Annotated in this window: 103 protein-coding genes and 6 tRNA genes (1 of these 109 running past the window's edge); 45 read left to right on the top strand and 64 right to left on the bottom strand. The window is 39.0% G+C overall.

Annotated features, from left to right (window positions below; translation table 11 throughout):
• The 3 genes in view from QT16_RS06900 to QT16_RS06890 are tightly spaced (at most 31 nt apart) and all read left to right on the top strand, a layout consistent with a single transcriptional unit that may run on beyond the window.
• Positions 1–959, top strand: the final stretch of a protein-coding gene (locus QT16_RS06900) for a PrkA family serine protein kinase (protein WP_007375848.1). 964 nt of this gene lie to the left of the window's left edge; only the last 959 of its 1,923 coding nucleotides appear in the window; the start codon falls outside the window, past its left edge; it ends in the stop codon at positions 957–959.
• 31 nt (positions 960–990) lie between these two features.
• The gene (locus QT16_RS06895) at positions 991–2,274 is read left to right on the top strand and encodes a YeaH/YhbH family protein (RefSeq protein ID WP_007375849.1); all 1,284 of its coding nucleotides are present in this window, start codon (positions 991–993) and stop codon (positions 2,272–2,274) included.
• 19 nt (positions 2,275–2,293) lie between these two features.
• Positions 2,294–3,808 (top strand): SpoVR family protein, encoded by a 1,515-nt coding sequence (locus tag QT16_RS06890; protein WP_039487429.1) that lies wholly within the window; start codon positions 2,294–2,296, stop codon positions 3,806–3,808.
• A gap of 100 nt (positions 3,809–3,908) precedes the next feature.
• On the opposite strand, the gene QT16_RS06885 is transcribed toward QT16_RS06890, so the two are convergent.
• Together QT16_RS06885 and QT16_RS06880 are read right to left on the bottom strand one after the other, a co-directional pair.
• Positions 3,909–4,880, bottom strand: coding sequence for a sensor domain-containing diguanylate cyclase (locus tag QT16_RS06885; protein ID WP_024592692.1), 972 nt, complete (start codon positions 4,878–4,880; stop codon positions 3,909–3,911).
• A 3-nt stretch (positions 4,881–4,883) separates the two neighbouring features.
• Positions 4,884–5,888 (bottom strand): response regulator, encoded by a 1,005-nt coding sequence (locus QT16_RS06880; protein WP_007584074.1) that lies wholly within the window; start codon positions 5,886–5,888, stop codon positions 4,884–4,886.
• Positions 5,889–6,121: 233 nt separating this feature from the next.
• Here QT16_RS06880 and tpx point away from each other — a divergent pair, with 233 nt between their 5' ends.
• The gene (gene tpx / locus QT16_RS06875; RefSeq protein WP_002962322.1) at positions 6,122–6,703 is read left to right on the top strand and encodes a thiol peroxidase; all 582 of its coding nucleotides are present in this window, start codon (positions 6,122–6,124) and stop codon (positions 6,701–6,703) included.
• A gap of 88 nt (positions 6,704–6,791) precedes the next feature.
• Here the strand turns inward: tpx and adk are convergent, their stop codons facing one another.
• From adk to QT16_RS06820, 12 genes are all read right to left on the bottom strand, one after another.
• Positions 6,792–7,436, bottom strand: coding sequence for an adenylate kinase (gene adk / locus QT16_RS06870; protein WP_039487425.1), 645 nt, complete (start codon positions 7,434–7,436; stop codon positions 6,792–6,794).
• Between the two features lie 199 nt (positions 7,437–7,635).
• Positions 7,636–9,549, bottom strand: a complete 1,914-nt coding sequence (htpG, locus tag QT16_RS06865) for a molecular chaperone HtpG (RefSeq protein WP_002962320.1) — start codon at positions 9,547–9,549, stop codon at positions 7,636–7,638.
• 118 nt (positions 9,550–9,667) lie between these two features.
• The gene (locus QT16_RS06860) at positions 9,668–10,393 is read right to left on the bottom strand and encodes an RluA family pseudouridine synthase (RefSeq protein ID WP_039487421.1); all 726 of its coding nucleotides are present in this window, start codon (positions 10,391–10,393) and stop codon (positions 9,668–9,670) included.
• 4 nt (positions 10,394–10,397) lie between these two features.
• On the bottom strand, positions 10,398–12,299 hold the full coding sequence (locus QT16_RS06855) for an MFS transporter (RefSeq protein WP_039487419.1): 1,902 nt from the start codon (positions 12,297–12,299) through the stop codon (positions 10,398–10,400).
• 133 nt (positions 12,300–12,432) lie between these two features.
• Positions 12,433–13,041: a recombination mediator RecR gene (recR, locus tag QT16_RS06850; protein WP_002962308.1), complete on the bottom strand. Its 609-nt coding sequence runs from the start codon at positions 13,039–13,041 to the stop codon at positions 12,433–12,435.
• A gap of 7 nt (positions 13,042–13,048) precedes the next feature.
• On the bottom strand, positions 13,049–13,375 hold the full coding sequence (locus QT16_RS06845) for a YbaB/EbfC family nucleoid-associated protein (RefSeq protein ID WP_002962306.1): 327 nt from the start codon (positions 13,373–13,375) through the stop codon (positions 13,049–13,051).
• A 60-nt stretch (positions 13,376–13,435) separates the two neighbouring features.
• Positions 13,436–15,961 (bottom strand): DNA polymerase III subunit gamma/tau, encoded by a 2,526-nt coding sequence (gene dnaX / locus QT16_RS06840; RefSeq protein ID WP_039487417.1) that lies wholly within the window; start codon positions 15,959–15,961, stop codon positions 13,436–13,438.
• A 3-nt stretch (positions 15,962–15,964) separates the two neighbouring features.
• Positions 15,965–16,510 (bottom strand): adenine phosphoribosyltransferase, encoded by a 546-nt coding sequence (gene apt / locus QT16_RS06835; RefSeq protein WP_002962303.1) that lies wholly within the window; start codon positions 16,508–16,510, stop codon positions 15,965–15,967.
• Positions 16,511–16,681: 171 nt separating this feature from the next.
• A complete protein-coding gene (locus QT16_RS21075) occupies positions 16,682–16,804 on the bottom strand; it encodes a hypothetical protein (RefSeq protein ID WP_002962301.1) in 123 nt (40 codons plus the stop codon).
• A 72-nt stretch (positions 16,805–16,876) separates the two neighbouring features.
• A complete protein-coding gene (locus QT16_RS06830; protein WP_039487416.1) occupies positions 16,877–17,629 on the bottom strand; it encodes an HvfC family RiPP maturation protein in 753 nt (250 codons plus the stop codon).
• A gap of 36 nt (positions 17,630–17,665) precedes the next feature.
• On the bottom strand, positions 17,666–18,523 hold the full coding sequence (locus tag QT16_RS06825) for an HvfB family MNIO-type RiPP peptide maturase (protein ID WP_024596352.1): 858 nt from the start codon (positions 18,521–18,523) through the stop codon (positions 17,666–17,668).
• 67 nt (positions 18,524–18,590) lie between these two features.
• Complete coding sequence (locus QT16_RS06820; protein ID WP_024596351.1) at positions 18,591–19,088, bottom strand: HvfA family oxazolone/thioamide-modified RiPP metallophore; 498 nt, start codon at positions 19,086–19,088, stop codon at positions 18,591–18,593.
• A gap of 226 nt (positions 19,089–19,314) precedes the next feature.
• On the opposite strand from QT16_RS06820, the gene QT16_RS06815 reads away from it, so the two are divergent.
• Positions 19,315–20,295, top strand: coding sequence for a tRNA-dihydrouridine synthase (locus QT16_RS06815; protein ID WP_039487413.1), 981 nt, complete (start codon positions 19,315–19,317; stop codon positions 20,293–20,295).
• Positions 20,296–20,356: 61 nt separating this feature from the next.
• On the top strand, positions 20,357–20,683 hold the full coding sequence (locus tag QT16_RS06810; protein WP_039487411.1) for a TraR/DksA family transcriptional regulator: 327 nt from the start codon (positions 20,357–20,359) through the stop codon (positions 20,681–20,683).
• 16 nt (positions 20,684–20,699) lie between these two features.
• Here the strand turns inward: QT16_RS06810 and QT16_RS06805 are convergent, their stop codons facing one another.
• The 9 genes from QT16_RS06805 to pyrC form a co-directional block, all read right to left on the bottom strand.
• Positions 20,700–21,743 carry a DUF885 domain-containing protein gene (locus tag QT16_RS06805; protein WP_039487406.1) on the bottom strand — a complete coding sequence of 348 codons (1,044 nt, stop codon included), beginning with the start codon at positions 21,741–21,743 and terminating at the stop codon, positions 20,700–20,702.
• A 61-nt stretch (positions 21,744–21,804) separates the two neighbouring features.
• The gene (locus QT16_RS06800; RefSeq protein ID WP_039487403.1) at positions 21,805–23,064 is read right to left on the bottom strand and encodes a tetratricopeptide repeat protein; all 1,260 of its coding nucleotides are present in this window, start codon (positions 23,062–23,064) and stop codon (positions 21,805–21,807) included.
• Positions 23,065–23,075: 11 nt separating this feature from the next.
• Positions 23,076–23,693 (bottom strand): energy transducer TonB, encoded by a 618-nt coding sequence (locus QT16_RS06795; protein ID WP_024590813.1) that lies wholly within the window; start codon positions 23,691–23,693, stop codon positions 23,076–23,078.
• Positions 23,693–24,097, bottom strand: a complete 405-nt coding sequence (locus QT16_RS06790) for an ExbD/TolR family protein (RefSeq protein WP_002961710.1) — start codon at positions 24,095–24,097, stop codon at positions 23,693–23,695. The genes QT16_RS06795 and QT16_RS06790 overlap by 1 nt, the downstream gene beginning before the upstream one ends.
• Before the next feature lie 14 nt (positions 24,098–24,111).
• The gene (locus QT16_RS06785) at positions 24,112–24,636 is read right to left on the bottom strand and encodes a MotA/TolQ/ExbB proton channel family protein (RefSeq protein ID WP_002961709.1); all 525 of its coding nucleotides are present in this window, start codon (positions 24,634–24,636) and stop codon (positions 24,112–24,114) included.
• Complete coding sequence (locus tag QT16_RS06780) at positions 24,636–26,000, bottom strand: MotA/TolQ/ExbB proton channel family protein (protein ID WP_002961707.1); 1,365 nt, start codon at positions 25,998–26,000, stop codon at positions 24,636–24,638. The genes QT16_RS06785 and QT16_RS06780 overlap by 1 nt, the downstream gene beginning before the upstream one ends.
• Positions 26,001–26,006: 6 nt before the next feature.
• Positions 26,007–26,777: a DUF3450 domain-containing protein gene (locus QT16_RS06775; RefSeq protein ID WP_024590812.1), complete on the bottom strand. Its 771-nt coding sequence runs from the start codon at positions 26,775–26,777 to the stop codon at positions 26,007–26,009.
• A gap of 1,069 nt (positions 26,778–27,846) precedes the next feature.
• Complete coding sequence (locus QT16_RS06770) at positions 27,847–28,050, bottom strand: cold-shock protein (RefSeq protein WP_002961702.1); 204 nt, start codon at positions 28,048–28,050, stop codon at positions 27,847–27,849.
• Positions 28,051–28,488: 438 nt separating this feature from the next.
• Entirely contained in the window at positions 28,489–29,541 is a 1,053-nt protein-coding gene (gene pyrC, locus QT16_RS06765) for a dihydroorotase (RefSeq protein ID WP_039487391.1), read from the bottom strand.
• Between the two features lie 294 nt (positions 29,542–29,835).
• Between pyrC and QT16_RS06760 the strand changes: the two genes are divergently transcribed.
• From QT16_RS06760 to QT16_RS06750, 3 genes are all read left to right on the top strand, one after another.
• Positions 29,836–32,205: a bifunctional diguanylate cyclase/phosphodiesterase gene (locus tag QT16_RS06760; RefSeq protein ID WP_039487387.1), complete on the top strand. Its 2,370-nt coding sequence runs from the start codon at positions 29,836–29,838 to the stop codon at positions 32,203–32,205.
• A gap of 619 nt (positions 32,206–32,824) precedes the next feature.
• A complete protein-coding gene (locus QT16_RS06755) occupies positions 32,825–33,712 on the top strand; it encodes a LysR family transcriptional regulator (protein ID WP_039487384.1) in 888 nt (295 codons plus the stop codon).
• A gap of 54 nt (positions 33,713–33,766) precedes the next feature.
• Positions 33,767–34,531 carry a YdcF family protein gene (locus tag QT16_RS06750; RefSeq protein WP_039487379.1) on the top strand — a complete coding sequence of 255 codons (765 nt, stop codon included), beginning with the start codon at positions 33,767–33,769 and terminating at the stop codon, positions 34,529–34,531.
• A gap of 14 nt (positions 34,532–34,545) precedes the next feature.
• Here the strand turns inward: QT16_RS06750 and QT16_RS06745 are convergent, their stop codons facing one another.
• Positions 34,546–35,298, bottom strand: coding sequence for a Nif3-like dinuclear metal center hexameric protein (locus QT16_RS06745; protein ID WP_039487376.1), 753 nt, complete (start codon positions 35,296–35,298; stop codon positions 34,546–34,548).
• Between the two features lie 150 nt (positions 35,299–35,448).
• On the opposite strand from QT16_RS06745, the gene QT16_RS06740 reads away from it, so the two are divergent.
• Complete coding sequence (locus QT16_RS06740) at positions 35,449–35,790, top strand: hypothetical protein (protein WP_002961684.1); 342 nt, start codon at positions 35,449–35,451, stop codon at positions 35,788–35,790.
• A 138-nt stretch (positions 35,791–35,928) separates the two neighbouring features.
• Here the strand turns inward: QT16_RS06740 and QT16_RS06735 are convergent, their stop codons facing one another.
• From QT16_RS06735 to QT16_RS06715, 5 genes are all read right to left on the bottom strand, one after another.
• Positions 35,929–39,108 carry an amidohydrolase family protein gene (locus QT16_RS06735; RefSeq protein ID WP_039487373.1) on the bottom strand — a complete coding sequence of 1,060 codons (3,180 nt, stop codon included), beginning with the start codon at positions 39,106–39,108 and terminating at the stop codon, positions 35,929–35,931.
• A gap of 105 nt (positions 39,109–39,213) precedes the next feature.
• Positions 39,214–40,038, bottom strand: a complete 825-nt coding sequence (locus QT16_RS06730; RefSeq protein ID WP_002961680.1) for a M90 family metallopeptidase — start codon at positions 40,036–40,038, stop codon at positions 39,214–39,216.
• A gap of 176 nt (positions 40,039–40,214) precedes the next feature.
• Entirely contained in the window at positions 40,215–40,853 is a 639-nt protein-coding gene (locus QT16_RS06725) for a chloramphenicol acetyltransferase (protein WP_082007351.1), read from the bottom strand.
• 136 nt (positions 40,854–40,989) lie between these two features.
• On the bottom strand, positions 40,990–42,030 hold the full coding sequence (locus QT16_RS06720; protein ID WP_008138453.1) for a Leu/Phe/Val dehydrogenase: 1,041 nt from the start codon (positions 42,028–42,030) through the stop codon (positions 40,990–40,992).
• Between the two features lie 431 nt (positions 42,031–42,461).
• The gene (locus QT16_RS06715) at positions 42,462–43,988 is read right to left on the bottom strand and encodes a fumarate hydratase (protein WP_007375888.1); all 1,527 of its coding nucleotides are present in this window, start codon (positions 43,986–43,988) and stop codon (positions 42,462–42,464) included.
• 155 nt (positions 43,989–44,143) lie between these two features.
• Here QT16_RS06715 and pabB point away from each other — a divergent pair, with 155 nt between their 5' ends.
• The 3 genes from pabB (at position 44,144) to QT16_RS06700 (ending at position 47,564) form a co-directional block, all read left to right on the top strand.
• Positions 44,144–45,502: an aminodeoxychorismate synthase component I gene (gene pabB / locus QT16_RS06710; protein WP_039487364.1), complete on the top strand. Its 1,359-nt coding sequence runs from the start codon at positions 44,144–44,146 to the stop codon at positions 45,500–45,502.
• 6 nt (positions 45,503–45,508) lie between these two features.
• Positions 45,509–46,084 carry an NUDIX hydrolase gene (locus QT16_RS06705; RefSeq protein ID WP_039487363.1) on the top strand — a complete coding sequence of 192 codons (576 nt, stop codon included), beginning with the start codon at positions 45,509–45,511 and terminating at the stop codon, positions 46,082–46,084.
• 103 nt (positions 46,085–46,187) lie between these two features.
• The gene (locus QT16_RS06700) at positions 46,188–47,564 is read left to right on the top strand and encodes an L-serine ammonia-lyase (RefSeq protein ID WP_024606542.1); all 1,377 of its coding nucleotides are present in this window, start codon (positions 46,188–46,190) and stop codon (positions 47,562–47,564) included.
• A 76-nt stretch (positions 47,565–47,640) separates the two neighbouring features.
• Here the strand turns inward: QT16_RS06700 and cysB are convergent, their stop codons facing one another.
• Complete coding sequence (cysB, locus tag QT16_RS06695) at positions 47,641–48,618, bottom strand: HTH-type transcriptional regulator CysB (RefSeq protein ID WP_002961670.1); 978 nt, start codon at positions 48,616–48,618, stop codon at positions 47,641–47,643.
• Positions 48,619–48,942: 324 nt separating this feature from the next.
• Here cysB and QT16_RS06690 point away from each other — a divergent pair, with 324 nt between their 5' ends.
• Positions 48,943–49,701, top strand: a complete 759-nt coding sequence (locus QT16_RS06690; protein WP_033021650.1) for a hypothetical protein — start codon at positions 48,943–48,945, stop codon at positions 49,699–49,701.
• A gap of 80 nt (positions 49,702–49,781) precedes the next feature.
• Here the strand turns inward: QT16_RS06690 and QT16_RS06685 are convergent, their stop codons facing one another.
• Positions 49,782–51,074: an NCS2 family permease gene (locus tag QT16_RS06685; RefSeq protein ID WP_002961426.1), complete on the bottom strand. Its 1,293-nt coding sequence runs from the start codon at positions 51,072–51,074 to the stop codon at positions 49,782–49,784.
• 118 nt (positions 51,075–51,192) lie between these two features.
• Between QT16_RS06685 and QT16_RS06680 the strand changes: the two genes are divergently transcribed.
• The 3 genes from QT16_RS06680 to QT16_RS06670 all read left to right on the top strand — a co-directional run bounded on the left by QT16_RS06680 (position 51,193) and on the right by QT16_RS06670 (position 52,908).
• Positions 51,193–51,657, top strand: coding sequence for a tetratricopeptide repeat protein (locus QT16_RS06680; protein WP_002961427.1), 465 nt, complete (start codon positions 51,193–51,195; stop codon positions 51,655–51,657).
• Between the two features lie 298 nt (positions 51,658–51,955).
• Entirely contained in the window at positions 51,956–52,390 is a 435-nt protein-coding gene (locus tag QT16_RS06675; RefSeq protein ID WP_002961428.1) for a SulA-like leucine-rich domain-containing protein, read from the top strand.
• Positions 52,391–52,428: 38 nt separating this feature from the next.
• Positions 52,429–52,908, top strand: a complete 480-nt coding sequence (locus tag QT16_RS06670; protein WP_039487357.1) for a YchJ family protein — start codon at positions 52,429–52,431, stop codon at positions 52,906–52,908.
• Positions 52,909–52,982: 74 nt separating this feature from the next.
• Here the strand turns inward: QT16_RS06670 and QT16_RS06665 are convergent, their stop codons facing one another.
• From QT16_RS06665 to QT16_RS06655, 3 genes are all read right to left on the bottom strand, one after another.
• Positions 52,983–53,900, bottom strand: a complete 918-nt coding sequence (locus tag QT16_RS06665; RefSeq protein WP_039487354.1) for a GGDEF domain-containing response regulator — start codon at positions 53,898–53,900, stop codon at positions 52,983–52,985.
• Positions 53,901–54,093: 193 nt separating this feature from the next.
• Positions 54,094–54,396, bottom strand: a complete 303-nt coding sequence (locus QT16_RS06660) for a DUF6172 family protein (protein WP_002961433.1) — start codon at positions 54,394–54,396, stop codon at positions 54,094–54,096.
• A 179-nt stretch (positions 54,397–54,575) separates the two neighbouring features.
• Positions 54,576–55,103 (bottom strand): VC2046/SO_2500 family protein, encoded by a 528-nt coding sequence (locus tag QT16_RS06655; protein ID WP_039487352.1) that lies wholly within the window; start codon positions 55,101–55,103, stop codon positions 54,576–54,578.
• A 112-nt stretch (positions 55,104–55,215) separates the two neighbouring features.
• On the opposite strand from QT16_RS06655, the gene QT16_RS06650 reads away from it, so the two are divergent.
• Together QT16_RS06650 and QT16_RS06645 are read left to right on the top strand one after the other, a co-directional pair.
• A tRNA-Tyr gene (locus QT16_RS06650) sits at positions 55,216–55,300 on the top strand.
• A 49-nt stretch (positions 55,301–55,349) separates the two neighbouring features.
• A tRNA-Tyr gene (locus tag QT16_RS06645) sits at positions 55,350–55,434 on the top strand.
• A 62-nt stretch (positions 55,435–55,496) separates the two neighbouring features.
• Here QT16_RS06645 and QT16_RS06640 read toward each other — a convergent pair.
• Positions 55,497–56,195, bottom strand: coding sequence for a M48 family metallopeptidase (locus tag QT16_RS06640; RefSeq protein ID WP_002961435.1), 699 nt, complete (start codon positions 56,193–56,195; stop codon positions 55,497–55,499).
• Positions 56,196–56,511: 316 nt separating this feature from the next.
• Here QT16_RS06640 and QT16_RS06635 point away from each other — a divergent pair, with 316 nt between their 5' ends.
• Both QT16_RS06635 and QT16_RS06630 read left to right on the top strand, forming a co-directional pair.
• On the top strand, positions 56,512–59,844 hold the full coding sequence (locus tag QT16_RS06635; protein WP_039487350.1) for an MHYT domain-containing protein: 3,333 nt from the start codon (positions 56,512–56,514) through the stop codon (positions 59,842–59,844).
• 3 nt (positions 59,845–59,847) lie between these two features.
• Positions 59,848–60,840, top strand: a complete 993-nt coding sequence (locus QT16_RS06630) for a response regulator (protein WP_002961438.1) — start codon at positions 59,848–59,850, stop codon at positions 60,838–60,840.
• Here the strand turns inward: QT16_RS06630 and QT16_RS06625 are convergent.
• Complete coding sequence (locus tag QT16_RS06625) at positions 60,837–61,277, bottom strand: VOC family protein (protein WP_039487348.1); 441 nt, start codon at positions 61,275–61,277, stop codon at positions 60,837–60,839. The two genes, QT16_RS06630 and QT16_RS06625, sit on opposite strands and share 4 nt — an antisense overlap.
• A 1-nt stretch (position 61,278) precedes the next feature.
• A complete protein-coding gene (locus QT16_RS06620) occupies positions 61,279–61,935 on the bottom strand; it encodes an HD domain-containing protein (RefSeq protein ID WP_039487345.1) in 657 nt (218 codons plus the stop codon).
• Between the two features lie 140 nt (positions 61,936–62,075).
• Between QT16_RS06620 and QT16_RS06615 the strand changes: the two genes are divergently transcribed.
• Complete coding sequence (locus tag QT16_RS06615; protein ID WP_002961441.1) at positions 62,076–63,266, top strand: class I SAM-dependent methyltransferase; 1,191 nt, start codon at positions 62,076–62,078, stop codon at positions 63,264–63,266.
• 30 nt (positions 63,267–63,296) lie between these two features.
• Here the strand turns inward: QT16_RS06615 and QT16_RS06610 are convergent, their stop codons facing one another.
• The 11 genes from QT16_RS06610 to QT16_RS20985 form a co-directional block, all read right to left on the bottom strand.
• Entirely contained in the window at positions 63,297–63,593 is a 297-nt protein-coding gene (locus tag QT16_RS06610) for a PilZ domain-containing protein (RefSeq protein ID WP_007581065.1), read from the bottom strand.
• 9 nt (positions 63,594–63,602) lie between these two features.
• A complete protein-coding gene (locus QT16_RS06605) occupies positions 63,603–63,983 on the bottom strand; it encodes a response regulator (RefSeq protein WP_024597850.1) in 381 nt (126 codons plus the stop codon).
• A gap of 75 nt (positions 63,984–64,058) precedes the next feature.
• The gene (gene hrpA / locus QT16_RS06600) at positions 64,059–67,946 is read right to left on the bottom strand and encodes an ATP-dependent RNA helicase HrpA (protein ID WP_200886961.1); all 3,888 of its coding nucleotides are present in this window, start codon (positions 67,944–67,946) and stop codon (positions 64,059–64,061) included.
• A 194-nt stretch (positions 67,947–68,140) separates the two neighbouring features.
• Complete coding sequence (locus QT16_RS06595; protein ID WP_039487338.1) at positions 68,141–69,172, bottom strand: isoaspartyl peptidase/L-asparaginase family protein; 1,032 nt, start codon at positions 69,170–69,172, stop codon at positions 68,141–68,143.
• 290 nt (positions 69,173–69,462) lie between these two features.
• On the bottom strand, positions 69,463–70,167 hold the full coding sequence (locus QT16_RS06590; protein ID WP_024597622.1) for a SapC family protein: 705 nt from the start codon (positions 70,165–70,167) through the stop codon (positions 69,463–69,465).
• Between the two features lie 336 nt (positions 70,168–70,503).
• The gene (gene pgl / locus QT16_RS06585) at positions 70,504–71,214 is read right to left on the bottom strand and encodes a 6-phosphogluconolactonase (RefSeq protein ID WP_024606581.1); all 711 of its coding nucleotides are present in this window, start codon (positions 71,212–71,214) and stop codon (positions 70,504–70,506) included.
• 2 nt (positions 71,215–71,216) lie between these two features.
• The gene (gene zwf / locus QT16_RS06580) at positions 71,217–72,689 is read right to left on the bottom strand and encodes a glucose-6-phosphate dehydrogenase (RefSeq protein WP_024597624.1); all 1,473 of its coding nucleotides are present in this window, start codon (positions 72,687–72,689) and stop codon (positions 71,217–71,219) included.
• A gap of 269 nt (positions 72,690–72,958) precedes the next feature.
• Positions 72,959–74,605 carry a glucose-6-phosphate isomerase gene (pgi, locus tag QT16_RS06575; protein ID WP_039487336.1) on the bottom strand — a complete coding sequence of 549 codons (1,647 nt, stop codon included), beginning with the start codon at positions 74,603–74,605 and terminating at the stop codon, positions 72,959–72,961.
• A gap of 400 nt (positions 74,606–75,005) precedes the next feature.
• Positions 75,006–77,261 carry an aminotransferase class V-fold PLP-dependent enzyme gene (locus QT16_RS06570; RefSeq protein ID WP_039487335.1) on the bottom strand — a complete coding sequence of 752 codons (2,256 nt, stop codon included), beginning with the start codon at positions 77,259–77,261 and terminating at the stop codon, positions 75,006–75,008.
• A gap of 135 nt (positions 77,262–77,396) precedes the next feature.
• On the bottom strand, positions 77,397–78,473 hold the full coding sequence (locus QT16_RS06565) for an AI-2E family transporter (RefSeq protein ID WP_024606584.1): 1,077 nt from the start codon (positions 78,471–78,473) through the stop codon (positions 77,397–77,399).
• Positions 78,466–78,684: a hypothetical protein gene (locus tag QT16_RS20985; RefSeq protein WP_039487329.1), complete on the bottom strand. Its 219-nt coding sequence runs from the start codon at positions 78,682–78,684 to the stop codon at positions 78,466–78,468. The genes QT16_RS06565 and QT16_RS20985 overlap by 8 nt, the downstream gene beginning before the upstream one ends.
• 145 nt (positions 78,685–78,829) lie before the next feature.
• On the opposite strand from QT16_RS20985, the gene QT16_RS06555 reads away from it, so the two are divergent.
• Genes QT16_RS06555 through QT16_RS06535 form a run of 5 tightly spaced genes read left to right on the top strand, consistent with a single transcriptional unit; the run spans position 78,830 to position 82,349 of the window.
• On the top strand, positions 78,830–79,495 hold the full coding sequence (locus tag QT16_RS06555; protein WP_024597628.1) for a hypothetical protein: 666 nt from the start codon (positions 78,830–78,832) through the stop codon (positions 79,493–79,495).
• Position 79,496: 1 nt separating this feature from the next.
• Positions 79,497–80,954 (top strand): beta-barrel assembly-enhancing protease, encoded by a 1,458-nt coding sequence (gene bepA, locus QT16_RS06550; RefSeq protein WP_039487326.1) that lies wholly within the window; start codon positions 79,497–79,499, stop codon positions 80,952–80,954.
• Between the two features lie 53 nt (positions 80,955–81,007).
• Complete coding sequence (gene arsC / locus QT16_RS06545; protein WP_039487324.1) at positions 81,008–81,355, top strand: arsenate reductase (glutaredoxin); 348 nt, start codon at positions 81,008–81,010, stop codon at positions 81,353–81,355.
• Positions 81,355–81,909, top strand: coding sequence for an NAD(P)H:quinone oxidoreductase (gene wrbA / locus QT16_RS06540; protein WP_010555076.1), 555 nt, complete (start codon positions 81,355–81,357; stop codon positions 81,907–81,909). The genes arsC and wrbA overlap by 1 nt, the downstream gene beginning before the upstream one ends.
• Positions 81,906–82,349 carry a DUF2069 domain-containing protein gene (locus QT16_RS06535; protein WP_039487321.1) on the top strand — a complete coding sequence of 148 codons (444 nt, stop codon included), beginning with the start codon at positions 81,906–81,908 and terminating at the stop codon, positions 82,347–82,349. Before wrbA ends, QT16_RS06535 begins: the two co-directional genes overlap by 4 nt.
• 79 nt (positions 82,350–82,428) lie before the next feature.
• On the opposite strand, the gene QT16_RS06530 is transcribed toward QT16_RS06535, so the two are convergent.
• Positions 82,429–83,766 carry an ankyrin repeat domain-containing protein gene (locus QT16_RS06530; RefSeq protein ID WP_039487320.1) on the bottom strand — a complete coding sequence of 446 codons (1,338 nt, stop codon included), beginning with the start codon at positions 83,764–83,766 and terminating at the stop codon, positions 82,429–82,431.
• Positions 83,767–84,123: 357 nt separating this feature from the next.
• Positions 84,124–84,717, bottom strand: coding sequence for an MlaC/ttg2D family ABC transporter substrate-binding protein (locus tag QT16_RS06525; protein ID WP_024595677.1), 594 nt, complete (start codon positions 84,715–84,717; stop codon positions 84,124–84,126).
• A 245-nt stretch (positions 84,718–84,962) separates the two neighbouring features.
• On the opposite strand from QT16_RS06525, the gene QT16_RS06520 reads away from it, so the two are divergent.
• Together QT16_RS06520 and QT16_RS20570 are read left to right on the top strand one after the other, a co-directional pair.
• The gene (locus QT16_RS06520) at positions 84,963–85,499 is read left to right on the top strand and encodes an acyloxyacyl hydrolase (protein ID WP_039487317.1); all 537 of its coding nucleotides are present in this window, start codon (positions 84,963–84,965) and stop codon (positions 85,497–85,499) included.
• A gap of 89 nt (positions 85,500–85,588) precedes the next feature.
• On the top strand, positions 85,589–85,735 hold the full coding sequence (locus QT16_RS20570; RefSeq protein WP_076914920.1) for a DUF2897 family protein: 147 nt from the start codon (positions 85,589–85,591) through the stop codon (positions 85,733–85,735).
• Between the two features lie 53 nt (positions 85,736–85,788).
• On the opposite strand, the gene QT16_RS06515 is transcribed toward QT16_RS20570, so the two are convergent.
• Positions 85,789–87,159, bottom strand: a complete 1,371-nt coding sequence (locus QT16_RS06515; RefSeq protein WP_039487315.1) for a YjiH family protein — start codon at positions 87,157–87,159, stop codon at positions 85,789–85,791.
• Positions 87,160–87,225: 66 nt separating this feature from the next.
• Positions 87,226–88,287, bottom strand: coding sequence for an NlpB/DapX family lipoprotein (bamC, locus tag QT16_RS06510; protein ID WP_039487313.1), 1,062 nt, complete (start codon positions 88,285–88,287; stop codon positions 87,226–87,228).
• Between the two features lie 358 nt (positions 88,288–88,645).
• Between bamC and QT16_RS06505 the strand changes: the two genes are divergently transcribed.
• Entirely contained in the window at positions 88,646–89,179 is a 534-nt protein-coding gene (locus QT16_RS06505) for a glycine cleavage system transcriptional repressor (protein WP_007583906.1), read from the top strand.
• An 11-nt stretch (positions 89,180–89,190) separates the two neighbouring features.
• Positions 89,191–89,670 carry a thioredoxin-dependent thiol peroxidase gene (gene bcp / locus QT16_RS06500; protein ID WP_039487309.1) on the top strand — a complete coding sequence of 160 codons (480 nt, stop codon included), beginning with the start codon at positions 89,191–89,193 and terminating at the stop codon, positions 89,668–89,670.
• A gap of 655 nt (positions 89,671–90,325) precedes the next feature.
• On the opposite strand, the gene QT16_RS06490 is transcribed toward bcp, so the two are convergent.
• The 3 genes from QT16_RS06490 to queE form a co-directional block, all read right to left on the bottom strand.
• Positions 90,326–90,940, bottom strand: coding sequence for a hypothetical protein (locus QT16_RS06490; protein WP_039487306.1), 615 nt, complete (start codon positions 90,938–90,940; stop codon positions 90,326–90,328).
• A 253-nt stretch (positions 90,941–91,193) separates the two neighbouring features.
• Entirely contained in the window at positions 91,194–91,937 is a 744-nt protein-coding gene (locus QT16_RS06485; protein ID WP_039487303.1) for a class I SAM-dependent DNA methyltransferase, read from the bottom strand.
• A 226-nt stretch (positions 91,938–92,163) separates the two neighbouring features.
• Positions 92,164–92,829: a 7-carboxy-7-deazaguanine synthase QueE gene (gene queE / locus QT16_RS06480; RefSeq protein ID WP_024591014.1), complete on the bottom strand. Its 666-nt coding sequence runs from the start codon at positions 92,827–92,829 to the stop codon at positions 92,164–92,166.
• A 145-nt stretch (positions 92,830–92,974) separates the two neighbouring features.
• Here queE and queC point away from each other — a divergent pair, with 145 nt between their 5' ends.
• Positions 92,975–93,631: a 7-cyano-7-deazaguanine synthase QueC gene (queC, locus tag QT16_RS06475; protein WP_002960416.1), complete on the top strand. Its 657-nt coding sequence runs from the start codon at positions 92,975–92,977 to the stop codon at positions 93,629–93,631.
• Positions 93,632–93,724: 93 nt separating this feature from the next.
• Here queC and QT16_RS06470 read toward each other — a convergent pair whose 3' ends face one another.
• A complete protein-coding gene (locus QT16_RS06470) occupies positions 93,725–94,174 on the bottom strand; it encodes a methyltransferase family protein (protein ID WP_007378935.1) in 450 nt (149 codons plus the stop codon).
• 197 nt (positions 94,175–94,371) lie between these two features.
• Here QT16_RS06470 and QT16_RS06465 point away from each other — a divergent pair, with 197 nt between their 5' ends.
• Entirely contained in the window at positions 94,372–94,614 is a 243-nt protein-coding gene (locus QT16_RS06465; protein ID WP_010553668.1) for a hypothetical protein, read from the top strand.
• A gap of 4 nt (positions 94,615–94,618) precedes the next feature.
• Here the strand turns inward: QT16_RS06465 and QT16_RS06460 are convergent, their stop codons facing one another.
• The 5 genes from QT16_RS06460 to QT16_RS06440 form a co-directional block, all read right to left on the bottom strand.
• Positions 94,619–95,641, bottom strand: a complete 1,023-nt coding sequence (locus QT16_RS06460) for a hypothetical protein (protein WP_039487296.1) — start codon at positions 95,639–95,641, stop codon at positions 94,619–94,621.
• 101 nt (positions 95,642–95,742) lie between these two features.
• Positions 95,743–96,423: a tRNA (adenine(22)-N(1))-methyltransferase gene (locus QT16_RS06455; protein ID WP_039487293.1), complete on the bottom strand. Its 681-nt coding sequence runs from the start codon at positions 96,421–96,423 to the stop codon at positions 95,743–95,745.
• Positions 96,424–97,362 (bottom strand): class I SAM-dependent methyltransferase, encoded by a 939-nt coding sequence (locus QT16_RS06450; RefSeq protein ID WP_039487291.1) that lies wholly within the window; start codon positions 97,360–97,362, stop codon positions 96,424–96,426.
• Positions 97,363–97,364: 2 nt separating this feature from the next.
• Positions 97,365–99,359, bottom strand: coding sequence for an excinuclease ABC subunit UvrB (gene uvrB, locus QT16_RS06445; protein ID WP_039487290.1), 1,995 nt, complete (start codon positions 99,357–99,359; stop codon positions 97,365–97,367).
• Entirely contained in the window at positions 99,356–100,735 is a 1,380-nt protein-coding gene (locus QT16_RS06440) for an MATE family efflux transporter (RefSeq protein WP_039487286.1), read from the bottom strand. The genes uvrB and QT16_RS06440 overlap by 4 nt, the downstream gene beginning before the upstream one ends.
• 1,052 nt (positions 100,736–101,787) lie before the next feature.
• Here QT16_RS06440 and QT16_RS06435 point away from each other — a divergent pair.
• The 12 genes from QT16_RS06435 (at position 101,788) to nth (ending at position 111,173) form a co-directional block, all read left to right on the top strand.
• A tRNA-Asn gene (locus tag QT16_RS06435) sits at positions 101,788–101,864 on the top strand.
• 21 nt (positions 101,865–101,885) lie between these two features.
• Positions 101,886–101,962 (top strand) — tRNA-Asn (locus tag QT16_RS06430).
• 21 nt (positions 101,963–101,983) lie between these two features.
• A tRNA-Asn gene (locus QT16_RS06425) sits at positions 101,984–102,060 on the top strand.
• A 29-nt stretch (positions 102,061–102,089) separates the two neighbouring features.
• Positions 102,090–102,166, top strand: a tRNA-Asn gene (locus tag QT16_RS06420).
• 148 nt (positions 102,167–102,314) lie between these two features.
• Positions 102,315–104,258 carry an EAL domain-containing protein gene (locus QT16_RS06415; protein WP_039487283.1) on the top strand — a complete coding sequence of 648 codons (1,944 nt, stop codon included), beginning with the start codon at positions 102,315–102,317 and terminating at the stop codon, positions 104,256–104,258.
• 212 nt (positions 104,259–104,470) lie between these two features.
• A complete protein-coding gene (gene rsxA, locus QT16_RS06410) occupies positions 104,471–105,052 on the top strand; it encodes an electron transport complex subunit RsxA (RefSeq protein WP_008172491.1) in 582 nt (193 codons plus the stop codon).
• Position 105,053: 1 nt separating this feature from the next.
• A complete protein-coding gene (gene rsxB, locus QT16_RS06405) occupies positions 105,054–105,608 on the top strand; it encodes an electron transport complex subunit RsxB (protein ID WP_007585357.1) in 555 nt (184 codons plus the stop codon).
• 8 nt (positions 105,609–105,616) lie between these two features.
• Positions 105,617–108,073 carry an electron transport complex subunit RsxC gene (gene rsxC / locus QT16_RS06400; protein ID WP_039487277.1) on the top strand — a complete coding sequence of 819 codons (2,457 nt, stop codon included), beginning with the start codon at positions 105,617–105,619 and terminating at the stop codon, positions 108,071–108,073.
• Positions 108,070–109,128: an electron transport complex subunit RsxD gene (gene rsxD, locus QT16_RS06395; RefSeq protein WP_039487274.1), complete on the top strand. Its 1,059-nt coding sequence runs from the start codon at positions 108,070–108,072 to the stop codon at positions 109,126–109,128. Before rsxC ends, rsxD begins: the two co-directional genes overlap by 4 nt.
• The gene (gene rsxG, locus QT16_RS06390; protein ID WP_039487271.1) at positions 109,125–109,766 is read left to right on the top strand and encodes an electron transport complex subunit RsxG; all 642 of its coding nucleotides are present in this window, start codon (positions 109,125–109,127) and stop codon (positions 109,764–109,766) included. Before rsxD ends, rsxG begins: the two co-directional genes overlap by 4 nt.
• The gene (locus QT16_RS06385; RefSeq protein ID WP_039487268.1) at positions 109,763–110,461 is read left to right on the top strand and encodes an electron transport complex subunit E; all 699 of its coding nucleotides are present in this window, start codon (positions 109,763–109,765) and stop codon (positions 110,459–110,461) included. The genes rsxG and QT16_RS06385 overlap by 4 nt, the downstream gene beginning before the upstream one ends.
• 49 nt (positions 110,462–110,510) lie before the next feature.
• Positions 110,511–111,173 carry an endonuclease III gene (gene nth / locus QT16_RS06380; protein WP_039487264.1) on the top strand — a complete coding sequence of 221 codons (663 nt, stop codon included), beginning with the start codon at positions 110,511–110,513 and terminating at the stop codon, positions 111,171–111,173.
• A gap of 300 nt (positions 111,174–111,473) precedes the next feature.
• Here the strand turns inward: nth and QT16_RS06375 are convergent, their stop codons facing one another.
• The 3 genes from QT16_RS06375 to QT16_RS06365 all read right to left on the bottom strand — a co-directional run.
• Positions 111,474–112,151: a hypothetical protein gene (locus tag QT16_RS06375; protein ID WP_238719426.1), complete on the bottom strand. Its 678-nt coding sequence runs from the start codon at positions 112,149–112,151 to the stop codon at positions 111,474–111,476.
• On the bottom strand, positions 112,123–113,097 hold the full coding sequence (locus QT16_RS06370) for a hypothetical protein (RefSeq protein WP_039487263.1): 975 nt from the start codon (positions 113,095–113,097) through the stop codon (positions 112,123–112,125). The genes QT16_RS06375 and QT16_RS06370 overlap by 29 nt, the downstream gene beginning before the upstream one ends.
• A gap of 483 nt (positions 113,098–113,580) precedes the next feature.
• Positions 113,581–115,343, bottom strand: a 1,763-nt coding sequence (locus tag QT16_RS06365) for an efflux RND transporter permease subunit (protein ID WP_039487261.1), incomplete at its 5' end; no start/stop codon positions are given.

Raw genomic sequence — 115,343 nt, 5'->3', positions numbered from 1 at the left:
TTGTAAAAGTCCCTTATTGCTTACGTGTAACTGAAGAAATTAAAATTTACGACAAATTACTTGAGCACAGCGAGCTATACAACGCGCCATGTGCACCGGGTACACTTAAAACATTGGCGCAATTTACGACGCTATCACGTTTAAAAGAGCCAGAAAATTCAAGTATCTATTCTAAAATGCGGGTATACGATGGCGAGACCCTAAAAGACACCGACCCTAAAGCAAAATCGTATCAAGAGTATCGTGATTACGCAGGTGTTGATGAAGGCATGACGGGGCTCTCTACTCGCTTTGCGTTTAAAATTTTGTCCCGAGTGTTTAACTTTGATACCACTGAGGTTGCTGCAAATCCGGTGCATTTATTCTATGTGCTTGAGCAACAGATAGAGCGCGAGCAATTTTCAAGTGAAATAGAAGAGCGTTATTTAAGCTTTTTAAAAGGCTATTTAATTCCACAATATGTCGAGTTTATAGGTAAAGAACTGCAAACCGCTTATCTAGAATCGTACTCGGAATACGGACAAAATATTTTTGACCGTTATGTTATTTATGCAGATTTTTGGATACAAGACCAAGAATATCGCGACCCCGATACAGGACAGCTATTTGACCGCGCAGCGCTAAACGCTGAACTTGAAAAAATAGAAAAGCCAGCGGGTATTTCTAATCCTAAAGATTTTCGTAATGAAATAGTGAACTTTGTACTGCGTGCCCGTGCACACAACAACGGTAAAAACCCACTATGGACAAGCTACGAAAAACTACGCACGGTGATTGAGAAAAAAATGTTCTCTAATACCGAAGATTTACTCCCTGTTATTTCGTTTAATACTAAAACGTCTGCAGAGGATCAGCAAAAGCACGAAGACTTTGTGAACCGTATGGTCGAAAAAGGCTATACACAAAAACAAGTTCGCTTGCTTTCTGAGTGGTATTTACGGGTTAGAAAATCGCAATAACCTTCATAGTCGTAGTATATAGGAGGTCAATATGGCGCATTTTATAGATAGGCGTTTAAACGGAAAAAATAAAAGTACGCTTAATCGCCAGCGCTTTATTAGGCGCTATAAAAAGCAAATTAAAGAAGCGGTTTCAGATGCGATTAACAAACGCAGCGTTACCGATTCAAGCTCTGGTGAGAGTATTTCTATTCCACAACGCGATATCAGCGAACCTACATTTCATCAAGGGCAAGGCGGGAATAGAGAGCAAATTCACCCTGGTAACGATCAGTTTTCTACAGGTGATAAAATTGAGCGCCCTAAAGGCGGACAAGGCGGTGGTGCCGGTGAAGGTGACGCCAGCGATTCGGGCGAGGGACAAGATGAGTTTGTATTTTCAATATCAAAAGATGAATACCTTGATTTACTGTTTGAAGATCTAGAACTTCCTAACTTACAAGAAAACCAACTTGATAAGTTAGTGCAAATGAAAACCCATCGCGCAGGATTTTGTAGCGACGGCATGCCAAGTAATATTGACATTGTACGCTCTCTTCAAGGCTCGCTTGCACGGCGTGTTGCCATGAGTGCAGGTAAAAAACGCCGTTTAAAAGAGCTCGAAGAACAACTTGCTCTGCTGCTTGCTGGTCCACATAACGATAAAGCGGCAATTGCTTTGTTACAAAAAGAAATTGCAGCATTAAAAGTGCAAATTAAGTCGGTTCCGTTTATTGATAACTACGATTTACGTTTTCGTAATTACGAAAAGCGCCCTCACCCCACCAGCAAAGCCGTGATGTTTTGTATTATGGATGTGTCAGGCTCAATGGATCAGCCAACAAAAGACATGGCAAAGCGTTTTTATATTTTGCTCTATCAATTTTTAACGCGCAGTTATAAAGACATAGAAGTTGTTTATATTCGCCACCACACACAAGCTAAAGAAGTAGACGAACAAGAGTTTTTTTACTCCCAAGAAACTGGCGGCACTATTGTTTCAAGCGCACTTAAATTAATGAACGAAATAATAAAAGAGCGTTATCACGCAAATGAGTGGAATGTATACGCCGCACAAGCCTCTGATGGCGATAACTGGGCGGACGACACCCCGCAGTGTGGTGAAATATTACGTAATAAGCTCTTAAGCGCAGTACGTTATTTTGCTTATATTGAAATAACCACTCGTGCTCATCAAAGCCTATGGCGCGAATATGAATCTATAACACACAGCCATAATAATTTCGCCATACAGCATATTCAAAGCGTTGAAGATATTTACCCAATTTTTAGGGAGCTATTTAAAAAAGGTCGTCAACAGCAAAACTCTGCATAGCCAAAAGCGAGGTAGTATTATGAATGATAAACGATTGAGTGATGGCCCAGATTGGACCTTTGATTTATTGGATGAGTACCAAGGTGAAATTGCCCGTGTTGCAGCTCACTACAGGTTAGACACCTACCCTAATCAAATTGAAGTGATAACCGCAGAGCAAATGATGGATGCTTATTCAAGCGTTGGTATGCCTATTGGCTACAGTCATTGGTCTTACGGTAAGAAATTTATCCAAACAGAGCAAAATTATAAGCGCGGACAAATGGGTCTCGCTTACGAAATAGTGATAAATTCAGACCCTTGTATTGCGTACTTAATGGAAGAAAACACCCTACCTATGCAAGCGCTTGTAATGGCACATGCGTGTTACGGACATAACTCATTTTTTAAAGGTAATTACTTATTTAAAACCTGGACCGATGCAGGTTCAATTATTGATTACTTGGTATTTGCTAAAAACTACATAAGCCGCTGCGAAGAAAAGCATGGTATTACACAAGTAGAAGCCCTACTCGACTCATGTCATGCATTAATGAATTACGGGGTCGATCGCTACAAACGTCCACAACAAATATCGCTATTTGAAGAGCAAAAACGCCAACAAGAGCGCGAAGACTACCTTCAATCGCAAGTAAACGAATTATGGCGGACTATTCCTGAGCAACAGCAAGAAACCAAAAAGAAAGTCCGCCATTTCCCTTCTGAACCTCAAGAAAATATTTTGTATTTTATTGAAAAAAATGCCCCATTACTCGATTCTTGGCAACGTGAAGTGATACGTATTGTACGTAAAATTTCGCAATACTTTTACCCACAAAAACAAACTCAAGTAATGAACGAAGGTTGGGCAACTTTTTGGCACTACACCATCCTTAATCACTTATATGATGAGGGAAAGCTCACCGACTCTTTCATGTTAGAGTTTTTACAAAGCCACACCAACGTAGTTTATCAGCCACCTTATAACAGTAAGTATTATTCAGGCATTAACCCATATGCTTTAGGCTTTAATATGATGGTTGATATTCGCAGAATATGTGAACACCCAACTGAAGAAGATAAACGCTGGTTTCCTGAATATGCAGGTAGTAACTGGCTAGATACACTGCATTTTGCAATGGAAAACTTTAAGGATGAGAGTTTTATTAGCCAGTTTTTATCGCCTAAGTTAATTCGTGATTTTAAATTATTTACTATTATTGACCATACTAATAATCCCCACCTAGAAATTGGCGCAATACATAACGACAACGGCTATAAAGCAGTGAGAGAAGCACTCTCAGCGCAGTACAATTTAAGTAATCATGAGCCTAACATTCAAGTGTATGATGTTGATATTAGAGGTGACCGTTCATTAACCCTACGCTATGTACCTCATAATAATATCCCTTTAGCAAACTCGCACGAGGAAGTGCTTAAGCATCTTTACAGATTATGGGGCTTTAAAGTAAAACTAGAGCAAGAGTCAAATTCTGGTGAGGTTTCAATAATTGGTCAATGCCCAATAGATGACTCTCGACACACAACACAATAATGAAGAGCAATACAATTTCCATACTGATTGGGTTTGCTCAGCAGATTGTAAAAAAACACGGTATTATTTAACTCTAAATTCTGGATATAAAAAATGACGCTTAAGCGTCATTTTTTATATCTTCGTAGGCTATTACTTTATTTCGCCCTGTATTTTTAGACTGGTACAGTGCTTTATCTGCAGCCTCTATCCAGCGCTCATGATTTTTAAAATCATTACTGCTACCAGCCAGCCCTATACTTACCGTCATTGTTATTTCAAAGTGTTTATACTTAACAGGGTTAGTTTCAATCAATACCCTTAAACGCTCAGCAAATACAAAAGCGCCTTCTTTATCTGTATCAAGCAATGTCACTGCAAACTCTTCACCGCCATAACGCCCTGCAACATCAGTCTCGCGCAGCGTCGTACGTAGTAAGTTAGACAAATGACGAAGCGATTCATCACCACAGCTATGACCATATTCATCATTTATTTTTTTAAAGTGATCAATATCAAACATTAATAATGTACTACAGCCACCACTTCGCTTAACTCTTAAAAACTCTTGGCGTAGCGTACCTTCCCAGTGTCCACGGTTTGCAAGCTGCGTTAAGCTATCTGTTTGACTTACTTGTTCTAATTTTTTATTTAACTCTTCAAGCTCTTTTTTATTTACCGCGACATCTGTTACATCATATAAAATAATACAAATGTGGCTAACTTCGCCCATCGTATTGGTAAGAGGGATGAATGTCGCATTTTGATACATGTAATCAGCTTTACCAGTAATAGGTCGATAATTTTTAAACCTAAAAATGTATGGCTGCTGCTCCCAAATCGTAAAAGAGCGGTTTTTTAAAACAAAAACCGACTCAGATTTACTTCTAAACCATTTTTCGTCTATTGCAGGAAATAAATCAAATAGATCTTTATCTTTTACTGCGCTTGGTAGAAGCCCTGAATGGTTTTCCATAAAACCATTCCATACACACACCTTATAATCCCTATCGAGTACCACAAGGCCTACATCAACGGTATTAAACATATCCATTAACCAATGGATCTCATTCATTTCTAAATCAGCGGCCATAACTTAATCTTCTAATAGGTAAGCAACTTTGTATTTCAAAGTTTTAAGTGAATCTTCAGTAAATAACAGCATGAGGTCGCAATTTATATCATGGTTTTCAATACCGTAACTAATCTCTATTGCAAGGGTGCGTTGCCAACGTGACTTGTTTGATTTAACCAACTCAGATACATCTCTGTGTTGGCCAAGTACTATGGGGTGCCCTTGGCTAAATGACATGTCGAGCTGTTTTGAAAGACCCGTTAAAATAGCGCCTATCAAAATATTACTAATATCCATAAGCAGCTCAAGTTCAATTTTATCGTTTAATTCGCCGTCATAGTTCATCAAAGAAGCTATTTCTTTAAAGCTTGAATCATTTAAAAGTAATAGCGCCTCGCCCGAAATACCACCGCCAATAAAGCCCTGGCACACACCCGATGTAGCTGCGTTATTATCTATAGACTGCAGCGCCATATCGAGTTCATTAACTTCCAAAATATTCACATTAGGAATTGGTAGCTCTACAAATACATTAAGAAGACGTGCAAGTAAATCCCCAGCCTGCCCCATAGCAACGTTAGTTAGCTCTTGGTATATATCCCGAACATCAGGGTCGACTTGCTCTCCTAGCGAATGAGAGAGACGCTCACGCATGGCTTTATCTTTAATCCCATGGTGTTCAATTATGCTGGCTAGTTTTTCGGGGGAACATGGTTTTTGAATAAAGTCGATAGCACCAAGCTCAAGCACTCTTTGGTGTGCACTTGGTTGTATATCACCAGAGACAACAACAGTGAGAATATTAAGCCCCTGTTCTTTCATAGCGATTAATACTTCATAACCGTCCATTTCTGGCATGTTTAAATCGAGAAAAAGTATCTCTGGTTCAATTAACTTTATTTGCTTTATACAATCAACGCCGTCAAGTGCAAATTCAACTTTAATGTCCCAATCTTCAGGTAATGAGCGAGCCAACTGACGCCTAGCTAATTTTGAGTCATCACATATTAATACCGATGTTGACATATTATCTCTCTGTTTCTAAACCAGTAATGAGCATTAAAATCATTTTATGATGGTTTTTATTTTTATTATTGAAGATATCTTTTGTAACTTCATGTTAATCAAAGTTTAGCATAGTTACAATTTTTATATTTCAGAGCTAATACCCACTCTATTAAGCAGGTTTAATCACTTGGTAACTAAAGCCCAGTATAATACACTGACGCCCATTGCGTTAATTTAAAAGGAAATACCTTATGTTACGTTCACTTGCCTTTGCTTTGAGTGCATTTTGTTCTGTGGCTATTGCAGCCGACTATCCAGAAAACACACTTGATGCAGGAAAAGTATCCGCGCAAGGCAAACCAGTCACTTTATTAGGTCAAGGTATCTCAATTGGAGATAGTGCGCCAAATTTCAAAGTTGTTGATGACAACTTTATTCCAGTGACACTTGAGGATTACAAAGGCCAAGCTGTATTAATAAGTGTAGTACCCAGCCTAGATACCGGCATTTGTAGCCTGCAAACTAAGCACTTTAATGAAAAAGTAGCCTCACAATTCCCAAGTGTAGTTATGCTAACAATTAGTGCTGATTTACCATTTGCTCAAAAGCGTTTTTGCAAAGCTGAAAATATCGATAAAATCACTACGTTATCAGATTCTGTTTGGCGTGATTTTGGTCAGAAATACGGATTGATTATTAAAGATATGGGCTTACTAACGCGAACAGTCTTTATTTTAGATGAAAGCCATAACGTCATTTATAAACAGTTAGTTAGTAGCCTTTCAACTGAACCAGAATACAACAGCGTAATTGAGAAACTTAAAACATTGTAAAGTCCATTAAGTAGCACTAATTAAGCAATGCTAAATAGCCTTAAAACAAAAAACCGCCAATTGGCGGTTTTTTAATGTGCTTTTATAATTAACCTAAAAGTTCACCAAGTTGTTGGCTAACAGTTTCAACAGCTTGTGTACCATCTAGTTTATGGTATTGAGTATTACCAGCAGCCGCTTCTGCTTGATAGTAATCAACCAATGGCATAGTTTGCTCGTGATAAATACCTAAACGTTTACGTACTGTTTCTTCAGTATCATCAGCGCGAACAATTAAGTCATCCCCAGTTTCGTTGTCTTTACCTTCCACTTTTGGTGGATTATAAACAACGTGGTAAACACGACCAGAACCAGGATGAACGCGACGTCCGCCCATACGCTCAACAATGACTTCATCAGCCACGTCAAATTCAATAACGTGATCAACCACTACGCCATTTTCTTTCATTGCATCCGCTTGCGGGATTGTACGCGGGAAGCCATCAAGTAAAAAACCTTTCTCACAATCCGCTTTAGTAATACGCTCTTTAACTAAACCAATAATAATATCGTCAGAAATTAGTTGACCAGCATCCATTACTTTTTTTGCTTCTAGACCTAGTGGCGTGCCTTCTTTAATTGCCGCACGTAACATATCGCCAGTAGAAATTTGTGGAATACCGTATTTGTCCATTAAAAACTGAGCTTGAGTACCTTTACCTGCACCCGGCGCGCCCAAAAGAATAATGCGCATATTATTGTCCCCTAGTATGGATATTTATTTTAAAGCCTGAATTCTTCCACAAGCGCCGCCGATACTCAAGCAACTTATACTAATTGATGAGCCGTTGGGGTGTTTACAGGGCATTAAAAAAGGGAACACACGTTCCCTTTTATTTAAAGTACATAATTTATACTTTATTAACTGAGTAAATAGCTATTTGCTTATTTACTTATTTACTTAGTTCAAGCATCAATTTATTTAAGCGAGTAACAAATCCTGTTGGATCTTTAAGTGTACCGCGTTCTGCAAGTAGTGCTTGATCTAGTAAAACGTGTGACCACTGCGCAAACTTATCTTCATCTTGTTCGTCATTTAAGTGCTTAACAAGTTGATGATCTGGGTTTAGCTCAAACACAGGTTTTGCTTCAGGGGCTGCTTGACCAACAGATTCCATTAGCTTTTGCATTTGTGAGCTCATGTCGTTGTCGTCGCTTACAACACATGCTGGAGAATCTGTTAAGCGGTGCGTAAAGCGCACTTCTTTAACGTCATCACCTAGTGCTGTTTTAATACGTTCAACAAGGCCAGCCATTTCTTTTTCAGACTCTTCTTGCGCTTTTTTAGTTTCTTCGTCGTCAAGCTTACCTAAATCTAAGTCACCACGTGTGATTGACTGTAGTTGCTTATCAGCAAATTCAGTTAAGTGGCTCATCATCCACTCGTCAACACGGTCACTTAGTAGTAATACTTCAATGCCTTTTTTGCGGAAAATCTCTAAATGCGGTGAGTTTTTCGCAGCGGTGAATGTATCAGCTACTACGTAGTAAATTTTGTCTTGGCCTTCGTTCATGCGTTCAACATATTGCTCAAGCGACACATCTTGTGTTTCTGAATCAGTGTGTGTCGAAGAAAAACGAAGTAGCTTACAAATAGCTTCTTTATTTGCAGCATCTTCAGCTGGGCCTTCTTTCATTACTTGACCAAACTCATTCCAAAATACTTGGTAATCGTCAGCTTTGTTTTTAGCCATACGCTCAAGCATTTTAATAATACGCGATGTACACCCTTTACGAATAGCTTGCGTTACTTTGTTGTCTTGTAGAATTTCACGAGATACGTTCAGTGGTAAATCGTTTGAATCTAGTAAGCCTTTTACAAAGCGAAGGTAGCTTGGCATGAATTGCTCAGCATCATCCATTACAAACACACGTTGTACGTAAAGTTTTAAACCACTTTGACGTTCACGGTTCCATAAGTCGAAAGGTGCTTTTTTAGGAATATATAAAAGGCTAGTGTATTCAGTTTTACCTTCAACCTTATTATGTGCCCAGCTAAGTGGCTCTTCCCAATCATGGCTTACATGCTTGTAAAACTCTTTGTATTCATCATCAGAAAGCTCTGATTTATCGCGTGTCCACAATGCAGTCGCGCGGTTAATGCTTTCCCACTCACCTGGTACTGCTGGAATTTTTTCGCCGTCTTCACCTTCAGATTCTGGCACTTCTGCTTTAAACATTTGTACTGGCGTTGAGATGTGATCAGAGTATTTAGTAACGATACTACGTAGGCGCCAGTCATCAGCAAATTCTTTTTCTTCATCGCGAAGATGTAAAATAATGTCGGTACCACGGCCTTCTTTTTCAATTTCTTGAAGTGTGTATTCGCCTTCACCTTGAGATTCCCACTCGTATGCGGTTGTTTCACCGGCTTTGCGTGTACGAACAGTTACTAAATCAGCAACAATAAATGCAGAGTAAAAACCTACACCAAATTGACCAATTAACTGTGAATCTTTACTTTGATCGCCTGTTAAGTTTTTGAAAAACTCAGCAGTACCCGACTTTGCAATAGTACCTAATGAGCTAATGATTTCATCTCGCGTCATACCAATACCATTATCTGAAATGGTAATTGTATTTGCTTCTTTATCTGCACTAATACGAACACGTAAATCGGCATCACCTTGGTAAAGGTCACCTTGAGATAATGCTAAAAAGCGTAACTTGTCTGCTGCGTCTGATGCATTTGACACAAGCTCACGTAAAAATATTTCTTTATTAGAATAAAGAGAATGAATCATTAAGTTTAATAATTGTTTTACTTCTGTTTGAAAGCCTAATGTTTCTTTTTGTGCTGCAGTCATTTATATATCTCCAATTTGCAAAGTGTCTGCGTTATGCACTTAATATGGGGTGAGGTGTTAGAACTTCAAGGGAAAAATTTAAAAAAGGTGAAACGAAAACAAAGAACCATTAATTTGTTTAAAACGAATGCGGACAATTAATATGAATCTTTTCACCCGTTGCTGGGTGCTCAAAAGATACATCGCTGGCATGTAATTGTAACCGCCCTGCCATATGTTCACTTTGCGCACTTTTATATAAATCACAGCCTAAAATTGGGTGCCCTATAAACTGGCTGTGTATTCGTAATTGATGGGTACGCCCGGTAATAGGTGTAAATTGCACTAAGGTTCTGCACGGCTGCCTGAGCCGCTCAAGTACTTTATATTCACTCAGCGCTGTTTTACCTGTCGATTGGCAAATTTTAACACGCGGAAAAAGCAGTTTATCTTTTGCAATTGGCGCAGTAATTTGCCCTTCATCAACAGCTAAGCTACCCTCTAACATGGCTACATAACGCTTTTGAATACTGCGTGCCTGAAATTGCTTATTAAGGTGCTTTGACGCAATCGCGTTTAATCCAACAATCATAATGCCCGATGTGCCAAAATCTAGCCGATGCGGTAACTTAGCCTCTGCAAATGCAGCTGTTAAGCCCTTTTGACCATGTACTAAGCGGTAATGCACTGAGTCCCAATTAAGCGGATTTTTACCTGATAAGCTTAATAGTCCACTGGGTTTATTGATCAGTAAAATATCGTCATCTTGATATAATATTTCAATAAACCCGTCGCACTTGGGCGCTACAAAGTCATCAACAATCATTTGTGACTCTACCGGTGTATCCAATATTGAGTTAGCCATTAAATTAGTCAATATCTTTTGAATGAAGCGCTTTTAAAGCCAATACTTGCTCACGTAAATCGTCTGCTACTACTTTGTCAGCGGCAATCGGGGTACCTACTGCAACCGACACCAAAGACCATTTTAATCGTGGTAGTTGCCACTTAGCTTTTCGGCTAAACATACTTCCCCACAGGCCCCCTAAATGCACAGGAATAACGGGCACAGGTGAGCGCTCAATAATGCGCTCTATTCCACGGCGAAAAATATCCACTGAGCCGTCACTGGTTAGTTTTCCTTCAGGGAAAATACCAACAAGTTCGCCTTTATTAAGCGCAGCAGCCACTTCGTCAAAGGCTTTTTTAAACGCTTCTGGATTGGTTTTTTCACTGTTAATGGGAATAGCCTTGGCCATTTTAAATAACCAATGTAGGGCCGGCGAATAATAAATAGGGGCAAATACCATAAACCGGATAGGCCTTGGTGATGCGGCTAAAATAAACATCCAATCAACAAAGCTGACATGATTACACACGACAACCGCAGCGCCTGCATCAGGTATATTACTTTCACCTTTTGTACGCACTCTGTACATACAAATAGCTAAAATATATATAATAAATCGTAAAAAGAACTCTGGTACTTTGGTATAAATATAAACAGAGATAAGTAAGTTTAGCCCAGCAAGTAACAGTAGCAACTCTGAAATACTCCACTGAAAAACAGACAGCGTTACAATACTTAAAACAGCACTGCCCACCATAAACAGTGCATTTAATACATTGTTAGCCGCTATAACTCGTGAGCGACTCGACTCTTCAGTACGCTGTTGAATAAGCGCATACAGCGGTACAGTGTAAAAACCTGAGCCAATACCAATGCCTGCCATCCATACAAAATGCCACACCATGTCGCCTGTTTTTAATAACTGCTCAAGCGTCAATAATTCAGGGTTTTGAGGTAGATAAGAGCTAATAGCGCTCTCTTGGCTCAGTAAGTATAAAAACAAGGTAATTAAAATAGCGCCAAAAGGCACAATGCCTAGCTCAATACGAGAGCGAGAAAGCTTTTCACACAGTAACGAACCAATCGCAATACTTAGTGAAAACACAACAAGCGCGCTAGTGACAACCAGTTCATCACCACCCATTGTGTGTTTTACATAATTTGGTAGGGATGTTAAAACGATGGCGCCAATTAACCAAAACCAACTGATCCCGAGGACTGATTTACCAACCGATTCTGTTTGCGAATTAAGTGCTGAAAATACGTTTTTTGTAGATGAAAATATATTATAGGTAAATTTTAAGTTAGGCTCGTTTGCTTCACTAGTGGGTATAAAGCGACTGCTCACATAACCCATCACGGCCAATACTAATACTGCAATACTTATAAGCGTAGGCCCTACTGATTGAGTAATATAATAAGTGCCAAAAATTGTACCCATTAGTATGGCCACAAACGTGCCTGATTCAACCAAACCATTCGCTTTTGTTAATTCATTAGGTGCTACGTGCTGCGGTAAAATAGAATATTTTAATGGACCAAAAAACGTACTTTGCACGCCCATTAAAAATACGGTGGCTAACATTAGCCACACATACTGCGTTAAAATAGAAACTGCCCCTACAACCATAATAGGGATTTCACATAGTTTTACGATTCTAATCAATTTTGATTTTTCTGTTTTTTCTGCAAGCTGCCCTGCCATCCCTGAAAATAAAAAGAACGGAAGAATAAATAACCCAGCAGCAATATTTGAATAAAGTGCGCCATCTGCAAGCGTTGCAGCCTGAAATATTAATAGAATAAGCACTGATTGCTTATACACGTTATCGTTTATCGCTGAGAAAAACTGCGTAATAAAAAGCGGTAAAAAACGCTTACTACCTAGTAATGCACCTTGATAGGGTTGGTTATCTTTCATTGTATTCCTTACTAATTAGAGACATAGCCCAAAAATATATTAAATTGTTTCTAAGCTTACCTTAAAAACGAAAAAGCCTACATGATTTAATCATGTAGGCTTTTGTAATTTGTTTTCAAATAGTGACTTAGAGCTAGTCTTGAGTAACTAGGCGCCTGCCGCTAAAGGCATGCATAAGTGTTCTACCATCTACTAAATCAAGCTCACCTCCCACAGGAATACCATGGGCAATACGTGAAGCGCCGACTTTGTATTTATGACAAAGCTGAGCAATATAATGTGCGGTAGTATCGCCTTCAACGGTAGGGTTAGTCGCTAAAATAACCTCATTAATATCGCCTTGGGCAAGCTTTTGCTCTAAAACATCTAAGCCAATCTCTTTAGGACCAATACCGTCTATTGGCGATAAGTGACCCATTAATACAAAGTATAGACCTAAATACTGACCTGTTTGCTCGATGGCAAGTACGTCAGTAGGCGATTCAACAACACATAATATACCGCTGTCTTGGCGTTTTGTACTTAAACAAATATCGCACTGAGCTTGTTCGCAAAAAGTACGACAAGACTGACAGTGCCCTATGGCGGTCATTGCTTTAGTGAGTGCATTGCCCAGCTGAGTGCCTCCCTTTCGGTCGCGCTCAAGCAGGTGAAAAGCAATACGTTGCGCTGACTTTGGACCAATGCCCGGTTGACAGCGCAGTGCTTCTATAAGCTGATTTAAACTATCTGAAAGTTGCATTATTTACTTAAAACGGCATTTTCATACCTGGTGGTAATTGCATACCGCCAGTTACTTTACCCATACGCTCTTGTGTTTCTTCTGCAACACGGCGAACAGCATCGTTACATGCTGCTGCAAGTAAGTCTTCAATCATGTCTTTGTCGTCTTCCATCAAGCTCTCATCAAGCTGAACACGACGTACATTGTGGTTACCAAGCATAGTTACTTTAACTAAACCTGCACCGGCTTCACCAACAACTTCAAGAGTTGCGATTTCGTCTTGGGCTTTTTGCATGCGATCTTGCATTTGCTGCGCTTGCTTCATCATGTTGCCCATTCCACCTTTAAACATAACTTTCTCTCTTTCTTTTAATACATTAATTAACATGAACATAAGGGCGATTGTAAGTAATTACAATGCCTGAATACTGTTTTCGTCAATTTCGGCGCTAAATACTTGCTGAAATTGTACTATGTTTTCATCCGATGTGATCACATCGATTGCTTGTTGATGGCGTCCTGCATCTATTTTTTGCTGAATAAGATAAGGAGAATCAATAACTCCCTTAGCAAAATTAATACTTAACGACACGTTATGCTCATAAATACTCGACAATGCGGCATCTAATCTTTGGCGAAGCATCGGTGTATCTAAATGCTTTTGTGATTCATCAACGTCTATATGTAAACTGTTGCCTTGCTTGGTAAATATTGAATGCAACGCAAATTGGCGCATACGACCACCCAGTCCCATACGTTTAATTAAATAAGCCCATTCATCTTGTTGGTGTGCAAACCTAATTTCACTAATTGGACTTTGAAAATCATCAGGCGCGGGAATGCTAATTTCCTCGGGCGCTGCTTCAGGTACTTTTTGAGGATTTATTTGCTCAAGTAGCTCTGGCGCTAAATTTTCGGTAATTGTTTGATGTTTTTCTTTAAAATCAACTTTTCGTGCTGGTTTTGTATTAGCGTGACCATGTGCCTGGCTTTCGCTCCCTATTGGTGGGAGCTCATGCTTTTTTTCACTTGCACCTGCACTATCAGTCACCCAAGGTGGGGGATCGCTAGGTGCTATGCTTGAAACGCTGTTGAGCTCGTTTGTATTTTCAGCGGTGCTACCTTGGTTAACACTTTGAGCTTTAGGCATTCTTGCGTGATGTTCTGGCTTTTTAGCGGGCGCTTGGTTTGGCTGCGCTGCTACATTATTTGCAGAGGTGCTTGTACTCTTGCTTGATAACCTACCCGCACCGGATATGTTTCTGTCACGTAAAATACGAGCAATGGCAGATTGCGCCTGCGCTTCTTGTTCAGCTATTGGCGTACTTACATTGTGATTAGTAACAGGCTCTGATTGAGGTTCTGAGTTTGTATTAGTTACAGGGTTAAAGCCCTGATCTACAGCGCTACTCATTATATCGTCAAATTGCGAGGCCAGCGTTTGTTCAGCATCACTATGGAGCATATAAGCTTCATCTTCGCTTTGTCGCTGGGCTTGAGCATCTGAAACAACATTGGTTTGTGGTTGCTCTTTAGCTAAAGCCTGTTGCTTTGAAGCGTTTTCACTTTGTTGAACCTGTTGCTCTACTGCAACTTGGGCAGGCTCAATATTACTTTGCACGACTTCATTATTTGATGACTGAGCGGCAGCGTTAGCTGAAGGCTCTATCTCAACGGCTTTAGGCTGCTCTGCATTGCTAACTGGCTTAGTATTGTTTACAGGGACACTACTTTGGCCAGCTACGGTGTTTTGCGATGTTTTATTTTTATTTAATATATCTCGCAGTGCATTTGCACGGCCTTGTTTATTTGGGGCCGGCTCTTCGTTTGCTGTGTGTACAGTTTGTTGCACATCTGAAGGCTTAAATGCTAATAATCTTAGCATTATCATTTCAAAACCTAAGCGAGGCTCTGGTGCCCATTGTAAATCTTTTTTACCATTTAACAGTAACTGATAATAAATTTGAATTTGTTGTGGGCTCGTATGTTGTGCAACATGAGCAATATAATCTACATTTTTTTCATCTAGCCCTGCCGCTTCAGGCACTAACTGGGTTAGTTGAGTCAAATGCGTAAGTGCAATTAAATCATCAAGCAATGCCACATAATTAGGATTACGACTTGCTACCTGCGCAATCTCATCCATTAACGCAGCGCCATCTTGTGCAAGTAATGCTGCAAGCAAGCTTTGGCTATAATGAGTATCCATTAAACCAAGCATTGTTTGTACTGCTTGATTATTAATATCACCATTTGTTTGCGCAATAGCTTGGTCGGTTAAGCTAAGTGCATCACGCATACTGCCATCAGCGGCTTTTGAAATAATGCTAAGTGCATCGCTATCAAAGCTAAGCTGCTCTTGAGTAAGTACGTGTTCAAGCTGTGTTTTAATTTCACTTTGCGACAAGGCATTTAAGTTAAATTGTAGACAGCGAGATAATATAGTAACTGGTAATTTTTGAGGATCAGTGGTCGCCAATAAAAATTTCACATGCTCTGGTGGCTCTTCAAGTGTTTTTAAAAGCGCATTAAAGCTGTGCTTAGAAAGCATGTGAACTTCATCGATTAGGTATACTTTATAACGTCCACGCGTTGGTGCATATTGAACATTATCAAGTATTTCGCGAGTGTCTTCTACTTTTGTACGAGAAGCCGCATCTATTTCGAGTAGGTCAATGTAGCGCCCTGCTTCTATATCCAAACAGCTGCTACATTGTCCACACGGATTTGCAGATATACCTTCATCGCAATTTAAGCTTTTAGCAAAAATACGTGCAATGGTGGTTTTACCTACACCGCGGGTTCCAGTGAATAAATAAGCGTGATGCAGTCTATTTTGCGTAAGCGCATTTACAAGCGCTTGCTTAACATGAGACTGCCCAACCAATTCATGAAAGGTTTGAGGACGCCATTTTCTCGCTAGAACCTGATAACTCATCGATTACTCGCCTTCGAATTCAACCAATTTTAGGATTTTAATACCCATTTTTTTGATGCGCTGCTCGCCACCAAGTTCTGGTAGTGATACAACAAATGCTGCATCTGTGGCTTCGCCACCTAGTTTATTAACTAACTTAGCTGTGGCTTCAATTGTGCCACCAGTTGCTAATAGGTCATCAACTAGTAATACTTTGTCGCCAGGTACAATTGCATCTACATGCAGTTCTAGCGTGTCTTCACCGTACTCAAGTAAGTAATCTTGGCGAATAACTTCGCGTGGTAACTTACCTGGTTTACGTACTGGAATAAACGGAATGCCTAACGCATAAGACAATGGCGCACCAAAAATAAAACCACGGGATTCTGTGCCTATGATTTTAGTAAAGCCCTGATCTTTATATTCTGCGATAAACGCGTCAATAGTTGCTTTAAAGGCTTCTGGATTTGCCATTAAAGTGGTTACATCGCGAAACATAATGCCCGCTTTTGGATAATCAGCAATTGTAGTTATGCTGTTTTTGATAATTGCTGGTGTTACTTGAGTCATAATTTTAACTGCTCAATTGTTTATATTACAAAGCAGGTGATTATAACCTTAACTAACCTTTAATTGCGAGTTTGGCGTTATTATAAAAGAAGTATTAAATATGGACGGGGTAATTAAAATAAAGTGGTTCAAGGCTGAAGTTAGCAACAGCCTTAATAAACGCTATACATTTTACGTTAAGCTAGTGATCCAGCCTAATATTGCATTTAAACAACCAATCCCTGCAAATACAGCTAAAAAAGCAAGAAAGTAAGTAGCGTTGAACGGATCTTTAAAGTCTTTATCATCTGACATTGGTACAACCTTTTATTAAGCACGGCAAATAAGGCTGCCATAATAGACGATGTAAAATCATCAATAAAGACCTTAGTCTTGATTTTTTGTCACAATTACTCCTCGTTCAACCATAGCATTAAGAGTAACCAGTGCACCTTGAGTAATTTGCTCTGCATTAAATTGTGGTGCATGAGCTAATACCTGTTGGCAGACGTTGTCAAATGTCGCGCCTTCGCTTGCCTCTATGATTGACAATAGCAAAGCTGTCATCGCATTCGTAGCCAGAAATTGAACGTCATCATCTTCATCTCTATATACAACAAAATAATTAGGCTGAGGTGATGGCTCTTTTGGTTTAAAGCGATTGCTAATATTTTGAACCGGAAATTGATAACTTAAATTTCTTGCCGTTTTCGATAAATATAAAGCTGAACTAGTAAGCGCTGTTGTTTGTAATTTTTGCTCTTGCTCATCTTCGTGTGCAATGGATACATCTAGCTCTACCCACTCATAATGTGCAAGTTCTAGCATAAACACGGGATCGTATCTTTTCATTTTATAATCACTTGATAAGTAATTAATAAACTCCCCTGCTATATCTAAAAAGTACGGCGAATGACAATCATATTCGCTAAAAAACTGGCGTACAAGAACCAGCCATTGCTTGTCTGTATATAAGGTTTTTAATACCGGAAAGCCTGATGATATAAAACCTTCCATGTTATTAAAAAATAGGTCGCGATAAATGGCCATACGCCTGTCTTCGATACCGCTGGGCTTTTTATTTTTTTTAGGCTCGCGAATATGCGCCATAAATTCGTTTTGTATTTCAATAAAGCTCATAACCAGGCACTCTTTTAATATTTATAAAGGCTTATATTAAGCTCGTTGTTTTGAAACAGTTGAATCAAAGTGTTTAGCTTGTAGATCATGAATTATATCTAACTCTTTGGTTAAAACATTCATGGTAGGAATATTAAAATCGCGCTCAAGCAAGGTTGGAAATACGCCATGCACTTCGTATGCTTTATCGAGTAGCTCCCAAACAGGATCAATCACATCAGCGCCATGTGTATCAACAATTAAGTCATCAGCCTCATTATAATGGCCAGCAACATGCCCATAGGCTATACGATTAGAAGGTAACCCAGTTAAAAATGCTTGCGCGTTGTAGCCATGATTTATCGAATTAACATAAATGTTATTCACATCAAGTAAAAGTTTGCAGTCAGCTTGCTCTAAAATAATATTCGTAAATTCAAGTTCTGATAATTGCTGTCCAGGCGCGCCATAATAGGAAACATTTTCTATCGCAATTTGCTGCTCTAGTATGTCTTGAACTTGTTTAATACGAGGAACAACATGTGCTATAGCATCTTGTGTAAATGGAATGGGCATTAAGTCATACATATGCCCTGTACCGGAGCAGTAACTTAAGTGCTCACTAAAAATTTTTATATTGTGCTCTTCAAAAAACACTTTTAAAGACTTAACAAATTCAACATCAAGAGGTTCTGGAGAACCGATAGACAGTGATAATCCATGACACACAAAATTATTAGCATCGGTTAATGTTTTAAATTGTTTTTTAAAGCGTCCACCTAGTTTTAACCAGTTCTCTGGCGCAACTTCTAAAAAGTCTACTTGATTAGGTACATGCTCAAGCAGCTCATCAAGCATTTCTCGTCGTAGGCCAAGGCCCACCATCCCAAAATCTTTACTTTGAGTTTGTATCATAACTACCTCTAACTTAAAAAAAAAGGGCCTTAGGGCCCTTTTAGCATAACTTATTTAGAATAAGATATTAACGGCCACCACATTTACCTTCGCCGCACTTACCTTCTTTTTTAGTTTTTTTAGCGTCGCCGCCACATTTACCTTCACCACATTTGCCTTCTGTTTTAGCTTTTGCGTCTTTTGCATCGCCGCCACACTTACCTTCGCCGCATTTACCTTCTTTTTTATCTTTTGCGTCGCCACCACATTTGCCTTCGCCACATTTACCTTCTTTTTTACCTTTTGCATCGCCGCCACATTTGCCTTCGCCGCATTTGCCTTCTTTTTTATCTTTTGCGTCGCCACCACATTTGCCTTCGCCGCATTTACCTTCTTTTTTATCTTTTGCGTCACCGCCACATTTGCCTTCACCGCACTTACCTTCTGCAGCATCTAATTGGTAACCTGTTACTAGTTGTTGAAACTCAAATGGGTTAGCTTGTACATCTGCAGATACAAAACTTGCAGAGCCAACTACTACTGCACCTAAAGTTAACGCGATTGTATTTTTTTTAACTGTATTCATTTTATGACTCTCTTTAATCAAGGATTGTAAATCTCAGCAATAAAAATGTATTTTTAAATTGCTTGTATGCTTAAGTAGACCCGTACAAAAATAAAAACTTTCATTTATTTTCATAATATTTACTTTTGCAATTTCTACATTAAATATGGTCGGTAATTACAGATTTATCAATGTGTGATTTACAGGTAAACTATGCCTCCAGTTTTTTATCAAAATTAATCTCCTTATGAAACTTGTTTTAGCACCTATGGAAGGTGTCGTTGATTTTAAAATGCGCCAATTACTCACAGACATTGGTGGGTTCGATTTGTGCGTTACAGAGTTTGTAAGAGTGGTTGAAACATGCTTACCTGACAAAGTTTTTCATCGATTTTGCCCTGAACTACATAATAATGGATTTACACGAGCAGGTACTCCTGTGCGTGTTCAATTACTCGGTCAAGAAGCAAATCCGTTAGCCGAAAATGCAATAAGAGCAATCGCATTAGGGTCCCATGGGGTCGATCTAAATTTTGGTTGCCCAGCAAAAACAGTTAATCGTAGCCGAGGGGGGGCTGTACTGCTTAAAGACCCTGACCATATGTATACGATTATTAAAGCAGTCCGAGATGCTGTAGATGATGAACATGAAGTAAGTGCAAAAATTCGCTTAGGCTTTGATGATGACAGTAACAGCCAAGAGATTGTTGATGCTGTGGTAAGCGCAGGTGCAAATAGTGTAGCTATTCACGCCAGAACCAAACGTGATGGTTATAACCCGCCAGCTTATTGGGAAAAAATTCCACCAATAATAAAAGGTAAGAATATTGCCGTTGTTGCCAATGGTGAAATTTGGCAAGTAGAAGACGCAATGCTTTGTCAAAAACGAAGTGGGTGCACTGATTTAATGCTTGGTCGTGGCGCCCTTTCGCACCCTGATTTAGCAAAAAAAATTAAAGCTCATGTGAATAATGAGCAATATGATGGCCTTGAGTGGGAGCATATTATTTATCACTTAATTCACTCAGCTATTCATCAAGACCCCGCGAAGGATGAAAAATATTTTGCTTCACGTACTAAACAATGGCTTGGTTATCTAAAACGCCAATACCCGCAAGCTATCGATTTGTTTGATGAAATCAGACGTTTAAAAAGTAAAGAAGATGTGGCGAGCATATTAAATAAATATGCCAAAGCACCGCAACTTGATTCAAATCATAACGACTAACTTAAAGACTCTAGATAATATCAGTATAACGTAAAGCCCATTTAATAAGGTTGTACTGATAATGCATCATCAAAAAAGACTTAACGATGAAATAGCACAAGTTAAATTAAATATATTAACCATGCTTTCTAAATCAGCTTACCCTGCACATCACCATTTAATACAAATTTTAGCTAATACAGCAAATAATGAATGGTTAGACTGCGCAGCAGAGAAGTTAGGCCCTGAGTATGCACTTTTAATCAGTCGCATGACCAAACTAGAAGCCGCACTAAGTCAAATAGAAATTGGCCAGTATGGCTACTGCTGTGATTGTGAAGAAAAAATATCAGCTGAGTCACTTGAACTAGACCCCGCAACTCAACGGTGTACAAAGTGCGCACAATAAGCGCACTTTCAAATCATTATATAATGTGTTGTATGAAGCTAAATGATTGCCCAGGGTAGAGAATTATATCTTCAACCAAGTACTGTGCTTCTTCTGGACTCATTTGTAGGCGCTTTATAAGGTTCACCTTTGCTTGAGGCAAAGTCCACGCATGGTAGTGAATACCTATATCTGATTCCATCATCGCAAGCATCAATGTTTTATCTTTATCAGACATATCCATAGCGCTCGCCATTGCAGGTAAGTCTTGATAGTTAGCTTGCCAATCTAAGCCTTCTATTAATTTTTCATCAGATAAATACTGAACTAAAAACGATTTTTGGTGAGAAGTTGGCAGCTTACTGTCGAATTCAACACGATCTAATACTTTTATTTTTTCGTTTAAAAGAGTAACCCATTCTAACGGTGAATGTACTTCGCCACTAAAGTAATTAAGTTTACTCTGATACCACTGAGTGCCATTTGGCAGACCTCTTAGACCCACACTTCCTCTTGGCTTATAACTAGCTAAATAATCGCTAAAAGCTCTTATATGGCTTTTAAGCGCTGGTTGAACATTGTTACTTGCTATCGCACTTAATAAATAGCTTTGTAACAATGTAAGTTCAACCTTGTTCAGCTTTAAATTGCTTTGTTGAGCACTGTCTAGGGTATCTTGGGTTAACTTGAGCCAAGTAATAACATTATCCGGTGTGTTTTTTGAGCCTTCAAAAGCAAGCATGTTTTTTAACACATTTACTTGGGCCGGCCAATTAAAGTAGCGTTCAGGGAAACGCTCTGCAATTACCAAATAGTTCACTTGCGCAATTTGATTTAGATTAAGCTCCATACCCATTAGGCTCTGATAAATAGTATGGCGTTTTGTTAAGTAAGCATCAGAGAAAACCAATTGATCTTTTTCAATGTTATTGCCTTTAGTCGCACCTGTTTGTACAAGCGCCATGTTTAAAGCTTTTAAAGCGACTTGTGCGTCCTCAAACGACTCATAAGGTTGAGGCTGCTTTGAACATGCAGCTAAAAATAGGCACAGTAATGATGATAAAAAGAGCTTCTTATACATAGTAGTTCCAATAAAAAAAGCCCCAGAGGGGCTTTTTATAAGTTGCTTAAGCTAATTAAAATTAAATTTTAACACCGTTGCGAGCGGCTTTATCTTTAATATATGTAGACCAACCTTTTGCAAACTTACGTGTGCGAGGGTCATCCATAGCTTTAGTAATTGCAGCATATGCTTGCTTATACTTACCTTGGTAGTAATACGCTTCAGCTAAATCTGAATAAATTGTGCCTTTTTTGTCAGAGCCAAGCTCCAATGCTTTATTCAAGCGAACAATAGCAGCACTGAATTTTTCAGATTGTAAAAGTAATGAACCAGCTTTGCGATAGTACTCAGCATCATCATCAAATTTAGCAGCTTCTTCGTAGTACTTAGCAGCTTTTTCTAAATCTTTAGAGCGATGGTAATTACTCGCAATCGCGCTAACATTCTGCTTTGTACGTTCTACTTTTTCACTCTTAATGGCCTTTTCTAGCGTTACAGCTGCTTTAAAAGGGATCTCATTTAGAGAGTAAAAGTTAGATAAGACTTTATACTCAACTTCATTTTCAAAGTAACCATTCTTGTATGCAACTTCCATAGTTGCTAGACCTTTAGAATAATCTTCAGTTTGTAGGTAATATTTACCTAAGCTAACCCAAGCTTTTTTATCATCAGGCCATACACGAACAATTTCTTCGCCAACTTTAACCATGTTTGCATAATCTTTAAGTTCAAAATATGCAGCTAATTTTAGTTGGAAAGGGCTTTTATTTGGCTCTTTTTGAAGTTTTATTGCCTTATCTGCTGGTTCAAAAACATCACGAAACTGCTGTAGCTGGAAATTAGCTTGAGCAATACGTGTATAAACCGTAGGGTCCTCTTCACCGGTAAAGTCCATCCAAGCTAAATATGCTTTTTTAGCTTCTTGGAACTTATCTGTACCAGCGTATAAGTCACCTAACAACTTAAGTGTCTGTTCTTGGTCAGCAAAGTTTAAAACATCAGGTGCAACGGCTTGCTTAGAGTACTTGATCGCTTCGTCATACTTTTCTTTTTGAGCGTACATGCTACCTAAGTAACGATTTACGGTCGCTTTATCAAAGTCATTCGAAGGGTCAATTTCCCTAAGCAAAACAATTGCTTCATCAACTTTTTCTTCGTTGTACAAATCAAATGCTTTAATTACTTTTTTACCAGTACGCTCGCCCATGATTTTAGTTTTTGCTTTTTTACGCTCTTCAATCTTTGCGTAATCCGGCGCTGCTAAAACAGATGCACTTAAAGTAGCACCCGACACAGACATAAGAATTGCAAGAGCAGTTACTTTAGAAAAATTTCTCATTACTCGCCTCCTTAGTTGCCTTGGTTAAGTTTAAAGTCTAATTGAACTTGTAAACCTGGTTGTTTCTGTGGTTTTCCGTCAATGATCTTAGGACGGTACTTCCACTTACGCAGTGCACGTTTAGCTTCACGGTCAAAGATACGTTTCGGATCTGCGTCAATTACTTCAACGTCAGTTACTCCACCTAACTCATCAATTGTGAATGAAAGTTGAACCCAACCTTCTTTACCATCACGTGCTGCTTGCGTTGGATATTTTGGTTCTATACGAACGATAGGTGTCGCATCACCATCTCGTCCAAATGCACCAGGACCACTCAATCCACCAGCTGAACTACCTATATCGATACTACCCATATTAAATGACATAGCACCAGGATTAGGATTATTATTTTCCGGCTGTGGCGGCTGCGGTTTAGGCGGCTGCTTTGGCGGTGGCGGAGGAGGAGGCGGTACACGCTTCCTCTCCTGCACCTTAGATTCAGGCGGATTCGTCATTATTTCGACTATGATCTGCTCTTTTTGTTCCGTATTACGGTCAGCCCCACCAGAGATGAGGAATGCCATGAAGTAGAACAAGCCGAAAGTAACTGCCCCACCTGCAATCAGTGAAAACAGAAAACGAATCATTACTGATCTCCAGCTATTGAAATTCTCAGGTTATCACCCGTCGCTTTAATCTGGTCCATAACTTTAACCACTACGCCGTGTTTTGCTTCTTTATCAGCTTGCAAAATTACAACTTCAGTAGGTTGTTCTGCTAATAAACTTTCGATTTTTGCTGAAATACGTTCAACATCAACCTGCTGTTTATCAATCCAGATCTCGCCGTTACTACGAATAGCAATAAAAATGTTAGCATTTTTTTGCTTAGTAGCTTGAGCCGCTTTAGGTTTATTGACCTCGATACCAGCCTCTTTAACGAACGATGTAGTTACGATAAAGAAAATAAGCATGATAAATACGATGTCAAGCATTGGCGTCATATCAACCGCTGCTTCTTCTTCTTCACGAAAACGTTGTTTACGTGCCATATTTAATTCTCTCTCTAGTGATGAGGCATACTATCAATAAGTTTGGCTTTCACCATTTTAGCTTTTGTCTCAAGACGTGAGCTAAAAAATACTCCAGATAATGCCGCAACCATTCCAGCCATTGTTGGGATTGTTGCCATTGAAATACCTGATGCCATTAAACGTGCGTTACCCGTACCCTGGTTGGCCATGGTTTCAAAAACCGAGATCATACCAGTAACAGTACCAAGTAAGCCTATTAAAGGACAAACAGCTACTAATGTCTTAATCAACAACATACGCTGATCTAATTTTTCAGACGCTTCAGAAATCCATGCTTCACGGATTCTGTGTGCGTACCAAGACGTAGTGTCTTGGCGGGCATCCCACTTTGCTACAATTTCTTTCGCTGTGCGAGGAAATTCTGCAAGTAGGAACCAATAGCGCTCAATCATTAAAACCCACATAAGAAAGAGTGCTATCGCGACCACGTATAAAACCTGGCCGCCTGTGCCAACAAAATCCCTGATAGATTCCCATATCTCCATCAGGACTAGCATTAGGCTTTCTCCTTCTCCGCGTGAGTAGCAACGATACCCGCGCTTTGCTCATCAAGGATGTGTAATACCGACTTACTACGACCAGCTACAAGAGCATGAAGTAGAATTAGTGGTAATGCAGCAATTAGACCTAGCGCTGTAGTTACAAGTGCTAGAGAGATGTTACCTGCCATGATCTTCGGATCACCCGTACCGAACAATGTGATTGTTTGGAACGTTAAGATCATACCGATTACTGTACCTAGTAGACCTAGTAACGGTGCGATTGCAGCAAGAATCTTAATTATATTGATACCAGCTTCAATGCGTGGCGTTTCACGTAGAATCGCTTCATCAAGTTTAAGCTCAAGGTTTTCAACATCTTGGTTCTTGTTGTCATGGTACACTTTAAGAATACGACCCAGTGGGTTATTTGTATTCGGTGTAGCAACATTTTTAAGCTGGCTCTTAATCTTACTAGTAGTAAGTGTAAGGTCAACAAAGCGGATTAGAGTAATTAGCATACCTAGGCCAAGTAAAGCCGTGATGATATAACCAACTACGCCACCTTGATGGAAGTATTCCATAAGGGTCGCTTTTTGAGTGTTGATACGTAAGATAGCACCACGAGTCGGATCTATGTAAACACCAGCGTAGTTATCTGGTGATGTATTTTCTAGAGCCGTGATACCGTCTAAGATATAACCGTCTGGTTGCTTACCTAGAGGCTGGATAGACTTAGTCTCTGGTGAATAAATTAAGTAACCATCGTCTGTAACTAAGTTAAAGTTACCGATACGTGTTACTTTTTTCATTGACGGGTTACCGTCAAGACCAGCAACTTCAGTTTCAAAAGTTGAAACTTTAGCTGATTCTGTCATTTCAGTTTGAAGTGAAATCCAAAGTTCTTCAAGTTCGCGAACTGTAGGAAGTTCTTTAGCAGCTGCTAACGAACGTAAGATTTCAGCACGACCTGGTTTTTCAGCACTAACTAGTGACGCTTCGATAGAACCGATAGCATCTTGAGCTGCACGACGTACAACACCAAACATCTCACCTAAAGTACCTTGGGCACTTTGAAGAGCTGCTTCTTTTTCAGCTAGCGTATTTTCGTTTTGTGCATATTGCTTAGCTAAGCTTTCACCACGAGACTTCTCAGAAGCAAGTTGGCTTTTAGCTTTGTTAAGTAATGCTTGCTTGTCAGCACGTTCTGATAAGAACTCTTGCTCACGTTGCTTATTGATTTTACCTTCAGAGATACGCTCTTGCTTTACTTGCTCAAGAATTTTATCTAGAGCTCCAGTATTTGCATGTGCATTAAGCGCGGTACCTGCAGAAACAGTTAGTACTGCTGCAACAGCAAAACCTTTAAATAGTTTCTTCATTATTGATTACTCCGCGCCAAAGATAGGTAGTTTAACAAGTTCTAATGTCGCTTGCTTACGCGCCATACGAATAACTTCTTTAACAGGTTTTAGGTATTCTTCGCCTAATTCTTTCCACTGTTTAGTGTTGTTATCCCACACCCAAGCATGTTTCAAGTCAAAAGACTGAGCAACGTAAGTGATACGACCTAACTGACCGATATCAACGTTAATGCTTTTACCATCAACTTCTAGAGTACCTTGTGAAGCAGATACAAGAGAGCTGTATGCTGTTTCAATAGTGTAAGCTTCAAGTACTTGACGGAATTTTTCAGACGTCGTTACAGACGCAGAAACCATGATCTCACGTAGTCTTTCAACACGTCCTAAACGCGTTTCAAGATTAAATGGAACGTCCGCTTTGATGAATTGCTCAAGCGTATCGATCATGCGATACATCAAAGGCACAACGTTTTGTTTAGTGTTATCAATAGTCGCGATTTGACGATCAAACGATTCAATTGAAGCGTTTTGGCTATCAACCAAGCGCGACACGTGATCGTTATACACTTTCATAAGTTCAGTCTCATCAACAACGCTACGGTACTCAGCGATTAGCTCCTGAGTTTGACCATATACATTGTCAATTTTAGTTTGAGACTTAACCGCAGCCTTTTGAATTTGTTGACCTGCTTTTTGCACGTCATTCAAAGGATCTGCAATCACATTGCTGCTTGCAAATGCAAATGCGCCAACCAACGCAGTTGCTACAAGACTCTTTCTGATTTTAACAGACATAGTTCCCAACCAATTAAGTAATGTTACTTTTATAATTTAATTATCCTCCGAGGAGAACAACCCTGATATCTTTTAATAGATATCAACCTTCCAATAATGCTAAATGCAATTAGCGCTGTCAACTTGATGTTTACTAATCTCAGTAAATAAATAGCTAAGTTAATGCTTAAACGAAAGTACCAGCCCACAACAGTTAACATTATTGCAACGAAGCTTTTTCTTAATATTTCTATTAAAGCCTTTTAAGGGGTGTATTTATTCGCATTGCACTGACATAAAACAACATTATTGCAACATTTAGCTAAAGCTGAATTCGCACTGAAAAAAAACTAAAAAAAATATAAATTGATATAACAAAAGTTATTTTTTACACGATTTTATCGTGTTTTATCACCTCAGTTACACTTCATCTGAAAAAACAAACCATTTGTCGCACAAAAAAACAACACTGGATAATCTTTAATATCGGATACTCACGCTTTATATACTTAACTTTTAAAGCTATTTTAAAACGTGTTTTTCCATAAATAGTAATAATAAACTCAACAATGCATTTCTTTTATCAGCATAAAAGCTTTTGATAATTAAACAGGTTGTATTTACCGCTTTAAAGTATTCTTTAATACTATTTTAACGTTAAGGTTAATTCAGTAATTAAGTTAATCATGAAGAGTTACCCTACTTTATTAGTAATACACTATAAATGAAGCTTTACGTTCACATAATAAAGTAATAGAAGCACCTAGAAGCCCTTATCAATGAGTAGCCTTCGTCACACAGAGTAAGCTTGAAACAGAATTTGCATGGATTGATATTGAGCATCGATTTTATTTAAGCTGGTATCAGGCCCATTGAATAAATTCTTATGAATGGCTTTTAAAAGTATTAGAGGATTGTTTTGTCCGTTAGATTATTGGTTGTTTAGCTTTGCAAAGATAGAATGTTTGAGTAGTTTTTTAAGTTTAAAAAAAGGAGAATTTGAGGTATGAAATAAATAGATTTAAGGAAGGGGAATTATGGTGAAACAGAAACCTGCTTCACCAAGATGAACTAGAGTTCACATAATAAATTATGCTGCTTCTACGTTCTCAGCTTCAGGGCCTTTTTGACCTTGTTTGATGCTGAATGTCACTGCTTGACCTTCGCTAAGAGTGCGAAAACCAGAACCAGTGATTGCGCTGAAATGTACAAACACGTCAGGACCATTTTCTTGTTCAATGAAACCAAAGCCTTTAGCTTCGTTGAAAAACTTTACTTTACCAGTAACCGACATACTAAATTTTCCTGTAAGTCAATAATTAAAATTCAGCCATATTATTATGGCAATATCCTCCCTGAGTCAATGCTCAAAAATATGGAGGTACAGTACAGGAACAAGTAATAACCTAACCGGTAACCTTAAACGCAGCACAATATCCGTAAATTCAATACATAAAAACTCAAAGCAAGGTAAGATTAACACATTATATTTTTTTTCGCTCTATTAATTAGGAATTATTTCTTAAAAATATAAATTTGTTTTAAATCGCCTTTAACTGACTAATTTACAAGCAAAAAACTATAAGTATTATTGTAATATTTATTGCTGTAAGCGAGATCAAAAGCCACCTACAACCACCCTGTCGTCGAATTACGCTTCAATAATATCAAAAGCACAAACAAAAAAGCCGCATTAAAAATTAAGCGGCTTTAGATTTAAATATATTATTGGCTATTCGACAGACCAATCCATTGTATTTTCAGCCTTTATAGGCACAACTTCAGAGTCGCCCAATGTATAACTTGCAGGTACTTTCCACGGCTTTCTTTGTAATGTAATTGTATCTGTATTACGCGGCAATTCGTAAAAATCAGGGCCAAAGTGGCTTGCAAACCCTTCAAGCATGTCCAAAGCTCCTGCATCCTCAAATGCTTCAGCATATAATTCAATAGCGGCATGAGCCGTGTATGCACCAGCACACCCACAAGCTGCTTCTTTTTTATCTTTATAATGTGGTGCAGAGTCAGTTCCTAAGAAGAATTTTTTATTTCCACTTATTGCTGCAGCCATTAATGCTTGCTGGTGAATGTTACGCTTGAGAATTGGCAAACAGTAATAATGTGGGCGAATTCCACCCGCTAACATATGATTGCGGTTATAAAGCAAGTGATGCGCTGTAATTGTTGCCGCTACATTGCTAGGTGCATTAACTACAAACTCTACTGCATCTTTAGTCGTAATATGCTCGAGTACAATTTTAAGCTCAGGAAAGTCATTTACTACATCTCCTAAAATTGTATCCAGAAATACTTTTTCACGGTCAAAAATATCAATCGACGAATCTGTCACTTCCCCATGCACTAACAGCAACATGCCTACTTCTTGCATTGCTTTTAAAGCTGGATAAATATTTTTTACTGATGTAACACCCGAGTCAGAATTAGTGGTAGCGCCAGCAGGGTAAAGCTTAGCTGCTACTATTTTACATGTCGCTTTAGCTTTTATTATTTCATCTGGTGTAGTTTTATCCGTGAGATACAAAACCATTAATGGCTCAAAGTTGCCTTGAGGATTTGCAGACATAATGCGTTCTCTGTACGACAATGCCGTATCTGTGCACGTTGCTGGCGGAACAAGGTTTGGCATAACAATAGCGCGGCCCATGTATCTGCTAATATCGCGTACAGTGTCTTTTAACTGGTCACCATCACGTAAATGTACATGCCAGTCATCAGGGCGAGTGATAGTAAGGGTTGTTACAGAGTTTGTATTATTGCTTGTCATTACTTTGTTCCACGGCTGAATTTATCCGATCATAGGCATATGATGTTTTCGAGTAAAGATTTTATTAAAAATAAAGTTTTTATATGGATAAAATTACTGAGGTACTATTTAAAAACACCAATGAACAAATTCAATGTTATTAGCTTATTGTAATGATTTATGATTAATTAAAACTCGCTATCTTAAAACTTTACAGTGTATTGAAACCACTCATCGCTTTAATTTGTACAAAAATCCAAGATTAGGTTAACTTAACTGCGAATTTAAAAATAAAAAGAACAATATAAATTGCCTATGTCTTATAAAACCGATGCTACTAGAGCGCTTGAGATAAAAACTGATCAACTAAGTATCATTAATCAATTTTCATCTAGCCTATTGCAACTCGATACATTAGAAGAATTGTTTGAGTATGTTACAACGCACGTTGTAAATCGCTTAGGGTTTGTTGATTGTGTCATATATCTAGCTGACAATAATGCAAATACATTAAACCAAGTTGCATCAATGGGTATTGCACACGCGCGGGACAAATATCAAGCGGAACGTAAAATAATACGTTTTAGTGAAGGTATAACGGGCGCTGTTGCAACGACCGGAAAAGCGGTAATTATTAACGATGTAACGAAAGACAGCCGTTATATCGCTGATGAACGCCCTGCTCAATCAGAACTATGTGTCCCCCTTATATATAAAGAACAAGTTTTAGGTGTTATTGATTGTGAGCACCCTATCAAGGGTTATTTTACCAATGCACACCTTGAAATTCTTACAACAGTTGCTCACTTACTCAGTGCCAAAATTAACCAGGTTAATACAGTAAACAACTTACAAAAAACAGTTGAGCAACTCAACAATGCACAAAAATTAGAAAACAGCTTATTACAAATCGCTAACCTAACTTACAAAGCGAATGACCTAGATACATTTTTTAAAGCCTTGCATTCAATCATAAATAACTTACTTCGAGCCGATAACTTTTTTATCGCTCTATACGACAAAAAAGTAGATATACTTGACCTCGTTTACATAGTCGAAGAAGGCATAAACACTAAAACTCATCAAAAAATATCTAAAGAACAACTTAAAGATACCGCTTCATATTACCTTCTAAAAACAGAGCAAACCCTATTACTTAACAAAGATGCCTTTCAAAGTCACATTAATAACGGTGATTTTAAAATGGTAGGTCGGCAATCTGAGTCTTGGTTAGGTGTTCCATTTCAAACAAGTGATCGTATAAGCGGGGTTATCGTTGTACAAAGCTACGATAAAACACTGCATTACAACGAACACGATAGTGCTCTTCTAACGTATGTAAGTCGCCAAATAAGTATGGCAATTGATAGGCAATTAGCCCGCCAAGAACTTGAGCACAAAGCATTACATGACGAGCTTACAGGCCTTGCTAACCGCTCACTACTCATTGAACGTATAAAACATGCTATTTTACGTTTAACGCGTGCTAAAAAGAGTACTAGCCATGCCCTGTTGTATCTAGACTTTGACCGTTTTAAAAGTATTAATGATTCGCTCGGGCATGAAGTTGGGGACCACTTCCTTATAAAAATATGCGACTTGATTAAAGGTACAGTACGAAGCACGGATACATTTGCACGTTTAGGCGGCGATGAATTTGCAATTTTTATGGAAAACATCACGCATAAAAACCAAGTTAATGAAGCTTTAAACCGCATTAAAAACGCGTTATCAAAACCTTTAAATATAGATAACCACCTACTCCAAGCATCAACGAGTATTGGGATTGCCTATACAGATAACGTAAACGACAAAGCTTATATATTACTGCAACAAGCTGATGCTGCTATGTATGAAGCTAAGTCAACCGGACGTGGTCAGGTAAAGTTTTTTAATAACACGATGCGTAAAAAACTTAAAACCCATGCCGATATAGAAAACGACTTACAACACGGTATTGAACACAACGAGTTTGAACTCTATTTTCAGCCAATTTTCACAATTAATACCAGTGAAGTTATCGGCTTTGAAGCACTTGTTCGTTGGCACCACCCTACAAAAGGGTTTGTACCCCCTAATGACTTTATACCGATAGCTGAAACTACAGGGCAAATTATAAATCTTGATTTACATTTACTTGATTTGGCGGCCCAGCATATTTCAAATTGGCACCAACAAGGCCATCGCTTTTTAAAAGTCACCGTTAACGTATCGTCACGACACTTTGCAAGCCTCGATTTTGTAGCGCAAATACATTCCATTTATAATAAGTATCAATTACCTCTAGGTTCTTTGTGCTTAGAAATTACCGAATCTGGCTTAATAGAAAATCTAGAACTCGCCACTCAAATAATTGAAGGTCTCTCACCTTTAAAAGTAAAGTTATGTCTTGATGATTTTGGAACAGGTTATTCAGCACTAGGCTACTTGCACCAACTGCCTATTCATATTTTAAAAATAGATAAAAGCTTTATTGACCATCTACAGGATTCTACTAACCCACTTGTTGAAGCCATTTTATCACTTGCGCAATCATTAAAACTTGAAGTTGTAGCTGAAGGAATAGAAACAGTTGAGCAATTAACTATTTTGCAATCCACCGCGTGCGACTATGGCCAAGGCTTTTTAAAATCAAAACCTGTTACTGCCAAAGAAGCCATATTACTAATTAATAAACCCTTATAAAAAGAGCCAGCGAGTAGGTCGCTGGCTTAGGTATTACGCATATACTCACCCATTGAGCTAAACTTAAGCTATAAGGCAAAACGACTCTAGCTTTTAAATCACAATCTAAATTATGCATTCAACAAATCTCACCTCATACCGTTATCAACATGGTTAATACCAATCAGCAATAATACTTAATCATTTTGCGGGGCTAAACGTGTTGCTACCGGCGTTAAAAATTTCTCATTTACGACTGCATGGATGCTGAAGGTAGAGCAATGCAGGAGCAATTGCCGAGAGCAACTAAATAGCGAATTTTTTGCCTATCTAACATCACGTTTTCCACCCTCAAAATAGATCTCTTAATTAAGCGGATTGTTATAAAACTCACGCTGAGCTAAAACGCACAGCAATCGTTATATTTAAAATACAACATGAAGCAAACTCATCTAAAACTCATCAAACCAGTTTTCAAATGACTTTTATTATTACTAACTCTAATATTTTCACGATTCATAGCGATAAATTGCAATAAAACGCATAATTTTAGCCATCTAGACGTTGAAACGTTTTTTATATAGGCGTAGTATGTAATTAATCTGAGCTGAACTCACTTTTTCCATGAGAATTTTTAAAGATGATTGGTATTAAACATTTAAAAACCATAGCAACCCTAAAAGAAACAGGATCTTTGGTTAATACAGCACGAGAGTTATTTTTGACACAGTCTGCTTTATCTCATCAAATCAAAGATTTAGAGAATAAATTGGATTGCCAATTATTTGAGCGTAAAACTCAACCAGTCCGCTTTACCCCTCAAGGAATGCTATTACTTGAATTAGCTCACGAAATATTGCCAAAAATGGAAGCGACTAAATGTCGTTTAAAAGAAAGCTTAAACCAGCCTATTTCTCAACTGCGTTTGAGCGTGGAATGCCATGCATGTTTTCATTGGTTATTACCTACTATTAAAGAATTTAATAACTTTTGGCCTGATATAAAAATTGATTATGAACGTGGCTTTAGTTACGACGCTATTCCTGACTTACTAAGCGATGAGCTCGATTTAGTTTTAACGTCTGACATACGCGAACCCAACACATTAGAATACGCGCACTTATTTGATTTTAAATTGAAGCTTATTGTGGCGCCGGATCATGAACTTGCTAAAAAAGCGTATGTAACAGCGCTTGATTTAAAAAACGAAACTATTATTTCATACCCTATTCCGCGTGAACGCCAAGATATATTTAAGCATTTCATTCAAAATGCTCGTTTTGACGGTACATTAAAAACGGTTGACCAAGGACTACTTATTTTTCAACTAGTAAGTGCTGGAATGGGCGTTGCCGCTTTACCTGATTGGCTAGTTACACCTTATGAAAGCCAAGGCTTAATTAAATCAATTCCTTTGGGCGCTCTTGGTCTTACTCGCCCTATGTATTTAGCGATGAAAAAAGACATGAAAGATAACCCTGTTTATCGTCACTTTTTAAATACCTGTAAGCTAAATAACGGTCGATAATCATCAATATAATAAGTAATATCGCTGTAATTAACTCTACAGCGTTTAACTCTTATGTTTGTTATTAAAAAAATGATTGGTGGTTTACTTATGCCACTGCCTCTATTTGGTTTATTTGCGTGCCTGATGCTTCTACTGGCATTTAAAGGCCGCAAATCAGCCCTCTTCTTGTCTACTTTAAGCTTAATTGTATTACTTGCATTGAGCACACCCTTTATCGCCAATTTAATTATCCAAAATAATGAACCAGCGTCGCTTGCATTTAATGCCCTAAAGCATCCAAAAATAGACAAAATAGTTGTACTAGGTTGCGATATAAACCCAAATTCGGCTTTAAGTTCAAATAATCAATTAGGTAATTGTGCGCTAACGCGCTTAGTCGAAGGTGTAAAACTGGCGAAACACTACCCTAATGCAGAGCTTATAGTTTCAGGCGGGGGTTATAAAAATACCACTAATAGCGGGCTTATGTATCAAACGGCAATTAGTTTAGGCGTTAATAAGAGCCGTATTTTCCAAAATCCAAAAGCAATGGACACAGGTGAAGAAGCTAAATTACTGGCATCAAAATTAGTCGACTTTAAAGTTGCACTAGTAACATCTGTACTGCACATGCCACGCGCAAAAGACTTATTTAATGCTCAAGGTATTGAAGTAGTTACCGCAGCCACTGATTATCATAATTTTACAGCGCTGCCGTGGAGCAAACAGTTTATTCCCAACGCTCATGCCTTACTTGTGGTTACGCAATACAGTCACGAAGTAGTAGGAAATATATGGATAAGTTTGCGCCGCTGGATAGATCCAGAGGCGCTGTAACTTATTTAGCCTAATTAAACTGGGTTATCTATGTCTATAAATGTCACATCAAAACCATGCTCTTGAGCAAGTAACTCACCTAGTGCTTTTACACCATAGCGCTCTGTTGCATGATGCCCAGCTGCAAAAAAATCAATGTTTTGCTCACGAGAACTATGAATTGTCTGCTCCGATGCTTCACCCGTTAAATAAGCATCAATGCCTTGATCTGCTGCTAAGTCAATATATCCTTGCCCACCACCAGTACACAGTGCAATGGTTTCTATTTTAGCTGAGCGTACTAAGCTTGTGAGCGGGGTTCGATTAAGCACTTTTGCAATTTTATCTGCAAAATTTTCACCACTTAATGGTGTTTTTAAACGCCCTTTCATTGCTACGCTATTTGAAGTTGGCTCTAGCCCTGTTTCAATTTCAATATCTAATAACTTTGCAAGTTGTGCGTTATTGCCAACTGCTGGATGAATATCGAGTGGTAAGTGATAGCCGAATAAATTAATATCGTTTGCTAGTAGCGCGCCTATGCGACGCTTTTTCATACCCGTTATTGGTTGAGATTCCCCTTTCCAAAAAAAACCATGATGAACCAAAATAGCATCTGCTTGTTGCTCAATGGCAGCTTCTATTAAAGCTTGACTTGCGGTTACACCCGTCACAATTTTTTTAATTTCGTTTTTACCTTCGACCTGTAAGCCATTTGGGCAAAAATCTTTTATTAAATGAGGTTTCAAAATGTCATTTAGGAGTTGGTTAAATTCTCTACGTTGCATACAACTTACCTTACTTAGCACTGAATTTTGTGCAAATTTTGGCGTTTATAGGCCTAAAATGGAAGGAAAATCGCAAAAAATTGAAAAACTGTTTTAAAATAGGTATAAATACCTCTTCTTTATCTGTGTTCACAACGTATAGGGTCTCTGATGAGCAAACTAGACAAAACAGAAGTGTTATCTGCCTTTGAAGCAGCGTACGAAACTGCCAATGGTAAAAAACCTGAAATCACAACCAAACCTGGTTGGTACAGCATTGATGGCGGTAAAAATTTACGCCTAGCTGACGTAGCAGAGCTTACTAAAAAATTAAACTCTGGTAAAACAACTAAAACGAAAAAACCAAAAGCAGCTGCTCCTGTTAAAGCACAGAAAAAAGCGCCATTCACTGTTGTTACCGAAAATGAAGAAGGTTACACAGCGGAAGAACTTTGGATTGTAATTTTAGCTCGTAAAGATCATGACTGTCGCTTACCGCGCGGTGTTGTTTAATCAACATTTATGATTTTTAAAAGAAACCGCGTTAAGCGGTTTTTTTATATCCGTTATTTGCCAAAAACATAAAGCTTTATAAGTTGTGTAAGGCTAAAAAAAGCGGCTATGTAGCCGCTTTAAAAAGTTTAAAATAAATTACAGTTCTTCAAAATAAAGTGGTTCGCGTTCTTTTTTACCCACTTCATTCATTGTCTCTGCATTGAATAGTCGACCATTGATCATGGTGTAATCTACTTTATCCGAATCTCGAATATTTTTAAGCGGATCGCCATCTATAACCATTAAATCAGCCAGTTTGCCCACTTCAAGCGAGCCTACGTTTTTATCAAGTCCTAAATACTTAGCCGGATCGAGTGTTGAAGCACGTATTGCTTCAAGCGGTGTCATTCCACCTTGTGCAAACATCCACATCTCCCAATGTGCACCTAAACCTTCACGCTGACCGTGCGCACCTAAGTTAACGAGCACACCTAAGTCTTGTAACTCAGCAGCAACACGTGCGTTATTAAAGTGGTTATAGTGATGATCGGGCGCTTTAACTCGGCGCATAGAGCGTGGTAATAATTGATTTTTTGGCACAAATTTACTTAAACGCGGGTGATTCCACACATCAGTTTTATCGTACCAGTAGTTCTCACCCCAAATGCCGCCATAAGCGACTACAAGAGTTGGCGTATAACCAACATCACTTTGCGACCATAACTGCTTTATATCGTCGTAGATGTGCTCTACAGGGATTGAGTGCTCAATACCTGTGTGTCCATCTACAATCATACTCAAATTATGTTGTAATAATGAGCCACCTTCAGGGACAACCATCATTTCAAGTTCACGGCCTGCTTCAATAACTTGTTGGCGCTGCTCTCGGCGTGGCTGGTTATACGATTTAACACTAAACGCCCCTACTTTTTTAAGGCGCTCTAAATGAAATTTAGCATCGTCTAACGAGTCAATATGCGACGTATAACCTGGCATATTTGCGCCATATAAAATAGTACCCGTTGAGAAAATACGCGGGCCAACAATCATGCCTGCCTTTTGCATTTCGCTTGCGGTAAATATTTCTGAGGTATCGTTTGATGGATCGTGAATTGTAGTTACACCCAGCGCTAAACCTGCAAAGTTTTTCCAGTTTTGCTCAGGTATAATTTCACCGCTTGCTTGCGAGCCATGTGCATGAGCATCAACAATACCAGGCATAATAGTTTTACCTGTTACATCAATAACCTCAGCACCTTTAGGGATGCTTATATCGCTTGCTGTACCAATTGCTTTAATATGCTTGCCATCAGTGATAATAACACCATTTTCAATAACCTTTTCGCCGTCCATAGTTATAATTTTTGCACCAGTGAGCGCAATCATGCCTTTAGGCTCTGCCATTTTTTTACTGAAACCGATATTATCGCCACTTTTCACTTTAAAGTCGGCATCTTCGGCTTTGTTAATGGCAAACATCCCCTCAAGGCTTGCATGATAAAGCTCAGGCCCTAATGTCCAATAAAGTTTGTTGCTCTTAGCACTCCAACTAATGTTTTCACCAGCACGTACCGATAACTGCTCTATTGGAAATTGACTATCTTTAGGCCCAATATTAATTGTTTTACCACTTTGAACAAACGGCGTTACAAATACTTTAAATCGCTCAGCAAAAGCCAGATATTGCCCATCTGGTGATACTCTAAATTCTGTCGCATGTTCTGACTCGTACAGTTTACGAACTTTTTTACTTTCAAGCTCAACTACGCTAAGCGTTGGTTTTGGCCAAGGACTCATTATAAAAACGCGATCGTTTGCATCTCCAAATTGTGGTTGATAACCACTTTTTGAAATAAGCTCACTTTTACCGCCTTTTGCGCTTACGCTATAAACCCCCGGATTAAGTGACCACTTAGGGTTTAAAATACTGCCGCCAGTGGCTTTTCGATAAACAACCGTCTTTCCATCTGGGCTAAAAGTTGGCTCTACATACTTGCCTGGCTGCGTTGTAATGGTATCGCCACGGCCACTGCGCGCAGACACAACCCTTACAGACCCTTGTTTGTTATCATCCCATGTGGTGTAAACTATTTTTTTACCATCGCGAGAGTACTGTGGAAATAATTCGTAATGATCAGTTTGCTTTGTTAAACGCTTAATTTTACCTGACTCTAAATCACGTTTATAAATATGCCCAAGCGCTTCAAAAATTGCCGTTTCGCCATCTGGGCTTACTTGTACATTACGTAGCATTTTTACATCAAACTCATCAGTATCTAAGTTTTGTGTAAAGCGCACCGCTTTTTGAATTTTTTTACTTGTTTGCACTTTAAAAGGAATGGTTTTAACAGATTTGTCTGCAACATCTAGCTTGTGAATTGTACCACCAGCCCAAAACACCAGTTCTTCGTTATCTGGTGTCCATGCAATGGTTGGGTATACACCATGAATAGCCCATGTTTCTTGCATATCTCGCTCAAGCTTATCGTAAAGCTTAGTGTGCTCACCGCTGGTTAAGTCATATAAATAAAGACTAGTTTGAAAGTCATCACGCTTTATATAAGCAAGCTTTTTACCATCAGGTGACGGTGTAGGCCTAATGGCACCGCCCATCGTATCGATTATGGTTTCAATTTCACCCGTTTCACGGTCGTAGCGCTTAATTTTATAAATGCCCGCTACAGAATCCTTTGAATAATGAAAGGTTTTACCGGGTGTTGCATCATGCGAAAAGTATACATAACGACCATCCGGTGAAAACATTGGCTCACCTAAATCTTTTTGATCGTTCTCGCGTTTTGTAAGCTGTACGCCCTTGCCACCCGCTTTGTGATACAACCACACTTCACCTGCTCCCAATGAGCGGCTAGCTGTAAAGTGTTTACGCGCAACTAAGTAGTCGCCATCAGGACTCCATGCAGGGCTATTTAGTAATCTAAAGGTTTCATCGGTAACAGCGTGTTGGTTTTCGCCTTTTAAGTCCATTATCCAAATGTTATCGCCACCACCTTGGTCGGAGGTAAACGCAATACTTTTGCCGTTAGGACTAAAGCGTGGTTGCATTTGCCATGCAATATCAGAGGTGAGCTTTGTAGCTGTACCACCACTCATTGGCATAGTGTAAATATCGCCAAGTAAGTCAAACACCACGGTTTTACCATCAGGGCTAATATCTATATTCATCCATGTGCCCTGCTCAACGCTAATTGCAGCGTCAACAAATTGCCCCTTAGGTGAATCTACTTGCCATTTTTGTTCGTCTTTTTCAGCGGCATTTACCTGCCCTATCGCTAATGACACCGACACCGCCAATACTGTATGAAGCATTTTTTTCATGCGTTTCTCGCTTGTTATTGTTGCAGTAAAAACTATTTCACATGATTGCAACAAAAACAAACGCAACTTGCCAGCGTTATATGATAAAGCGCGGTTTATGTAGGTTTAATGCCAAACAATAGGGTCAAATTGATAGTAATTAACTAGCATACTGTAAATTTCAGGATCGTATCGGCGAAGCTCTGCGGGTTTTTCGAGGAAGGTTTCGGTGAGTACAGCAAAAAACTCAGCTTCGTTAGTCGCACCATAGCTGTGAATAACATGCGGCATGCTATAGGCAACATGACTTTTTAACTGGGTGAAAGCACGGCTAAATACTCGGCCCCACTCTTTGTAATCTGCTGAGCTTTTTAAAATGGGCGTACCCGTTGTTTTACCTGTTTCCTGATCAAGTTGATGCGCAAACTCATGAAATACCAGGTTATGTCCATCGCTTGGTAAACGATTACCTTCAAGCACGTCATGCCAACTGAGTACAAGTGTGCCGCCAGGCCATGACTCGCCTAGTCTTACCGTATTGTGGTAACTCACAAGTCCTGCACTATCGCGAGTTGATTGCGGAGCATAATAAGCACTTGGGTATAATAAAATTTCTTTTACATTTCTATATAACGGCCACGGTTTATTGAGTACTAATACACATGCATCGGCGGCAACAATTAACTTCATTGCAGACGTTAGCCTTAAGCCATCACAACCGACAAAGCGTTTTTCGTTTAAAAACCACGTAATATGTCGCTCTAACTTTTCTCTGTCAGCGTCGGTCATTTTTTTATAGATGGGCATGCAACGCAGTAAAATATCTTTTTGCTGCGAATTTAAAGCAAAATCTTTATATTTACTGCGCCATAATCGGTTTTGAATTGATGGCCAACGCCAGAAAATCACCACAAAAAGAATTAAAACAACAATTAACAGTCCATTTATCATGGGGATTTCCTGAGCTAAGGTATGGTATATAAATATGTCCAGCACACGTTCTTTTCAAGCATACAAGGTTATGTATTTGAATAAACAGTAATTCACATCGCATTGCTTATAGATTACTTATAGATTACTTATAAATTGTTTACTGCTTTGCACTGCCGTTACTGATGTGTTTAAAGTTAACCTTTGCAAAAGGTATCAAATGTACCCTGCAATGTGCTTATAAATTTCGCTACATGCAAACCATCCATTAATGAGTGGTGTACATCGATAGCTAAAGGCATTGTGCCTGTGTGTTTATCAAACTGACCAAATACAAATTTAGGAATGCCTAAACTCTCCCCTTCACTAAATGCATGCGAAAACGCACTAAAATTCAGCCACGGCAAAACAGATATATGAATTAAATCGGCCTGCCCTTCTGTTTGAGCAAATGCATCAGAAAATAACGGCTGTAATTTCGCTTTTTTGCTTACGTCACTTGCATGATTTGCAAACTCTTTAAAATCGCTTGCGCTGTTAAAATAACTAAAAACAAACGTATCGTTTTCAGACAACTCAACCACACTTGCGCGAACACTGTTAAGTAGCCATGGCTTACTATCTATTATACGTAGCATTATTGAATCGTACTCATGGCACGCTTTTAAGGTGCAATATACATATGCTTGAAAAAAAGAAAATTGATTGGTTTTGCAATAGTCGTAAAGTGCTTGAGCATCTAAACGCACACACACATTAAAATAAGGCTGAGAAAAGTGTTTAAATAATTCAAAGTGTTGCTTTCTAGGCCAATTATCTAAATCGATAGGCTGCATGAGAGAAGTTGAGGGAGTCATAATTTGCCGCACAAAATTAAAAATAAAGTGTACCGCTGTTCAGTAACAATTGCATTAACTTAGAGATAAACAAAAGGCGTGCAATTGCACACCTTTATTGCATTTTAGCTTAAATTTATAAACCGTTTTTAATGATCTCTTGCGCTAATTCGTCAGCAATTAAATGCGTTGATTTTTGCTCTTTTTCGCTACGGGCAAAGATTTCAGTTAACGTATTAAAAATACCTTCAACATGTTTATTAGACGCTGCTGCACTGTAACCTTCTGGCGCTGTTTCGTAATAAACATTAATAATACCACCGGCGTTAATTACGTAATCTGGTGCATATAAAATGCCTTTTTCACGAATAACTTCACCGTGGCGAGATTCTGCCAGCTGATTGTTAGCACAGCCTGCAATAATAGTCGCTTTTAAACGCGGTATCGTTAAATCGTTAACGGTTGCACCTAATGCACAAGGTGCATAAACATCAACATCTAAGTCGTAAATGTCATCAATGCCAACCGCAGTTGCACCAAAATCACTTACTACACGGTCAATGGCAGCTTGGTTAATGTCAGTTACAAACAACTCAGCGCCCGCATCATGTAAATGTTTACATAAACCATAAGCAACAGCACCTAAACCTTGAACAGCCACTTTTACGCCTGCAAAATTTTGATGGCCACGTTGATGCTGTAGCGCTGCTTTAATTCCTAAAAACGTACCGTATGCTGTAAATGGCGATGGGTTACCACTTTTACCTTCAAGACCCAGTACGTAATTAGTTTCTTTATTCATAATAGCTACATCAGCACATGTGATGTTTACATCTTCTGCTGAGTAATAACTGCCATTTAATCGCTCTAACTGACGGCCAAATGCACGAAATAATTGCTCAGATTTAATTTCTTTCGCATTACCTATAATCACAGATTTACCGCCACCAAACGGTAAGCGCGCAACTGCATTTTTATAAGTCATGCCCTTTGATAAACGTAGCACGTCATAAACAGCATCTTCGTCGTTCGCATAGTCCCACATTCTACATCCGCCAACTGCGGGACCTAGGTTGGTATTATGTACAGCAATAATTGCTTTTAAACCCGACTCTTCATCAGAACAAAAAACCACTTGTTCATGGTTATCAAATTCAACTCGATTAAACACAGCCACTTAAAATACTCCGAAATAGTTAACCCGTGAGAGGGTATGCGCGCTGGAAATTGCCGAGACTTTACCACTTCATATACGTGTTCGCTATACTCACAGATGATAAAACCAATGAAAACATTAAGCTTAAATTAAATAACCTAATTAAAACTTTTATATAGATAAAAAATTCAAAAAACCGTAATTTGTAAGTTTTAAATACTATAAATATAAGAACCTCACTAACTTACGTTTACGTACACGTAATACAGCGTTTGTGTGTAAAGTTTAATATACAAGTGCTGCTTGCCCGCCACGTACTGCTGCCTATAGGTTTCCAGTAAAAAGTGAGCTTTTTCGCAAACTGGTCAGAGCTGTAAACTTGGTAATGACTCTATTTAAAAAAACAAAAAAGCGAGCACTAGGCTCGCTTTCTAAAAATACCAAAACGTACGTTATTTTAGCTTGCTATCAAGCTCTTCAATTTTAGCTTTCCAGATTGCAGGGCCTTGTGTATGCGCATTGGCGCCTTCACTATCTACTGCAACAGTCACTGGCATATCTTCTACTTCAAATTCGTAAATAGCTTCCATACCTAAATCTTCAAAAGCAACTACGCGTGCTTTTTTAATCGCTTTAGATACTAAGTAAGCTGCGCCGCCTACAGCCATTAAATAAACAGATTTATGCTCTTTAATAGACTCAACCGTTGCAGGGCCACGTTCAGCTTTACCAATCATGCCTACAATGCCTGTTTTTTCTAGCATCATATCGGTAAATTTATCCATGCGAGTGGCTGTTGTAGGGCCAGCAGGACCAACTGCTTCATCGCGTACCGCATCCACAGGGCCTACGTAATAAATAAATTTATTATCAAAGTCTACGCCCTCAGGTAAACCTTCACCTGAGTTGATCATATCTTGCAAACGTTTATGCGCTGCATCACGACCTGTTAAAATAGTGCCCGAAAGTAAAACGGTTTCACCCATTTTCCATTCTTGAACATCTTTTTTAGTCAGTGTATTTAAATCAACACGACGTGTGCCTTCGCCCACTTCAAATGTTACTTGTGGCCAATCTTCTAGTTTAGGTGCTTTTAAATTAGCAGGGCCAGAACCGTCAAGCGTAAAATGTACATGGCGAGTTGCCGCACAATTTGGGATCATTACTACAGGTTTTGAAGCGGCATGCGTTGGTGCCGTTTTAATTTTAACATCAACAACCGTTGTTAAACCGCCTAAGCCTTGTGCGCCAATACCTAATTTATTAGCACGGTCAAAAATTTCTAAACGCAGTTTTTCTTCAGTTGTCTCTGCGCCGCGTTCCATTAGTTCATGGATATCAACCGGATCCATTAACGACTCTTTAGCCATTACTGCCGCTTTTTCAGCCGTACCACCAATACCTATACCTAGCATGCCTGGCGGACACCAACCAGCACCCATTGTTGGTAGTGTTTTTTCTACCCATGCAGCAACATCATCTGACGGGTTTAACATAACCATTTTACTTTTGTTTTCAGAGCCGCCGCCTTTAGCCGCAACCATTACTTCTACTTTTCCACCCGCTACTAAATCAATATGCACAACCGAAGGCGTATTATCTTTAGTATTTTTACGCGTACCAGCAGGGTCTGCAACAATAGATGCACGTAAAGGGTTATCTGGATTCAAATATGCACGACGAGTACCTTCATCAACCATTTGTTGAACGGTTAAATCTGTTTTATCCCACTTAACATCCATACCTACTTTAACAAAACAGGTAATAATACCGGTGTCTTGGCAAAGTGGACGCTTGCCTTCAGCCGACATGCGTGAGTTAATTAAAATTTGTGCAATGGCGTCTTTAGCCGCTTTACTTTGTTCTTTGTTGTACGCTTTTTCGAGTGCTTGAACAAAATCAAGTGGGTGATAGAACGAAATATATTGCAATGCATCTTCAATGCTATCAATAAAGTCTTGCTGACAAATTGTACTCATAGTGGTTCCTTAAGTTACCGTTACGCGTTGTCGCGTAATCTAAATCAAACCGGTGACGGTGGTTTGCACTGTTTTTTGCAGCTTAGTGCTGCCAAAAAATTTGACTTATGATACCCTCCCAGCCCGTTTCGAGCCAGTTCTTAAAGGGGCAGTAAATGCTAAACAATAAAAAAAATTGTATTAAATTAGGCATAACACAAAACTGCATTGACGTTTTTACGCATTTTTCACATTTGCCCTATGCAATTCTATTAGATTCTGCAAATAGTAATCATATAAACAGTCGTTTTGATATTGTTGCCATTGAGCCGCAAAGTACCCTTGAAGTAAAAAATAATAAAAGCTTTTTAAATAATATAGAAAGTAGTGATAACTGCTTTGAAATTATGAATAATGAGCTTTCGCATCTTGATAAAACAAAAGCCGATTACGATTTACCCTTTAACGGCGGCTGGCTTGGCTACTTTGGCTACGACCTAGGGCGTACAATTGAAAACATCCCCACTCATGCTATTGAAGACATTAATCTTCCCCAAATGGCTATTGGCCTTTATTTAGATGCCCTTATTTACGACAAGCAGCAACAAAGCTGGTTTTATGTATCGCAGCCAAACACCAATAGATTATCGCTTTATGAGCAATATTTAAATACACACGTTAACTCTCAAGTTAATACGCAGTCCTTTGCCCTAAACAGCGACTGGCAATCAAATATGAGTAAAGAAGAATACGCTACAAAATTTGCTCAAATTGAGGAGTATTTAAAAAGTGGCGATTGTTACCAAATTAATTTAGCGCAGCGCTTTAACGCTCAGTTTGAAGGCTCCCCTTGGGCAGCTTATATTAAATTGCGTGAAGCAAATAAAGCGCCGTTTTCGAGCTTTATAAATCACCCTCAAGGGGCTATTTTATCGATTTCCCCTGAGCGCTTTATATCTGTAAATAATAACGTTGTAGAAACCAAACCTATTAAAGGCACACTGCCACGAAAAGCGGATGCACTGGAGGATCAACGCCAAGCCCAAACACTCGCAGCATCAGCTAAAGATCGCGCTGAAAATGTAATGATTGTTGATTTACTACGTAACGACTTAGGCAAAGTGGCAAAACCTGGCAGCGTTCACGTCCCTTCCCTTTTTGCTATTGAAAGCTTTCCGGCAGTGCATCATTTAGTCAGCACGGTCACCTCAGAACTTGATGAAGGTAAAACAGCGGTCGATCAGCTAAAAGCGGCTTTTCCGGGTGGCTCAATCACCGGTGCGCCAAAAATTAGAGCGATGGAAATAATTGAAGAACTAGAGCCGCATCGCCGCAGCATTTATTGTGGTTCAATAGGTTATTTAAGTGCATGTGGAAACATGGACACCAGTATCACTATTCGTACCTTGGTGTGCCACAAAGCGCAAATTTACTGCTGGGCAGGCGGCGGAATAGTAGCTGATTCTAAAGTCGAATTGGAATATCAAGAAACTTACGATAAAGTAAATAAAATCCTCCCTTTATTAAAACAGTAGGTCGCTTTGAATAGTGAACACATTATGGCGCGGTTTCTGTTAAGCCCTACAGCTTCGCCAAACCAGTTAAAAGACACGCGTAAAAAACGCGCTAGCGCTGTTATGCTGCCAATTATTGATATAGACAACCATGCACATATTTTACTGTGTAAACGCCCTACTTATTTACACCATCACCCTGGGGAGATTTGTTTGCCCGGAGGTAAGTTTGAAGTAAGCGACATTACCCTTCGCACCACAGCCCTTCGCGAACTAAAAGAAGAGCTAAATATTGCCCAAAACAACGTTAATGTATTAGGTCACTTACCTGAGTATTCAACATTAACGGGTTTTAGTATTAGCCCCTATGTGGGTTTACTTAATAAAGGCACCACCTGGGAAAATGACTATAATGAAGTACAAGCGAGCTTTTTACTCTCTGTCACTGAGCTAAATAACGAAGCTAACTGGCAACCCTTACCTTTTCAACGATTTGGGAAAACGGTTATTTTGCAAGGTTTTAAAACGCCACATGGTTTACTTTGGGGTGCGACTGCAAGCATTATAAAAAACTTTACAAAACAACTCGCCTTACCAGTTTAAATCTTCGTTATTAGTAGTTACACAATCACAATTCCACGTTATCATGCTCGACCGTTCAAAGAGCAGCTTCGTGCTGATAAAACAAAGTAGAGACACACACATTATGATCAGTGCATTTGATATGTTTAGCATTGGTATTGGCCCTTCGTCATCACACACCGTTGGCCCAATGCGCGCATCACGCTTATTTGTTAATGACCTACAAGAACAACAATTATTAGCAAATGTTACCGATATTAAAGTAGAGCTTTATGGCTCTTTGGGTCAAACAGGTGTTGGCCATGGTTCGGGTAAAGCCGTAATTCTTGGTTTAGCCGGTTACGACCCTGAAACTATAGATGCCGATTTAGTCGACGACATTTTAGCGACCATCGAACAAGATCAGGTTATTTATTTAAACAAGACACATAAAGCTAAGTTTCCAAAACAAGGTGCTATTGTTTTTCATCGTCGCAAAACGCTGCCTAAGCACTCTAATGCAATGGAAATTATCGCTTCAAACAACGGCGAAAAAGTTTACAGCAAAGTTTATTACTCTATCGGCGGTGGCTTTATTGTGACTGACGAAGAGTTTGAAAACGAAAAACAAGCAGCCCTCGATATTAGAGAAGAAAACCCAGCTCCTTTCCCTTTCAGTAGCGCAAAAGAGCTACTAGAGATGTGTAAAGAGTCAGGGCTTAGTGTTTCAAGCTTGATGATGAAGAACGAAAAAACACTGCGCACTGAAGATGAAATAAAAGACACGCTGTTTCATATCTGGAAAGTAATGATGGCCTGTATTGAGCGTGGTATGCGTACCGAAGGTATTTTACCTGGCGGCTTAAAAGTAAAGCGCCGTGCGCCAAGCCTATACTTAAAACTAAATATAGAGGTCAGTAACGACCCACTTCGTGCAATGGACTGGGTTGATTTATTTGCCCTTGCCGTAAACGAAGAAAATGCGGCAGGTGGCCGTGTAGTTACCGCACCAACTAATGGTGCTGCGGGTATTTTACCGGCTGTGCTTATGTACTATCACACATTTGTGAAAGAAGTAGACCGCGATATAGCCACACGTTATTTATTAACGGCTGCTGCTATTGGTATTTTATATAAAAAGAATGCCTCTATATCGGGTGCTGAAGTAGGTTGCCAAGGTGAAGTTGGCGTTGCGTGCTCTATGGCAGCAGGCGCATTAACAGAAATTGTTGGTGGCAATGTTGTGCAAGTAGAAAACGCAGCAGAAATTGGTATGGAACATAATTTAGGCCTCACGTGCGACCCTGTTGGTGGCTTAGTACAAGTACCGTGTATTGAACGTAATGCAATGGGCGCGATTAAAGCAATTAATGCCTCACGTTTAGCTATTCGTGGCAGTGGCGAGCAAAAGGTATCACTTGATAAAGTAATTAAAACCATGCTTGAAACCGGCAACGACATGAAAACCAAATACAAAGAAACCGCTCGCGGTGGATTAGCAGTTAATATTATCGAATGTTAATCAGCTCGCTATAAAAAGAAAAAGCTGCCTATTTTAAAATAGGCAGCTTTTTTATTGTTCGTTCAATGCAATCACCTTATTTAACGGGTAACTCTATATCTGCAAATAACTTATCTACGTCATCTTGGTTACGTAACAAACTTGCTCGCTCCACGCGTTCTTTAGTTAAGTGCGGTGCAAAACGTTCAATAAAATCATACATGTAAGTACGTAAAAAGCTGCCCTTTCTAAAACCAATTTTGGTCGTGCTAGCTTCAAATAAGTGGCTTGCATCAATACACACTAAATCGGTATCGCTCACTTGATCTATCGCCATTGAAGCGACAACACCAACTCCTAAACCCAGTCGTACGTATGTTTTTATAACATCAGCATCGGTTGCAGTAAATACAATGTGTGGTTCAAGTCCGTGTGCGCTAAATGCTTTATCCAACTCTGAGCGGCCCGTAAAACCAAATACATATGTAATGAGTGGATATTGGGCAATATCAGCAACGGTTAAACTATTTGCCTTTTTAGCGAGCGGATGATCTTTAGCAACAACAATACTGCGGTTCCAATGGTAGCAAGGCAGCATAACTAAATCTGAATACAAATGCAGTGCTTCTGTTGCAATAGCAAAGTCGGCATCACCGCGTGCTGCAGCATCCGATATTTGCTGTGGAGTACCTTGGTGCATATGAAGCGATACCGCAGGGTATTTTTTCATAAACCCTTGAATCACGTTAGGCAAAGCATAACGAGCTTGGGTATGTGTTGTGGCAATATTTAACTTACCTTGATCAGGTAGCGTATGCTCATTAGCAACGGCTTTAATACCTTCTACTTTGGAGAGTATTTCACGAGAAATATTAATTATATCTTCGCCAGCACCGGTTACATGCGTTAAATGTTTACCACTGCGACCAAAAATTTGTACACCCAACTCATCTTCTAACATGCGTACTTGTTTAGAAATTCCTGGCTGCGAGGTAAATAAACTCTCAGCAGTCGCTGAAACATTTAATTTATGATTTTGTACTTCTACGATGTATCTGAGTTGTTGTAATTTCATGGCTGCAAATTTTAACGTTATTATTCATATTATTTATAAAGGCAATACCGCTTAAAACCAAGTGTTATTTACGTAAAATATCACTTTAGGTCTTTAGGTGTGCAATTATCTGATTAGAGCTCAAGGCTAGCATAATAAATATGCTTGAGGTAGCGATGTTTATTCAGCTTTAGTTTATAAGCCCTTAGGGTGACTACAGTTTATAAAGAGCTCAACCTATCAGTTTTTTGGTATATTTTTTAAGTTAATCGGCGCAAAGCTACCCTGTTAACGTATATTTAATGTAAGATTAAATAATTAGGTTATATATCCGAGAATTACACCATGATCGTTTCTATTATAATAGTGCTTATAGTTGCATTGATTGTGATTGCACTTTGGGTAAGTGCTGTACAACAACACAAAGAAAAACAAGAGGCAGAACGCCGCAAAGAGCTTACAAAACAAAAAGCTATAATAGAAGAAACTGAAGAAGCGCTAATGAATAGTGCTAACATACCCCTATCTGAGAATCTAATTCGTACGTTACAACGCCGTATTTACGAAGCTTTGAATACAATGGTTAATAACTCGCAAACATCTAAAGCACTTAAAAGCCGCTTAAGTGAAGCGAAAACGCACTTATCTAATCCAGTTAAAGATAATAGCAGTGAAGCTTTAACGCTACCGAGTAATGACAAGCAACTAGTAGGCCTAATTCAGGGCATTAAAAAATTACGCTCAATTTTACGCTCTGAACACAGTAAAGGTCGTATTGACAGCCAAGTTTTTGTTTTAGAAGATAAACGTCTTGAAAAACTACAACTGCGTATTAATATCGAAAGCCAAATAAAGCGTGGCTTATCTGCCCGCTCAGCAAGTATGGTTGGCTCTGCAAGGCAGTATTTTGAAAAAGCACAGGCAACGCTCAATGCAGTTACATACACCGATGAATATGTAACAACAAAACGCCAAGAAGTTGAAGGTTACTTAGAAGCAATTAGTGTTGAACTTAGAGCTTCTAATGCAAGCGCACTTAAAAAGAAAACAGAAGAAGAGCAAGACGACTTAGATATATTGTTTGCTCCTAAAAAGAAATGGTAGCGTTTTTATACTAAAATAAGTATTAAAAAAGCCTGCACAAATTAAATTTATGCAGGCTTTTTTGTATTTTTTGTTAGCTATTAAGACAAAAATGCAAACTTGAAAACAAACAAGGCTGTTAATATCCAAACACTAATACTGATTTGATCTTGCTTACCACACAATACTTTTACCGCTGTATAAGATATAAAGCCAAGTGCAATACCGTGCGCAATAGAAAACGTTAATGGTGTCATTAGTAATACCACAGTAACAGGAATTGCATCGGTCATATCATCCCAATTTACAAACTTTAAATTTTGTAGCATCAGTACAGCGACATATAAAATAGCACCTGCCGTAGCATAAGCCGGTACCATTTGTGCAAGCGGTGCAAAAAACATCATTAGTAAAAAGCAAATACCTACAACGACAGCCGTTAAGCCAGTACGTCCGCCAACAGAAACACCAGCAACCGATTCTATATACGATGTAGTCGTAGACGTGCCTAGCATCGCACCTGCAATTGTTGCAGAGCTGTCAGCACTTAGTGCGCGTCCTAAACGAGGCATGTTACCTTTTTCATCAGCTAAACCAGCTTTTTGAGTGACCGCAACTAATGTACCCGAAGTATCAAAAAGATCGACAAACAAGAATGCAAAAATAACACTCATCATTGATATATCAAAAGCGGCGGCAAAATCTAGTTGCATAAAAGTAGGCATTATTGATGGTGGCATAGCCATAACACCATGATATTCAACAAGCCCTAAACTTAGTGCAATACCTGTCACTAATAAAATACTAATAAGTACACCGCTTTTAAAATCGCGGTATAAAAGCGCTGCAATTACAAAAAAGCTTAATATAGCTAATAATGGGCCTGGGGAAGTAATGTCGCCCAATTGCACTAGTGTTGCTGGGCTTGAGACAATAATGCCTGCATTTTTAAGGGCAATTAAGGCTAAAAAAGCACCAATACCTGTTGCGATAGCTCGCTTGAGCACCAGAGGTATGGCATTAATAATCCATTCTCTGACTTTAAATAAACTTAAAAATAAAAATATACAACCCGACATAAAAACAGCCCCTAATGCGGCTTGCCAGGTATAACCCATTCCTAATACGACGCCATACGTAAAAAAAGCATTTAGTCCCATGCCAGGCGCTAATGCTAATGGATAATTAGCCCATAAACCCATTATAAAACAGCCTATCGCAGCTGCTATACAGGTAGCTACAAATGCAGCCCCTTGGTCCATCCCTGCCTCAGCAAGCATAGCCGGGTTTACAAATACAATGTATACCATAGTGATAAAGGTCGTTAGGCCAGCAACGCATTCGCGTTTAACTGTTGAGTTATTTTCGCTGAGTTTAAATAAGGCTTCAAACATAATAAACTTGTGATAGTAAAAAGTGGCGAGATTTTAACATAAAAATTATCTTTTACAGGACATTTTACCTTGCTATATACTAAACTGTTAAAGTAGTTAAAATAATAAATGAACCAATATGCTTAAAACAACACCTTGTGAGCAAGACTTAGAGCAACAGCTAGACAACATTTTAGGTTTTGTTACTCAACCAGAAAGCAGCCCCGCGCCCATTGATAATAAAAAAGATGAGCAAAGTACTATTAATAAAGCCCTATATTATTTAAAAAATAATCAAGCTCCATTGGCTGCAAAATGGATGCGCCTTGCTGCAATGGCAGGAAACCATAGAGCACAGTTTTATTTAGGTTTATTTTTTGTAAAAGGTGAAGGCGTGCCACAAAGTGTATTTCATGCTGTAGCGTGGTTGAGCTTAGCGAGTAGCCAAGGGTACGCACCTGCCACTGCAGCGGTTACAGATATACGCAAACATATCGAAACTAAGCGATTTAAAGATGCTCAATGTTATGCAGCAAGTTTGTACGAACAAATCCACCAACTCCAGTTTTCTCATATGATCCCTCGCACCAGTGAAAACACATAAACTAACTAAGTTATAAGTACTGTATACAGTGTTGAAAAATACTGTATATAGTTACAAAGATACTCCTACACAGTATAAAACCCACAAATGAAAACATGACTCAAAAATTTATTTTAAAAATACCCTCTCAAAAACAAGCCTATAACAAGTTGATTAATAAAGAATTATAGATTAAAAAATAAAAAACAATGATCAAAAGCTGAATAACTGTACAAATAAATAGCATAAAATGCTTGCACGAAAGCACTGTATAAACTACTGTATATGAATACTGTATAAAAACCCAGTGAGTGAAATTATGTTACAGCCTATTACCGTAAGAACAGTTAAAAGTTACCAACAAGACGAGCAAAGCGATTGCGTAAATTTGATCCAAATTGAAGATGAAATTTCAGCTACCTTTGAGCTTTTAAAAGTATTACACCAATATAATAGCTCTAATGCATGGACGTTATTAATTGCACCAGATCATGTACCTAGCAAAGCTTTACTTGACTCATGCTCTATTGATACAAGTAAATTACTTGTAATTAGACAGAAGCACCTAGTAAATCTAGAGTATGTATTAAATTCTGCGTTACATAATGGAAACTTTGCAGCGGTAATTACCTGGACCGATATAGTTAATAACCAACTACTTACAAATCTATCGTTCGATTTGAGTAAAACGAATACAAAACTATATTGTTTTACTAAAAACGCTCAAACAACAGAGATACCACTCGCTCAATAAGCTTGTTAAACTAATGTTTTAGACTTTGTATTATTATTATGACTTCACTCAATACCACATTATGTTTTTGCAGCAGTGGGCACAATTATGCCGATTGCTGCGAGCCGCTTCACTTATCTGTTAAGCAAGCTGACACTCCTGAACAACTTATGCGCTCACGATTCAGCGCTTATGTTATTAAAAATGCAAAATATGTTTATCAAACCTACGCAAAAGAAAAACAAGCTGAGAATCCGGTTAAAGAAATCAATGATTTTGCTAACAGCTGTCGATTTATAAATCTTGATTTAATTGACTCAAGCCATGATGGCGATACTGGAACGGTAGAATTTAAAGCCCAATATTTTTATCAAAACTTATTTTGTGAGCTTCACGAAAAGTCGCTGTTTATTAAAGAAAACACTCAATGGCGTTATTTAGATGGCACTATATATCCTGTTGAAGATATTAAAGTAGGCAGAAATGATGACTGCCCATGCGGTAGCAATAAAAAGTACAAAAAATGTCATAGCATGTAATCAATAATCTTATTTAATATTTATTACCTAAAAGGTGTTTTTAAGTGGCAGAGTGATTTATTAGCTAACTAAACTTAAAAACACACTTTGTTACGCCCTTGCATTTTAGACTCATACATTTTTTCATCTGCGATCTGCAACGTGTTTTTGTTATTTACGTATGGTTGTAGGGTTGCACCGCCAATACTAATAGTCACAAAATCATATTCTGAATATTTGTGTAATATTCCTAAATCGGCCACATTCTGTTTAATTTTATCAGCAACACAAATTGCACCTTCAGTGCTTGTATGCGGTAGAACAACTACAAACTCTTCGCCGCCATAACGCGCAACAAAATCGGTTGGCCTTTGCAAACTATTAGTAATAGTTTGTGCTACTAGGTTTAACACCGTATCCCCCTGCACATGACCATAGATATCATTGTATTGCTTAAAGTAATCTATATCGATGAGTAATAATGCATAGTCAACTTTTTCTCGTAAGGCGCTTCGTTCCATTTTAGAAAAATGTGCATCAAAATAACGGCGATTGAATACTTTAGTTAAATCATCTAAAAATACTTTTTGATTGAGTAAGTCGTGTTGTAATTTTAACGTTATATGGGCACGAACCCTTCTAAATAGTGTTTCTTTTATAATCGGCTTTTTAATAAAATCAACAGCTCCGGCTTCCCAGCACTCTTCTTCTTCGTTTTCAAAGGATGTAACAAAAATAACTGGGATATCCTGTGTTTCAGTATTATTTTTTAATTTTAAACATGTATCAATACCACTCATTCCACCCATACTAATATCGAGTAGGACTATATCGGGTACATTTACATTACAAATTTCAATTGCTTCTTCACCACTTCCAGCTGTTGTCACATTAAAATGCTCAGATAATATTTTTTTCAATACGATTAAGCTTAATAACTGATCGTCAACTATAAGTACTTTAGAATTCTTTAAACTTAGTTTTAATTGATGGTCAGAGTAATTTATTGGCATAGTAAAAATGTTTTGTTTTTTTAATTAAAAACAGCCTATAGCATCACATTTTGTTATGCAAATGTTAATTAAGAGGGGTTCTACTTATTGGTTACTAATAAAAATACTTTTTAGTAAATCTTTACTGCATAAAAACAAAAAATGAGCCACTTGGACTCATTTTATAACTTTGAATACTTAATTTAGTTAAGTATTATTCGTCATCATCTAAATCTAATTGCTGACGTTGAGCAGGTCGAGCTAAAATCTCTACGTAGAAAGAGGTCAAACCTTGCTTTTCAATTTCGCCAATTTGGTTACTTAATTCAGCAACGTGCACAACTTGCGCATCTTCAGCTGTGTTACCAAACTTACAGTCAAATGCCCAATAGTCAGCATCTTCAGGTAGCGTTTTATTACGCTCTCTTTTCAAATATTTTTTCACTTCGTGCTTTGCAGCATCAACCATACGAGGGTATTTGATTTTCTCGTGATTTAGCGTGAATGTTTTCTTCATTACGTTCCTAATTACCTTGGTTTAATGATAATGGCATTTCATGTCATACCATTTGACGCCATTATAGCAATTGCATTTAATTTTTGGATGCTTTTTTTTCATTAAATCAATTATTAGCAAATATATAAAGCAGACCCGTTATAAAGCATATATTAACTGATGATTATTACAATCATATATCACACCGCAATAAGCTGAAGTGGTTGATGTATTGCATCATTATTAAGGCTGTCGTAAAAAGCAGCTGCATCTATAGGGGGATTCGCTAGTTGTGTTTGTTCGCTTTTAATTCTTCTTCTGACAGCAAGCTCACAGTTATCTATTATATTAAGTGGAATATGCTTATCATCATTTCTAATCGCAAGTGGTTCAGGGCTTAAGCATTGCCTTAACTTAATACTTGTCATACCACAGCGCTCCCCTTCTTGAGATATTAATGATGCATTAAACTGTCCAACCAACATATTGTATTCATCAGGGGCTAAAAGTTGCTTTGGACCTACGCCAAATTGCTTTCTTAATGCCTCTTCTTCTATAACTAAATTATCTATTTCAGTTTTTGGTAAATGAAATTGGCTAAAGTCGAGTGCGTCATGTGACAGCATCGCTAATAGTAGAGAAAATTCGCCACGGCGATTTTCATGCACACTATTATTGAGCCTACTGTTTAACTGACTCTCTGTGATTAACAAATCATCTATTTGCATAGTCTTTAGTCGATTGTGGTAACTGATAGATATTTATCGGCTTTATTTCAATTTTCTTTAGCTTTTTTCTTTACTTAAATACGCAATTTGCTATTATCAGCGCCGTTGCATTGGAGGGGTTCCCGAGCGGCCAAAGGGATCAGACTGTAAATCTGACGGCTCAGCCTTCGCTGGTTCGAATCCAGCTCCCTCCACCACTTTTCTTACCGCTAAGTTAAGTGGGGCCAAATGCAATAAAATTAGTGTGGAGGGGTTCCCGAGCGGCCAAAGGGATCAGACTGTAAATCTGACGGCTCAGCCTTCGCTGGTTCGAATCCAGCTCCCTCCACCACTTCTCTACTATTCCTATATTCCTATATTCCTATATTCCTATATTCCTATATTCAGGTAACTTCAAAATACCCATTGTAAACTCATACTGTTTTTCTTTAGCCATGTTGATGATGCTTTATAATTAGGAAAAAAATGCTCAACGTGTTGCCAAAAAGCTTTGCTGTGGTTTAAGTGACGTAAATGCGCTAACTCGTGAACAATCACATAATCAATAGCATGATAAGGGGCTCCGATTAAATGCAAATTAAATGTTAGCTCTCGCTTACTATTACAACTTCCCCACTTTCGCTTATAAATAGCTACTTTTAGACTCGTAGGTAATTCTTCACCCATTTGTGCGCAGAAGTACGCTAAACGCATTTCTATATATGCAGTTAGTTGCTCTTTTAAATATTCTTCAAGAAGTTGCTGATATTTTTGCGAAGTATTTTTAACGCGCGAAGAGTGTGTAATAAGCAAGCTGTCGTTACAGTTTAGTACTTCGGACTTAGTACCTTGCTTAAATTCTATGTTTACAATGCTATCAAAGATTAAAATTTGTTTGTCTTTGAGCGGGTTCTGTCTGCTATCAGCAATATTGTGCTGTTTAGTTAATTGAGCATTTACCCACACCTGCTTATCAAAAAGCCATTCTTGGATGTGTTTATTACTAACAAATTGAGGGGCATATACAGTCACCTTCTTGTTATGTACTTTAATGGCAACCGTTTTACGTTTTATACTTTTCTTTAACTGATATTCAAACACTTTCATACTCATTAATGATATTGCTACGAGAAAATTCACCAGCAACTAATAAAACCAAATAAGGTGTAATTTTCGCTTAGTTAAGCCAATTCATTAGTTTTCTTAAGGTTGCTCGATAGAAACTTAAATATGACCATATAAATCGAACTTAGCCCCGTTAAAGGCAATACATTAGAATAAAAAACACCAACTAAAAAACTACTTCCTGATAAATAAAAGAAAACTAAAAGTAATAAATTCGTTATTTTAATCACTTCATTGAATTAACAGTTTATTTATTAATTAATTAGATTAAACTTGATAAATAAAGATTATATTTTGAGCCATTATGTTATCAGCTTTTTTTATCACAGACCAAGATCCTAGCTTAATCATTAATGGCGTTTACGATCCTCTATTAGTTTCAATGTCATTGCTAATTGCTATTTTTGCAGCCTTTTTCACCATTAGACTTATAGATCTCGCAAAAGAAACTCAATTTCCTAGCTACCAACGTTTAGCAAATGTGACCGCTGCTACTGTTTTTTCGGCTGGTATTTGGAGTATGCACTTTATTGGTATGCTTGCCTTTTCACTGTGTACTAATATTGATTATGATCCAACAATCACTCTCCTTTCTTTTATACCAGCATTTATTGCATGTCAGTACGCTGTATCAATGCTAGTAAATAGTAAAGGGAATCTAAAAGTATTGTCGATTTGCTCCGTGTTACTAGGAGCCGGCATTGGCACTATGCATTATAGCGGCATGGCTGCAATGGATCTTGCTCCTTTACTTAGATATGATCCATTGATATTTGCGTTATCAATCATTGTTGCTGTAGCCCTCTCCTTTATAGCCCTTTACAGTCGCTTTAATCTTGAGCGTTTTTTACCCTCTTTATCACCTCTTCAAAATAACTCAATTAGCGCTGTTATTTTAGGGTGTGCTGTTGCTGGTATGCACTATATGGGTATGGCCGCTACACGTTTTGTAGCTACATCGCCACTAATCTATGATGATGCTAACGCAACCGCAGGACTAACTTTTATCGCCATTGCAGTCGCCACAGCAACTATCGCGATTACAAGCGTGGTTGGTGTAATAAATGGTATGGTTCGCTATCGCATGCTACTTGAGGATAAGTCGGCAAAAGAATCCCGTCTAAATGCTATTTTAGGCACCGCTATAGATGGCATTGTTACCATTGACCATACTGGTATTATTTTAAGTTTTAATGAAGCCGCAAGTAAAATTTTTGGCTGGCAAGAAAACCAAGTTCAAGGCAAAAACGTAAAAATGCTAATGGACGATAACATTGCCAAGCATCACGACGAATACCTCTTAAATGCTCACAATGTTGATCTAGGTAAAATAATAGGCATAAACCGTGATGTATATGCAAAACACATGAACGGATATGTTTTTCCTATTCGCTTAGGTATAGGCGAAGTAAATCAGCCGGGCCATAACCCTTTATATGTTGGCTTTATCACCGACTTGACCGAACAACGCGCTTTGCAGCAAAGTTTAGAAGAGAAAGAACAAAAATACCGCTCTCTTATCGATAACATGCCCGGAGTCGCGTTTAGATGCAAGTTTGATGACAACTGGACTATGTTATTTATTAGTCCAAATATAATTGAGCTTACAGGGTATAACCCAAATGAGTTTACAGAGCATTGTATCGAGTTTAATGACTTGGTCTTGAAATCAGACCAAAAACAAATAGTTGATGAAGTCACTAAAGCTGTTGATGCAAAGTCTCAATATTCTATTGAATACCGAATTAGACATAGAAATGGCAAAATTTTGTGGTTGTTAGATAAAGGGAGTATCGACTTTGATGCTCAAGGCAACCCAAAGTGGATTGATGGTGTTTTAGTCGATATTACTGAACGCAAAGAATATGAAGAAAAACTAGAGCAAGCTAAATTTAAAGCTGAAGAAGCTGCTCATGCAAAGCAATCTTTTATGGCTAATATGAGCCATGAAATACGCACCCCAATGAATTCTATAATAGGTTTTAGCGATCTATTAATGGACACCCCACTTGATCAAGAACAACAAAAGCACTTGGTTACCGTAAATAATGCAGCGCGTTCATTGCTAAGATTGTTAAATGAAATTCTCGACTCTGCAAAACTAGAACGCGGTAAGCTCACCATTGAGCCAGTCCACTTTAGCTTAAAACCAGTGATAGACAGCATTATTTCTACTTTTTGGCTAGAAGCTAAAAAGAAAGATTTAGAACTTAAACTCCATATTAAAGAATCAGTAAGTTCTACGTACTACGGCGACCCAGATCGACTCAGACAAGTACTCACTAATCTAATTGGTAACGCGATTAAGTTTACCGAAGAAGGCTCTGTTACGGTCACCGTTGGCATGACACAAAATCAGCATCTGTTTTTTGAAGTGCAAGATACCGGAATTGGTATTGCAAAAGATCGTATTCAAGCTGTATTTCAACCTTTTGAACAAGCCGATGGCACTACTACCCGCCGCTTTGGTGGTACAGGCCTTGGTACAACCATAAGTAAACAACTTGTAGAGCTTATGGGCGGAACAATAAACTTAGTAAGTGAGCTAGGTAAAGGCACCTGTTTTTACTTTTCATTGCCGCTTACTTTAGGTGACGAATCTAAAATAGATTATTTTGATGGTCTACACACCCAACTGCCTGCACTTAGAGTGCTAGTAGTTGATGATATAGAGCAAAATACAGAACTACTGTCTTTGCTTCTGTCACGCGATCAGCATTCAGTTACCAAAGCGTCAAACGGACTTGAAGCGATTAAAGTATTTGAAGAGCAAGACTTTGATGTCATATTAATGGATATACATATGCCATTGTGTGATGGCATACAAGCAGCACAAAAAATAAGAGCAATAGAAAACCAAAGGCAGCTTAAGTACACGCCAATTATCGCGCTCACAGCAAGCGTATTACAGCAAGATAAGCTTACGGCTAAAAAAGCAGGCATGAATGGCTTTGCCAATAAACCCGTCGATATAAATCAGCTTAACCAAGAAATAGCGCAAGTGCTGGGGCTTGGTATTGCAAAAGAAATGGTTATATCGCAAAGCGATCCTAAAGCGCAGCATATAGATTTTGAAAAAGGATTAGCACTTTGGGGTTCTAAGTGTAAGCAACTTACAGAGATTACTAAGTTTATAAGTGATAGTGATAAGCGGTTTGAGAGATTATTTAATGATAAATTATCAAACATAAAAGATGTCGATAGCCTCATTCACACACTCAAAGGTGTTGCTGGTAACTTAGGGCTAACAACGTTAATGAAGTTATTAACCGATTTAGAGCACAAGCAAAGTGATGCTAAAGTTATTAGTCTTTTAGACGATATCAAAAACGAACTACTTATTATAACGCAACTGCTGTCATCAAATACTTGCGATGAGCCAAATAGCAAGCCTGAAGATGATAGCTCAGACACTCTATCAATAGATGAAATTAAGTCACTGTGTGAAACACTTCATCAAGATGCGCAAAACGCAGAATTAAATGATGAACTACTCGCAAAGTTGCAACGCGGCGCACCTTCTACCTTTCAAAATGAAGTTGATGATATAGCCGAAGCCTTTGATGAATTTGATTTTGATAAAGCACACGTAATACTAGAAACCTTACTTGAAAAACTAACAAACAATGAGTATTAATTAATGGATTTTACGACAGATAGGCCACGGGTATTAATTGTTGACGATGAGCCTGCAAATCTAAAAGTAATGCGCGAAGTGTTAGGTAATCAATATCGTATGTCGTTTGCTAAATCTGGTGATGCCGCACTAGCACTACTTGAAAAAGAACTACCAAAGCTAATTTTGCTCGACATAATGATGCCAGATATGAATGGCTTTGAAGTGTGCCAAATTGTTAAGAGAAATCCTAAAACATCACACATCCCAATTATTTTTGTAACTGCGCTTGGCGATGAAAGCGATGAATACAAAGGTTTTGAGTTAGGCGCAGTAGATTATATTACTAAACCAATAAGCCCTGCCATTGTAAGAGCAAGGGTTAATACTCACTTGTCGCTAGTACAAGCAGAGCAATTAAAGCAAGCTCATGTAGATTTAGTAGAACGTCTAGGCCGTGCAGCGGAATATAAAGACACCGACACGGGTGAACATATTGTGCGCATGAGCCAATACAGTAAAGTATTAGCGTTAGCACTAGGTATGGATGAGCAACGTGCAGAGCTTTTACGTCAAGCTGCCCCAATGCACGATGTAGGAAAAATAGGTATTCCTGACGCTATCCTACTCAAACCTGGAAAGTTAACCTCTGAAGAGTTTGATCATATGAAAGAACACGCCACCATTGGCGCGCAAATTTTAGCAAACTCATCATCTCCTTTACTACAACTTGCGCATACACTTGCAATTGAACACCACGAAAAATGGGATGGCTCAGGCTATCCTAACGGGATCAAAGGCGAAGAAATATCAGTTGAAGGTAGAATTGTTGCTATAGCTGACGTATTTGATGCACTTACCTCAAAACGCCCTTACAAAGAGGCTTGGAGCGTAGAGAAAACAGTTTTGCACATGCAAGAGCAAGCAGGAACTCATTTCGATCCCGCTCTAATCGAGCTATTAGTAAAAAACTTAGACGATATTATTGCTATAAAAAATGCAAATCAAGAAAGCTAATTCTTTTTAGCACTGTGAGAGCCAAGCTCAACATTTGGGTAACAAGATTTTATATAACGATAGTCATGTGACGTAATTTCATGGCTATTACCACTTTCGTCTTTAAAGTACATAGAAAACGTTACACCATGATCTGCTAAAACTACTTTTATATTTAAACTCTCAAGATGAATACGCCATTGAATAAATTGATCCCCTGAGGCCAAAAATGCAATCCCTTTACTGCGCCCCTCTCCTTCAAACAATGCTAAACGAGTGGTTGAACAAGCATCCTCAAGCGTTAAAGGGCCTCGCCCATGCTCATTCCAAAAGGCAAGCTCTGGCACTACGCTAAAACCTAAAACCCGCTCATACCACTTAACGGCATTAGCTAAGTTATCAACATTTAAATGGCAATGATCAATGCCTGATAATTTCGGTATGCTTGTATTATTCACGTTACTCACCAATTTCTGACTTTAATTGCTCTAAAAACTCATGCATATACCTTGTTCGTCTATTCGCCTCTGCTTTAGCTGATGGGGTATTCATACTATCGGCAATATGTAATAACTTTATGAAAAAATGATCAAGCGTGTATGTTTTATCATCAGCCTCGCGTTCAACACAAAAAGGGTCATTTGGGTTATATAATAACCGAGAAATTGATCCACCAACCTTCATGCATCGGCTAACGCCAATAGCGCCCAATGCATCCATTCTGTCGGCATCTTGTACTATTTGCGCTTCAACTGTTTTAATTTTTATATTTGCGCTGAAGCTATGTGCTGCAATTGCATGATGAATCTCATCAAAAAGTGACTCGTCATAATTAATCGATTTTAAAAATTCCAATGCCTTATCAGCTGCCATAGTAGAGGCTTTTGCACGATCAGGGTGGTTTTTAGCCACCGCCACACAGTCGTGCATCCACGCTGCAGGTAATACTACTGACATGTTTGCCTGCTCCGCATTACATAACTGTATTGCAACGCGCACCACTCGCTCTATATGAGTAATGTCATGAGCAACATCGGCATGCACTAAAGAGGCGATAAACCCTCTACATTGTGAGTTAAGTATTTCTAAATCAGGGCTTAAAGCGACGTCAGACAAAGTTAGGTTCCAAAAAGCTAATTAATCAATGAATTATCCGTACTTTACCGTGCTTTATGCCCCCCTTGCAAAACATTCATTGTATGTTGCTCCTTGCTTGACTAAAATACAGCGCTTATTTATTACTACTGAGAAGCCTTATGTCATCTGCCGTTTACCTACAAGCTGGTCGCGATAAATCATTAAAAAGAAAACACCCTTGGTTATTTTCAAAAGCCATCAAAAAAATTAAAGGTAAACCTGGATTAGGCGACACAGTAACGATTCACGATAGCGAAGGTAAGTTTTTAGCAACTGCTGCGTATAGCCCTCACTCACAAATTCGTGCACGTGTTTGGAGCTTTGACGAAAAAGAAGTCATCGATCAACACTTTTTTGAACGCCGTTTACGTCGCTCATTAGAAGCCCGTAGTCAAGTTATTGAAGAAGGCGGATTAACAGGGTTTCGCTTATGTGCTGCTGAGTCTGATTACTTACCAGGCGTTACAATCGATAAGTTTGATAACGTGTTAGTGTGTCAGCTATTAAGCGCCGGTGCCGAGCGCCATAAAGGCGAGATTGTAGGCGCGTTGATGTCTATTTTCCCCGGCTCTAGCATATATGAGCGTTCTGACGTAGATGTACGTACTAAAGAAGGCTTAGAACCAATTAAAGGCGCACTTTGGGGCAATGAACCAAAAGAGCCTGTGCTTATTGAAGAAAACGGCTTAAAAATCGAAGTTGATATAATTGAAGGTCACAAAACAGGATTTTACTTAGATCAGCGTGACAGCCGTGCTGCACTTGAGCGCTTCTCAAAAGGTAAAACTGTCCTTAACTGCTTTAGTTACACAGGTACATTCTCGTTGTATGCCCTGCGTGGTGGATGTGAGCATGTAACTAACGTAGATGTATCACAACCTGCTTTAGATACAGCAAAGCGTAATGTTGAGCATAATAACTTAGATTTAAACAAAGTGAGCTTTGTTAAGCAGGATGTATTTAAATTATTACGCCAATACCGCGACGAAGGTAGACAGTTTGATACCATCGTAATGGACCCACCAAAATTTGCTGATAATAAAGCGCAGTTAACGGGCGCGTGTCGTGGCTATAAAGATATCAACATGATTGCCATGCAAATACTAAAACCAGGCGGAACACTATTAACATTCTCATGCTCTGGTTTAATGGAACAAAACTTGTTTCAAAAAGTAGTAGCCGATGCAGCACTTGATGCAGGTAAAGACCTACTGATAATGGAGCGATTAAACCAGGCAGCCGATCACCCAATTGCTGGCAGCTACCCTGAAGGCTTTTACTTAAAAGGCTTAATCTGTAAGGTTTTTTAATATCTACTATTGAGTTTAACTGAATTCGATTTAGTTAAACTGAATGATTTCAAGACCTGCTGTTACCGTGCCATCATCTTCTTTGCTGGCACGTATTACTTTTGCTGTTGCATTTAAAGGCGCAATACTTGGATGAGTCGAATCAATGTTCACCGTCAGTAAGGTATTAGGTTCAAGCAATTCATCTAAATGAATTGATAAACCTGTTGCACTTAAATCCACGCACTCTGCGGCAAAACTTAAACCCGCTATTGGTTCTATCGTTGTTAAATTTGCAGGAGTGTTAATCTGCATGCGTCTAAAATTTCGCTTATCATCAGTAAACATATGTTACCTCTAAACAACCGTGTTAATTTCTTCCAACAAAGCACCCACTGAAAATGGCTTTACAACATACGCGTTACAACCAGCATCAAACCCTGCTTGTTTTTCAGATGGGGACTCTAGGCCCGATACCATAACAACAGGAATATTTTTTGTTTCAGGTGTGTGCTTTAGCATTCGGCATGTATCATAACCATCAAGACCAGGCATACAAACATCAAGCAAAATTATATCTGGCGGACTCGCAATTGCTGACGCAAGGCAGCTTTGCCCTGAATCTGCGTAACTAACATCAAATTTCGACGCTAGTGCGGCTTTGAGCATTTCAAAATTAAAATACTCGTCATCTACCACTAAAAGTCGCTTTGTTTTATGTTCAATCGATGAGGACATAACTATGTCGCTTCCTTTTCAAAACAAAAATAAATCCTTCTATTAAGGTACTAAGCTTAATAGAAAATGCAAGTTTTATTCTATCTCTTTTATCGCATTAAGTACCCGCTTGGCTGAAATTGGGTAAGGCGTCCCTAGTGTTTGAGCAAATAACGACACTCTAAGCTCCTGTTGCATCCAAAAAATAGCGGTTACCTCTTGTGGTATAGGCAACCCTTTAGGCGTTTTATTAACTACTTTTTTATACTCTTGCGCAACTTTATCTAGCTCTAGTACACATAACCTATCACGATTTGGATCCACAGGCAGCTTTTCTAAACGTTTTTGAATCGCTTTTAAATAACGAATTAAATCCGCTATTTTATCTGCGCCATGCGCGCTCACAAAACCTTTAAATATAAGTGACTCAAGCTGTGACTTAATATCGCCGTGCGCGGTTATCATGGTTAAATCAACGCGCCCTTTCATTTTTTTATGCAGCGCATGAGCAATACTTAATACTTGCTCAACTTGCGTTGCAATCGATACAACGGCATCGCCCAGCTCACCGCGTATTTGCTCTTTTACTGTTTCAAATGCTTTTTCGTCGCGTATATCACCGTGTTTTACTAATAAGCTATCAACACCTGCGGCAATACAGTCATCAATTAAATCAGCTATTTTACCAAATGGGTTAAAGTACAAACCCAGCTTTGCCTTATTCGGTAAGTTTTGTTGTAAGTACTTAATTGGCGATGGCACATTTAATAGTACTAAACGGCGCAAACCTTGTTTATGTGCTTGCTGCGCTTTTGCTTCGCTATCAAAAAGCTCCACTGCAGCGGCTGATTTTTTGTCCACCAGCGCAGGGTATGCTTTTATCTCATATTGACCTTGCTTTTTAACGTATGAAGCCGGTAACTCACCAAAGTCCCATTGTGTTAGGTCTGATTTTTCAATGCCTTTATCGGCTACTTTAGACAGTGTTTCGGTTACTTCACCTTGCAGCTCTGCTTTGAGCTTGGCTAAATCAAGTCCTCGTGCAAGTAACTTATCGCTCTCATCACGTACTTCAAACTGTAATCGTAAATGCGGTGCTAATGCACTTAAATCCCATGCCTCGGGATCAACCCTCACACCTGTCATTCTTAATAAACGCGTGGCTAAAGCATCAATTAAGCTACCTTGCATTGGCTCAATAGCTGCCAGTACTGCATCAGCATAGTTTGGTGCTGGCACAAAATTACGACGAAGCGATTTAGGCAATGACTTTATAAGCCCACTTATTAGCTCATGCCTAAATGCTGGTATGTGCCAGTCAAAACCACTTTCTTGTACTTGATTTAAAAGCGCTACTGGTATTTGTACCGCAACGCCATCAACTGCTTGGCCTGGGTCGAAATGATAAGCAAGCGGCAATATAATATTGTCTTGCTGCCATGTGTCAGGGTAGTCAAACTCAGTGATATTACTTGCACCATGCTGCATTAGCTCTTCACGAGTCATGTGTAGGTAATGCTTATTTTGTTGTTTTTGTGTTTTATACCATTTTAAAAATGCAGCGCGGTTATTAATTTCTTTGGGTATTTTTTTATCGTAAAACTCAAATAACGTTTGCTCATCAACTAAAATATCACGACGACGTGACTTATTTTCCAGAACTTGAATATCTTCTATTAGCTCACGGTTAAACGCTAAAAAGCCCTCGTTTAAGCCCAGTTCTTGCTCAACTAATGCAGTGCGCACAAAAAGCTCTCGACTCACTTTAGGGTCTATGTTGCTATAAACACAGCGGCGTTTATTTACAACAAGTAAGCCGTATAAAGTTTGCTGTTCAAACGCGATTACCGCACCTGGCTTTTTCTCCCAATGAGGTTCTGTGTAACTACGTTTAACTAAGTGCTGTGCTAATGGTTCTACCCAGTTAATGTCTATTTTTGCATTTGTGCGGGCATATAATTTACTGGTTTCTACCAGCTCTGCCGACATAATCCATTTAGGGCTCTTTTTAAATAAACCTGAACCCGGAAAAATATGAAACTGACTATTACGTGCGCCTTTGTATATTTGTTTTTCATCTTTAAAGCCAATATGGCTTAGCATCCCGCTTAACAACGCTTTGTGAACAAGTTCGCCATCAGCCGCTTGGCTGGTTGCTTTCATGCCCATTTCGTTACACACAGTACTTATTTGATAAACAATATCTTGCCATTCACGCAGGCGCATATAGGCTAAGAAGTCTTTTTGACACAGCTTTCTAAATTGGCTATTAGTCAGCTCGCTTTGCTGCTCTTCTAGGTAATTCCATAAGTTTAAAAAAGCGATAAAATCAGAATCTGGATCATCAAAACGACCGTGTTTTTCATTGGCAGCAGCACGTTTTTCTTGTGGGCGTTCACGTGGGTCTTGAATAGACAACGCCGCCACAATAATAATCACTTCACGCAATGCGCCAAGTTTATGGGCTGTTAGCACCATTTTTGCTAAACGTGGGTCAACGGGTAATCGACTAAGCTCCCTGCCCGATTGAGTTAGGCTGGTTTTACTATCGCGTTTAGCTGGTTTTACCGCTTGTAGCTCTTCAAGCAATGTTAGGCCATCATTAATATTGCGGCTATCTGGCGCTTGTACAAACGGGAATTGTGCCATATCACCAAGCCCTAGCGCCAACATTTGTAAAATAACAGACGCAAGGTTAGTACGCAGTATTTCAGGGTCGGTAAACTCTGGACGTGATAAAAAATCATCCTCAGAGTACAACCTAATACAAATACCCGCTTCAACACGTCCACAACGACCCATACGCTGATTAGCACTTGCTTGTGATATAGGCTCTATTGGTAGGCGCTGTACTTTTGTACGATAGCTGTAGCGACTTATACGCGCAGTACCTGGGTCTATTACATAACGAATACCCGGCACGGTTAATGATGTTTCGGCTACGTTAGTCGATAAAATAATATGACGACGAGAATGCGGCGCAAATATACGGTTTTGCTCTGCGTTAGATAAACGCGAGTAAAGTGGCAATACATCGGTGTGTTTTAAATTACGCTTGCTAAGTGCATCTGCGGTATCGCGTATTTCACGCTCACCATTTAAAAATATGAGAATATCGCCAGGGCCTTCAGTGCACAGCTCATCAACGGCATCAAAAATACCTTGTAGCTGATCGCCCTCCGCTTCCATATCATCTTTATTAATATCAGTAATAGGGTTGTAGCGCACATCAACAGGGAAAGTACGACCCGATACTTCTATAATGGGCGCATCATCAAAGTGCTTTGAAAAGCGCTCAGGATCAATAGTCGCTGAGGTAATTATTATTTTTAAATCAGGGCGTTTTGGAAGCAGGTTTTTTAAGTAACCTAAAATAAAATCAATATTTAAACTACGCTCATGCGCTTCATCAATAATAATCGTGTCGTATTGATTTAAAAAACGGTCTTGCTGAATTTCAGCCAGCAAAATACCGTCGGTCATTAATTTAATATACGTATTATTAGATACCTGATCGCTAAAACGAATTTTAAAGCCAACTTGCTGACCAAGTTCACACTTCATTTCTTCAGCAATACGATTAGCCACCGTTCGTGCTGCTAATCGACGTGGTTGCGTATGACCAATTAAACCATCAACACCGCGACCAAGCTCTAAACACATTTTAGGTATTTGCGTTGTTTTACCTGAGCCCGTCTCACCGGCAATAATAACCACTTGGTTATTTGCAATGGCGTCTTTAATTAATTCCTTTTTTTGACTTACCGGCAATTGCTCAGGGTAAGTCACTTTAGGGAGGCCAGCTAAGCGTTTATCGCGTAATTCTTGGCTACGGGTTATATCAGCCGCTATTTTTTCAAGCGCGTTGGCATGCTTGTTTTCATCCGTTATTTTTTTTACGCCATGTAAGCGTTTTTTGAAAATGAATTGATCTTTTTTTAAGCACGTTTTTAGCTCGCCAAACAACTGACCTAGGTTTACCACCCGCATACCTTATAAAATTAGTTAAAGAGCCGTAATTGTATCAAATTAAACGGCTGGGGTTAATCCTACAAAATGCATAACGCGGGGTTGTTTGTTATATAAACGCTGCTATTGAACTAAACTGTGAGTAATAAATTTATTTTAAACGATTATTTTCAGAGCTAACTACATTGAATAAATTAAATGACGTTGGCTTATTCGTCACTAAAAATGCCCACGTAGGTCGCTTGCGTATTCGATTTACTTGCCCGATACATGCCAGAGGTATTAAACGGTAAGCTAATATTACCCTTTGTATCAATAATAATTACACCGCCCGTGCCACCAATAGGCTTAAGCACACCGTTTATAACTTCATCCCCAGCTTCGGCTATGGTTTTACCTTGGTACTTAACTCGCGCACATATATCGCTCGCTACGTTATAGCGAATAAAGTATTCACCATGCCCTGTTGCCGATACCGCGCACGATTCATTTTCAGCAAATGTTCCGGCCCCAATTACCGGCGCATCCCCCACACGACCATAACGTTTTGCGGTCATACCACCTGTTGATGTACCTGCCGCTAAATTACCATTTTTATCAAGCGCCACAGCGCCAACCGTGCCCATTTTGTAAGAGTTAGGTAATGCTTTGTGCGCGGCTTGGTACTCTTTACTGGTTGCTTTGGCTTTATCTAATTTTTGTTTTGCTTTTAAAAGCGCTTTGTAGCGAGGCTCGGTATCAAATAAGTTATTTTCGACAAGCTCAACACCTTGCTCTTTAGCAAACTCTTCAGCGCCTTGCCCACTAAGCATTACGTGTACAGAGTTATCCATTACCAAACGCGCTAAGTTAATTGGGCTCTCAATATGCTTTACACCCGAAACTGCGCCTGCTTCACGGTTTCGACCATCCATTATGGATGCATCAAGCTCATGCCCGCCATCGTAGGTGTATACCGCTCCACGCCCTGCATTAAAATAAGGGGATTGCTCTAATACTGCAATTGCTGCAATCACCGCATCTAAGCTTTCGCCGCCTTGGTGTAATACTTTATAACCGGTCTCTACTGCTTGCGTTAATTTTGCCCGATACTCTTTTTCTTGAGCGGGTGTAAATCGTGCTTTTTCAATTGTCCCTGCCCCACCATGAATCGCAATGGCAAAAGGAGTCTCTGCAGCTAATGCACTATTGCTTAAAGCAACAAGGCTGCTCGCAAAAATGGCTAATAATGGTGTTTTCATAATGAGTTCTTTTATGGGGAAGTTATAAACTAATGTGAATGGTTACGGACTTAATTTCAACTAAAGTGAGTTTAATGGCATAAAAAAAGCGCCTTAAGGCGCTTTTTAAAATTTTACGTGTTTGTAATACCAATTTTATTAAAAACATGGTCATTCTAGCGTATTAAATAGCTCACTAACTACGTTGAAAATTATTTATATAGAACAACTATGTATCATAATTTTAGCCTTGTTATTGAGCCATTTTTTTATCGCTATAATAGATCACTAATTTAATGCAATTGGTATAATTAAGCTTGTTTAGCTTTTAAACGCGCTAAACGTGCTACTTGGTGAGTAGACGTTAAGAACGAGTAAATTGGTGCTAAGTAACCACGTTTACGAAGCTCTAAGAAATCAGCATCGCTTAACTCGTTTAGTTTTTTCTCATCGATAAGGTAAATACCGTTGATGTCTTTTTTCTCGCCTTTAATGTCTACTGTTAGCGTTTGCGCAATTAGTAGCTCTTTATCAGCAAGGAATTTAGTGAACGCTTCAGTTACTTGAGAAAACTCAATAAATGATACTAGCGCTTCTTTACGACGTTTTAGGTAATCTGTTTCTTCGCCGTTTTCAAATAATGCGTTACCTTCGTCTTCACCAACAAGCGCACTTGCTTCATCAATTACGATACCGTATTGATCTTGATCTGGGTGTTTAACTAAACCAAGTGGGTAACGAGTAGATGCCATAGGTGCAAATGCTGCAGTCCATTTACCATCTTCTACAAAAAGGTTTTCGCCTGGCTCTAAGCCAAACATAGCAACTGCTTGAAAAGTGCCTGTTTCGTTGTTTTTAACGAATGACATTGGAAACTCGTTTGCTACACGTGCAAACTCATGTGCAACTACTGGCACTAAGTGTTGAGTTTTCATGAATTCTACATTGATGCCGTTTTGAATTTTAGTGTTGGCATGTTTTTCGTTGTGTAAAGGCTGTACTTGTTGCTCCGCCATGTTACTGCTCCGTTTATTTTAATTTATATGTTTCATTGTTAATGCCTTTAGGCTAATGCTTTTGAGCTAAAAAAGGAAGGGAAACTTTTATGACAACAACCATGAAAAAATAAAATTTAACTAAATCTGAACGTTGCTAAAAAACATACAGCTCAAACTCATAAACTTTGTTCAAAAACAACACACTTCGTGGTTGATTTTAATACAAACCAAAGTTATTCATTAACATTGGTTAACAGTTCAAAGCTATTTTTTTGCAGTGTTTAGGCTTAAATTTAAGCAAATAAAAAAGGCCGCTTATATAAGCGGCCTTTAAAAATTAAATTGGCATCTAAATTAAGGTGCCCAATATACTTCAATATTGATACTTGGGTGATTAAGCACAGCGCGTAGTGGCATGTCATTAACATCGCCGCCCGCTTTTGCTTGCTTATAAACAGCGAGTTTTTCTTCACCGCTAATTAAAAGCTTAACCACTTTAGATTGCGCAATGGCATTTAAAGTTAATGTCATTCTCTCAGTAATACTACCCGTCACATCACTTTGTATCGCATTAATTGCACATACTGTTTGCTCAGTTGTTAAACCATGCTCCAAACCGTCTGCATTTGGGAATAACGACGCTGTATGGCCATCTGGGCCCATACCTAAAATAGTTACATCATATGGGCTTTTTAGCTCGCTATAAGCCGCTTCACACTCTTGCGCGCCCTGTTGAGCCGTTGCTGCAGCGTTCTTCATAGTAATAAAGTTGGCAGCACTACCATGATTTTGTAATAAAGTACTTTTAATAAATGCTTCATTACTTTTTTCATGGCTTGGGTCTACCCAACGCTCATCAACCATAGCAACATCAACGTGTTGCCAATCTAAATCAAGTGTTGATAAATGCTTATAAGCGGGCGCAGGAGACGAGCCGCCCGACACCATTAATACAGCACGGCCATCGTTTTTAATGCCATCACGTAATGATTGCTCAAGCGTTGCAGAAAGCTCAGCTGTTAACGCGTCTTTATCATCAAAAAACTTTTCAACTAGTGTTGCCATGCTTATACCTTATCGCCTGTGTTAAACCATACATGATTGTTTTCTGCCAATAATTCATCAGCATCATCAGGTCCCCAGCTACCAGCACGGTAAAGCGCAGGCTTGCCTTTGTCTTGCCAACGGTCGATGATTGGATCAATCCACTTCCACGCTTGACGAACTTCATCACGGTGAATAAATAACGACGGGTTATCAGCAGCGGCATCAAGCATTAAACGCTTGTACGCATCTGAGTGGAAACCATTGCTGTAAGCTTGTGAAAGCTCAATATTCATTGTTACTGGCTCAAGTTGCATTTGAAGATTATCAAGGCGCTTAGACATAAGCGTTAGTTGAATTGTTTCCTCTGGCTGCAAACGAATAACAAGACGATTTGGCTCGATATTACCCACGTTATCTTCGTAGATATTGTGAGATACTTTTTTGTATTCAACCACAATTTCTGCACAGCGCTTAGCCATACGTTTACCCGTACGAAGGTAAAATGGAACACCTGCCCAGCGCCAGTTATCAATATGCGCGCGAATAGCTACAAACGTTTCTGTTTTACTAGAACCTTCATTTAGCTCTTCTAAGTAACCCGGTACAATTTTACCGTTTAAGTCACCTGGTACGTATTGACCACGAACAATATTTTCATCAACATCACCATCTACAAGCGGGCGAAGTGCTTCTAATACTTTTAGTTTTTCGTTACGAATGCTGTTAGCGTTTAGCTTATTAGGCGACTCCATTGCAACTAAGCAAAGTAGTTGTAATAAGTGGTTTTGAACCATGTCACGAAGTGCACCGGCTTTATCATAAAAACCAGCGCGGCTTTCAAGGCCAACCGTTTCTGATAAGCTAATTTGAATATTATCAATAGATTTAGCATCCCACATATTTTCAAACAATGAGTTTGAAAAACGCAGCGCCATTAAGTTTTGTACTGTTTCTTTACCTAAGTAATGGTCAATACGGAAAATTTGTTCTTCATTAAAAAACTCTGCAATTTTTCCATTAATTGCTTCAGCAGAATCACCGCAATAACCAATTGGCTTTTCAACAACAACGCGTGATGTAGGTGTAATTAAACCTTTAGTCGATAATATTTCACAACATGTGCCGTAAACAGCAGGCGGAAGCGATAAGTAAAACACACGAGACTTAGTACTTTCGTGCTCATCTAAAATGCCTTTTAGCACATCCCAGTTGTCGTCTGCTTCTGTAACATTACTTACCACTGGCACTAAAAAAGTAGAAAACGCTTTCCAATCTTTAGCGTTAAACTCACCTTTGCTTAAAAATTCTTGTAATGCTTTATGCGCTGTTTCTATGTATTCAGCACGTTTCGATTCTTCGCGCACTGTTGGTAGGATACGTGAGCCTTCAGGTAAGTTACCTTCTTGATATGCTCTGTACATTGCAGGTAGCAATTTGCGTAACGCAAGATCACCACCGCCCCCAAAAATTATAATATCAAAAGGATTAAGCATAGTTACTCTCTACGTTGTGATACCCAGTACATTTGGTAAATGCGCGGGTATGCCTATTTATTGCTAGATTAGATGGCTTTTATAGCTGTATTTAAATAAAAGCCTGCTGAATTGTTCTGTATCGATGATTTATTATTATTGTTTATCATTGCGCTTATTAAATGAGCCTTAGGGGCCCTGTATCTCCTCTCACAAAAATACAGACCCTAAGCACTCCAGCGCTACCCGTTCAAAGGTACTCGGTTTACTTACTTGCGTAAGCGAATTTTTTACTGCGTACGGTTTTGTTTGTAGTACGCCATTAAGCCGTTTGTAGAACTATCATGAGCGTGTTTCACGCTATCATCAGTGAGTTCACTCTCAATTTTAGATGCTAAACCTTTACCTAGCTCTACACCCCATTGGTCAAACGAACATATTTCTAAAATAATGCCTTGGCAAAATATCTTATGCTCATACAGTGCAATTAAACGGCCCACTGTTTTAGCATCTACTGTATCTAATAGCATAGACGTTGTAGGACGATTGCCTTGATGAATTTTATGATTTAATAACTCATCAATCTCTGCTTGCGATTTACCCTTAGCGGTTAAATCCGCTGTAACTTGCGCTGCATCTACACCACTCATCATCGCTTCTGTTTGTGCAAAGAAGTTCGATAATAAAATATCGTGATGCTTATCAACATTCACTTGTGGCTTAACTGATGCAATAAAATCTGCAGGTACAATTACATTACCTTGGTGTAAACACTGATAAAATGCGTGCTGGCCATTAATACCCGTCATGCCCCAAATAATTGGAACCGTAGTATAAGGTACCGTTTCGCCTGCAAAGTTAACGTGTTTACCGTTACTTTCCATTTCGCCTTGCTGTAAATACGCAGGCAACATATGCAGTGCTTGATCGTACGGTAATATAGCTTGCGCTGTATAACCTAAAAAGCTCGTATTCCATACACTAAGCAATGCCATAATTAATGGTATATTTTGCTCAAACGGCGCAGATTTAAAGTGCTCGTCTATTTCAAACGCACCTTCTAAAATTGCTTCAAAGGCGTCGTACCCTAAATATAAAGCAATTGGTAAGCCTATCGCACTCCAAAGTGAAAAGCGACCACCAACCCAATCCCACATAGTGAATACGTTTTCGTCGCTGATACCAAAGGCTGCCGTTTTTTCTAAATTTGTACTTACTGCAACAAAATGCTTTGCAATTGTACTTTCATCTTTTGTTGTTTGTAAAAACCAGTCAACCGCCGTTTTTGCGTTTGTCATGGTTTCTGACGTCGTAAATGTTTTTGACGAAATAACAAATAATGTTGTTTCAGGGTCAATGGCTTTTAATATAGACGAAATTTGTACACCGTCAGCATTAGATACGTAGTGAACATTTAACGTATCATCAGCAAGTGCTTTTAATGCCTCAGTTGCCATTTGTGGTCCAAGGTTAGAGCCACCAACACCAATACTTACAACATCTTTTACCGCTTTGCCGGTATAGCCTAACCATTTACCGCTACGAACTTTTTCTACAAACACTTTAATTTTAGCTAACTCGTTGTCTACGGCTTGTGTCACGTTTTCGCCATCAACAATTAATGGAGTGTGAGCACGATTACGAAGTGCCGTATGCAAAACTGAGCGATCCTCAGTGATATTTATTTTTTCACCGCTAAACATTTTATCGCGCCACGATGCAATATCGCATTCTTTAGCAAGCGACATTAAGTTAGCAAAAACATCGTTATCAATAAGTTGCTTAGAATAGTCGAATAATACGCCTGGTACTTGAGTAGAAAACTGAGAAAAGCGCGTGTCATCTTGTGCAAATAACGTTTTTAGATGTGTTTGTTTCATCTTAGCTGCACTTTGTTCTAGTGCTTGCCAACTTGCTAGTTGCGTTCGGTTAGACATGGAAATATCCTCTATTTTTTTCAATCAATTGATTTAAAAATGTTTTTTATAAAAGCAAAACTCTTAATACTACTTATTCACACTAAATTAAAGCGCAAATAGTATAACTAAAAATGCAAAAAAAGTGCTATTTTTATAATTTTATGTGCAGATGATAACGCAATTTTTAGCTTTTGACACCGGTATCATAAAAATTTTATAAATTAATTTACCTGTAATTTTAAAGGCAACGGCATAGCTTAATCAATCAAAATGAAATATTAATGAATTTTTATAAGCGCTGCTAATTACTTTTCATAGTTATTCACTAATTACTGTAATTGTTTGCCTTGCAAACAAATAAACCTTAAAAATAAAAAATCGGCTCTAAAGCCGATTTTGTATAAATTACAATCTTTGCTTAATTACTAAGCGCTAGCCCACCACTTAGGTTATAAACAGTTTTGTACCCTAGCTGCATTAAATTGCTCGCAGCAATCTTTGAGCGGTTACCACTGCGGCATAATAAAATATATTTGTTATTTTTACTTAACTGCCCTTCAAATACCGCATTTGCCATTCTGCTAAGCGGTATATTTAATGTTTTTTCATCTAGTGTATTAAATAACTGAGCAACATTATTTGCTCCATGTTCATACGGCTCCCGAGTATCTATTAAATACACATCGCTGGTGTTTAACATTGCTTTAGCATCATCAAAATTTAATTGCTGTGTATCAATCTCAGGCAATGCATTTACATAACCACACAATTGCGTGTTATTTACTTGCTTTGAAGCGTCGTACTGCTGCTTTTGTATTGTAAATTCATCAACTGAAATACTGCCGCTTACTAACGCATTAAGTAATGGCGTTTGGTTTTGTTGTACAGCCCAGTTCATGGCAAAACATTGTTGGTAGTCGTGCCCTGAGCAAATAATGCTGGTGCTATTAAGTTGCTCGCTGATTGCTAAAATAGAGCGTGCCATTGCTTTTGCATCCCCACCTATAAGCGATGTATTGCCAAGCCCTGCAGGCAAAATTAAATCACCACAAAAACAATAACGCGTTTCGCCATTACTATTTTTTAATAAATAACTTACGCTATCTTTGCTGTGCCCAGGTGTCGCTACTTTTTCAAGTACGTCATTTGCTAAGCTAATACTTTCTGCATTTAGTGGCCAACCTAAAGCATCAACCTCACCTTTTACAACTCTTGATGCAAGAACACTGGTTAATAAATGAGTCGCTGACTCTCGCTCTTGATGCAGATGTGTATTAAGCACCGCTGATATAGTTAAGTTTTGTGTATTAGCTATTTTTTCAAAGCGCGGAATAAGCTCAACAATCGGGTCTATTATAACTGCGTATTTATCATCGCTTACATAAAGCCAACTACATGCTCCTTGGTGCCTAAACTGAGTAAGGCCAAGTGCGCACACTTCTTGTTGTGGTGTAGTGCTATCAGATACAATTAAACAGTTAGCCTGTAGTATTGCTTTAAGAGCGCGAATACGCACACAAGCATCATCAATATCGTGTTGTGTTGCTGCAGGTCCAAACGATAGCCTAATCGCGTTTTCGCTTTGCCACTTACTTGCACCCATTGCATCTAAAACAAAACTTGTTGATGCGCCCGTACTACAAGCCGAGCCACCACTTACGCGAATGCCCGCAGCATCAAATAAATCAATGACTTCTTTGCTCGTTAAGTCGTTTACCGCAAAGTTAAGTGTGGTAGGCACGCTATAAGCAAAATCATGATTGAATGTAATATCGCCAAAGGTGTCTTTTATCGCGCTTTGTAGCTGGCTTCGATAAGAGTTAAGTATGCTAATTGGTTTAAATGTATCGTCTGATTTATCAAGCAACATACTAAATAGTTTATTTAACCCTGCAATACCGGGTAGATTTTCGGTGCCTGAGCGCATTCCACTTTCTTGACCGCCACCCGCTATAAAAGGTGTGTACGCACTGCCACTACGAATATATAAAAAGCCAATACCTTTAGGTGCGTAAAGCTTATGCCCCGAAAAAGGAGCGTAATCAATAGTTGTATTACTCAGTGCGAGCGCTTGTTTACCGAGTGCCTGCACGCAATCCACCATCCACGATACATTTTTGTTACGGCTACGAATTACCTGCTCTATAGCGGGTAAATCTTGATATACACCGGTTTCGTTATTAACGGCCATGGTGCAAATCATCAAAGCGTTATTAATATGCTCTGCGATAAAATCTAAATCTAAAATACCGTTACTATCAACCGGAATAGCAAGCACCTGAGCATTAACATCAAGTACGCTATTCCAGTGCTTGAGTGTATTTGGCACCGCTTTATGCTCAGTAGCGCCATATAATAATACAGGGTTTTTAATAGACTGCTTTTTAGCATTAATTAATGTAGAAACCACCGCAGTTTGAATACCCTCCGTTGCACCAGAGGTAAATAGGATATCGCCATTAGTTGCGCCAATAACCGTGCGTGCCTTTTGACGTGTTTGTTCTAATAAATGCTTGGCTTGAATACCTGTGATGTGCGGGCTTGAAGGATTACCAAAACATATTTGCATGGTATGAGAAACAACATCAGCAATACAAGGCAACACAGGGGTCGTTGCATTTGCATCAAGGTAAACTTGTTTTACTGGCTCATCGTGCAATAAAAACTCAGACATTAAAAAACGCACCTTATTACTAAAAAATATATCTTATTACCAATAGTACATAAGTTTACAGGTAATGAGTAATAATCAATTAGCACTAGAGGTGCGTTTACTATGCTTTTTTAAACTAAAAGTCTTTTTGCTTAACTATTCACTGAGCTCTTTGCTGATCTCTTCGTGCGTTGACGACCAAGCTGTTATTAGCGCTTTTACTAATGAGGCCAACGGGATGGCAAAAAATACACCCCAAAATCCCCATAAGCCACCAAAAAATAATACCGCGACAATTATAAATACCGGATTTAAATCAACTGCCTCAGAAAACAACAGCGGTACAAGTACATTGCCATCAAGCGCCTGAATAATTCCATAAATAATTAAAATGGTCCAAAACTGCGTTTCTAATCCAAACTGAAACAGTGCAACTGCCGCTACCGGAATAGTGACGAGTGCCGCGCCAATAAATGGAATTAATACCGAAAAGCCAACAAGCACACCAAGTAAAGCTGCATAGCGCAAATCTAAAACAGTAAATGCAATGAAAGACACACCACCAACAATTAAAATTTCGAATACTTTACCGCGAATGTAATTCATAATTTGTTGGTTCATTTCGTTCCACACTTGTAAAATCAAGCGTCGTTGCTGCGGGATCAGTTTAGCTATACTCCCTGTCAGCTCCAGCTTATCTTTAAGCATAAAAAACACCAGTAATGGCACAAGTACCAAATATATAAGCCAAGCAACAACATCTTTTAAAGACGTAAGTGAAAACGATAATACCGCTTGGCCAAACTCAATAATTTTAGCTTCTACGGTTGCAACAATAGCTTGTACTTGTTCTATATTAATTAAACTTGGGTATTGTTCAGGTAAAGCCATTAAATAAGACTTCCCCTGCTCTAGCATATGCGGTGTTTCTTGCACTAAGTTACTGGTTTGCTTCCAAAGCACTGGGCCAATAACTAAAATAAGAGTGAGCATAATGCTAATAAATATCAACATTACAATAATTGTTGCAGTAAAACGTTTTAAGCCAACACGCTCTAAATGAACAACCGGCCAATCAAGTAAATAAGCGATAACCAGTGCAACAAGCACAGGAACAATTAACGCGCCAAAAAAGTAAAGTAAGGCAACTGATACCAATAATAAAAATAATAAGGTAGACGAATGAGGATCCGAGAACTTCCTTTCGTACCATGTTTTTACGTATTCAAACATGTAATGGCTCCACTAATAACAACCCACGTTGTTTATCAAAATTGTAACTATAAGCATTTTTTTGCAAAAAACGTTCAATGTCGTTCGCACTTTCACCTCTATTAAGACTAAAAGTGATGCATTGTTTTGATGACTGTGCACTTCGAAGCGCAAGCTTAAACTGCACAAATTGCTGAGGACACTTAAACTCTTTTAAATCGCGCTCTACCATAACTACTTTATCCGTATAGTAAATGAATAATAAGTCGCATATTTACGGTCTACGTATTTATATACTCAAACCGTTGTAACTTTTTGTTAAAACAATTCCTGCAATAGTTTATCCTTATAACATAACTAGCAGTAAGGATAAGTTAATGCCTGGCACGCATAATAAAGCGCAACTACCAAGTAATCCAACACTCAAAGAGATTAATTGGTTTAAAAAGCAGATTAATTGGGGCGAACTACCTCCTTTTTATCACCTTGTTGCCTCATCAATAAGCGAATCAGAAGGAATTTTAGATCATGGGTTCGACAATGCAGTTAAACAACTTTTAGATAAACGCAATTGGAACTTAGATTTATTAGAAGGCTATGAAGATAACTTAGGTGAGATACATACCAAACATAAGCCACGTATTGCGCTGCACCAAGTATTTACCGACAGAGGCTTTGAGCTATGGGCACAGCCTTATGCTAAAGATGTTATTGTTGATCAATACATAAAAAATAATCGCTTTATGGAGTTTAGAGTGTGGGACCCACATTCAATGAAAAACTTGATCAGAATAAGTCAGTTACATAAGTTTATTGGCTTTTATTTTGAACGAGGCGACAAAGCAGATAAAGCCATTATTTTACATGCACACAAAGTAGTACATAAAATTATTACTTTTTTGCAGCGAGAATTGAACGTTGTAAAGCTTGATGGAGTCACAATAAAAGAACTCTACCAATTGTGCGAAAAAGACAGCCGTGCAAGCAGTGACGAAATAGACATAGCCAAAATTGCAATTGGCGAACAAATTAACAAGGAATAAAATGCAGCTAAAATCAGCATTTATCACTTTATGCAGTGCTGCGCTTACGTTTAGCTTATTAATAAGCGAACCTTTAAAAGCGCAAACCAACTTTACGCTTCCTGATTTAGGAACATCTGCATTACAAGCACTGCCACTCGAAAAAGAACAAGCCATTGGCGAAGTAATGATGATGCAAATACGAGGCTCATCACCAGTAATAAATGACCCAGTGCTTGATGAATACCTCACAACTATTGGCCGTAAACTCGTTGCTAATGCTAATGACGTGCGCTTTCCGTTTTCGTTTTTTTGGATAAACAACTCAGAAATAAATGCCTTCGCCTTTTATGGCGGCCATGTAGGCGTGCATACAGGGTTAATAGCTCAAGCCGATAACGAGAGTCAGTTTGCCTCAGTGCTTGGTCACGAAATTGCTCACGTAACACAGCGCCACTTAGCACGAAGAATACAACAACAACAAGATAACAGCGCGCTGACTATTGCCGGTATGATAGCCGGAATATTAGCAACCGTTGTTGCACCAGATGCGGGTATTGCGATTATATCTGCCAGCCAAACACAATCTGCTTTTAGTCAGTTAACGCATAGTCGCTCAGCCGAGCAAGAAGCTGACCGCATAGGCATGCAAACGCTTAACAATGCAGGCTTTGATGCTCGTGCATCGAGCGAATTTTTAACTAAACTTGCCGCGCAAATTCGTTATAAATATAAACCACCTGCGTTTTTACTTACTCACCCATTACCAGAGAGTCGAGTATCTGATGTACGTTTGCGTGCAGAGCAATTTCCTGTGCGTCATATGAGTGCCAGTCTTGAGTTTAATTTAGCTAAAAGCCGCGTGCTTGCGCGCTACGACAACAAACCAGAAAACGCCGAAGACCTATTTAGAAAACGACTACGCGAAAATAGCTACGATAACACCGCTTTAAAGTACGGTTTAGCTATTAGCTTACTTGATCAAAAAAAGCTTGATGAAGCAGCCCCAATACTAGATGAGCTTTTAAAAAACGATCCTAAAAACCTATTTTATATAGATACCCATACCGATTTACTCATCGCGCAAAAAAAGGCAGATGAAGCCGTAAAATTTTTAGCTGATTTAAATCAGTATCGCCCTAATAATCAGGTAATTACGCTTAACTATGCCAACGCAGCACTTGAAGCTGAGCAATATGAACTAGCCGAAAATATTTTGAAGAGTTTTTTACTCGAAAAGCCAGATCATAACCTAGGCAAGCAACTTCTTGCTGATGCGTATAAAAAACAAGATAAATTAGCCTCATATCACGAAGCGAACGCCGATGTATTGGCTCAATACGGTGCTTATTTAAAAGCCGCAGACGAAGTACAAAAAGCACTTAACTTCGTAGAGCCAACCGAACTTGTAAAGCAACAACGTTTAAAAGCACTACTTACCCAGTATCGACTTTTACAAAAAGAGCTTGCAAGACTTTAAGTCTGCAAGCGCTTACCCTAAAATAGACGCAATTCACACTTTGGAATCATTTTATGTCTGTTACTATTTACCACAACCCACGTTGTTCTAAATCACGCGAAACGCTAGCGCTACTGCAAAGTAAAGCGATAGAGCCAAGTGTTGTAGAGTATTTAAAAAACCCTCTTACTCACGAGCAAATTTCAACGCTTGTAATCCAACTTGGTTTTTCATCCGTACGTGAAATGATGCGCACAAAAGAAGATGACTACAAAGCGCTTAATTTGAATGATGAAACAAATGAGGACGCACTTATTAACGCTATGGTTAAATACCCAAAATTGATTGAACGCCCTATCGTAGTTAATAACAATAAAGCAGCGATTGGTCGTCCACCAGAAAACGTACTAAGCGTTTTATAATGAGTGCAACCATAGTGGTGCTTTATCACTCAAGCCATGGCTCAGTTGAAGCAATGGCTCACGAGATAGCAGAGTCGATAGAGCAACAAGGTGCTAGTGCACTACTTCGCACCTTTGTGGCTAAAAATGCGCACGATATTGTGATCACTAAAGATGATTTAATAAATTGCGATGGTTTAGCATTTGGTACACCAACCCGATTTGGCATGATGGCCTCTCAAGCAAAAAGCTTTTGGGAAACCACCAGCGACTTGTGGCTAAAAGGCCAATTAATCGATAAGCCAGCTTGTGTATTTTCGTCATCCAGTAGTATGCATGGAGGAAATGAAGCAACCTTACTTAACTTATCTTTGCCACTACTACACCACGGCATGATGCTACTGGGCGTGCCATACGATGTACCCGAACTACTTGCAACACAAACCGGTGGAACACCATACGGTGCAACACACGTCGCTGGCAGCGCTAATAGTGCACAGCTAAGCAAAGACGAAATTAAAATATGCCAAAGCGTTGGTAAACGCCTTACTCACATTGCGAGAAAACTTAAATGACTACAGCTGACAGTCCAGCTAAAAAGCCGATTACGGTAAAATTTCAACGTGCCGCACTATTTGGCTATGTTGGTTTACTTGTTCTGATTCCTTTGTGGATGTATTTTGTACCCCCTCTAGACGGTAATACTAGTTGGGTGTCATTGTTTTTTCCTATCATTCCTTTACTGCTGCCGCTAAGAGGCATAATTAAAGACAACACATACACCTATGCGTGGGCTAACTTTATTGTAATGCTTTATTTTATCCACGGGCTTACTATGCTGTGGGCCGCTCCTGATGAATTAATTTGGGTGTTGTTAGAGCTGGTATTTGCATCATCTATGTTTATTGGTTGTACTTACTACGCAAGACATCGCGGACAAGAACAAGGTTTAAAAATCCGTAAGCTTAAAGAAGAATTAGCTGAAGAAAAAGCAGCAAATGAGCACGGTAAATAAGGCTTAACAATAACGCTATATACAAAAAAACGCGCTTAAATTACTTTAAGCGCGTTTTTTATTAACTGTTTAAAACTAGCTAAACTAAATCGCTCAAGGCAGCTAGCACCACAATACTCGCCAACCCTATTTGAGCAATTAAGCTAATAAACGAAAAGCCTCTAAGCACAAATAAACCCCAAGGGTGTTTAATATGTGGATATAGAGCACAGCGTTTTAAAGTGGTCGCAAAGAAAAAACAAATCACCGCAGTCATAGTTAAACCCAGCGTCAGCTCACTTTTAATTGAGAGGGTTTCATCAAAAAAGAAAAACAACTGTAAAGGCAGCAATATAGTCACAATAGCATGTAGCACATGCACTTTTTTAATGCGATCGAACTGCCCTTCTGGCGAAAGTTCTTTAATACCAAAGTCACGCTCTAAACATTTAACTAAGTTATTAGCTTTAATACTCACCGCTAAACGGTAACAGCTTAAACCTTCTTTATTACGTGCTCTAAAATCGTATCCGGCTTTAATAAGCAGCACCATTAACGACTCATTTTTAGCAAACACAGCATAATGAAGCGCAGTATTACCTAAGTTATCTGTCGCTTTTTTGTCTTGCTTTGCAAGTAGCGTTTCAACCACATTTACAAAGCCTTTTTCGGCGGCCCACATAAAGGCTGTTTTATTGTTTTCATCAGCAAGTACACCAGTAGCGCCTTGTTCAATAAAACGCATAGCCATTGTTTGCTTAGCTGTTTTTTTACGTAAATGAGTAAGCAAAGCTTTTTCTAAGAGAACAACAGAGTCAACATCAGGAGAAACCTGCGTCAGCAGCGTAAAATAGTCTTTACCCGCAGCTACTTTTTCGCTGGCAAGTTCAGAGAGAGTATCTAAATCAGCAATAGACTCTGGTATAAACGCACTTAGGCGCTCTCTAAAATCAACTTCTTTCCAAAGCGCTAATGTGTCCTTTGCCGAGAGTTTACTTTTATTATTTAACGCATGCTCAATTAAGGTGAAGTAGCGTTTACTAAAAAATAAATCGACTAAAGACAGTGGCGTATCTATGGTATTTTGTGCAGCCACGCTTGCGTATTTTTCAAGGCGCTGGCACAGCATAAGTACTAAGCTTTCAGGGGTGTATTCATTATCGTAGTAATGGCTTTTAACCGCACTAATATACGCTTGTGCGTCTTCGTCATATTCAGAGATATGTTGAAAGTAACATTCTTCAAATGGCTCCAGCGGGGTTAGCCATGCCAAATAATAAATAGGTGGCAGCACGGTGGTGCATACACCATCGTCTTCATTTGTAGAACGACAAGCAGGCCAAGCTTCCAAAGCATCTAAAATAAAGGCACCGTTTTGTTCTACCAGTCCTTTAATAAGTAATGGGTATTCCTTTGGCCAAATCAGTACATTTTCCATTAAAACAACACAACTCCAGTGTGGCTTGGGGGTGGTAAGTTATATCAGTTTTAAGCTGACACCACGCTTAATCAAAGTGCCGATATTCTAGCACACCTTTGTTTTGCTGCTAGCGCAAAATTACGCAATAACAACAATCCTTTAGGATTATACCAATTCGCTTAATTAAGTGATTTATTTTGAGGTAGAAAACCGTGTGATAGCAAGGCAAAAATTTTGTTATTTAGTTGTTCAAAATGATTAAGTATTACTGTGGATTGGTATTGTCCTTAGCAAAAATATAAAAACGGCCAAGTACATAAGTAATTAGCCGTTTTTGAGGTTGGAGTTGGGCTTAATCAGAGCCAGACAAATAGTCTATTTACTTTTTAACTCGCTAATAACTTGCTCTAAACCCACATCAGAAATGCGTTGAATAATCTCTTTTTGTTTAGCACTTAATAGTGAAATGCCTTCGGCAACAATATCGTATACTTTCCACTCATTGTTTTTACCTAAACGAAGCTTAAAGCTTAAGTCGATAGTAGGCGCATTTGGCTCAATAATTTGCGTATTAACTGTTGCGTACTCAGAGTCACTTTTTGCGTTATTACGCTCAAATACTACTTTTTGACCCGTGTACTTCATTAGTGCACCGGCGTATGTGCCTGTTAAGTAATGCTCTACTGCATCTATAAATTGAACAGCTTGCTCGCGCTCAATACCTTTAATGTGTTTACCTAATAATTTAAACGACACAAACTTAACGTCAATATGTGGCATTAAACGTTTTTCAACAATGGCAGCCATCGCGTCTTTGCTGGCTGTACCTTTTGAGTTTACTTGGCCAATATCTGCAAAAAGCTTGTCGGCTACCGATTCAAGTAACTGATCTGGTGATTGCTGAGCTTGTGCAAATAACGAACTGCTAAAAAAAGCAGTGGCTAAAACGAATAGTTTAAAGAGTTTCATAATTGTATATGTCTGTGTGATTAAGATGGCTGTAATTTACGCGAACTATACGCAATAAAAAAGGCACAAATAAGCAACTTATTAATGCCCAATTAGCACCAATCAAATAAATAAAATAAATTCAAGCAGTTAGAAAACTCCATTAACAGCTCATATACAACCGGCATTTTGTCCTCATTGTAATTGTTAACAGGCCGCCCTTATCATTTAGTTATCAACTTAAATCAAACAAACATTTGGCACCTATGAAAACGTCACTTAAAACACTTATTATCTCATTTGTATTAGTAGTTTCACTTTTTGGCAAGCTTGCTTTTGCTCAATCGGACCACGGTTATGCCGTTGACTTTCTCAAAGGCGAAGGTAACGTAAACGGCGTTAAGCTTGCGTATCAGTACCATGCACCTAGTATGCAAAACATTATTGGTGATGCACGCTTTTACTTTGAAACCAGCGTAAACATGTGGGAATACCGCCACGGCGATGAAACACAATCAAACCTAGTACTTGCTATGTCACCTGTACTGCAATTTCCTGCTTTTAGTTTTAACAACACCCCATTTTATGTAGAAGCAGGCATTGGTGTATCACTGATTGATGAAACGCAGTTTGCCGGTAAAAACATAAGTACTCACTACCAGTTTGAAGACCGCATAGGCCTTGTAGCCGATTTTGGCCACACCAATGTTGCCCTTCGCGTTATTCACTATTCAAACGCAGGCTTTAAAGAGCCAAACCCTGGGCTTAACTTTTTAACGCTTTCGGTAGCGAGACGTTTTTAAGGTTATTGGTTGTATTTTTGAGTAAATTAATTGCTGTTATAGCGCAAAGCGGTCACACTTAAACGTACTAAATATTAAGTGATACTGCGATGCAAACTTGGCATATTGTAATTATTGTCGCTGTTGTTTTTGCCATTATCATTGGTAATATTGCGCTGATTAGACTCTCTGCAAAACAGGAGTTTATAAAGCCCAACGCCAATATAAAAAATACAACAGACACAAAAAAGCCCTGATCAATCAGGGCTTTTTCAATAATACCAATTCGCTAAATCATATTTTTGCTAATTTAGCCTACTAGCCAATGCGCCATTAGCGCAATAACAGGTAAAGTAATTAGCGTTCGCAAAATAAATATAATAAATAGCTCTAAAATATTTACCGGTATTTTACTGCCAAGTAAAAGTGCACCTACCTCAGACATATAAATAAGCTGAGTTACACTCATTGCGGCAATAATAAAGCGCGTTACATCACTTTCAATAGTCCCTGCAGCTAATATTGACGGAATAAACATATCAGCAAAGCCTACCATAATAGTTTGCGACGCTGCGGCTGCTTCGGGTACTTGCAATAGCTCTAAAAATGGCACAAACGGCATACCTAAATACTGAAATATAGGCGTATGCTCAGCAATGATCAGTGCAAATGTGCCTACCGCCATTACTACAGGTAACACACCAAACACCATATCAAGCGCATTATGTACGCCCTCTTTTATAGTGCCTTTAACACCCGTTGAGTTATCTGCTTTAGCTAGTGCAACATCTAACGAATGGCCAAATAAAGTTTTATGACCCGGAATTGTTTCAGCGTCTCTATCTGGCTCAGTGCCATCAATGAGTAAGTCTTTTTTAAAGCGCAGTGGCGGTAATCGCGGCACAATAATAGCGGCAACAATACCGGCTAAACATACCGTTGCGTAAAACGGTGCAAATAGGTATTCAAGTTTAACTTGCCCAAGCACCACTAAACTAAATGTAATTGAAACCGCTGAAAACGTAGTACCAATAATAGCCGCTTCACGTTGTGTATAATGCTTTTGATCGTACTGCCTTGCAGTCATCAAAATACCCACACTGCCATCACCTAACCACGACGCAGTACAGTCAACCGCGCTTCTACCTGGTACACCAAATACAGGGCGCATTACTTTGGTCATTAACGTACCAGCAAGCTCTAATAGACCAAAGTTAATTAATAGCGGCAGTAATAAGCCCGCTAAAATAAATACCGAAAACAACACAGGCAATAAGTCATTTAATACCAGCGCGCCAGTATTGGCCGAGGTAATCATCTCGCTGCCTAGGCTTAAGTACGTCATTAAACCAAACGCCATACCAAATAAGCGTACCACCAGCCATGTCCAGCTCACATCAAATAAATGCTTTAACAAAGGTGAGTTACATATAGCGGTGGGTTTAAACACTTTAGTAATTACAGAAATAACCCCTGTAATACAAATAATGAGGGTAATAATTGTTTGAGCAGAGCCAAGCATCATTGCTTGAACCGCTTTTGCCATAACGGCAATAGGAATGGTCATCCCTTGCGAAGTACTAATGGGTGTCATAAATAAAAACACGCCAATTAACGAAGGAACCAAAAAAGTAAACCAAGTGCGCCACGTATAGTGTGAACGTTCAGGTAGCTGAGACATATTGTTTAACCTATAAAAACCACAAAAAGAGCATAGCGCTCTTTTTGTGGTAAAACTTATTATTATTTAAATTTTAATGCCGCGCTGAATGAGTGCTGCTTCTAATGCTTGTTGTAAACCATTCATAGTACCTGGCTCAAGCGTTTCGCCTTTATCATCCATCCACGTTAAGCTAGTACCGCCTTCTTTAGTTTTACTTACTAAAATTTGGTATTGGCCTTCATCAATAGGTAGTTGAGCTACGTCATCACCCCAAATTGAATCCCAAACGCTTGTTTCTGGTTTAGTATAATCTGCAGTAATTAAGCCCGTATCTGGGTTAATTTCGACAATAGAGAACGACAAGCGCTCTAAAAACCCAGAGAAACGGTCAAACACAGCGTCGTAAGATTGCTCAGTTACAAGTGCTGCATTACCTTTATTATCAAAGCCCATTTCAAGAGAAATAATACCTTGGCGTTTACGCATATCAACTTCAAGTTGACGGTAACGGTAATCAAACTCGCTCACTACTTGGTTAAGCGCACGTACTTCTAGCTGCTGCTTGAGTAAGTCTGTTAGCGTTTTATCACCTTTAAAATCAATCAGCTCTACACGTAAAGACGCAGTGCGTTGATGTGATTTTTCTTCAATAGTGAATCTAAACTTTTCTAAATCATCGTTAACTTCATCGCCCCACCACCAAAAACCTTCTTCGGTTTTAATGATTGAGTACCAATCAGTTTCAATAATACCAAGTAGCTTATCTTCTTTAGTTGTGCCCGCGTTATTATCAGCTAGGACAGATTTAATCGTATCCCAAAGAAACTCATCTAAATCAGCGATGCCATCGTTTTTATCAAAATAAATACGCGCTTGTTTATCTGTCTCTTCTACCCAACTGCCTTTAGCAATTGTTAATACTTGTGCCGGTGGGCGGTAATTTGTAGCTTCAGGATTATTGTCGTATTGACCTACATCCATTTTATAAACTGGGTCTTGAGCTGGTTGAGATAACGACGCTGGTGCTTTTACAGGCTCATGCGTACGATAATTACGCTCGTCATGTGCCTTATTAATAAATACACTACACCCTGATAAACTTACCAATACACTTACTGCAAGTGCTTTTGGGATCCAATACTGCACAGATATTTCTCCTTAGCATACCCTTTAATTGTTTTAACAAATATATGAGTGGGTAATACCGATTTGGTTCAGTGTAAAATCAATATTAACTTTACATTTATTATTTGGCTGCCTAAATGCAATAAAGTTCAGCACTTCAACTTAGTAAGCAACTAAGCGCAAATAAGCAAATTTTAGCTATGGTACTTTCCCGTGCCAGTAAAAACAAGAAACACCGCACTTTAAAAGCGCTTAATTAGCGTGTGCTGTAGTTTAGAGTCCTTTTTGTGTTAAACTTCGCCGCCGTGCAACTTCTCGTGTGTATTTTTGGTGTTGCCAACTCGGTTGATATAATCCAAGTAACAAGGTATTTGAACTCATGACTGCATTTTCAAATCATCAAATTGTTTTAACAGCGATTGGCGAAGACAGACCCGGTATAGTAAGTGAACTAACCCAACTGGTTAGCGATTGCCACTGCAACATTATTGACAGCCGTATTGCTATTTTAGGCTGCGAATTTACCTTCATTATGCTACTTAGCGGCGACATGTCGGCAATAAGCCGCATAGAACACGTACTGCCAACTAAAGCCATGGAACTTGGCCTGCTAACCATGATGAAGCGTACAGCAAGTCATACTCCTAGCGAGTTTTGTGCAGGTTACACACTAGAATACACAGGCATAGACACCCCTGGCACATTGAGCAAAGTAACGCGCTTTTTTGCCGACAATAATATTAGTATTTGCTCACTTAAGTCAGACACTTATTCCCAAGAAGACAACATTAAAATGCGTTGTGAACTTGAATTCAACATACCTGTTGATGTAGATATAGATCAATTTAAAATTAGTTTTGAGAGCCTTTCTCACACGCTAAACGTAGATTATATTTTTAAACGAATTCGTTAAGGATGCTAAACATGAACACAATTAGTCCATTACAAGCTGGCGATACTGCACCCGCTTTTAGCCTACAAAACCAAAACGACGAAACAGTAACATTAAGCGAGCTGTTAAAAGAGCAACAAGTGCTTGTGTACTTTTACCCTAAAGCGTCAACGCCTGGCTGTACTGTACAAGCCGAAAACCTACGCGATGAGCAAGCACAGCTTGCTAAATTTAACACACGCGTTGTAGGTATTAGCCCAGATCCAATTAAGCGCCTTAAAAACTTTGAAACTAAAAAAGAGCTTAACTTTGATTTATTAGCCGATGAAGACCACGCCACTGCTGAAGCATTTGGTGTATGGGGCTACAAAAAATTTATGGGTAAAGAGTACGATGGTATTCACCGCTTAACGTTTTTAGTAGGCCAAGACGGTAAAATTAAACACCTATTTGATAAGTTTAAAACCAAAGATCACCATCAAGTAGTTTTGGATTATTTAGCTGCAGAATAAGCTAGCGGCAGAGTAAGTTAGCTACCAGCTATTAGACAAATACAGAAAAGCGTTGCTCAAGGGCAACGCTTTTTTATGTCTATACATTTGCGCTATATAAAAACTTAAATAGTAATTGAGTAAATAATTTGTTAAAACTGCCAAAGCACTTATTATTAGCACCTTGCCAATTGGATATTTAAACCTTGAATAAAAGCCTAAAATTTAAACTTTATTTAACTGCCTTAATCATCTGTATTATCGGTTTTAACTTTTCAGAACCAAGTATGCAATTTTACTCAAACCCGTTTTATATCGGTAGTTTTGTTTTTGCTATTGCGCTTATAATCTCTGTAATTAATTACGCCTGCCCTGCCTGTAAGAAAAACCAAGTAATGCGCTCTATTTCTAGTTATAAGCTCCCAACTAACGACTGTTATAATTGCGGGAAAGAGATTGATGAGAAGTGAATAAATCAAGTGGCTAGTAAGATCTATCGATACTTACAATATAACCTAGTCTATATTAAGTGCTTACTCTTCATTATTAGCCGCAGAAAAGCCAAGTATTTACTAAAGTAGCTCATGATTTTAGAGCAATTTTTGGTACTTGAATAGCTAGTACTTTATCGAGTACTTCGTTGTTTTGGCCAATAAACATTTAAAAAAGTAAGATTCTACACGTTATTCGATTCAATTTTTTCTAAAAGAAGCTTATTTTTATCCTCTACTCTAAGCAATAAAGAAATCACTAATTCTTTAATATTCAATACTAAATCACTATCAGGCTTTTGTGCTTTTGCCGAAATTGGTATCACCATTGATGGGAACTTTCCGAAAGCATTCACTTTTATCAATTTATGATATTCAAATTCAGTTTGCCCTCTATGAGCTACGAACTTCATTCTTAAATCATATAACAGTTCATCCGTCTTTCCATACTTACTTTGTTCAATATCATTTTTAGATAACTGGACTTTTTTTCTGATAGTATTTTTCGTTTGAGCAAAACACTTATAATAGGTAATTGATATAGAGGTAAATAAGCTATCTACAATTACAGCGTTATCAGAGGCGTCTAAATTAATTTTTAGAAGATGATCAACCCAGCCTAAAACCCTCTTGAGATCAGAAGTAAGTAAAGCCCTTTCATTGTACTCTTTTGATAGAGCATCATTTAAAGTTAATGACTTTATTTTTTTTCGTTTATATTTTACCGAATGAATCAATTCTTTTTTGTTTTGATCAACAAATGCCTTTATCTCAAAATACTTTGTCTTCTTCGTTAACATCGTCGATCCTTGTAATATTTTTTAGCTGATTTTACTACTTGCTTTTATATCAAATTTTAAGCTTAAAATAATAGTTTAATGTCGCATCGGGTACTTTATCAAAAATAAAACCCAAGCACGTTACGGTGTCGGTTGACGCTTTCAAATATATAATGCGGGGTTATTGGGCCGTGTGTATTGGAGGTTCGTTGGAGCTCGTTGGGTTTCGCTGCGCTCTACCCAAACTTTTATCTCTTCTTGATGAGTGTTTGTCTTAAATTTTTACGCAGACAAAAATGGCGTTGCCTGAGCGCTCTGCCCATGGGGTTATTTTATCGTAGTCATGTTCAAATATGTGAATTTCGAAGTACGGCTTTAGGGCTTCTTTAAGCTCGGTATAACTAAAAGCGACCATTGGGTGCTCGTCGTACCATACGAGTGTTTTGTCTGCGGTGGTTTTTTCTATGCTGAGTTTTAATAACTGTTTACTGCCGCTGCCACTATAGTGCCAGCCAGAACGAAATGTGAAGAAGCTATTTTCGCTTGTTGCTGTGTGCTCTACAAATGAATCGCTGTCGATTTTGTTTTTATCAACCGTGTTAAAACAAAATATTCCACCTACGTTTAATGCGCTGTGTACGCTGGCAAGGCATTCTTTTAACTTATTAATGCCGTCGCAGTAATGGATTGAATACAAAAAGCAGGTAATTAAATCCACGTGCTCAGTTACCTTAAATTCACTCATATTTTGCAATGAAAATTGCGCTTCTGGGCAACGAATTTGTGCTTTATCTAGCATTGGCTGGTTTAAATCAAGCCCACTACTTTTATAACCGAAATCAATAAAGTGGCGTACATGCGGGGCGGTGCCACATGCTAAATCGAGATGGGTATTTGCGCCATTACCAAAAATTTGGTGCAGCCTGTGAATAGAATTGCTTTGGGCTTGATAATTAATATCTGCACACATTAAGTCGTAGTAATCAGAAAGGTCGGTGTAAAGCGCATTTGCGGACATATAAGCCTAGTGGTAAGTAGTAGAATATTTTTAAGTCGCGCATAGTAAACTAGTTATGGCTATTAGCGAAGAAGATATGAGCTTTAGGGTTGTCGGGTGGTGCTTCGCTTATCCGACCTATGTATTTAAATATTATAAAACGTTATTAGAAAATTGTGCGGAAGTGGAGATTTGTTGGGTTTAGCTTCGCTCTACCCAACATACGTAATATAACTTTAAGCTGGCTTTAACTAATTCCTAAATACTTATGTACTTGTATTGATAGGCGCCAGTTTTTGGCAATACAGGTGTCGATTGCTAATTTGGTTGCTGATACTTTTTGGCTAATTGGCTGCAAATAAACAAGCTTAGGATTAACGCCTGTTTTAGCAAATAATTCTTCTAGCTCTTCTACGTGCTTTTGCATGGCAACGGGGTGTTTAATTTCGTTGGCACGCTTCATCGCGCTGGTAAGTACTTCATAACCGCCGCGCATATTGATTTTTGGCGATACCGTTACCCATGTTTGCTCTGGGGCGAGTATTTCAAACGTGCCGCTGGTTTCTATTTGTGTGCTAAAACCGTGTTCATGTAATAAGTTACATACTGGATTTAAATCAAACATGCATGGCTCGCCGCCAGTAATTACAACATGCTTTGCGGTGTAACCACGTGATTGAAACAGCGCTAAAATTTGCTCTGCACTGGCGTTAGCCCAATGATCTGAGTCGGCTTTTTTTTCTACGGTTTCATCCAGCGATACTTTATATACATTATCAACATCCCACGTTTGCTTGGTGTCGCACCAAGAGCAGCCTACAGGGCAACCTTGTAGACGTAAAAATATTGAGGGTGTGCCAGTAAAGCTAGCTTCACCTTGAATGGTTTCAAACACTTCATTAATTTTGTACAAAAGAGATCTCACTTACTACCTAGCAGCCAAATTGCTACTATTAAAAAACCAAAAAGCGCTGTGCAAAAATTGTTATTTAAGCTGCGGCCGTGTAGTATATCGCGCCCTGATATAAACCTCTATTAAAACTAAGAGCAAAACAGATATGACGCAAAAAGTAGTTGTTATTTATTCCGGCGGTATGGACTCATTTACCGTATTAAATAAAGCCCTGCAACAAGGCCATGATGTATATGCCCTTTCATTTGACTATGGTCAGCGTCATGTAAAAGAGCTTAAAGTAGCGGCAAGTGTGTGTGAAAAATTAAACGTTCCGCATAAAATTGTTGATATTTCGGCGATTAACCAACTTATTGGTGGCTCATCACTTACTGATGATATTGACGTACCTGAAGGCCACTACGAAGAAGAAAGCATGAAAAGTACGATTGTACCTAATCGTAATATGATTTTGCTCTCGCTTGCTGTTGGCTACGCGGTATCACTTAAAGCTAGCCAAGTTTATTACGGCGCTCACTCTGGGGATCATGCTATTTACCCTGATTGCCGTCCTGAATTTGTGCAAAAAATGGATGATGTGTGTCGTATTGCGAACTACGACGCGGTAGAAATTTTTAGCCCGTATTTAAATAATACTAAAATTGGTATTTTAACCGACGGTATTGAAATGGGTTTAGATTACAGCCAAACGTGGACCTGTTATAACGGCCGTGAAAAGGCCTGTGGTAAATGTGGCGCGTGCCAAGAACGCCTTGAAGCATTTGCACTAAATAACATTACAGACCCGTTAGAATACGAATAAGCCGCAATTAATTAGTAATACAATTGCTGCAAACAAAAAAGGCTATCATCGATAGCCTTTTTTGTTTGTCACGTTTTAAGTCAATGATATTGATTACAGCCAGCGTTTTACGCGCGCTTTATAGGCGGTAAACTCTTCACCAAATAATTTAGTGAGCGCACGCTCCTCGGGTATTATTTGAAAAAATGTTAAATACGCAATAAACCCGATAATACATAAAAGCGCCCACAAGGAACTTAACCAAACACCCCACCCTGCTAAAATAAATGCAAAACCTACGTACATTGGGTTACGCGAAATTTTATAAATGCCGCTCGTAATAAGTTTTGACGCTTGCTCAGGTTTATTTGGGTTTACTGTGGTGTTTGCTATTTTAAAGCTCGCTACCCCTGCAATACAAAAAACACACCCAATAATGACCAAACTTGCTGCTAGGTAGGTAATAAATGCGGTGAAATCAATAACACTGTAATGCGCAATAAGCGCCATTATGCCTGCAAAAAACAGCACAACGATTACCGGTGGAATTTTATTATTTAACATGGCAACTCACTGTATTGGCTAAAGTATGTTTATTTAAGTAGCTATTAAACAATATCTAAAGTGTATAAATGATGAACACGCTCAAAGCTGAATTAAATAAAGTATACAAATTAAGTTACAATTGTCAGCTTTATCAAAAGCGCTTAAAGGTTATACTTTAACCATAAACGAATAATAAAATGATAAGGAATGAGGTTATGTCTGGAACTACGATGATTGTACTTATTGTGCTAATTTCGGTTGGCTCAGGAGTGGTTTACGATATGTATAAAAAGCATCTTGAGTTTAAGCATAAAATGCAAAACAACAACAGCGATGCCCATAAACAATTAGCTGAAACAAACGCACAAGTGCTTGCATTAAAAGAGCGTGTACAAACACTTGAGGCTATTGTTACTGATTCAAGCTTTAACGTTAAAGATGAAATTAATAAACTTTAAGTTGTTATAAGTAATTTGGATATAAATGCGCATTTTCTGGCTGCTCAATGCCGTGAGCAGCTAAAAACCCACCAATAGCTTGCCCGCAGCCCTGTGGTGCTCGCCCACTGTCTATCTCAAAATTTAACTGATTAGCATGTTGCTTACCCATAGAGCAAAGCCCTACGGTACTTGGCGAGCGCATAGCGATACTTAGGTTACCTATTTGTTCAACCACAACGTGCTTACTAAAGCGGGCAAAACCTTTGTATTTAAACTGCTCGTTTACGTAATCATTACTTGTGGCCACCAATGCCGCAATTAAGCCGTGTAAAAAGTTATTAGCGGATGAGTCTGCTGTTAAAAACGCAATTGTTTTTTTATTAAACTCGCTAAGCTGGCAATCCTCACACAACAGTTCAACAGTATATAAATGTTGCTCGGCTACTTGCTGCTGACTTTTAAGCTCAATACTTTTTCCTGCAAATACAATACGTTTAAGCACTTCATCAAAGTTACTTGTAACCGCTTCGCTTTTAACAAGTTCAGGGTTTTGCGCCATTACAGGTAAGTCATGATGGTTATTAAATGGCGTACTTGTTGCGCCGCTTTGCATTAACTGAAAAAGCTCTCTTACTTCATGTTCTCGCGCTACTTTTAACGCTAAAAATGCGGTTTGAATAAGCTCTGAGGTAGGTAAGTTTTCCTCTACAATCCAGCGTCTGCCAAATAATAGTTTTTTAGCTTTGGCTTCATTAGTAGATGCGCTTTTTTGGTAGTTATCAGGGCTCAGCACTGCTACTTGCAGGTAAATTTCTTCACCTTTTTGTGCAGCAAGCACCCTAAAGTGAGCCGAAAACTCAATACTCTCAAGTACTTCGTTTACGCTTTGAAGCGTGTGCTTGTAACGTAAAAAATGCTGTGGCACCACCCAATTACTATTAGCCAGTTGCACAAGGGGTGCATGAGAAATAGGTTGCTCGTAACTGTGTTGCCATTTTTGCTCATTGCTAAGCAAATGATTAATGTGACTCTTGTTATCTGACATAAATAAACCAAATAAACTCGCGTTGTGCGATATAAACTATGAACACATTACGTCGTCAATGTCGTAATTAGATCACATGTACGCCCTACTTTTGGGCTTTTTTAACTATCGGTGAGTTCTTGATAGTCTGTTATAACTTTTTGATAGTATGGCTTATCTTTATTGAGCATTTTATTATAATGATTTATGAGTTGCCGTTGGTACATATCGTGCTCTGTACTAGCAAAGTCCCACATTTTGTTGCCGGTATGGCTAATCTCAATATTGGTACTAAAGCTCACTTCAATCACTTCATAAAAACGTTTGTTGTCGTAAACTATTTGCTCACTTACAAGCCCTAAACCAAGTTGTTTTAAACCCACTCGCAACTTATAAGTGTGATGCACTGGGCATAAAATAAACCGAACATTATTTAAATGCTCCACTGCGTTATTAGCAATAATTTGTTGTACTAAACTTAACAATAGCTCACCGCCAACACCTGCTATTACAACTACTTGGCTTTTACTTTGAGTAATTTCTATTTTGCCTACATCCTGACATAAGACCTGCCACTGCGGATTTTTATCACAGGTTTTTTGTAATTTATTAATAGATGATAATTGCGCTTCTAAATCGTTCATTAAAGTGGCGACTATATCTACAAAAATAACGTGGTTTGCAGCTGCGCGTTTTAATAGCGCCATGCCTAAATAACCATGGTCGCAGCAACAATCCCAAATAATATCGTGATGCTGCGAAATTAATTTATCAATGGCAGTTAGGCGTTTACTGAGCTTCATTTAAGCAGGTATTTGTGACGTTTTATAGACAAGCGCTTTTAAACTTTTGTCGCTGTCTACTTCAATAAAACGCTCGGTGGGGGCTAGGCGCTCAACAAATTCAATTGCGCCTTGGGTGTTCTCGTTTATTAATGCTTTAAATGCATCTTCGCCAAGCTCTGGGCTATTCGCACACAATAGTAATTGTGTGGTATCGCAAAGTAGCTCTGGCAACCTGCGCAGCACTTTTTGATAGTCTTTAGTTAATATAAAGCTGCCTTTTTGAAAGCTTGGCGGATCAACTATTATTAAATCAAACGGGGCTGCTTTTTTTAGTTTTCCAAACGATTTTAAAATATCGTGAGGTAAAAAACTGACGCCGCGCTCAAAACCATTTAGTTGATGGTTTTGCTTGCCGACTTTAAGCACGCCTTTGCTCATATCCATGTTCATCACATGATCTGCCCCGCCTTGCATGGCGGCAAGCGAAAACCCACATGTATACGAAAACAAATTAAGCACTTTGCCATGCTTGCTGTTAGCCATTACAAATTCACGGCCGCTGCGCATATCGGGAAATATTCCGGTATTTTGGCGGCTTTGTAAATCAACCAAAAAGCGAATGCCATTTTCGGTTACAACATGTGGGTTAGGTAATTGCCCATAAACCACGGTGTTTTGGCTTTGTACGCCAGCACGCTGCTGGTACACAAGTGACGTAATAAGCTCAGGCTGGTTTTTTTGTGCCCACTGCCACACAACATTGGTGAGCTCGCTTAGTGTTTGCTCATCAATTTCATCGTACGAAACCAAAAATAAACTGGGCGGGTAAAAGTCTAAATTAATATGGCTTAATGCTTCGACGCTGTGGCCTCGGCCATGAAAAACACGACACAGTTCATTTTTTAAAATTGGCGCGTCTTCAAGCGCAGTAATAAGAGGTGTAAAGTTTGCTGTCATTTTTAATTAATCAACTGTTGTTGTAGTTCATGTATTTCATCGCGAACAGAGCCCGCTTTTTCAAATTCTAGGTCGCTTGCGTATGCATGCATTTTGGTTTCAAGCTGCTTAATTTGCACGGCAATTTCTTTCGCACTAAGAACCTTTTTAGACTCTTTACGAATAAGTTTAAGGTTGTCTTTAGGAGCCGCTTCTTCGCCTACATCCATTACATCAAGTATTTTTTTAGCCAGAGCATGAGGCTCTATACCGTGCTCAACGTTGTATGCATGCTGAATTTCGCGTCTGCGTGCTGTTTCGTCCATGGCTTTTGCCATTGATTTTGTAATTCTGTCGCCATATAAAATAGCGCGGCCATCTAAGTGACGCGCAGCACGGCCAATGGTTTGTATCAGCGAGCGAGCCGAGCGTAAAAAACCCTCTTTGTCAGCATCAAGTATGGCAACAAGTGCCACTTCTGGCATATCAAGGCCTTCTCGCAGTAAGTTAATGCCCACTAACACGTCAAACACGCCTGCTCGTAAATCACGAATTATTTCTACGCGCTCAACGGTATCAATGTCTGAATGTAAGTAACGTACTTTTACATTATGCTCGCTTAGGTAGTCTGTTAAATCCTCAGACATACGTTTAGTAAGTGTAGTTACCAGTACGCGTTCGCCCTTCTCCACACTTTTGTATATTTCTGAGAGTAAATCATCAACCTGATCGCCCACAGGGCGTACTTCTATAAGTGGGTCGAGCAGCCCTGTTGGGCGAATTACTTGCTCTGCTATTTCGCCCGCGCAGCGCTCTAACTCAAAGTCGCCAGGCGTTGCCGATACATAAATAGTTTGTGGTGCTATGGCTTCAAATTCTTCAAAGCGCAGTGGCCTATTATCCATTGCTGAGGGCATTCTAAAACCATACTCAACAAGGTTTTCTTTACGGCTTCTGTCGCCTTTATACATTGCGCCAATTTGCGATACGGTTACATGCGATTCATCAATAATCATTAATGCGTCATCAGGTAGGTAATCAAGCAATGTTGGCGGCGGATCGCCTGGCGTACGACCCGATAAATAACGGCTGTAGTTTTCTATACCCGAGCAATAACCAAGCTCGGTCATCATTTCTATATCGTATTGCGTTCGCTGTGCTACACGTTGCTCTTCTACTAACTTGTTTGCACTGAGTAACTGGGCGCGTCGCTCTTTTAGTTCTTCTTTTATTTTTTCGATAGCGCCAAGTATTTTTTCACGCGGGGTAACATAGTGCGTTTTAGGATAAATAGTAGCGCGTACTATGTGCTTTTCAATTGCACCGGTAAGCGGGTCAAAAATACTTAAGCGTTCTATTTCATCATCAAACATTTCTACACGTACAGCAAAAGTGTCTGATTCTGCTGGGAATATATCAACTACTTCGCCACGTACACGGTATGTACCTCGGCTAAAATCTATATCATTACGGGTATATTGTATTTCAGCAAGGCGGCGTAGCATGTCGCGTTGATCGACTTTTTCGCCCACTTTTAAAAGCAGCATCATTTTCATGTACGATTTAGGGTCACCCAAACCATAAATAGCCGATACCGATGCCACAATAATGGTGTCGCGACGCTCAAGCAATGCTTTGGTCGCACTTAAACGCATTTGCTCTATGTGCTCATTTATCGAAGCATCTTTTTCAATAAATGTGTCGCTAGATACAACATAGGCTTCTGGCTGGTAGTAATCGTAATACGATACAAAGTATTCAACCGCGTTTTTAGGAAAAAACTCTTTCATCTCGCCGTATAGCTGCGCAGCCAATGTTTTATTGTGCGCCATTATTATTGTTGGACGATTTAAATCGCTAATAATATTGGCCATAGTAAAGGTTTTACCTGTACCGGTGGCACCTAATAACGTTTGGTGTGCAAGCCCCGCTTCTAACCCTTCGCATAGCTGTTTAATGGCGGTAGGCTGATCGCCTGCTGGTTTGAAATGTGATTTTAACTGAAAATGGTCGCTCAATTATTGCACTCCTGTAACGATTCGCCGCTCAGCGCTTCTAGTTTTTTCATAAACCATTTATATGCCACTATTGCTGTAAATAAATTACCTATGGCAGCGCCTATAAATAACCCTAATAATCCGGCTATTTCGTTGCCGATATAAGCAAATGGTACATAAAATATGAATAAACGAATAACGCTTAGTACCAATGCGTTCATTGGTTTGTGTAAAGCATTAAACGATGAGTTTGATAATATGATCACCCCTTGTAAGCCATAGCTTAGTGGGATGGTATAAATAAAGAGCTTAATTACATCTATTACGGCTTGTTCTTTACCAAATAATTGGCTTATTACACCTGAAAATGCAATTAGTAATACGTAAATGGCAAATTGCCATACCATCACAAATTTTAGTGTGCCGGTATACGCTTCTTTAACACGGCATAATTTGCCAGCCCCAAAGTTTTGACTCACAAATGGCGGTAATGTCATCGATAGCGCAAGCACTAAAATACTTGCAATAGATTCTATCCGGCTTCCCACTCCAAATGCGGCCACGGCTTCTGGCCCATGATGCGCTACTAAGGCGGTCATTACAGCCATTGCAACGGGTGTAAGCATGTTTGCACCTGCAGCAGGTAAACCAATTTTTAATATTTTACGAATAGCGCCAGTTACAGTTTGCTTGCCCGCTTTGAGACTCAACAAACGTTTTTTAACCGCTAATATATATAAAATAATAACCACAGCGACCGACCATGCAACAACACTTGCTATGGCAGCGCCTTGAATTCCTAACGCGGGTACCGGCCCAAAGCCAAATATAAGTATTGGGTCAAGTACGGCGTTTATCAGCCCGGCTCCGCCCATTACTATACTTGGCGTTTTGGTATCACCGCTGGCACGCAGTACCGAATTACCAATCATTGGGGTTATTAAAAATACGCTACCGATAAACCATACATTCATGTATTCGTGTATTAACGGCAATACTTGTGCGCCCGCTCCTAGCAAAGTAAATATGGGGTCAATCAGTAAATATCCAACAGATGACAACACAATAACCAAAACCACACCAACCATTAAAGAAATACTGGCATCAAAACGTGCTTCATCAATTTTATTACTGCCGAGCGCTTTCGCTATTACTGCTGATGTACCGATCCCCAGCCCTATTGCTAAGCTGATAACGGTAAAAGTAACCGGAAATGTAAAGCTCACGGCAGCTAATGGTTCGGTGCCAAGTAAACTTATAAAAAAGGTGTCTACAATATTGAACATCATTAGTGTGATCATGCCGAATATCATCGGTATGGTCATCGTCTTTAATGTAGACAAGATAGGATCGTTTAGTAAATCTGGGCGAGTCTGAGATTTTGAAATTGCGCGCATGAAATAAATAGGCCTCTTTTACTGAACGAATCATTTTAAAGCATCAAGGCAGTTCAAGCCACGGATTTATCACTACAATTGACGTAATTACGGAAGTAAATATTCTAAAAAATAGTAAAACTTGATTTTTACATCTTTTTGTTAAAATAGAGCCTAAACACGCCAAAAAACAATTAAAACACATTTTTATAACTTTTATTACAAACACCCTGTGTTATCTGATGCTTTTTTACACAAAGCAACTACTTGGTTTATCGTTACGAAAAAATTCATTCATGGAGTTACATCTATTAGCCACCAAAACATAACCTACTGTTTTACAATGAATAAAAAATAGTGATTTAAAAGCTTGAAATCGTTGTAGCACCCTAAAACATTGGTGCCGATGATGTTCTTAAAGTTTCATAAACAGAGTTATCCACAGAAACCGTGGATAACTCATTCAAAGCCGCATTTATAAAGGCCTTGAGAGACTCGCAATTTTCTCTGAGGTCCAACCAATTGATGATTTGCTAATTTGTGGCATTTTTATAAACTCACACTGAAAACGCAAGCTTGCCGATTTTTCTTCTTAACATAGTTATACGTTAGTAAATAAAAAACGTTTAATACAAAGTTAAGTTATTGATTGTTCTATTTTTGAGCGAAGATAATAAATACTCAATTTATAGATCAAAATTGGATCACTATTAAGAGGGAAAATACTTTTATGACTATTCGTGCAGGTATATTTTTAGAAAATTAAAATAAAAAAGTAAATAAATACGAAGAATACCCCAAAGTAAAAAATGAAATTTTATGTTTTTGAGTTGTTTTTTAATTACAAGTGGCTTTAATGGCGTGTTTAATTTAACCAATTTAAAGACTCAACAATAATAAAACTCGCATTAGTATTCTTAAATTCTCAAAAAAATAGCTTTAATAGAGCTATAAATCACGCAGATCGAACACAAAAACAACGAATAAACCTCTTTTTTCAATTTATGACTTTTATATGTTGACACTTTGCGGCTCGGTCATTAATATTTCGCCCCGTTGAAAGGCAAGACGCTTCCCCCTTAGCTCAGTTGGTTAGAGCGACGGACTGTTAATCCGCAGGTCCCCCGTTCGAGTCGGGGAGGGGGAGCCAAGTTTTTCAACCATAAACGATTCCCCCTTAGCTCAGTTGGTTAGAGCGACGGACTGTTAATCCGCAGGTCCCCCGTTCGAGTCGGGGAGGGGGAGCCAAGTTTATGTTTATGATGTAGTTCCCCCTTAGCTCAGTTGGTTAGAGCGACGGACTGTTAATCCGCAGGTCCCCCGTTCGAGTCGGGGAGGGGGAGCCAAATCATCATAATAATATCAGCACTTTAGTTCCCCCTTAGCTCAGTTGGTTAGAGCGACGGACTGTTAATCCGCAGGTCCCCCGTTCGAGTCGGGGAGGGGGAGCCAATTCTAAGAATTTCATAGACATTCCAAGCTATTTCCACTACTCTTATTTATATAACTAAAGCATTAGTTTAATTCTTTAATGCGCTGTACTTAGTTTATTAATCAAGGACTTGATTCCTTCCCTTTTGATTATTAAAAGACTGAAAACATGGCTGGATTTAAAAAACTTATTTTTATACAAATTATCTCTTGGTTATTGTGTGTTGCAGCAGGAAGCTACTTCATATCTATAAGCTTTGATACTGCGGTAAGTGATGCACAAAAAAATGCACAAACAACTGTTACTAAGTATATTAATGACCTTTCTTTAGACGATATTTCTGCTCAAAATTTAAAACAATCAATTGCAGATGGTAATACGTTTTCAAGCTTTACTCTAAGAGATTACCAAGGTGCTGAAGTATTTAGCATTAACCCCCCTACTCAATTACCAATGTTTGCTGATTTTGTACTCTCTAACTTTAACTCTGTACGCCCACAGTTTGCTGTAAACGATGCCGCAGATATAAAAGTTGAATTTGTACTTAACATTGAGCATTTAGCGTCGCAGCTACAAACGTCCCTTTTTATTGTTATTTTGATTTCTGCCATTTTAGTTATTATTCCAATAATTCTAATGAAATCTATTTTTTATCATTTAAATAAAAATATAAGTACAACAGTTGCTGACATTATCGATATTTATATCAATCAAAACCAACTTGATAATGATTTAGAAACAGCACTAGATGGCACTCGATTGAAAAAAATGGGAAAAGATTTAGTACCTAGTTTTAATCGGTTATCACATTTTTTAAAAAACAAAAACGAAGACATACAAAGCGCTGCTATGACTATCAAGCATGAAGCGTACAAAGATGTAATTACCTCGCTTGGTAATCGTAATATGTTTGTTGAGTACTACGAAAAAAATATTGAAAACACTGAGCAAAGTACATTTGGCTCTTTAGCTATGGTTCGTTGTAGCGAACTACAAGCTATAAACCAAAGCCGTGGTTATCAAAAAGGTGACGAGTACGTTAAAGGCGTTGCTGATATTATTAAGCACATAAGCGGCACTTACACGGGTAGCCAAGTATTTAGATTAAACAGCTCTGATTTTGCGGTAGTACTACCCCACATTCCTTTAAAAGAAGCTGAGCGCTTTGGTGAAAACCTGCAATCGCGCTTCACGCAGTACCAACAAAACCAAGAGTTAAGCTCGGTAGCTAATACGGGTATTGTAGGTTACGAAAAAGGTAAACCGTTAGGCGAACTACTTTCTGTTGTTGATAACGCGATGAGCATGGCGCAGTCAAAACAAGTGAATGCATGGCATGTACAACGCGAAACCGATTTAGTTAATAACGTAAGTGCGGGGTTTGGTAATCAAAACTGGCGTAAGGTTATTAAGGAAGTTATTGAATCTAAGCGTGTGCATTTAGTGATGCAAAACATTATGCCGCTTGGTAAAAGCATAAAAGCCTACGCTGAAGTACAAGTTCGATTTAAAACAGAAGACAATCAAGTACTGCCTACCGCTTCTTTTTTAGCGATGGCCGAAAAACTTGATATGGCAATAGAAATTGATCGCCTGATCATCGACTCTTCTCTTGAAAAAGTTAAAAGCCGTAATTTATCTGAAAAGTTTTTTGGTTTAAACGTAACAGCCTCAAGTGCACACAACGATCAGTTTGTAATTTGGCTAGAGCGCCGATTATTGAAAGATACGCATATTGCATCTAAACTAGTATTTGAGGTGAGCGAGTTTGGTTTACAGCAAAACATCAAAGCTAGTAAGCGCTTTATCGACATGGTTCACCGTGTTGGCGCACGCGTAACTGTTGAACGTTTTGGTGTTGGCTTAACTTCATTTAAGTTTTTCCGCGATTTAAAACCTGATTTTATTAAAATGGATGCAAGTTATACTCGCGGCCTAGAAGATGATAAAAATAATCAGTACTTTATGCGCTTAATGGTCGATTTAGCCCACCGCATTGGTGTTAGCGTATTTGCTGAAGGCGTTGAGAGCCAAGAAGAGAAACACATTATAGAAACGTTGTGTTTAGATGGCGTTCAAGGTTATTACATAGAAAAACCTAAAGACATTTAATTAGTTTTCAATTAATACAAAAAAGAGCATTCGTTGCTCTTTTTTTGTTTCTGCTATTTGACTAATTCCTTACATCAAAATCACATTAATTTTACAGCCTTGTGATCAATATGTTTGTCCTTGCGTTTATTTAACTGATAACGACTCGCAAATGTTGTTTATCGGGGCAGAAAAAAGGATAATAAGCAGGACTTTAATAGCGTGAGGCACACATGACAGAATATGTCTTGTTATTGATTGGAACCGTTCTGGTTAATAACTTTGTATTAGTACAATTTTTAGGCTTATGTCCGTTTATGGGCGTATCAGGTAAGCTTGATACGGCGATTGGTATGTCTTTGGCAACCACGTTTGTGCTTACCCTTGCCTCTGTAACTAGCTATTTAGTTAATCAATATATTTTAATCCCTCTGGATATCGCCTTTTTACGCACCATGAGCTTTATTTTAGTGATTGCCGTTGTAGTGCAATTTACCGAAATGGTTGTGCGTAAAACCAGCCCTACCCTATATCGTTTATTAGGCATATTTTTACCGCTGATCACCACTAACTGTGCGGTATTAGGTGTGGCTTTATTAAATATCAAAGAAGATCATTCGTTTTTACAATCTGCGGTATATGGTTTTGGTGCTGCGGTTGGTTTTTCTTTAGTGCTTGTATTGTTTGCAGCACTACGAGAGCGTTTAGCAGCTGCTGACGTTCCTACGCCTTTTAAAGGCGCCTCTATTGCAATGATCACTGCAGGCTTAATGTCGATGGCGTTTATGGGTTTTACTGGATTAGTGAAGTTTTAATATGACCTTGTTTTATGCCTTGATAGCGATTGGTTCGCTAGCACTCATTTTTGGACTTATTTTAGGGTTTGCAGCAATTCGCTTTCGCGTTGAAGGTAACCCTATTGTTGAGCAAATTGATACTATTTTGCCGCAAACTCAATGCGGACAATGTGGCTACCCGGGTTGTCGCCCTTACGCCGAAGCCATAGCTAATGGCGATGAAATAAATAAATGCCCACCAGGCGGCGAATCAACCATGAAAAAGCTTGCCGGCTTAATGGGGGTTGATGAAAAACCACTTGCCGGTGGCGAGCAAGCAGAACCTATAAAAACAGTGGCTTATATTCGCGAAGATGAATGTATTGGCTGTACCAAATGTATTCAAGCCTGCCCAGTTGACGCTATTTTAGGCGCAACTCGTCAAATGCATACCGTTTTAATTGATGAATGTACTGGCTGTGATTTATGTGTTGAGCCTTGCCCTGTAGATTGCATTGATATGCTACCTGTAGCCGAAACTAAACAAAACTGGAAATGGCAGCTAGACGCTATTCCTGTTACACAAATAGATTAGAGGTTTGAGTGGACAAGTTACTTGAACAAATAAAAAAAGGCACCGTGTGGGCATTTCCTGGCGGCATACACCCACCACAACAAAAATCACTCTCTAATAGTGCGAGTATCACTCGCCTACCTTTGCCCGATAAACTCATTGTTGCGCTTAAGCAACACATAGGCGCAAACGGTAAGTTACTTGTAGAAAAAGGCCAATACGTCTTAAAAGGCCAACCACTAACAGAGCCTGCTGCTAACTGGTCGGTACCTGTGCATGCGCCAAGCTCTGGTGTGGTTACTGATATTGCACCTATGCCATCAGCACATCCATCGGCCCTGCCAGAACTAAGTGTTATTATTGAACCAGACGGCAAAGACGAATGGGTAGCTCTAAATAAAAATAAAAATCCTGCTGAGCTTAGTCATGATGAGCTTATAAATATTATTCACCAAGCCGGTATTAGCGGTATGGGTGGTGCTGGTTTTCCTACTTATGTAAAAGCAGATACCAAGCAACCTATCGAATTTTTGATTGTAAATGCTGTTGAGTGCGAACCTTATATTACTGCCGATGACGTTTTAATGCGCGAACACGCTAAAGAAGTTATCCAAGGCATTGAAATAATGCAGCAACTTTTAAACCCAACACTGTGCATTGTGGGTATAGAAGATAACAAGCCTGAAGCTATTGCAGCAATGAAGCAAGCAGCTGAGCATAACTCAAAAATTATTATTCAAACGGTGCCAACTATTTATCCATCTGGCGGTGAAAAGCAATTAATTAAATTACTTACTAACCGTGAAGTTCCTAGCATTGGTATTCCTGCCGATATTGGTATTTTAGTGCATAACACGGGTACTTTGTTTGCCGTACAACAAGCCGTTTATGAAGGCAAACCGCTAATTGAGCGTATAGTTACAGTAACAGGCAACACTATTCATAAACCTGGAAATGTATGGGCACTGCTTGGTACTGAAATAAAGCATTTACTAGATTGCCAAGGTTTCTCGCCTGTACCGCAGCAAAGTGTTGTGATGGGCGGCCCAATGATGGGCTTTACACTACCCACAGTACGTATTGGCATAGTTAAAACAACCAACTGTATTTTAGCGCCTGATCATAAAGAGCTAGCGGAGCCCGGCCCTGAAAAAGCCTGTATACGTTGTAGTGCCTGTGCTGATGCTTGCCCTGCTTCTTTATTGCCACAACAATTGCAGTGGTTTGCTAAATCAAAAGAGTACGACAAACTACAAGAGCACAATTTATTTGATTGTATTGAATGTGGTGCTTGTGCCTATGTGTGCCCAAGTGAAATCCCTCTTGTACAGTACTACCGTATAGCCAAAGTTGAAATTAAAGAACAACAAGCTGACAAAATTAAAGCCGACAGAGCAAAAGAGCGTTTTGATGCCCGAAAAGAACGTTTAGAGCGTGAGCAAGAAGAACGCCAAAACCGTCATAAACGTAAACCTGCGGCTAAATCTGCTGACGAAAAGCAAAAAGTAGCTGAGGCACTAGCCCGTGTTAAAAATAAATCAGATAACGGCGATGAAAAATCAGCTGTTGCTGCCGCTATTGCACGCGCTAAAGCTAAAAAGCAACAAGGCGAAGAACTAGAGCCAGATAACAGCGAAGTAGCAAAAGAACGCGCACTACGTAAAGAACAAGCGCGTAAATATAAAGAGCAAAAATCTCAAACAGATGAATCGGCCGAGACTGCACCCGTTGATGATAAAAAATCAGCAGTCGCTGCAGCCATTGCTCGCGCTAAAGCTAAAAAAGCAGCACAAGCATTAGATAACGCTGAACAAGCAACAAATGAAGAGCCACAAAGCGCGGCACCCGTTGATGATAAAAAAGCAGCGGTAGCGGCGGCCATAGCTCGTGCAAAAGCTAAAAAAGCGGCTAAAGCATTAGAAGAAGCTGAGCAAACCGTGAGTGAAGCGCCACAAAGCGATACGCCTGCTGATGATAAAAAAGCAGCTGTAGCGGCGGCCATAGCTCGTGCAAAAGCTAAAAAAGCGGCTAAAGCATTAGAAGAAGCTGAGCAAACCGTGAGTGAAGCGCCACAAACTGATGCCCCTGTTGATGATAAAAAGGCAGCCGTAGCGGCGGCCATAGCTCGTGCTAAAGCTAAAAAAGCAGCTAAAGCATTAGAAGAAGCCGAGCAAGCCACAAGTGAAGAGCCACAAAGCGATACGCCCGTTGATGATAAAAAAGCAGCGGTAGCTGCGGCCATAGCTCGTGCTAAAGCTAAAAAAGCGGCTAAAGCACTAGAAGATACCGAACAAACTCAGCCCCAAGAGCTACAAGTTGATAGCGCAGCACCTAAGAGTGCAGAAAGTAACACCGATGACTCATCAGTTCTTATTAACGCAGATAAACCTAAATCAGCCGACGATAAGAAAAAAGCCGCCGTGGCTGCTGCAATTGCGAGAGCAAAAGCTAAAAAGTTACAAAAAGAAGGAAATAATCAGTCATGAAATTAACCATGGCCAGTTCGCCGCATAATCACAGCCATAAATCGTTAACGCGATTAATGCTTAGCGTTATTGCTGCGTGTATTCCTGGGCTAATTGCTCAAGTTTTCTTTTTTGGAACAGGTGTACTTATTCAACTGGTACTAGCGCTTGTTGCTGTAAGCGTATTTGAAGCTGCAATAATGCTAATACGAAAGCGCCCTGTTTGGCCTGCATTAAGTGATGGCAGTGCGTGGCTTACTGCCGTGTTATTGGCATTGAGTATTCCGCCACTTGCGCCTTGGTGGATAATCGTGATTGGCTGTTTATTTTCTATTGTTATAGTTAAACAGCTTTATGGCGGCCTTGGGTTTAACTTATTCAATCCAGCAATGGCAGCTTATGTACTGCTTTTAGTTTCGTTTCCGGTACAAATGACCGCATGGTTGCCTGTCACCGATTTAATAAATACGCCAATAGGCTTTGCTGATCAGCTAAGGCTAATATTCACCGATTTTACGGCCTCTGGGTTTAGCCTTGATCAAGTACGTGCAGGGGTTGATGGCCTAACAATGGCAACACCGCTGGATACTGTTAAAACAGACATAGCCCACGGTTTAACCGTTACCGAAAGCATGCAAAAGCCAATATTTAACGAATGGGCTGGCCTTGGTTGGGCCTGGGTTAACTTAGGCTTTTTAGCCGGTGGTTTATACTTATTAAAAGCAAAAATAATTAACTGGCATATTCCTGTTAGTTTTATCGTAACTTTAGCTGTATGTAGTGCTATTGGTTATATCGCATCACCAGGCACAGAGCCGGGCACCCTATTTCACTTATTAAGTGGTGCCACTATGATGGGAGCCTTTTTCATAGCAACCGATCCGGTATCTGCAGCAACAACTAACAAAGGGCGCTTAATTTATGGCGCGCTAATTGGCTTACTAATTTATTTAATTCGTACCTTTGGTGGTTTTCCTGATGCCATCGCATTTAGCGTATTATTGATTAATATTGCAGTGCCGCTAATAGACTACTACACACAGCCGCGTACTTATGGCCACGGAGCAGTAAAATGATCATTTCGTCAATGGCTAAAAATGGTGCTATTTTAACTGCGTTTGCATTAGCAACAACAGGCTTAGTTGCCTCGATCAATGCACTTACTGCCGATAAAATTGCAGAGCAAGAACAGCTACAACTTACTGCGCAGCTACAAGAAGTGCTCGACCCAAAATCGTACGACAATCAATTATCACAAGATTGCGTGATTATTACTGACGAAAAACTAGGCCCGTACGCAAATCAAGTAATTTACCGTGCTCGTAAAAACAATAAACCAGTCGCTGTTGTTATTAGGCATATTACGCCAAACGGCTACAGTGGCGATATTAACTTATTAACAGCGGTATTAAGCGATGGCACTATTGCTGGCGTGCGTACGACTAAACACGAAGAAACCCCTGGTTTAGGCGACAAAGTAGAAGTTAAAAAATCACTTTGGATCACAACATTTAAAAGCTTAACGGTTGAAGGCGAAGAAGACGCTCGCTGGGCTGTTAAAAAAGATGGCGGCCAGTTTGATCAATTTACAGGCGCAACCATAACGCCACGTGCTGTTGTGGGCTCTGTTAAAAATGCCGTATTATTCGCACAAACTAATTTTGATGATATTTTTGCAGCACCTAATGCCGAATGTATGGAGGTAGCTAAATGAGTGAGTTAAAAACATTATACAAAGAAGGTGTATGGGTAAATAACCCTGCCCTTGTGCAGCTTTTAGGTTTATGCCCGTTACTTGCCGTTACCTCAACTGTAACAAATGCCTTAGGTTTAGGTTTAGCAACTTTACTCGTACTAATAGGCTCAAATGTTACCGTATCGATTGTGCGTAACTGGGTGCCAAAAGATATTCGTATACCTGTATTTGTAATGATCATCGCGGGCTTTGTAACAATAGTTCAATTACTTATGAACGCTTATACCTTTGGTTTATATCAATCATTGGGAATTTTTATCCCGTTGATTGTAACTAACTGCGCCATTATTGGCCGCGCCGAAGCATACGCCTCTAAAAATCCTGTTCATTTATCAGCATTTGACGGCTTAATGATGGGCTTAGGCTTTATGGCTGTATTGTTAGTGTTAGGAGCTATGCGCGAATTAATTGGCCAAGGTACACTGTTTGACGGTGCCGACTTATTACTTGGCCCATGGGCACAGAGCTTGCGCATAGAAGTATTTAACTTTGATAACCAATTTTTACTCGCAATTTTACCACCGGGTGCCTTTTTAGGGCTTGGGCTACTTATTGCTGCAAAAAACGTAATTGACGCACAAATAAAATCAAAACAAGTTGCACCGCCAGAGGCTGAAAAAGGCCCTCGAGCACGTGTTACTAGCTTAACTTAAGGGGAAAACGTATTAGAGCAACAATTAGCACTAATACGTTTTAAGTTGCATGAATAAAGAAAAACGTCACCAAATACTGTCGCGCCTGCGCGACGATAACCCGCACCCAGTTACAGAGCTTGAATATTCAAGCCCGTTTGAGTTGCTAGTAGCAGTAACTCTTTCAGCGCAAGCTACCGATGTAGGTGTTAATAAAGCCACTCGAAAGTTGTTCCCTGTTGCTAATACACCACAAGCCATTTTAGATATAGGCCACGATACACTGCGTGATTATATAAAAACCATTGGCTTATTTAATTCTAAAGCTGCCAACGTGTACAAAATGTGCCAAATTTTGGTGGATGAACATAACAGCATCGTGCCAGAAAATCGTGAAGCCCTAGAAGCCCTACCAGGCGTTGGCCGTAAAACCGCTAATGTTGTACTCAATACAGCCTTTGGCTGGCTAAAAGATAATGAAGGTAGATACTTTTTAGCAGTAGATACTCACATCCAACGTCTTGCAAACCGTACTGGTTACGCTAAGGGTAAGACTGTTGAGCAGACTGAACAGGCTATAATTAAAAATACGCCAAATAAGAAAGAATTTATGTTTAACCTCCATCATTGGTTTATTTTACATGGGCGCTATACGTGTACAGCGAGAAAACCAAAATGTGGAAGTTGTATAATTGAGGATTTGTGTGACTATAAAGAGAAAACTGAGTCATAGTTAAGAGTAGTTATTTTTTAATTAGCATAAACCTTTTAACGGTCACATCTTTAGTTTCTATTTAAGAAGCTGGCGATTTGATTCTCATATGAGCCTTTATTCGGCCAGCACCAATTAAATTGAAAATTTGCGTTAACTTCAGAATAGTTTGAATTTAAGCGAGGTGTTGCAAATAGATTATGATTTATTAATTAGAGCCCAGCTAAAACCTAAAATTTAAATACGGAGTTAATTGGAAGCTATTTCCGGTTTGTGCCACAAGCAGACGGTCGTAACGCCTCAAGAAGAGACGCGCGCTTTTTACGCGTCCTTCTTGCTTGAATTGTTACGTGTTTTACTTGCTGGAAAAAGCTGATTTACAAAATCTGCACATGACGATATGTGGTGCAGACAATCACCAACCAACATGGAAGAGCCATGTGCTTTGGAATTTCTTAGGCTAGGCATAACTTCTACCATAGATTTGCACCATTCATTATCAGGGCTTGGATTGTCTATGTGACGAAATCCAGCATCATTTATCCAGCGCTGTGAAACAGCATGATTTATAAGCGCCTTAAACATCATCCGTTTTTTCGGATTAACCCTGAGCCTAAGTGCGTGCTCTATGACCGTGTAGATTTTTAGATGCACTTCAGGGGCTAGGGCATAGAAATAATAACTGTATAGGGCCATATTTTTGGCGACATTGAACTGCCCTTTGATCTCATCGGGAGCTTCGTCATTTAGAAGTTCTTGAGAAAGATACTTATGCATCTTCTCTAAACTTGGGACCGAACCACAGATAGCACCCATTAAGTTGTGCTTTTCATCCATTTCCGTGAGTTCTTCTAAACTCTTAAATTCTTCCATACTCAATTCTTTGGTGAAACGTAACGCCCGCAACAGCGGAAATTTAGGAACGCCAGCGAGTAAGTTTTCCGACTGCTTGCGCTTTTTACATTTTGACTCACAGCACCCTCCAAAAACACTCATCATCGCTCAGGCTATCAATCCCTTTTAAGTTTGTGTCTATATCGTTGATGAACTTAACCACTTCAGGGTTTAGGGGTGATCTGTATGCGAGTGCCAGACCTGAAATAAACATAAACTTCGATACTACTGCCATATCTTCAAGAAATGCTTTTGTTTCAGCCGCAGAGCTTTGGCCATACGTAAGATATATGCCATCACGGTAGTTGGCTTTACCTCTGTAGCGAAATGCACAGTGCATAAAGCCTACTGTTTTTGGTAATTGTTTATTCCTATCTTCTTTAGCAGCTTTAGTCCTAAAATCACTGTAACTAGACTTCTTAAGAATTCGGTCCTTGGTTAACCATGTATAGTATTTAGCATTACCAGAAAGATACTCTAATAGCATACCTCTTGCTGCATCTTCATTTTCTGGAAATGTTTTACTTAAGCTAAAACTACTCGCAGAGACATACCGAGGAAGCTTTGCCTCGTATTCTTCGTTTTTTACATGTGATGCTTTCATGTTGAAAGGGTGAGGCATTTGGTCACTCAAATTTGAACCGAAAGCTCTGTAAACTGAAGCATGATTATCATCTACTTTTTGGCCAGTAGAACCAAGCATTGATAATACAGAAAAATAAACAGAGTAATACCAACTAACTATTGAGCTGGGAAGCATCCAAGATTCACTACTGGCATTATTAGCAGATGTTTGTAAAGCAAGGCTGTTGGTTAATGATGAATACAGTGACTCAAAAACAATACCGTTATTTAAAGTCGTCAATCTCTTGGAGTATTTAGCCTTAAAATGCCGATGACAAGATTCAAACTGCTCTTTAGCTGAAACACCATGCTCATTCACTATTTCAAAACGAAGAGCCTTCATCCAATTGATTGTGCTCTGCCTAGCAAATGTTGGAACTCGAAGGTCATCTTGTTTAAGAACCTCTGAGTAGAGCCAGTTATCCATAATTTCTCCGAGAAATGTAACATTTTAATAGTGCGCCCATCGCGCACATTTCTGACGACTTAACGCTCATTTATCTACTTTATATAGTTTTAACAAATAACTTAAGGTATTTTTATCACTCAATTTTCTAAAACTTTAAAGAAAAATTGAATAATATGCGCTCAGCGCTCATTTTCATGAATATATGCGCAAAGAGCAGTTTAACCAATGAATTAACGACGATATTTAGCCAATCTCAATGACCGGTTATCGCTCTTTGCCGAAGTTCGGCTCAGTGCCATAAGCCGACCTTGAGACACATAAAGATTAAGACTGCAAAGATACGAAAGCGGAAGTTAGCTTTGGCCTGTTTAACGACAAATATTCCGACAAAGCAGTCATGACTATTAGTTTATTGTTAAATCTAATCTTTCTTTTCGTTCATCTACTCAATAACCCCACGCTAAACGTGACTTTAGCGTGGGGTTAGAGTTCACAGTCATTTTATCTGGATAGCTCTTTTATTTTTTTCTCTGAAAACCAGCGATATAAAACAGGTAAAACAAATAATGTTAACAGTGTTGCAGTTACCAAGCCGCCAACAATAACACTCGCTAAGGGGCGCTGTATTTCTGCACCAACACCATTAGACATTAACATCGGTATCAAACCTAAAGCTGATGTTATAGCAGTCATAAGTACAGGTCTTAATCTTGAAGTAGCGCCTTCAAAAACGGCTTTAGATGCTTCTAGACCGTCTTTAATACGTTGGTTGATACTTTCTACCATAACGACCCCATTCAATACCGCTACACCAAATAAGGTAATAAAGCCAACGGAGCTTGGTACAGACAAGTATTGTCCAGATAAATATAAGGAGAAAACTCCGCCAATTACAGCAAGCGGCACGTTGACCAATATCAGCATAGCTTGACCAACAGAACCAAAGGCAAAGTAAAGTAGTAGTGCGATTAGTGCTAACGATAAAGGTACAACTATAGCTAACCTATTTTGAGCACGTTTTTGACTTTCGAACTGGCCGCCAATCGAAACAGAATAACCTGAAGGTAAGTCAACCTTTTCAGCAATTACCGTTCTGATATCGGCAACCACGCTTCCCATATCTCGATTTTGTACATTTGCTTGGATAACGACTCTTCGTTGTACATCATCGCGTCTAACTTGTGGTGGGCCTGACTCAAATGAGACTGAGGCTACGTCACCCAGTCGCACCCAAGCACCAGTAGGTGATTGAAGCCGAATATCAGCAATAGCTTCTTTGTTACTTCGGTACTCTTCCTCTATGCGAACGTAAATATCATAACGTTCATTACCATTGATTATTTGTCCGGCTTCAACACCACCAATACCATCACGCACAACCTCCATTATGTCACTCACAGACAATCCAAAGCGCGATAGTTCTTGCCTGTTAGGACTTATCACCAATTGCGCTTCACCAGCAATTTGCTCCAATGCAACATCCCTTGCACCTTCAATGTTTTTAATTGCTGTTTCTATTTCTTGACCTTTAGCCGCCAGTACCTCAAGTTCAGGCCCAAACAACTTTATCGCCAACTGAGCCTTAACACCAGATAGTAGCTCATCGACACGAGTCGCAATAGGTTGAGAAAAGTTGAGTAGCAACCCAGGGAATTCTTCTAAAGATCTCTCCATTTTTCCTTGAAGTTCATATCGATTAGATGCACTGGTCCACTCAGAAACAGGCTTCAACCCTATGTAAATTTCGATGTTATTCACAGGCTCTGGGTCTCCACCTATTTCTGCTCGACCAATTCGGCTTAATGCATAGGTTACTTCAGGGAAAGCCATTAGTTTTTCTTCTAGAATTGGTGCCACAGTGAGCGCGGTATCTAAACTGGAAGAAGGTGCAAGCGTTGCTCTTAAGTTTATCGTCCCTTCTTCTAACTCAGGTACAAATTCAGTACCAATTAATGGAACTAATGCAAAGGCAGAGAAAACTAATATAAGTGCGGCTGAAATGACTAATTTGGTGCGTTTTAGTGCGAATGTAAGCCCTTTTCTGTAGAGTTTGTCTAATGGCCTAAGAACAAAGCTTTCCCTCTCTTTTACACCTGACTTAAATAAATAAGTAGCTAAAGCGGGTACAACAAACAACGCAACCACAATAGCAGATATAACAGCTAAAATGATGCTTATTGCCATAGGTTGAAATAACTTTGCCTCAACACCTTCAAAGCTAAATAAAGGCGTAAATACGACTAAAATAATAGAAGCTGCAAAAA

Origin of the sequence: Pseudoalteromonas distincta (assembly GCF_000814675.1) — a bacterium.
Classification (GTDB): Bacteria; Pseudomonadota; Gammaproteobacteria; order Enterobacterales; family Alteromonadaceae; genus Pseudoalteromonas; species Pseudoalteromonas distincta.
The sequence above is the reverse complement of the archived record's forward strand: the minus strand, read 5'-3'. Positions and strand labels throughout refer to the sequence as shown.

Bases quoted from the DNA above. Each gene is read 5' to 3' on its own strand.
- QT16_RS06490 (WP_039487306.1), bottom strand. From the start codon at position 90,940: ATGTTAACGAAGAAGACAAAGTATTTTGAGATAAAGGCATTTGTTGAT.
- QT16_RS06825 (WP_024596352.1), bottom strand. From the start codon at position 18,523: ATGATACAAACTCAAAGTAAAGATTTTGGGATGGTGGGCCTTGGCCTA.
- QT16_RS06685 (WP_002961426.1), bottom strand. From the start codon at position 51,074: ATGTTTGAAGCCTTATTTAAACTCAGCGAAAATAACTCAACAGTTAAA.
- QT16_RS06670 (WP_039487357.1), top strand. From the start codon at position 52,429: ATGACTTCACTCAATACCACATTATGTTTTTGCAGCAGTGGGCACAAT.
- QT16_RS06715 (WP_007375888.1), bottom strand. From the start codon at position 43,988: ATGAGTACAATTTGTCAGCAAGACTTTATTGATAGCATTGAAGATGCA.
- QT16_RS06415 (WP_039487283.1), top strand. From the start codon at position 102,315: ATGGCTGGATTTAAAAAACTTATTTTTATACAAATTATCTCTTGGTTA.
- QT16_RS06525 (WP_024595677.1), bottom strand. From the start codon at position 84,717: ATGAAACTCTTTAAACTATTCGTTTTAGCCACTGCTTTTTTTAGCAGT.
- QT16_RS06610 (WP_007581065.1), bottom strand. From the start codon at position 63,593: ATGTTTACTGATGATAAGCGAAATTTTAGACGCATGCAGATTAACACT.
- QT16_RS06555 (WP_024597628.1), top strand. From the start codon at position 78,830: ATGCCTGGCACGCATAATAAAGCGCAACTACCAAGTAATCCAACACTC.
- cysB (WP_002961670.1), bottom strand. From the start codon at position 48,618: ATGAAATTACAACAACTCAGATACATCGTAGAAGTACAAAATCATAAA.
- adk (WP_039487425.1), bottom strand. From the start codon at position 7,436: ATGCGCATTATTCTTTTGGGCGCGCCGGGTGCAGGTAAAGGTACTCAA.
- QT16_RS06760 (WP_039487387.1), top strand. From the start codon at position 29,836: ATGTCTTATAAAACCGATGCTACTAGAGCGCTTGAGATAAAAACTGAT.
- bcp (WP_039487309.1), top strand. From the start codon at position 89,191: ATGAACACAATTAGTCCATTACAAGCTGGCGATACTGCACCCGCTTTT.
- QT16_RS06820 (WP_024596351.1), bottom strand. From the start codon at position 19,088: ATGAATACAGTTAAAAAAAATACAATCGCGTTAACTTTAGGTGCAGTA.
- QT16_RS06690 (WP_033021650.1), top strand. From the start codon at position 48,943: ATGATCGTTTCTATTATAATAGTGCTTATAGTTGCATTGATTGTGATT.
- QT16_RS06810 (WP_039487411.1), top strand. From the start codon at position 20,357: ATGCATCATCAAAAAAGACTTAACGATGAAATAGCACAAGTTAAATTA.
- rsxB (WP_007585357.1), top strand. From the start codon at position 105,054: ATGACCTTGTTTTATGCCTTGATAGCGATTGGTTCGCTAGCACTCATT.
- QT16_RS06530 (WP_039487320.1), bottom strand. From the start codon at position 83,766: ATGGAAAATGTACTGATTTGGCCAAAGGAATACCCATTACTTATTAAA.
- queC (WP_002960416.1), top strand. From the start codon at position 92,975: ATGACGCAAAAAGTAGTTGTTATTTATTCCGGCGGTATGGACTCATTT.
- QT16_RS06595 (WP_039487338.1), bottom strand. From the start codon at position 69,172: ATGAAAACACCATTATTAGCCATTTTTGCGAGCAGCCTTGTTGCTTTA.
- dnaX (WP_039487417.1), bottom strand. From the start codon at position 15,961: ATGAGTTATCAGGTTCTAGCGAGAAAATGGCGTCCTCAAACCTTTCAT.
- QT16_RS06780 (WP_002961707.1), bottom strand. From the start codon at position 26,000: ATGAAGAAACTATTTAAAGGTTTTGCTGTTGCAGCAGTACTAACTGTT.
- rsxA (WP_008172491.1), top strand. From the start codon at position 104,471: ATGACAGAATATGTCTTGTTATTGATTGGAACCGTTCTGGTTAATAAC.
- QT16_RS06895 (WP_007375849.1), top strand. From the start codon at position 991: ATGGCGCATTTTATAGATAGGCGTTTAAACGGAAAAAATAAAAGTACG.
- QT16_RS06640 (WP_002961435.1), bottom strand. From the start codon at position 56,195: ATGAGTATGAAAGTGTTTGAATATCAGTTAAAGAAAAGTATAAAACGT.
- pabB (WP_039487364.1), top strand. From the start codon at position 44,144: ATGCTAAACAATAAAAAAAATTGTATTAAATTAGGCATAACACAAAAC.
- QT16_RS20985 (WP_039487329.1), bottom strand. From the start codon at position 78,684: ATGGTAGAGCGCGATTTAAAAGAGTTTAAGTGTCCTCAGCAATTTGTG.
- QT16_RS06680 (WP_002961427.1), top strand. From the start codon at position 51,193: ATGCTTAAAACAACACCTTGTGAGCAAGACTTAGAGCAACAGCTAGAC.
- QT16_RS06750 (WP_039487379.1), top strand. From the start codon at position 33,767: ATGTTTGTTATTAAAAAAATGATTGGTGGTTTACTTATGCCACTGCCT.
- QT16_RS06785 (WP_002961709.1), bottom strand. From the start codon at position 24,636: ATGCTAGTCCTGATGGAGATATGGGAATCTATCAGGGATTTTGTTGGC.
- QT16_RS06590 (WP_024597622.1), bottom strand. From the start codon at position 70,167: ATGGCGGAGCAACAAGTACAGCCTTTACACAACGAAAAACATGCCAAC.
- QT16_RS06890 (WP_039487429.1), top strand. From the start codon at position 2,294: ATGAATGATAAACGATTGAGTGATGGCCCAGATTGGACCTTTGATTTA.
- QT16_RS06570 (WP_039487335.1), bottom strand. From the start codon at position 77,261: ATGTCTGAGTTTTTATTGCACGATGAGCCAGTAAAACAAGTTTACCTT.
- QT16_RS06665 (WP_039487354.1), bottom strand. From the start codon at position 53,900: ATGCCAATAAATTACTCTGACCATCAATTAAAACTAAGTTTAAAGAAT.
- QT16_RS06815 (WP_039487413.1), top strand. From the start codon at position 19,315: ATGAAACTTGTTTTAGCACCTATGGAAGGTGTCGTTGATTTTAAAATG.
- wrbA (WP_010555076.1), top strand. From the start codon at position 81,355: ATGAGTGCAACCATAGTGGTGCTTTATCACTCAAGCCATGGCTCAGTT.
- QT16_RS06385 (WP_039487268.1), top strand. From the start codon at position 109,763: ATGAGTGAGTTAAAAACATTATACAAAGAAGGTGTATGGGTAAATAAC.
- QT16_RS06745 (WP_039487376.1), bottom strand. From the start codon at position 35,298: ATGCAACGTAGAGAATTTAACCAACTCCTAAATGACATTTTGAAACCT.
- QT16_RS06655 (WP_039487352.1), bottom strand. From the start codon at position 55,103: ATGCAAATAGATGATTTGTTAATCACAGAGAGTCAGTTAAACAGTAGG.
- arsC (WP_039487324.1), top strand. From the start codon at position 81,008: ATGTCTGTTACTATTTACCACAACCCACGTTGTTCTAAATCACGCGAA.
- QT16_RS06675 (WP_002961428.1), top strand. From the start codon at position 51,956: ATGTTACAGCCTATTACCGTAAGAACAGTTAAAAGTTACCAACAAGAC.
- QT16_RS20570 (WP_076914920.1), top strand. From the start codon at position 85,589: ATGCAAACTTGGCATATTGTAATTATTGTCGCTGTTGTTTTTGCCATT.
- QT16_RS06790 (WP_002961710.1), bottom strand. From the start codon at position 24,097: ATGGCACGTAAACAACGTTTTCGTGAAGAAGAAGAAGCAGCGGTTGAT.
- QT16_RS06795 (WP_024590813.1), bottom strand. From the start codon at position 23,693: ATGATTCGTTTTCTGTTTTCACTGATTGCAGGTGGGGCAGTTACTTTC.
- pyrC (WP_039487391.1), bottom strand. From the start codon at position 29,541: ATGACAAGCAATAATACAAACTCTGTAACAACCCTTACTATCACTCGC.
- QT16_RS06770 (WP_002961702.1), bottom strand. From the start codon at position 28,050: ATGTCGGTTACTGGTAAAGTAAAGTTTTTCAACGAAGCTAAAGGCTTT.
- QT16_RS06830 (WP_039487416.1), bottom strand. From the start codon at position 17,629: ATGAGCTTTATTGAAATACAAAACGAATTTATGGCGCATATTCGCGAG.
- QT16_RS06370 (WP_039487263.1), bottom strand. From the start codon at position 113,097: ATGGATAACTGGCTCTACTCAGAGGTTCTTAAACAAGATGACCTTCGA.
- QT16_RS06860 (WP_039487421.1), bottom strand. From the start codon at position 10,393: ATGGCTAACTCAATATTGGATACACCGGTAGAGTCACAAATGATTGTT.
- QT16_RS06520 (WP_039487317.1), top strand. From the start codon at position 84,963: ATGAAAACGTCACTTAAAACACTTATTATCTCATTTGTATTAGTAGTT.
- pgi (WP_039487336.1), bottom strand. From the start codon at position 74,605: ATGTCTAACCGAACGCAACTAGCAAGTTGGCAAGCACTAGAACAAAGT.
- QT16_RS06755 (WP_039487384.1), top strand. From the start codon at position 32,825: ATGATTGGTATTAAACATTTAAAAACCATAGCAACCCTAAAAGAAACA.
- QT16_RS06465 (WP_010553668.1), top strand. From the start codon at position 94,372: ATGTCTGGAACTACGATGATTGTACTTATTGTGCTAATTTCGGTTGGC.
- zwf (WP_024597624.1), bottom strand. From the start codon at position 72,689: ATGCTTAATCCTTTTGATATTATAATTTTTGGGGGCGGTGGTGATCTT.
- QT16_RS06660 (WP_002961433.1), bottom strand. From the start codon at position 54,396: ATGAAGAAAACATTCACGCTAAATCACGAGAAAATCAAATACCCTCGT.
- QT16_RS06885 (WP_024592692.1), bottom strand. From the start codon at position 4,880: ATGGCCGCTGATTTAGAAATGAATGAGATCCATTGGTTAATGGATATG.
- rsxG (WP_039487271.1), top strand. From the start codon at position 109,125: ATGATCATTTCGTCAATGGCTAAAAATGGTGCTATTTTAACTGCGTTT.
- QT16_RS06470 (WP_007378935.1), bottom strand. From the start codon at position 94,174: ATGTTAAATAATAAAATTCCACCGGTAATCGTTGTGCTGTTTTTTGCA.
- nth (WP_039487264.1), top strand. From the start codon at position 110,511: ATGAATAAAGAAAAACGTCACCAAATACTGTCGCGCCTGCGCGACGAT.
- QT16_RS06565 (WP_024606584.1), bottom strand. From the start codon at position 78,473: ATGTTTGAATACGTAAAAACATGGTACGAAAGGAAGTTCTCGGATCCT.
- QT16_RS06535 (WP_039487321.1), top strand. From the start codon at position 81,906: ATGACTACAGCTGACAGTCCAGCTAAAAAGCCGATTACGGTAAAATTT.
- QT16_RS06605 (WP_024597850.1), bottom strand. From the start codon at position 63,983: ATGTCCTCATCGATTGAACATAAAACAAAGCGACTTTTAGTGGTAGAT.
- QT16_RS06375 (WP_238719426.1), bottom strand. From the start codon at position 112,151: ATGATGAGTGTTTTTGGAGGGTGCTGTGAGTCAAAATGTAAAAAGCGC.
- QT16_RS06730 (WP_002961680.1), bottom strand. From the start codon at position 40,038: ATGATAAATGGACTGTTAATTGTTGTTTTAATTCTTTTTGTGGTGATT.
- QT16_RS06615 (WP_002961441.1), top strand. From the start codon at position 62,076: ATGTCATCTGCCGTTTACCTACAAGCTGGTCGCGATAAATCATTAAAA.
- QT16_RS06485 (WP_039487303.1), bottom strand. From the start codon at position 91,937: ATGTCCGCAAATGCGCTTTACACCGACCTTTCTGATTACTACGACTTA.
- QT16_RS06440 (WP_039487286.1), bottom strand. From the start codon at position 100,735: ATGCGCGCAATTTCAAAATCTCAGACTCGCCCAGATTTACTAAACGAT.
- QT16_RS06460 (WP_039487296.1), bottom strand. From the start codon at position 95,641: ATGTCAGATAACAAGAGTCACATTAATCATTTGCTTAGCAATGAGCAA.
- QT16_RS06740 (WP_002961684.1), top strand. From the start codon at position 35,449: ATGAGCAAACTAGACAAAACAGAAGTGTTATCTGCCTTTGAAGCAGCG.
- QT16_RS06805 (WP_039487406.1), bottom strand. From the start codon at position 21,743: ATGTATAAGAAGCTCTTTTTATCATCATTACTGTGCCTATTTTTAGCT.
- bepA (WP_039487326.1), top strand. From the start codon at position 79,497: ATGCAGCTAAAATCAGCATTTATCACTTTATGCAGTGCTGCGCTTACG.
- QT16_RS06855 (WP_039487419.1), bottom strand. From the start codon at position 12,299: ATGAAAGATAACCAACCCTATCAAGGTGCATTACTAGGTAGTAAGCGT.
- QT16_RS06630 (WP_002961438.1), top strand. From the start codon at position 59,848: ATGGATTTTACGACAGATAGGCCACGGGTATTAATTGTTGACGATGAG.
- QT16_RS06845 (WP_002962306.1), bottom strand. From the start codon at position 13,375: ATGTTTAAAGGTGGAATGGGCAACATGATGAAGCAAGCGCAGCAAATG.
- QT16_RS06515 (WP_039487315.1), bottom strand. From the start codon at position 87,159: ATGTCTCAGCTACCTGAACGTTCACACTATACGTGGCGCACTTGGTTT.
- tpx (WP_002962322.1), top strand. From the start codon at position 6,122: ATGTTACGTTCACTTGCCTTTGCTTTGAGTGCATTTTGTTCTGTGGCT.
- QT16_RS21075 (WP_002962301.1), bottom strand. From the start codon at position 16,804: ATGTCAGATGATAAAGACTTTAAAGATCCGTTCAACGCTACTTACTTT.
- htpG (WP_002962320.1), bottom strand. From the start codon at position 9,549: ATGACTGCAGCACAAAAAGAAACATTAGGCTTTCAAACAGAAGTAAAA.
- QT16_RS06505 (WP_007583906.1), top strand. From the start codon at position 88,646: ATGACTGCATTTTCAAATCATCAAATTGTTTTAACAGCGATTGGCGAA.
- QT16_RS06880 (WP_007584074.1), bottom strand. From the start codon at position 5,888: ATGTCAACATCGGTATTAATATGTGATGACTCAAAATTAGCTAGGCGT.
- QT16_RS06775 (WP_024590812.1), bottom strand. From the start codon at position 26,777: ATGTCTGTTAAAATCAGAAAGAGTCTTGTAGCAACTGCGTTGGTTGGC.
- QT16_RS06455 (WP_039487293.1), bottom strand. From the start codon at position 96,423: ATGAAGCTCAGTAAACGCCTAACTGCCATTGATAAATTAATTTCGCAG.
- rsxD (WP_039487274.1), top strand. From the start codon at position 108,070: ATGAAATTAACCATGGCCAGTTCGCCGCATAATCACAGCCATAAATCG.
- QT16_RS06735 (WP_039487373.1), bottom strand. From the start codon at position 39,108: ATGAAAAAAATGCTTCATACAGTATTGGCGGTGTCGGTGTCATTAGCG.
- recR (WP_002962308.1), bottom strand. From the start codon at position 13,041: ATGCAACTTTCAGATAGTTTAAATCAGCTTATAGAAGCACTGCGCTGT.
- QT16_RS06725 (WP_082007351.1), bottom strand. From the start codon at position 40,853: ATGCAGCCTATCGATTTAGATAATTGGCCTAGAAAGCAACACTTTGAA.
- QT16_RS06635 (WP_039487350.1), top strand. From the start codon at position 56,512: ATGTTATCAGCTTTTTTTATCACAGACCAAGATCCTAGCTTAATCATT.
- QT16_RS06700 (WP_024606542.1), top strand. From the start codon at position 46,188: ATGATCAGTGCATTTGATATGTTTAGCATTGGTATTGGCCCTTCGTCA.
- pgl (WP_024606581.1), bottom strand. From the start codon at position 71,214: ATGGCAACACTAGTTGAAAAGTTTTTTGATGATAAAGACGCGTTAACA.
- QT16_RS06800 (WP_039487403.1), bottom strand. From the start codon at position 23,064: ATGAGAAATTTTTCTAAAGTAACTGCTCTTGCAATTCTTATGTCTGTG.
- apt (WP_002962303.1), bottom strand. From the start codon at position 16,510: ATGACTCAAGTAACACCAGCAATTATCAAAAACAGCATAACTACAATT.
- QT16_RS06450 (WP_039487291.1), bottom strand. From the start codon at position 97,362: ATGACAGCAAACTTTACACCTCTTATTACTGCGCTTGAAGACGCGCCA.